103 protein-coding genes and 1 other RNA gene (2 of these 104 only partly in view) are annotated in these 115,343 nt (G+C 66.6%); 34 read left to right on the forward strand and 70 right to left on the reverse strand.

Going from position 1 to position 115,343, the window contains the following annotated elements; genetic code table 11:
* From BWR19_13025 to BWR19_13035, 3 genes are all read right to left on the reverse strand, one after another.
* Positions 1-373, reverse strand: the 5' portion of a protein-coding gene (locus BWR19_13025; protein ID APX93786.1) for a hypothetical protein. It extends 146 nt beyond the left edge of the window; the window shows 373 of its 519 coding nt (coding positions 1-373); it begins with the start codon at positions 371-373; the stop codon falls past the left edge of the window.
* A 298-nt stretch (positions 374-671) separates the two neighbouring features.
* Positions 672-2,168, reverse strand: a complete 1,497-nt coding sequence (locus tag BWR19_13030) for an anthranilate synthase component I (GenBank protein ID APX95019.1) — start codon at positions 2,166-2,168, stop codon at positions 672-674.
* A 260-nt stretch (positions 2,169-2,428) separates the two neighbouring features.
* Entirely contained in the window at positions 2,429-3,094 is a 666-nt protein-coding gene (locus BWR19_13035) for a phosphoglycolate phosphatase (GenBank protein ID APX93787.1), read from the reverse strand.
* A 237-nt stretch (positions 3,095-3,331) separates the two neighbouring features.
* On the opposite strand from BWR19_13035, the gene BWR19_13040 reads away from it, so the two are divergent.
* Entirely contained in the window at positions 3,332-4,630 is a 1,299-nt protein-coding gene (locus BWR19_13040) for an FAD-dependent oxidoreductase (GenBank protein APX93788.1), read from the forward strand.
* Here BWR19_13040 and BWR19_13045 read toward each other — a convergent pair.
* Together BWR19_13045 and BWR19_13050 are read right to left on the reverse strand one after the other, a co-directional pair.
* Positions 4,624-4,908 (reverse strand): hypothetical protein, encoded by a 285-nt coding sequence (locus tag BWR19_13045; GenBank protein APX93789.1) that lies wholly within the window; start codon positions 4,906-4,908, stop codon positions 4,624-4,626. The genes BWR19_13040 and BWR19_13045 overlap by 7 nt on opposite strands.
* A complete protein-coding gene (locus BWR19_13050) occupies positions 4,901-5,596 on the reverse strand; it encodes a ribulose-phosphate 3-epimerase (GenBank protein ID APX93790.1) in 696 nt (231 codons plus the stop codon). Before BWR19_13050 ends, BWR19_13045 begins: the two co-directional genes overlap by 8 nt.
* A gap of 83 nt (positions 5,597-5,679) precedes the next feature.
* Between BWR19_13050 and BWR19_13055 the strand changes: the two genes are divergently transcribed.
* From BWR19_13055 to BWR19_13080, 6 genes are all read left to right on the forward strand, one after another.
* Positions 5,680-6,879, forward strand: coding sequence for an MFS transporter (locus tag BWR19_13055; GenBank protein APX93791.1), 1,200 nt, complete (start codon positions 5,680-5,682; stop codon positions 6,877-6,879).
* A gap of 108 nt (positions 6,880-6,987) precedes the next feature.
* A complete protein-coding gene (locus BWR19_13060; GenBank protein APX93792.1) occupies positions 6,988-8,010 on the forward strand; it encodes a thiosulfate transporter subunit in 1,023 nt (340 codons plus the stop codon).
* On the forward strand, positions 8,007-8,864 hold the full coding sequence (locus BWR19_13065; GenBank protein ID APX93793.1) for a sulfate ABC transporter permease subunit CysT: 858 nt from the start codon (positions 8,007-8,009) through the stop codon (positions 8,862-8,864). The genes BWR19_13060 and BWR19_13065 overlap by 4 nt, the downstream gene beginning before the upstream one ends.
* Entirely contained in the window at positions 8,864-9,685 is an 822-nt protein-coding gene (locus tag BWR19_13070) for a sulfate ABC transporter permease subunit CysW (GenBank protein ID APX93794.1), read from the forward strand. Before BWR19_13065 ends, BWR19_13070 begins: the two co-directional genes overlap by 1 nt.
* A 1-nt stretch (position 9,686) precedes the next feature.
* Positions 9,687-10,778 (forward strand): sulfate ABC transporter ATP-binding protein, encoded by a 1,092-nt coding sequence (locus tag BWR19_13075; GenBank protein ID APX93795.1) that lies wholly within the window; start codon positions 9,687-9,689, stop codon positions 10,776-10,778.
* Between the two features lie 96 nt (positions 10,779-10,874).
* Complete coding sequence (locus tag BWR19_13080) at positions 10,875-11,462, forward strand: hypothetical protein (GenBank protein ID APX93796.1); 588 nt, start codon at positions 10,875-10,877, stop codon at positions 11,460-11,462.
* Between the two features lie 64 nt (positions 11,463-11,526).
* Here BWR19_13080 and BWR19_13085 read toward each other — a convergent pair whose 3' ends face one another.
* From BWR19_13085 to BWR19_13095, 3 genes are all read right to left on the reverse strand, one after another.
* Positions 11,527-12,168 (reverse strand): thiopurine S-methyltransferase, encoded by a 642-nt coding sequence (locus tag BWR19_13085; GenBank protein APX95020.1) that lies wholly within the window; start codon positions 12,166-12,168, stop codon positions 11,527-11,529.
* A gap of 22 nt (positions 12,169-12,190) precedes the next feature.
* A complete protein-coding gene (locus BWR19_13090) occupies positions 12,191-12,814 on the reverse strand; it encodes a peptide-binding protein (GenBank protein ID APX93797.1) in 624 nt (207 codons plus the stop codon).
* Positions 12,815-13,015: 201 nt separating this feature from the next.
* A complete protein-coding gene (locus BWR19_13095; protein APX93798.1) occupies positions 13,016-13,345 on the reverse strand; it encodes a hypothetical protein in 330 nt (109 codons plus the stop codon).
* Positions 13,346-13,574: 229 nt separating this feature from the next.
* On the opposite strand from BWR19_13095, the gene BWR19_13100 reads away from it, so the two are divergent.
* The 5 genes from BWR19_13100 to BWR19_13120 all read left to right on the forward strand — a co-directional run bounded on the left by BWR19_13100 (position 13,575) and on the right by BWR19_13120 (position 19,032).
* Positions 13,575-14,921, forward strand: coding sequence for a tRNA (N6-isopentenyl adenosine(37)-C2)-methylthiotransferase MiaB (locus BWR19_13100; protein APX95021.1), 1,347 nt, complete (start codon positions 13,575-13,577; stop codon positions 14,919-14,921).
* A 113-nt stretch (positions 14,922-15,034) separates the two neighbouring features.
* Positions 15,035-16,117: a PhoH family protein gene (locus tag BWR19_13105; GenBank protein APX93799.1), complete on the forward strand. Its 1,083-nt coding sequence runs from the start codon at positions 15,035-15,037 to the stop codon at positions 16,115-16,117.
* Entirely contained in the window at positions 16,111-16,632 is a 522-nt protein-coding gene (locus BWR19_13110; GenBank protein APX93800.1) for an rRNA maturation RNase YbeY, read from the forward strand. The genes BWR19_13105 and BWR19_13110 overlap by 7 nt, the downstream gene beginning before the upstream one ends.
* Positions 16,625-17,524, forward strand: a complete 900-nt coding sequence (locus BWR19_13115; GenBank protein APX93801.1) for a magnesium/cobalt efflux protein — start codon at positions 16,625-16,627, stop codon at positions 17,522-17,524. Before BWR19_13110 ends, BWR19_13115 begins: the two co-directional genes overlap by 8 nt.
* Positions 17,525-17,538: 14 nt before the next feature.
* Positions 17,539-19,032, forward strand: a complete 1,494-nt coding sequence (locus BWR19_13120) for an apolipoprotein N-acyltransferase (protein APX95022.1) — start codon at positions 17,539-17,541, stop codon at positions 19,030-19,032.
* 132 nt (positions 19,033-19,164) lie between these two features.
* Here the strand turns inward: BWR19_13120 and BWR19_13125 are convergent, their stop codons facing one another.
* The 5 genes from BWR19_13125 to BWR19_13145 all read right to left on the reverse strand — a co-directional run bounded on the left by BWR19_13125 (position 19,165) and on the right by BWR19_13145 (position 24,208).
* A complete protein-coding gene (locus BWR19_13125) occupies positions 19,165-21,003 on the reverse strand; it encodes a class I poly(R)-hydroxyalkanoic acid synthase (protein APX93802.1) in 1,839 nt (612 codons plus the stop codon).
* A gap of 92 nt (positions 21,004-21,095) precedes the next feature.
* Positions 21,096-21,512, reverse strand: coding sequence for a phasin family protein (locus BWR19_13130; GenBank protein APX93803.1), 417 nt, complete (start codon positions 21,510-21,512; stop codon positions 21,096-21,098).
* A 137-nt stretch (positions 21,513-21,649) separates the two neighbouring features.
* Positions 21,650-22,042 carry a hypothetical protein gene (locus BWR19_13135; GenBank protein APX93804.1) on the reverse strand — a complete coding sequence of 131 codons (393 nt, stop codon included), beginning with the start codon at positions 22,040-22,042 and terminating at the stop codon, positions 21,650-21,652.
* Between the two features lie 98 nt (positions 22,043-22,140).
* Entirely contained in the window at positions 22,141-23,226 is a 1,086-nt protein-coding gene (locus BWR19_13140; GenBank protein APX93805.1) for a chorismate synthase, read from the reverse strand.
* A gap of 28 nt (positions 23,227-23,254) precedes the next feature.
* Positions 23,255-24,208, reverse strand: coding sequence for a ribosomal protein L3 N(5)-glutamine methyltransferase (locus BWR19_13145; GenBank protein ID APX93806.1), 954 nt, complete (start codon positions 24,206-24,208; stop codon positions 23,255-23,257).
* 154 nt (positions 24,209-24,362) lie between these two features.
* Between BWR19_13145 and BWR19_13150 the strand changes: the two genes are divergently transcribed.
* On the forward strand, positions 24,363-24,956 hold the full coding sequence (locus BWR19_13150; GenBank protein ID APX93807.1) for a DNA mismatch repair protein MutS: 594 nt from the start codon (positions 24,363-24,365) through the stop codon (positions 24,954-24,956).
* Between the two features lie 29 nt (positions 24,957-24,985).
* Here the strand turns inward: BWR19_13150 and BWR19_13155 are convergent, their stop codons facing one another.
* From BWR19_13155 to BWR19_13165, 3 genes are read right to left on the reverse strand one after another with little or no spacing between them, the layout of a single operon-like run.
* The gene (locus BWR19_13155; GenBank protein ID APX93808.1) at positions 24,986-26,050 is read right to left on the reverse strand and encodes a patatin; all 1,065 of its coding nucleotides are present in this window, start codon (positions 26,048-26,050) and stop codon (positions 24,986-24,988) included.
* A 21-nt stretch (positions 26,051-26,071) separates the two neighbouring features.
* A complete protein-coding gene (locus tag BWR19_13160; GenBank protein APX93809.1) occupies positions 26,072-26,944 on the reverse strand; it encodes an alpha/beta hydrolase in 873 nt (290 codons plus the stop codon).
* A complete protein-coding gene (locus BWR19_13165) occupies positions 26,937-27,764 on the reverse strand; it encodes an alpha/beta hydrolase (GenBank protein ID APX95023.1) in 828 nt (275 codons plus the stop codon). The genes BWR19_13160 and BWR19_13165 overlap by 8 nt, the downstream gene beginning before the upstream one ends.
* Positions 27,765-28,011: 247 nt before the next feature.
* On the opposite strand from BWR19_13165, the gene BWR19_13170 reads away from it, so the two are divergent.
* Complete coding sequence (locus BWR19_13170; protein APX93810.1) at positions 28,012-28,959, forward strand: malate transporter; 948 nt, start codon at positions 28,012-28,014, stop codon at positions 28,957-28,959.
* A 109-nt stretch (positions 28,960-29,068) separates the two neighbouring features.
* Here the strand turns inward: BWR19_13170 and BWR19_13175 are convergent, their stop codons facing one another.
* The 15 genes from BWR19_13175 to BWR19_13245 all read right to left on the reverse strand — a co-directional run bounded on the left by BWR19_13175 (position 29,069) and on the right by BWR19_13245 (position 45,370).
* Positions 29,069-30,646: an aldehyde dehydrogenase (NADP(+)) gene (locus BWR19_13175; protein ID APX93811.1), complete on the reverse strand. Its 1,578-nt coding sequence runs from the start codon at positions 30,644-30,646 to the stop codon at positions 29,069-29,071.
* Between the two features lie 12 nt (positions 30,647-30,658).
* Positions 30,659-31,396 (reverse strand): GntR family transcriptional regulator, encoded by a 738-nt coding sequence (locus tag BWR19_13180; GenBank protein ID APX93812.1) that lies wholly within the window; start codon positions 31,394-31,396, stop codon positions 30,659-30,661.
* A gap of 78 nt (positions 31,397-31,474) precedes the next feature.
* Positions 31,475-32,800, reverse strand: a complete 1,326-nt coding sequence (gudD, locus tag BWR19_13185) for a glucarate dehydratase (GenBank protein ID APX93813.1) — start codon at positions 32,798-32,800, stop codon at positions 31,475-31,477.
* A gap of 13 nt (positions 32,801-32,813) precedes the next feature.
* Complete coding sequence (locus BWR19_13190; protein APX93814.1) at positions 32,814-34,298, reverse strand: C4-dicarboxylate ABC transporter permease; 1,485 nt, start codon at positions 34,296-34,298, stop codon at positions 32,814-32,816.
* Position 34,299: 1 nt separating this feature from the next.
* Positions 34,300-34,818 carry a hypothetical protein gene (locus BWR19_13195; GenBank protein ID APX93815.1) on the reverse strand — a complete coding sequence of 173 codons (519 nt, stop codon included), beginning with the start codon at positions 34,816-34,818 and terminating at the stop codon, positions 34,300-34,302.
* A gap of 19 nt (positions 34,819-34,837) precedes the next feature.
* Positions 34,838-35,788, reverse strand: coding sequence for a hypothetical protein (locus tag BWR19_13200; protein ID APX93816.1), 951 nt, complete (start codon positions 35,786-35,788; stop codon positions 34,838-34,840).
* Positions 35,789-35,822: 34 nt separating this feature from the next.
* The gene (locus BWR19_13205; protein APX93817.1) at positions 35,823-36,740 is read right to left on the reverse strand and encodes a 5-dehydro-4-deoxyglucarate dehydratase; all 918 of its coding nucleotides are present in this window, start codon (positions 36,738-36,740) and stop codon (positions 35,823-35,825) included.
* A gap of 163 nt (positions 36,741-36,903) precedes the next feature.
* Positions 36,904-37,389, reverse strand: coding sequence for a phosphohistidine phosphatase SixA (locus tag BWR19_13210; GenBank protein ID APX93818.1), 486 nt, complete (start codon positions 37,387-37,389; stop codon positions 36,904-36,906).
* Positions 37,379-38,446, reverse strand: coding sequence for a glycerol-3-phosphate dehydrogenase (locus tag BWR19_13215; protein APX93819.1), 1,068 nt, complete (start codon positions 38,444-38,446; stop codon positions 37,379-37,381). Before BWR19_13215 ends, BWR19_13210 begins: the two co-directional genes overlap by 11 nt.
* A gap of 99 nt (positions 38,447-38,545) precedes the next feature.
* Positions 38,546-39,988: an NAD(P) transhydrogenase subunit beta gene (gene pntB, locus BWR19_13220; GenBank protein APX93820.1), complete on the reverse strand. Its 1,443-nt coding sequence runs from the start codon at positions 39,986-39,988 to the stop codon at positions 38,546-38,548.
* Positions 39,989-40,004: 16 nt separating this feature from the next.
* Entirely contained in the window at positions 40,005-41,576 is a 1,572-nt protein-coding gene (locus BWR19_13225; GenBank protein APX93821.1) for an NAD(P) transhydrogenase subunit alpha, read from the reverse strand.
* A gap of 61 nt (positions 41,577-41,637) precedes the next feature.
* The gene (locus BWR19_13230; GenBank protein ID APX95024.1) at positions 41,638-42,171 is read right to left on the reverse strand and encodes a hypothetical protein; all 534 of its coding nucleotides are present in this window, start codon (positions 42,169-42,171) and stop codon (positions 41,638-41,640) included.
* A 233-nt stretch (positions 42,172-42,404) separates the two neighbouring features.
* Entirely contained in the window at positions 42,405-44,309 is a 1,905-nt protein-coding gene (locus BWR19_13235) for a molecular chaperone HtpG (GenBank protein APX93822.1), read from the reverse strand.
* 92 nt (positions 44,310-44,401) lie between these two features.
* The gene (locus BWR19_13240; protein ID APX93823.1) at positions 44,402-44,881 is read right to left on the reverse strand and encodes a thioesterase; all 480 of its coding nucleotides are present in this window, start codon (positions 44,879-44,881) and stop codon (positions 44,402-44,404) included.
* A 3-nt stretch (positions 44,882-44,884) separates the two neighbouring features.
* On the reverse strand, positions 44,885-45,370 hold the full coding sequence (locus BWR19_13245) for a hypothetical protein (protein ID APX93824.1): 486 nt from the start codon (positions 45,368-45,370) through the stop codon (positions 44,885-44,887).
* Positions 45,371-45,560: 190 nt separating this feature from the next.
* Between BWR19_13245 and BWR19_13250 the strand changes: the two genes are divergently transcribed.
* Positions 45,561-47,510, forward strand: coding sequence for a lytic murein transglycosylase (locus BWR19_13250; GenBank protein APX93825.1), 1,950 nt, complete (start codon positions 45,561-45,563; stop codon positions 47,508-47,510).
* A gap of 13 nt (positions 47,511-47,523) precedes the next feature.
* Here BWR19_13250 and BWR19_13255 read toward each other — a convergent pair whose 3' ends face one another.
* Positions 47,524-48,168, reverse strand: coding sequence for a threonine transporter RhtB (locus BWR19_13255; protein ID APX93826.1), 645 nt, complete (start codon positions 48,166-48,168; stop codon positions 47,524-47,526).
* Positions 48,169-48,513: 345 nt separating this feature from the next.
* Here BWR19_13255 and BWR19_13260 point away from each other — a divergent pair, with 345 nt between their 5' ends.
* Positions 48,514-48,720 carry a cold-shock protein gene (locus BWR19_13260; protein ID APX93827.1) on the forward strand — a complete coding sequence of 69 codons (207 nt, stop codon included), beginning with the start codon at positions 48,514-48,516 and terminating at the stop codon, positions 48,718-48,720.
* A gap of 161 nt (positions 48,721-48,881) precedes the next feature.
* On the opposite strand, the gene BWR19_13265 is transcribed toward BWR19_13260, so the two are convergent.
* The 4 genes from BWR19_13265 to BWR19_13280 all read right to left on the reverse strand — a co-directional run bounded on the left by BWR19_13265 (position 48,882) and on the right by BWR19_13280 (position 53,074).
* Complete coding sequence (locus BWR19_13265) at positions 48,882-49,439, reverse strand: hypothetical protein (protein ID APX93828.1); 558 nt, start codon at positions 49,437-49,439, stop codon at positions 48,882-48,884.
* Between the two features lie 137 nt (positions 49,440-49,576).
* Positions 49,577-50,482, reverse strand: a complete 906-nt coding sequence (locus tag BWR19_13270; protein ID APX93829.1) for a lipid kinase YegS — start codon at positions 50,480-50,482, stop codon at positions 49,577-49,579.
* A gap of 63 nt (positions 50,483-50,545) precedes the next feature.
* Positions 50,546-52,459: a hypothetical protein gene (locus tag BWR19_13275; GenBank protein ID APX95025.1), complete on the reverse strand. Its 1,914-nt coding sequence runs from the start codon at positions 52,457-52,459 to the stop codon at positions 50,546-50,548.
* Between the two features lie 18 nt (positions 52,460-52,477).
* Positions 52,478-53,074 carry a LemA family protein gene (locus tag BWR19_13280; GenBank protein APX93830.1) on the reverse strand — a complete coding sequence of 199 codons (597 nt, stop codon included), beginning with the start codon at positions 53,072-53,074 and terminating at the stop codon, positions 52,478-52,480.
* 179 nt (positions 53,075-53,253) lie between these two features.
* On the opposite strand from BWR19_13280, the gene BWR19_13285 reads away from it, so the two are divergent.
* Complete coding sequence (locus BWR19_13285; GenBank protein ID APX93831.1) at positions 53,254-53,544, forward strand: hypothetical protein; 291 nt, start codon at positions 53,254-53,256, stop codon at positions 53,542-53,544.
* Between the two features lie 28 nt (positions 53,545-53,572).
* Here BWR19_13285 and BWR19_13290 read toward each other — a convergent pair whose 3' ends face one another.
* Both BWR19_13290 and BWR19_13295 read right to left on the reverse strand, forming a co-directional pair.
* Positions 53,573-56,215: an aminopeptidase N gene (locus BWR19_13290; GenBank protein ID APX93832.1), complete on the reverse strand. Its 2,643-nt coding sequence runs from the start codon at positions 56,213-56,215 to the stop codon at positions 53,573-53,575.
* 113 nt (positions 56,216-56,328) lie between these two features.
* A complete protein-coding gene (locus tag BWR19_13295; GenBank protein APX93833.1) occupies positions 56,329-56,730 on the reverse strand; it encodes a hypothetical protein in 402 nt (133 codons plus the stop codon).
* Positions 56,731-57,008: 278 nt separating this feature from the next.
* Here BWR19_13295 and BWR19_13300 point away from each other — a divergent pair, with 278 nt between their 5' ends.
* On the forward strand, positions 57,009-57,809 hold the full coding sequence (locus BWR19_13300; GenBank protein ID APX93834.1) for a hypothetical protein: 801 nt from the start codon (positions 57,009-57,011) through the stop codon (positions 57,807-57,809).
* Positions 57,810-57,862: 53 nt separating this feature from the next.
* Here BWR19_13300 and BWR19_13305 read toward each other — a convergent pair whose 3' ends face one another.
* The 4 genes from BWR19_13305 to BWR19_13320 form a co-directional block, all read right to left on the reverse strand.
* A complete protein-coding gene (locus BWR19_13305) occupies positions 57,863-58,396 on the reverse strand; it encodes a hypothetical protein (GenBank protein ID APX93835.1) in 534 nt (177 codons plus the stop codon).
* A gap of 309 nt (positions 58,397-58,705) precedes the next feature.
* Complete coding sequence (locus tag BWR19_13310; GenBank protein APX95026.1) at positions 58,706-60,022, reverse strand: group II intron reverse transcriptase/maturase; 1,317 nt, start codon at positions 60,020-60,022, stop codon at positions 58,706-58,708.
* Positions 60,023-60,640: 618 nt separating this feature from the next.
* A complete protein-coding gene (locus BWR19_13315) occupies positions 60,641-62,446 on the reverse strand; it encodes an acyl-CoA dehydrogenase (protein ID APX93836.1) in 1,806 nt (601 codons plus the stop codon).
* Between the two features lie 148 nt (positions 62,447-62,594).
* Complete coding sequence (locus BWR19_13320; GenBank protein ID APX93837.1) at positions 62,595-63,173, reverse strand: TetR family transcriptional regulator; 579 nt, start codon at positions 63,171-63,173, stop codon at positions 62,595-62,597.
* A gap of 90 nt (positions 63,174-63,263) precedes the next feature.
* Between BWR19_13320 and BWR19_13325 the strand changes: the two genes are divergently transcribed.
* The 4 genes from BWR19_13325 to BWR19_13340 all read left to right on the forward strand — a co-directional run bounded on the left by BWR19_13325 (position 63,264) and on the right by BWR19_13340 (position 68,011).
* Positions 63,264-64,451: an acetyl-CoA acetyltransferase gene (locus tag BWR19_13325; protein APX93838.1), complete on the forward strand. Its 1,188-nt coding sequence runs from the start codon at positions 63,264-63,266 to the stop codon at positions 64,449-64,451.
* A gap of 156 nt (positions 64,452-64,607) precedes the next feature.
* Positions 64,608-65,699 carry an arsenical-resistance protein gene (locus BWR19_13330; GenBank protein ID APX93839.1) on the forward strand — a complete coding sequence of 364 codons (1,092 nt, stop codon included), beginning with the start codon at positions 64,608-64,610 and terminating at the stop codon, positions 65,697-65,699.
* A gap of 95 nt (positions 65,700-65,794) precedes the next feature.
* Positions 65,795-67,027: a hypothetical protein gene (locus BWR19_13335; GenBank protein APX93840.1), complete on the forward strand. Its 1,233-nt coding sequence runs from the start codon at positions 65,795-65,797 to the stop codon at positions 67,025-67,027.
* A gap of 18 nt (positions 67,028-67,045) precedes the next feature.
* Positions 67,046-68,011: a bile acid:sodium symporter gene (locus tag BWR19_13340; GenBank protein APX93841.1), complete on the forward strand. Its 966-nt coding sequence runs from the start codon at positions 67,046-67,048 to the stop codon at positions 68,009-68,011.
* A gap of 2 nt (positions 68,012-68,013) precedes the next feature.
* Here the strand turns inward: BWR19_13340 and BWR19_13345 are convergent, their stop codons facing one another.
* From BWR19_13345 to BWR19_13385, 9 genes are all read right to left on the reverse strand, one after another.
* Positions 68,014-68,358: a transcriptional regulator gene (locus BWR19_13345; GenBank protein APX93842.1), complete on the reverse strand. Its 345-nt coding sequence runs from the start codon at positions 68,356-68,358 to the stop codon at positions 68,014-68,016.
* Positions 68,359-68,410: 52 nt separating this feature from the next.
* A complete protein-coding gene (locus tag BWR19_13350; protein APX93843.1) occupies positions 68,411-69,643 on the reverse strand; it encodes an MFS transporter in 1,233 nt (410 codons plus the stop codon).
* Positions 69,644-69,647: 4 nt separating this feature from the next.
* Positions 69,648-70,691 carry a type I glyceraldehyde-3-phosphate dehydrogenase gene (locus BWR19_13355; GenBank protein ID APX93844.1) on the reverse strand — a complete coding sequence of 348 codons (1,044 nt, stop codon included), beginning with the start codon at positions 70,689-70,691 and terminating at the stop codon, positions 69,648-69,650.
* A 140-nt stretch (positions 70,692-70,831) separates the two neighbouring features.
* Complete coding sequence (locus BWR19_13360) at positions 70,832-71,638, reverse strand: phosphate ABC transporter ATP-binding protein (protein ID APX95027.1); 807 nt, start codon at positions 71,636-71,638, stop codon at positions 70,832-70,834.
* A 69-nt stretch (positions 71,639-71,707) separates the two neighbouring features.
* Positions 71,708-73,384, reverse strand: coding sequence for a phosphate ABC transporter, permease protein PstA (locus BWR19_13365; protein ID APX93845.1), 1,677 nt, complete (start codon positions 73,382-73,384; stop codon positions 71,708-71,710).
* A 161-nt stretch (positions 73,385-73,545) separates the two neighbouring features.
* A complete protein-coding gene (locus BWR19_13370; GenBank protein ID APX95028.1) occupies positions 73,546-75,789 on the reverse strand; it encodes a phosphate ABC transporter permease in 2,244 nt (747 codons plus the stop codon).
* Positions 75,790-75,990: 201 nt separating this feature from the next.
* Positions 75,991-76,944: a phosphate-binding protein gene (locus BWR19_13375; protein APX93846.1), complete on the reverse strand. Its 954-nt coding sequence runs from the start codon at positions 76,942-76,944 to the stop codon at positions 75,991-75,993.
* A 159-nt stretch (positions 76,945-77,103) separates the two neighbouring features.
* Positions 77,104-77,838, reverse strand: a complete 735-nt coding sequence (locus BWR19_13380; protein ID APX93847.1) for a hypothetical protein — start codon at positions 77,836-77,838, stop codon at positions 77,104-77,106.
* Positions 77,831-79,018, reverse strand: coding sequence for a Bcr/CflA family drug resistance efflux transporter (locus BWR19_13385; GenBank protein ID APX93848.1), 1,188 nt, complete (start codon positions 79,016-79,018; stop codon positions 77,831-77,833). Before BWR19_13385 ends, BWR19_13380 begins: the two co-directional genes overlap by 8 nt.
* Positions 79,019-79,165: 147 nt before the next feature.
* Between BWR19_13385 and BWR19_13390 the strand changes: the two genes are divergently transcribed.
* Complete coding sequence (locus BWR19_13390; GenBank protein APX93849.1) at positions 79,166-80,101, forward strand: transaldolase; 936 nt, start codon at positions 79,166-79,168, stop codon at positions 80,099-80,101.
* 20 nt (positions 80,102-80,121) lie between these two features.
* Here BWR19_13390 and BWR19_13395 read toward each other — a convergent pair whose 3' ends face one another.
* The 9 genes from BWR19_13395 to BWR19_13435 all read right to left on the reverse strand — a co-directional run bounded on the left by BWR19_13395 (position 80,122) and on the right by BWR19_13435 (position 93,037).
* Complete coding sequence (locus BWR19_13395; protein APX93850.1) at positions 80,122-80,640, reverse strand: anti-anti-sigma factor; 519 nt, start codon at positions 80,638-80,640, stop codon at positions 80,122-80,124.
* Positions 80,627-81,823: a serine/threonine protein phosphatase gene (locus BWR19_13400; GenBank protein APX93851.1), complete on the reverse strand. Its 1,197-nt coding sequence runs from the start codon at positions 81,821-81,823 to the stop codon at positions 80,627-80,629. Before BWR19_13400 ends, BWR19_13395 begins: the two co-directional genes overlap by 14 nt.
* Positions 81,824-81,832: 9 nt before the next feature.
* Positions 81,833-82,585 carry an ABC transporter gene (locus BWR19_13405; protein ID APX93852.1) on the reverse strand — a complete coding sequence of 251 codons (753 nt, stop codon included), beginning with the start codon at positions 82,583-82,585 and terminating at the stop codon, positions 81,833-81,835.
* 85 nt (positions 82,586-82,670) lie between these two features.
* Positions 82,671-83,792: a beta-ketoacyl-ACP synthase III gene (locus BWR19_13410; protein ID APX93853.1), complete on the reverse strand. Its 1,122-nt coding sequence runs from the start codon at positions 83,790-83,792 to the stop codon at positions 82,671-82,673.
* Between the two features lie 51 nt (positions 83,793-83,843).
* Positions 83,844-87,842, reverse strand: a complete 3,999-nt coding sequence (locus BWR19_13415; GenBank protein ID APX93854.1) for an ATP-dependent RNA helicase HrpA — start codon at positions 87,840-87,842, stop codon at positions 83,844-83,846.
* Positions 87,843-88,101: 259 nt separating this feature from the next.
* Entirely contained in the window at positions 88,102-89,775 is a 1,674-nt protein-coding gene (locus tag BWR19_13420; protein ID APX93855.1) for a long-chain fatty acid--CoA ligase, read from the reverse strand.
* A gap of 147 nt (positions 89,776-89,922) precedes the next feature.
* Positions 89,923-90,720, reverse strand: a complete 798-nt coding sequence (locus BWR19_13425; GenBank protein APX93856.1) for a class II glutamine amidotransferase — start codon at positions 90,718-90,720, stop codon at positions 89,923-89,925.
* Positions 90,713-92,599, reverse strand: a complete 1,887-nt coding sequence (locus BWR19_13430; protein ID APX93857.1) for a hypothetical protein — start codon at positions 92,597-92,599, stop codon at positions 90,713-90,715. Before BWR19_13430 ends, BWR19_13425 begins: the two co-directional genes overlap by 8 nt.
* A 9-nt stretch (positions 92,600-92,608) precedes the next feature.
* Positions 92,609-93,037, reverse strand: coding sequence for a hypothetical protein (locus tag BWR19_13435; GenBank protein APX93858.1), 429 nt, complete (start codon positions 93,035-93,037; stop codon positions 92,609-92,611).
* Positions 93,038-93,111: 74 nt separating this feature from the next.
* Here BWR19_13435 and BWR19_13440 point away from each other — a divergent pair, with 74 nt between their 5' ends.
* A complete protein-coding gene (locus BWR19_13440; protein ID APX93859.1) occupies positions 93,112-95,205 on the forward strand; it encodes a S9 family peptidase in 2,094 nt (697 codons plus the stop codon).
* Positions 95,206-95,254: 49 nt separating this feature from the next.
* Here BWR19_13440 and BWR19_13445 read toward each other — a convergent pair whose 3' ends face one another.
* The 7 genes from BWR19_13445 to ffs form a co-directional block, all read right to left on the reverse strand.
* A complete protein-coding gene (locus BWR19_13445) occupies positions 95,255-95,704 on the reverse strand; it encodes a hypothetical protein (protein APX93860.1) in 450 nt (149 codons plus the stop codon).
* 28 nt (positions 95,705-95,732) lie between these two features.
* Positions 95,733-96,029: a hypothetical protein gene (locus tag BWR19_13450; protein ID APX93861.1), complete on the reverse strand. Its 297-nt coding sequence runs from the start codon at positions 96,027-96,029 to the stop codon at positions 95,733-95,735.
* Positions 96,026-97,162 (reverse strand): ribonuclease D, encoded by a 1,137-nt coding sequence (locus BWR19_13455; protein APX93862.1) that lies wholly within the window; start codon positions 97,160-97,162, stop codon positions 96,026-96,028. The genes BWR19_13450 and BWR19_13455 overlap by 4 nt, the downstream gene beginning before the upstream one ends.
* A gap of 30 nt (positions 97,163-97,192) precedes the next feature.
* A complete protein-coding gene (locus BWR19_13460; GenBank protein APX93863.1) occupies positions 97,193-97,798 on the reverse strand; it encodes a recombination protein RecR in 606 nt (201 codons plus the stop codon).
* Entirely contained in the window at positions 97,798-98,124 is a 327-nt protein-coding gene (locus BWR19_13465; protein APX93864.1) for a YbaB/EbfC family nucleoid-associated protein, read from the reverse strand. Before BWR19_13465 ends, BWR19_13460 begins: the two co-directional genes overlap by 1 nt.
* 25 nt (positions 98,125-98,149) lie before the next feature.
* On the reverse strand, positions 98,150-100,135 hold the full coding sequence (locus BWR19_13470; GenBank protein ID APX93865.1) for a hypothetical protein: 1,986 nt from the start codon (positions 100,133-100,135) through the stop codon (positions 98,150-98,152).
* Between the two features lie 159 nt (positions 100,136-100,294).
* Positions 100,295-100,391, reverse strand: an RNA gene (ffs, locus tag BWR19_13475) — signal recognition particle sRNA small type.
* Positions 100,392-100,645: 254 nt separating this feature from the next.
* On the opposite strand from ffs, the gene BWR19_13480 reads away from it, so the two are divergent.
* Together BWR19_13480 and BWR19_13485 are read left to right on the forward strand one after the other, a co-directional pair.
* Positions 100,646-101,869: a carboxylate--amine ligase gene (locus BWR19_13480; protein APX93866.1), complete on the forward strand. Its 1,224-nt coding sequence runs from the start codon at positions 100,646-100,648 to the stop codon at positions 101,867-101,869.
* Between the two features lie 31 nt (positions 101,870-101,900).
* Complete coding sequence (locus BWR19_13485) at positions 101,901-103,946, forward strand: hypothetical protein (protein APX93867.1); 2,046 nt, start codon at positions 101,901-101,903, stop codon at positions 103,944-103,946.
* Here the strand turns inward: BWR19_13485 and BWR19_13490 are convergent, their stop codons facing one another.
* Positions 103,947-105,038, reverse strand: a complete 1,092-nt coding sequence (locus BWR19_13490; protein APX93868.1) for an ammonia monooxygenase — start codon at positions 105,036-105,038, stop codon at positions 103,947-103,949.
* A 93-nt stretch (positions 105,039-105,131) separates the two neighbouring features.
* Between BWR19_13490 and BWR19_13495 the strand changes: the two genes are divergently transcribed.
* Entirely contained in the window at positions 105,132-105,914 is a 783-nt protein-coding gene (locus BWR19_13495) for a TlyA family rRNA (cytidine-2'-O)-methyltransferase (GenBank protein APX93869.1), read from the forward strand.
* A 23-nt stretch (positions 105,915-105,937) separates the two neighbouring features.
* Here the strand turns inward: BWR19_13495 and BWR19_13500 are convergent, their stop codons facing one another.
* On the reverse strand, positions 105,938-106,879 hold the full coding sequence (locus BWR19_13500) for a LysR family transcriptional regulator (protein APX93870.1): 942 nt from the start codon (positions 106,877-106,879) through the stop codon (positions 105,938-105,940).
* Positions 106,880-106,998: 119 nt separating this feature from the next.
* Between BWR19_13500 and BWR19_13505 the strand changes: the two genes are divergently transcribed.
* The 3 genes from BWR19_13505 to BWR19_13515 all read left to right on the forward strand — a co-directional run bounded on the left by BWR19_13505 (position 106,999) and on the right by BWR19_13515 (position 109,653).
* The gene (locus BWR19_13505) at positions 106,999-107,871 is read left to right on the forward strand and encodes a quercetin 2,3-dioxygenase (GenBank protein APX93871.1); all 873 of its coding nucleotides are present in this window, start codon (positions 106,999-107,001) and stop codon (positions 107,869-107,871) included.
* Positions 107,872-107,945: 74 nt separating this feature from the next.
* Positions 107,946-108,572 (forward strand): hydrolase, encoded by a 627-nt coding sequence (locus BWR19_13510; GenBank protein APX93872.1) that lies wholly within the window; start codon positions 107,946-107,948, stop codon positions 108,570-108,572.
* A gap of 139 nt (positions 108,573-108,711) precedes the next feature.
* Positions 108,712-109,653: a quercetin 2,3-dioxygenase gene (locus BWR19_13515; GenBank protein ID APX93873.1), complete on the forward strand. Its 942-nt coding sequence runs from the start codon at positions 108,712-108,714 to the stop codon at positions 109,651-109,653.
* 32 nt (positions 109,654-109,685) lie between these two features.
* Here the strand turns inward: BWR19_13515 and BWR19_13520 are convergent, their stop codons facing one another.
* Positions 109,686-113,075, reverse strand: a complete 3,390-nt coding sequence (locus tag BWR19_13520) for a mechanosensitive ion channel protein MscS (protein ID APX95029.1) — start codon at positions 113,073-113,075, stop codon at positions 109,686-109,688.
* 161 nt (positions 113,076-113,236) lie between these two features.
* Here BWR19_13520 and BWR19_13525 point away from each other — a divergent pair, with 161 nt between their 5' ends.
* The 4 genes from BWR19_13525 to BWR19_13540 form a co-directional block, all read left to right on the forward strand.
* On the forward strand, positions 113,237-114,268 hold the full coding sequence (locus BWR19_13525; protein ID APX93874.1) for a phospholipase: 1,032 nt from the start codon (positions 113,237-113,239) through the stop codon (positions 114,266-114,268).
* A 242-nt stretch (positions 114,269-114,510) separates the two neighbouring features.
* Entirely contained in the window at positions 114,511-114,843 is a 333-nt protein-coding gene (locus BWR19_13530) for a hypothetical protein (GenBank protein APX93875.1), read from the forward strand.
* Complete coding sequence (locus tag BWR19_13535) at positions 114,843-115,235, forward strand: hypothetical protein (GenBank protein ID APX93876.1); 393 nt, start codon at positions 114,843-114,845, stop codon at positions 115,233-115,235. Before BWR19_13530 ends, BWR19_13535 begins: the two co-directional genes overlap by 1 nt.
* A protein-coding gene (locus BWR19_13540) for a hypothetical protein (GenBank protein ID APX93877.1) crosses the window boundary here: on the forward strand, positions 115,225-115,343 show its beginning. It continues 181 nt past the right edge of the window; 119 of the gene's 300 nt are visible here — the first part of the coding sequence; the start codon lies at positions 115,225-115,227; the stop codon falls past the right edge of the window. Before BWR19_13535 ends, BWR19_13540 begins: the two co-directional genes overlap by 11 nt.

A 115,343-nucleotide genomic window follows, 5' to 3' on the forward strand; every position in this document is an offset into this window, starting at 1 on the left:
GGTTAATGTCGACGATGGTGGCGTCGGTCAGGCTGGTGGTGAAGAAGTGCTCTTGCTTGCCTTCCACCGAGGTGCGGTACCACTTCAGCTCGACCTTGGGCAGCATTTCACCGGAGGCCAGGGCGTTGTACATCAGCGGCACGGCCTTGTTGAGGGCCACGGTGAAGATGAACGGCTTGTGGGCGCGCTGGCCGGAGGGCTGGCCGGACTGCGGATCGGTGGGCACGGTTACGACGTGCTTGAATTCCTGGACCAGCATCTCGTCTTCGTGGCCTTCGACGTAGATGTTACCCACGGAGTCGGGGGTGAAGGCGCCGGCGGTGATGTTGCCCTGGGTCTGGCCTTCGATGCTGATGTAACAAGGTGTAGGCATGAATCTTCTCCTGGTGGTTGAAAACGTCCGGTGGACGCCACTTATAGAGCACCCCTCATGCCAGAAAACTAATAAGTTAATGCATTCAATTAGTTATAGACTTTCGTCGCACCATGACTAAGAAAGATTAGGCAACTTGTTGCCCAGGGCGAGCAAGATCTTGCCCGCTGGGCAAGAAGTTGCCTAATTAAATTTCGGAAACGGTGGCGTACCGATGCGTAGCGCTGTGATACGACAAGGCCGAGGCGTGTGCCTCGGCCTTGTCGTCAGCTCGCTATACCCCCCTAAGAGAGTGCCGCTATTCGAGGTTGTCGAGGCCGCGCTCGGCCATGGCCACGGCGCGGAACAGCGCGCGGCCCTTGTTGAGGGTCTCCTGCCACTCCATCTCGGGGACCGAGTCGGCGACCACACCGGCGCCAGCCTGGACGTGCAGCTCGCCGTCCTTGATCACCGCGGTGCGGATGGCAATTGCGGTGTCGAGGTTGCCGTGCCAGGAGAGGTAGCCTACCGCGCCGGAGTAGATGCCGCGCTTGACCGGCTCGAGCTCGTCGATGATCTCCATGGCGCGGATCTTGGGCGCGCCGGAGAGCGTGCCGGCGGGGAAGGTGGCGCGCAGTGCGTCCATTGCGGTGAGGCCCGGCTTCAGCTTGCCGGTGACGTTGGAGACGATGTGCATCACGTGGGAGTAGCGCTCCACCGCCATCTGGTCGGTGACCACCACCGAGCCAGTCTCGCTGATGCGGCCCACGTCGTTGCGTCCCAGGTCGATCAGCATCAGGTGCTCGGCGATCTCCTTGGGGTCGGCCAGCAGATCGGCCTCCAGCGCCTGGTCTTCTTCTTCGGTCTTGCCGCGCACGCGGGTGCCGGCAATCGGGCGCACCGTGACTTCGCCCTCCTCCAGCCGGGTGAGGATCTCCGGCGAGGAGCCCACCACGTGGTGGTCGTCGAGGTTGAAGAAGAACATGTAGGGCGAGGGGTTGAGGCTGCGCAGCGCGCGGTACAGATCCAGCGGCGGCGCCTGGTAGGGGATCGACATGCGCTGGGAGGGCACGCACTGCATCACGTCGCCGGCCAGCACGTAGCCCTTGATCTTATCCACCGCGGCCTTGAAGCCCTGCTCGGTGAAGCCCGAGGTGAAGTGCCCCTCCTCCACCGCGCTGCGGCCGGTGCCGGGGCTGACGGTGTTGAGGGTGGCACTGCGCAGCTGCACTTCGAGCCGCTCGAGGCGACCGCGGGCACGCTGATAGGCCTCAGCCTCGGCGGGGTCGGCGTGGGTCCACAGCGTGAGGCGCCCGGAGAGGTTGTCGAACACCACCAGCTCATCGCACACCATCAGCAGGATGTCGGGCACGCCGATCGGGTCGGGTTTGTTGGCCGCGGCTTCACTGCGCAGCCGCGGCTCGACGTAGCGAATGGTGTCGTAGCCAAAGTAGCCGACCAGGCCACCGTCGAAGCGCGGCTGGTCGTCGAGGCGCGGGACCTTGAAGCGCGCCTGGAAGTCCTCGATCCAGGCCAGCGGGTCCTCGACCTCGTGGCGTTCCACCTCGGCGCCGTCGATGAGATGGCGCACCGTGAAGCCGCGCACCTCGATGCGCTCGCGGCACGGCAGGCCGATGATCGAATAGCGGCCCCACTTCTCGCCGCCCTGCACGGACTCGAGCAGGAAGGTCCAGGGCGCATCGGCCAGCTTGAGGTAGGTGGAAAGCGGCGTATCCAGGTCGGCGAGCACCTCGCGGGTCACCGGAATACGGTTGTAGCCGGCCTCGGCCAGCTCATTGAAGCGCGCGGAAGTCATCATGCCCGGCGTGTCCTCACAGTGTTCGTCAATGCGGGGCCTGGGGTGGCCCGATTCGGGGGCGATTCGGAAGGTCGGGCCCGCTCAGCGAGCCCGCGCGGCACTCACCATCGCCAGCGCTTGACGTCGCGCATCAGCGCCCCGCCGCCAAGAGGAGCGACCGGTTGCTGCACGTAAGAGAGGCGGGATTCCAGCGTCATGGTGCGTCCATGGTGTGGGATGTCGGCCGCGGTGCGGCGCGATCTTGTTGATTCGAGACCCTAAACGAGTTCCGCAAGCGATTCAACTAGGCCATCGGGGCGGCTCGCGGCCACCGGCTCACCGTGATTGTAGCCGTAGGGCACGGCCAGGGTGCGAAAGCCGGCGCGCCGACCGGCCTCGATGTCGTGGCGCGAATCGCCGACCATCAGGCAGTCGCCTGGGGCCACCGCGAAGTGCCGCGCCAGGTGCAGCAGCGGCGCCGGGTCGGGCTTCTTCTGCGGCAGGGCGTCGCCACCCAGGCACAGCCCGAAGTGCCCGGCCAGGCCGAAGCCCTCGAGGATGGGCGCAATGAAGGCCTGCGGCTTGTTGGTCACCAGCCCCAGCGGCATGCCGGCCGCGTGCAGCCCATCGAGGGCCTCGCGCACCCCGGGGTAGAGCTGGGTGCGGGCATTGGGCGCCAGCCCGTAGTGGTGCAGGAAGCGCTCATGTACCGCGGTCAGCCGCTCTGGCTCCGGGGCCACGCCCAGGGCATCGCCGAGGGCGCGCTCGATCAGCTTATGCGAGCCGTTGCCCACCCAGTCGCGGACCTTCTTTTCGCCGGCCGGCGGCAGCTCGAGGTCGGCCAGGGCGGCGTCCACCGCGGCGGCCAGATCGGGCACCGAGTCGACCAGGGTACCGTCGAGGTCGAAGGCCACCAGTTTCACGCCTTGCAGCAGCGGATGCATGATTTCGTTTCCTTATCAGTGAGTTGCCCGGTGGCCCACGGCCGGCATCCGGTTTATGCATGTAATATTACGAAAAAACATGCCCCGAATCAGCGATCGCCCATAGGAAAACGCGCCGACCCGACCTATGCTAGGCGCAGATATCGCCGTTACCGGGCAGCGTCCTCGCCCCGCGTGCCGTTGATCCGACCCAGGCGATGCATTTGCTGATCCTTTTCATCATTTCTGGAGTCTCTCATGCCTCTACCACGCATCGTGGTGGTCGGCGGCGGCGCAGGCGGACTCGAGCTGGTCACCCGGCTCGGACGCAAACTCGGCAAGCGCAAGCGTGCCGAGGTGGTGCTCGTCGACCGCAACCCCACCCATATCTGGAAACCGCTGCTCCACGAGGTTGCCACCGGCGTGCTCGACTCGGGCCTCGATGAGGTCTCCTACCAGGGCCACTCCAAGGCCCACGGCTACCAGTTCCAGCGCGGCACCCTCAGCGACCTGGATCGCGAGGCCCAGACCCTGAGCCTGGCGCCGATCCTCGACGATGACGGCAGCGTGGTCCTGCCCTCGCGCAGCCTGCACTACGACTACCTGGTGCTGGCGCTGGGCAGCGTCTCCAACGACTTCGGCACCCCCGGCGTCGCCGAGCACTGCCACTTTCTCGACAGCCCCCAGCAGGCCGAGGCGTTCCGCCACGACATGCTCAACACCTTCCTGCGCTACAGCGACCCGGAGCGCCGCCTGCATCCCAAGCTGGCGGTGGGCATCGTCGGTGCCGGCGCCACCGGGGTGGAGCTCGCCGCCGAGCTCTATGACGCCTCGAAGATGCTGCACAGCTACGGCTTTACCAACATGGATAGCGGCCAGCTCGACGTGCACCTGATCGAGGCCGCGCCGAACATCCTGCCGGCGCTGCCGGAGCGCATCACCAAGGCGGTTCAGCGTGAGCTGGAGAAGCTCGGCGTCAATATCCACGTCGAGACCCGCGTCACCCAGGCCGACACAGAGGGCTTCATCACCGCCGACGGCACGCGCATCGAGACCGACCTCAACGTGTGGGCGGCGGGCATCAAGGCGCCGCCGTTTCTCTCCGAGCTGGGCCTGGCCACCGAGCGCAACCACCAGATCAAGGTCAACGCCGAGCTGCAGAGCCTCGACGACCCGCGCATCTTCGCCTTCGGCGACTGCGCCAGCTGCCCTCAGGCCGACGGCAAGCCGGTACCGCCGCGGGCCCAGGCCGCCCACCAACAAGCCTCGCGGCTCTACCGCAACCTGCTGGCGACCCTCGACGACAAGCCGCTCAAGCCGTTCGTGTTCCGCGACCGCGGCTCGCTGATCTCACTGGCCCACTTCGATGCGGTGGGCAGCCTGATGCGCGGCGCCTCGGCGCGCAGCCTGTTCCTCGAGGGGCGCATCGCCAAGCTGTTCTACGCCTCCCTCTACCGCATGCACCAGTTCGCCATCCACGGCGCGGTCAAGACCGGCATGACCATCGTCGTCGACGGCATCAACCGCTTCCTCAAGCCCAAGATGAAGCTTCACTGATTGCCGGCCTGGCGCGCCACCCAGGCGCGCTTGGCCGGTGCCGCCAGGCGCTTGATCTCGCGCTCCAGGCGCAGCGCCTCGGTGTGGCTACCCACTGCCTGCTGGTGCACCAGGGTCAGCGGCCCCTTGCCGCGCAGCGCCCGGGCGCCGCGCTTGCCGCTGCAGTGCTCGGCGAAGCGCCGCGTGACGTCGGTGCTTATGCCGGTATACAGCGCCCCAGCCGCGGTCTCGACCACGTAGAGGTGCCACACCGGCCCCGCCAGTGCCTGCTCAGACACTCGCCAGCTCGTCGCGCAGCGCCTTGAGCACGCCGTCGTAGCGGTGCGGCTCGTCGGCATTGCGGGCCTTGAAGATCGCCGAGCCGGCGACGAAGGTGTCGGCCCCGGCGCGGGCGATCTCGGCAATGTTCTCCACCTTTACCCCACCGTCGATCTCGAGGCGAATATCGCGCCCCGAGGCGTCGATGCGCGCCCGCGCCTCGCGCAGCTTGTCGAGGGTGGCGGGGATGAACGCCTGGCCGCCGAAGCCGGGATTGACGCTCATCAGCAGGATCATGTCGACCTTGTCCATCACGTAGTCAAGGTAGGAGAGCGGCGTGGCCGGGTTGAACACCAGCCCCGCCTTGCAGCCGCCGTCGCGGATCAGCTGCAGCGAGCGGTCGACGTGCTCGGAGGCTTCGGGGTGAAAGGTGATATAGCTGGCCCCGGCGTCGATAAAGTCGCCGATCAGCCGGTCCACCGGCTTGACCATCAGGTGGGCGTCGATGGGCGCGGTGACGCCGTGCTTGCGCAGCGCCTCGCAGACCATCGGACCGATGGTCAGGTTGGGCACGTAGTGGTTGTCCATCACGTCGAAGTGGACGATATCGGCCCCCGAGGCGAGCACGTCGTCGACCTCTTCGCCCAGGCGAGCGAAGTTGGCGGAGAGTATGGAAGGAGCGATCTTGAAGTCGCGGGGGCTGGCCATGTGGCGCTTTCCTCTGATGCGGGGTCGCGAAATTAGATAGTCTGGGCGCACAAGTCTACCAAAAACCGCGACATGGAATCGTCATGCCCACGCTGATTCTGGCCATCGCCGAGCTGTTCGGCACCGCTCTGTGGTTTACCCCCAACGCCGTGCTCGCCGACCTGCAGGCGCTGTGGCGGCTCAGCGACGCCGACCTCGGCTGGCTGACCGGCGCCGTACAGGGCGGCTTTCTGCTCGGCACCCTGCTGATCGGCCTGGCTGGGCTCGCCGACCGCCTCGACGCCAGCAAGCTGTTCGCCGCCTGCTGCCTGCTCGGCGCGCTCTCCAACGCCCTGCTGCCCTGGGCCGGCGGGCTGTGGGGTGCGGTGGGCCTGCGCGTGATCACCGGCATGTGCCTGGCCGGCATCTACCCGGTGGGCATGAAGCTGATGGTCGGCTGGACGCCGGGCAAGAGCGGCCTGGGGCTGGCCTGGCTGGTGGGCATGCTGGTGCTGGGCACCGCCCTGCCCCACGGGCTGCGCGGGCTGGGCGAGTTGAGCGCCGGGATTCCCTGGCAGGGCGGCATTTGGGGCGCTTCGCTGCTGGCGGTGGCTGGCGGCGCCATGGTGTGGCGCCTCGGCGAGGCCCCCGCGGTGCGCCAGGCCAAGCATAGCGCCGGCGGCCCGGGCGCGCGCCTGGCGGGGCTCGAGGCGTTCTCCATCGACGCTTTCCGGCGCGCTGCCAGCGCCTACTTCGGGCATATGTGGGAGCTGTATACGCTGTGGGCGCTGCTGCCGCTGATGCTGCTGGCCGCCGCCCCGGGGCTGGAGACCGCCAGCCTGGCGCTGCTCGCCTTTACCCTGATCGCCGTGGGCGGCCCGGCCTGCTGGCTGGGCGGTGCCCTCAGCCAGCGCATCGGCAGCCGCCGGGTGGCGCAGCTCGGCCTGGCCGGCTCGGCGCTGTGCTGCCTGGCCTACCCGCTGCTCGGCCCGCTGCTCGCGCCGGCAACGGCAGGCGGTTCGCTGCTGCCGGTGGCGCTGTTCCTGGCGCTATGGAGCGCGCTGGCGGTGGTCGACTCGCCGCAGTTCTCGGCGCTGTCGGCAGCGGCCTGCCCGGCGCGCATCGTCGGCAGCGCCCTGACGTTGCAGAACGCCATCGGCTTCGCCGTCTCGATGCTGTCGCTGATCGTGCTGATTCCTCTATGGCAGGCCCTGGGTCCCTGGCTGGCCTGGCTGCTGCTGCCCGGCCCGCTGGTGGGGCTATGGTGCCTGCGCCACGCCCAGGCGCGCAGGGCCATACGCTGACGCTATCGCTGCATATTGCAAAATTGAATAAAAAACAGGATTGTCATTCCTTAATCGTTGGTTTAGCCTTCGCTCCAATCACACACCTTTGTGTTGGAGCCGAATACCATGTCAGCCACTTCCCTGTTTCGTCGCGGCGCCCTCGGCGCCTCTCTGGCCGCCGCCCTCACCGCTGGTGTGGTTACGCCCAGCGTGGCCGCCGAGCGCGAGCTGCTCAACTCCTCCTACGATATCGCCCGCGAGCTGTTCTCGGCGATCAACCCCGAGTTCATCGCCCACTGGCAGGAGCAGCACGGCGAGGAGATCGACGTGCAGCAGTCCCACGGCGGCTCGTCGGCCCAGGCCCGCGCCATCATGCAGGGCCTGCGCGCCGACGTGGTGACCTACAACCAGGTCACCGACGTGCAGGCCCTGGCCGACGACGGGCTGGTCGCCGAGGACTGGCAGGACGCCTTCGACAACAACGCCTCGCCCTACTACTCCACCACCGCCTTCCTGGTGCGCAAGGACAACCCCAAGGGCATCGAGAGCTGGGACGATCTGGTGCGTGAAGACGTGCAGATGGTGTTCCCCAACCCCAAGACCTCGGGCAACGGCCGCTACACCTACCTGGCCGCCTGGGGCTTCGCCGAGGAGCAGTTCGACGGCGACGAGGAGCAGATCCACGACTTCATGCGCACCTTCCTGCGTAACGTGGCGGTGTTCGACACCGGCGGTCGCGGTGCCACCACCAGCTTCATCGAGCGCGGCATCGGCGATGTGCTGATCAGCTTCGAGTCCGAGGTCAACAACATCCGCGGCGAGTACGGCAGCGATGACTACGAGGTGATCGTGCCGCCGGTCAGCATCCTGGCCGAGTTCCCGGTGGCGGTGGTCGGCCCCAACGCCGAACGTAACGGCAACCTCGACCTGGCCGAGGCCTACGTCGACTACCTCTACAGCGAAGATGCCCAGCGCCAGCTGGCTAGCTTCAACTACCGCGTGCACCACGAGGCGGTGGTCGAGGAATTCGCCGACCAGTTCCCGGAGACCGAGCTGCTGCGCGTCGAGGACGTGTTCGGTAGCTGGGACGAGGCGATGGAGAACCACTTCGCCAACGGCGCCCTGCTGGATCAGCTGCAGCGCAGATGATTACGCTCGCCAACATCACCGGCAGCGCCCCCAAGCGGGTGCTGCCGGGTTTCGGTTTATCACTCGGCATCAGCCTGACCTTCGTCTCGCTGATGCTGCTGCTGCCCATGACCAGCCTGTTCGGGCAGCTCTCGGGTATCAGCCTGGCGGAGTACTGGCGGATCATCACTGACGGCCGGGTCGTCGCCAGCTATGTGGTCACCATCGGCGCCGCCGCGGTGGCCGCGCTGGTCAACGCCGCCTTCGGGCTGCTGCTGGCCTGGGTGCTGGTGCGCTACGACTTTCCCGGCAAGCGTCTGCTCGACGCGCTGATGGATCTGCCCTTCGCGCTGCCCACTGCGGTGGCCGGCATCACCCTGGCCACGCTCTACTCGAGCAACGGCTGGATGGGTCGCCTGCTCGACCCGCTGGGCATCCAGGTCGCCTATACCTGGGTGGGCATCGCGCTGGCCATGGCCTTTACCAGCATTCCGTTCGTGGTGCGCACGGTGCAGCCAGTGCTCGAGGACCTGCCCAACGAGGTCGACGAGGCCGCGCTGACGCTAGGCGCCAGTGACGCCACGGCGTTTCGCCGGGTGATACTGCCGCACCTGTGGCCGGCGCTGGTCACCGGTACCGGCCTGGCCTTCGTGCGCTCGCTGGGCGAGTTCGGGGCGATCATCTTCATCGCCGGCAACGCGCCCTACGAGACCGAGATCACCGCGCTGATGATCTTCGTGCGCCTGCAGGAGTACGACTACGTCGGCGCCTCGGCCATCGCCTCGGTGGTGCTGGCCGTATCGCTGGCGCTGCTGCTGGCGATCAATATCTGGCAGGGGCGCTTCATCAAGCGCCTGCATGGAGGACGCGGCTGATGCAACGGATCGGTGACGCGCCGCGGGTACGGCGCATCCTGGTGATCAGCGCCGTGCTGTTGGCGGCGCTGTTCCTGCTGCTGCCGCTGGTGGCGATCTTCGCCCAGGCCTTCGCCCAGGGCGTGGAGGTGTTCTGGCGCAACGTCAGCGACCCCTTCACGCTACGCGCCATCGGCCTGACGCTGTTCATCACCGTGCTGACGATTCCGGTGTGCCTGGTGTTCGGCGTCGCCCTGGCCTGGCTGGTGACCCGCTTCAGCTTCCCCGGCCGGCGCCTGCTGCAGACCCTGATCGATATCCCCTTCGCGGTGTCGCCGGTGGTCGCCGGCCTGGTCTATCTGCTGCTCTACGGCCGTAACGGCTGGATCGGCGGTTGGCTCGACGGCTACGACATTCAGCTGATGTTCGCCTGGCCGGGCATTCTGATGGTGACCATCTTCGTCACCTGCCCGTTCGTTGCCCGCGAGCTGATCCCGCTGATGCAGGCCCAGGGCTCCCGCGACGAGGAGGCGGCGGTGACCCTCGGCGCCTCGGGCTGGACGCTGTTTCGCCGGGTCACGCTGCCCAATATCCGCTGGGCGCTGCTCTACGGGGTGATCCTCACCAACGCCCGGGCGGTGGGTGAGTTCGGCGCCGTGTCGGTGGTCTCCGGGGCCATCCGCGGCCAGACCAACACCCTACCGCTGCACCTCGAGCAGCTCTACCAGGACTACAACACCGTGGGCGCCTTCGCCAGCGCCGCGCTGTTGGCCCTGATCGCTTTGCTGACGCTGGCCGCCAAGGCCGGCCTGGAATGGCGCGCCGCGCGCCAGGAGGCTTGATATGAGCATCCGTCTGACCAATATCGCCAAGACCTTCGGCCGCACCCAGGCCCTGGAACCGATCGACCTCGACATCCACGACGGTGAGCTGGTCGGCCTGCTCGGCCCTTCGGGGTCGGGCAAGACCACCCTGCTGCGCATCATCGCCGGGCTCGAACAGGCCGACGCCAAGCCCGCCGGACGCATCCAGTTCGGCGAGCGCGACGTCACCCAGGTCCACGTGCGCGACCGGCGCATCGGCTTCGTGTTCCAGCACTATGCGCTGTTCCGGCACATGACGGTGTTCGACAACGTCGCCTTCGGCCTCACCGTGATGCCGCGCAAGCAGCGCCCCAGCAGCGGCGAGATCCGCGCACGGGTCCACCGCCTGCTGGAGATGGTGCAGCTCGAGGACTTCGCCAAGCGCTACCCGGCGCAGCTCTCCGGCGGCCAGCAGCAGCGCGTCTCGCTGGCCCGTGCCCTGGCGCTGCGCCCCGACGTGCTGCTGCTCGACGAGCCGTTCGGCGCGCTGGACGCCAAGGTGCGCCAGGACCTGCGCCGCTGGCTGCGCCACCTCCACGACGAGCTCAACTTCACCAGCGTATTCGTCACCCACGACCAGGAGGAGGCGCTGGAGCTCTCCGACCGGGTGGTAGTGATGAGCAACGGCCGCATCGAGCAGATCGACACCCCCGAGGCGCTCTATCGCGCCCCGGCCAACCGCTTCGTGTTCGAGTTCCTCGGCGACGTCAACCGCCTCGAGGGTGACGTGCGCAACGGCGTGCTGACCTGCGGTGACGCCCAGCTGGCGGTGAGCGAGCTCGACGAAGGCCGCCAGGAGCTGCTGCTGCGCCCCCACGAGCTCAAGCTGACCGACGCCCCCAGCGAGGCCGCCCGGCTGCCGGTGACGGTGACCGCGATCTCGCCGGTGGGCGCCGAGGTGCGCGTCGAACTGGAGGCCGACTGGCTGCCGGCGCCGTGGCTGGCCACGGTGCGCCATGCCGACTTCGAGCGACTGGATATCCGCCGCGGCCAGCGACTCTACGCGATCCCGCGCCGCTGGCACCGCTTCGACGATGAGGCCGCCAAGCGCCGTCAGCCGACTGCCGCCTGATACGTCCCGAGCGTTGCAACGGAACGTGCCAGCCGGTCGGCAGCGGCTTATACTCGTCGCATGCTCTTTGCCTGTCGATCACTCAGGAGTCGTCACATGCTGTCTCGCTTTGGGTTTCGTGCCTTGTTCGCCGCCGCCGCGCTGGTACTGGCCGGCTGTACCAGCCCGCACTACCTGCAGGTCAACCCGCAGATCACCGCCGACATTCCCCAGGCCGGTGGCGGCCAGCAGGTCACCGTCAACGTGGTCGACGAGCGCGAGACCGAAGTGCTCGGCACGCGCAGCGGCTCGGCGATGTCGGCGGCCCAGATCACCGTCAACTCCCACGACGTGGTGCCCAAGCTGCAGGAGCAGGCCGAGGCCGCGGTGCGCCGCATGGGCTTCGAGCCGACCACTCAGCCCAGCGACGGGCGGCCCTCGCTGACCCTGGCCCTGACGCGCCTCGACTACGCCCGCGGCGACGGCGTGCCGGTGCTCGGTGAAGCGGTCCTCGAGGCGGTATTCCGCGCCGAGGCGGTCAACCAGCGCAACACCTACACCGGCACCTACACCTCGCGGCGCACCCAGAGCTACGCCGTACGCCCGGACCAGGACACCAACACGCGGATGGTCAACGACCTGCTCAGCGACGGCCTCAACCGTACCTTCCGCGATCCGGAGTTGGGTCGGCTACTAGCCCGCTAAACCAGGCCTCCAGCACGCATTGAGCCCCGCCATATCGCGGGGCTCAATATGTTAGCCGCTCGTCTCAGGCCAGCGGGCCGCGCCGCTTGAGCGCCCAGGCGCTCTCGCGAAAGCCGTTCGCCTCGGGCTCGCCGTCGGCCAGATGGGTCAGCTCGAAGTTGGGCTCGAGCAGCTCGCGCACCTCGTCGTCCGGGACGCTGTAGGGCGGCCCGGCGTGGCTGCCACCGCCCCGCGTGAGGCTGATCAGCAGCCCCCTGGCGCCCGGCGGCAGCAGCTGGGCGAGGTGGAAGGCGTAGCGCTGACGCGTTGCCTGAGGCAGGGCGATCAGCGCGCCGCGGTCGTAGAAGGCGCCCACCTCGGCGGCCTGCTGGATATGGAAGTGAAAGAAGTCACCGCCCCACAGCTCGACGCTGCCCTGGCGACAGATATCGAAGTCGCCGGCATGATAGCGCGACACCTCGCCGTCACCTTCGGCCAGGAACTGCTCGATGGCATCAGTGGCCAGCTCGATGCCCAGCACCGGATGGCCCTGCTCGGCCAGCCAGCGCATGTCGAGGCTCTTGCCGCACAGTGGCACCAGCACCTTGGCGCCCGGCGGCACCTCCAGCGTCGGCCAGAAGCGCGCCAGCGCCGGATGCACCGCATCGCGATGAAAGCCGATGCGCCCCTCACGCCAGCGCGACAGCCACTCGTTCTCATCACTCACCTGCATGCTCATGCGTCTCCGCTTAGAACCAGCGGTCGCGCTTCTTGCGCCGCCGCGGCAGGTGCGGAACGATCAGGCCGACCAGCAGCCCGGCGCCGGCCACGCCACCGCCGTACATGAAGTAGCGCAGCAGCAGGTCCTCCTCCTGGGTATCCAGGCGTGCCTGCAGGCCGCGCACCTGGCGCAGCGCCTCGTCGGCCTCGCCGTCGAGCTCGCGGTTGCGCGCCTCGAGCTCGGCAATGCGCTGCTCACGCTGCTCGAGGGTCTCGGTCATGGTCGCCACGCGGGTCTCCCACTCCTCGTTGATCCCGTCGAGTTCGCTGCTCAGGCTGGCGACCTGGGCCTCCAGCTCGGGCACCCTGACGCCGGCGCTCGGGGCATCCTGCAGCTCGTCGCTGAGAATCCACACCGCATCGCCGTCGGCGTCCTCGACGCGCGTGTAGCTGCCGCTGGTCTCGAGCACCGTGACCGGCTCGCCGGCGGTCAGGGTGCCGACGATGCGATAGCCATCGGTGGGGCCGCTTCTGACGAAGGTGGTCAGGCCGTCGGAGACCCAGGCCTGGTTGTCGTCCGCTTCCTGGGCCTGTGCCCCGAGGGCCATGGCCCCCAGTGCTACGCCCAATATCACTGTCTTGAATGTACGCATATATCTGCCGTGTTCGTGGCTCGAATCGGGCGAGTAGCGCCCATCCACGCTGATGGCGCCGCCCCCGCGTCCTATCGCGGGCGGCGCGATGAGACCGTGTCCCATCCACAACTTCTGTGGATAAGTCTTGGGAAAACCTCTCCCCGAGTCGGTGTCGGCCAGCGAGATGCCTGACACCCCCTCAGATCGTTCATTTTTTGATCAACCGTCATCCCGCGGTGGCCAGCTCATCGGCCGTGGAAATTCCGCTATCTTGCCCTCGGCCTTGACCGCCTTGGGCGTCCCCTCGCGCTCGACTTCATCGATGCGCACAATGGCATTCAGGGGAATATAGCTGCGACTCACGCCGTCGAAGGTGCGCCGCAGCTTGTCGGTGGAGGGGTCCACCACCAGCTTGCTGGCGTCTTCGAAGACGAAAGCTTCGACCTCGATAAAGCCCCACAGATCACTCTGGAAGATCTCGCGGGCGTAGAGCTCCCAGATTTCCCCCTGATTGTGGAATACCACCCGGTAAATTGGCTTGGCCGCCATACTGCCTCTGCATTCATGCCGCTGAACGACGTCGACACCGCCAGGGTGCCGATCCCAAGGGGCGAAGAATAGCACAGCCGTGGCCAATTCGAGCCCCCGCGACTGGCCCCGCTGGCAGGCTATCCGTATAATCGCCGGCATACGTCTGAAACGGCCCTCGGGCCGCCTTAGTGAATCCCCTGAACCGGTAACGGCGATGCCGGGCGCCTGGCGCCACGGCCCTATTCTTATGGCGAAGAAACTCTTCATCAAGACCCACGGCTGCCAGATGAACGAGTACGATTCGGCCCGCATGGCGGATCTGCTCGGCGAGTCCCACCAGCTGGAGCTCACCGATAACGAAGGTGACGCGGATGTGATCCTGCTCAACACCTGCTCGATTCGTGAGAAGGCCCAGGAGAAGGTGTTCCACCAACTGGGCCGCTGGAAAAAGCTCAAGCAAGCCAATCCCGACCTGGTGATCGGCGTCGGCGGCTGCGTGGCCAGCCAGGAGGGCGAGGCGCTGCGCAAGCGCGCGCCCCACGTCGACATGGTGTTCGGCCCCCAGACCCTGCACCGAGTGCCGGCGATGCTCGATGCGCGGCGCAGCAGCGAACAGATCTCGGTGGTCGACGTCACCTTCCCCGAGATCGAGAAATTCGACCACCTGCCCAAGCCCAGTGCCGATGGCGCCACCGCCTTCGTCTCGGTGATGGAGGGCTGCTCCAAGTACTGCACCTTCTGCGTGGTGCCCTATACCCGCGGTGAGGAGGTCTCGCGGCCCTTCGAGGCGGTGATGGACGAGGTGATCCACCTCGCCGAACAGGGCGTGCGCGAGATCAACCTGCTGGGCCAGAACGTCAACGCCTACCGCGGCGAAAACCAGCTCGGCGACGAAATCGACCTGGCCGAGCTGATCGCCTGCGTGGCGGCGGTGGAGGGGATCGACCGTATCCGCTTCACCACCTCGCACCCGGTGGAGTTCTCCGACAGCCTGATCGAGGCCTATGGCGAGATTCCCGAGCTGGTCAGCCACCTGCACCTGCCGGTGCAGGCCGGCTCCGACCGCATCCTGGCGGCCATGAAGCGCGGCCACACGGTGGAGGAGTATGTCGAGAAGATGGAGCGTATCCGTGAGCTGCGCCCCGACATCAGCTTCTCCTCGGACTTCATCATCGGCTTCCCCGGCGAGACCGAGGACGACTTTGAAGCGACCATGAACCTGATCCACCGCATCGGTTTCGATCATTCGTTCAGCTTCGTCTACTCGGCGCGCCCCGGCACCCCGGCGGCGTCCCTCGAGGACGACACACCGGAAGCGGTCAAGAAGCAGCGCCTGGCGATCCTTCAGGAGCGCATCAACCAGCAGGCGATGCAGATCAGTCGGCGCATGGTGGGCTCCACCCAGCGCATCCTGGTCACCGGCTTCTCGCCCAAGGACCCCGGCCAGCTCTCGGGGCGCACCGAGAATAACCGGGTGGTCAACTTCCGCGCCGCCAATCCCACCGAGCTGATCGGCCACTTCGTCGACGTCGAGATTTCCGAGGCGCTGCCCAACTCGCTGCGCGGCGAACTCACGTCACCGGCGCTATATTGAGACCAGCCGCTATACTCTAGGCTGAATGCCAACATGATCTATGACATTGCCCCGGGCCTGCCCGGGGCAGTAAGCTCGACGAACCTTTTTCGCAACGCACGGATCCCTTGCTCTTGAGCCAACACAGTTCTCAGGCTAACCGCATCATCACTCTCACCCTCGAACCCAACGACCCGCGTCGTCTGGCCAACCTGTGCGGTCAGCGCGACGAGCACTTGAAGCTGGTAGAAGAGCGCCTGGGCATCACCCTGCGCAACCGCGGCAACACCTTCCAGTTGGCCGGCCCGAGCCCGCGGGTCAAGGCCGCGGCCAACGTGGTCGAACACCTCTACCGCGAGACCGAGGCCAGCGACCTGTCGCCGGATACCGTGCACCTGTTTTTGCAGGAGTCCGGCCTCGAGGCCCTCGAGGAGGAGGAAGGCGTGGCCGAAGGCGAGGTACTGCTGCGCACGCCGCGGGCGCTGATCAAGCCGCGCGGCCTCAACCAGCAGAGCTACGTGCAGAGCATTCGCGAGCACGACATCAACTTCGGCATCGGCCCGGCGGGCACCGGCAAGACCTACCTGGCGGTGGCCGCGGCGGTGGAGGCGCTCAATCAGCAGGAGGTGCGCCGCATCCTGCTGGTGCGCCCGGCGGTTGAGGCCGGCGAAAAGCTGGGCTTCCTGCCCGGCGACCTGGCCCAGAAGATCGACCCCTACCTGCGCCCGCTCTACGACGCGCTGTACGAGATGATCGGCTTCGAGCAGGTCGGCAAGCTGATCGAGCGCCAGATCATCGAGATCGCCCCGCTGGCGTATATGCGCGGCCGCACGCTCAACAACTCCTTCATCATTCTCGACGAGAGCCAGAACACCACCCGCGAGCAGATGAAGATGTTCCTGACCCGCATCGGCTTCGGCTCCACCGCGGTGATCACCGGCGACGTGACCCAGGTCGACCTGCCGCGGGGCCAGAGTTCGGGACTGATCCAGGTGCTCGACGTGCTCAAGGGCACGCCGGGCATCGGCGTCACCCATTTCGCCGCCAAGGACGTCGTGCGCCACCCGCTGGTGCAGCGCATTATCGAGGCCTACGACCTGTTCGAGGCCGAGCAGGAGGCCGCCGAGCGCCAGCGCAAGCTGGAGCGCGACCAGGAGCGCGCCGCGCTGCGCCGCGAGCAGCTGGAGCGCGACCTGCGCCAGGATCCCCCATCGTGACGTCGACGCCCGTCGTCGACCGACAGGTCGCCCTGGCCGATGCGCAGGCACTCCCCGACCAGGCCAGCCTCGAGCGCTGGGTCGGCGCGGCACTCAGCCGCGCCGACGCGCATGACCGCGACGAGCTCAGCGTGCGCTTCGTCGACGCCGACGAAAGCCAGACCCTCAACCGCGACTACCGCGGCAAGGATGCCCCCACCAACGTGCTGTCGTTCGGCGTCGAACTGCCGCCGGGGATAGACTTGCCGCTGCTCGGCGACCTGGTGATCTGCCATCCGGTGGTGGTCCGGGAAGCCCGGGAGCAAGGCAAGCCGCTGGCCGACCACTATGCCCACATGGTGGTTCATGGCACCCTGCACCTGCTAGGTTTCGACCACATCGACGACGCCGAGGCCGAGGCCATGGAGCAGCTCGAACGCGAGATTCTCGCCGCACTGGGGATCGCCGATCCCTACCGCCCCGCGCCTGAACCCCCTTCCGCCGCCCCAGAGGAAGAGAGACCGACGCATGAGTGAAGACCGATCGAGTAGCCAGAACAACAAATCCTGGCTCGAGAAGTTTTTCAGCGCCTTCTCATCCGACAGCGACGAGCCCAGCTCCCGCGACGAGCTGCTGGCCTTTCTGCGTGAAGCCGGCACCCGGCTGCGCCTCGACCAGGATGCCCTGACCATTATCGAGGGGGCGCTGCAGATCAGCGACCAGCAGGTCCGCGAAGTGCTGATCCCGCGCTCCCAGGTCAACGTGATCGGCCTCGAACAGCCCGCCGAGGAGTACCTGCCGGTGATCCTCGAGACCGGCCATTCGCGCTATCCGGTGGTCGGCGAGAACCTCGACGAGGTGCACGGCATCCTGCTGGTCAAGGACTTGTTGCCGCTGCTCTCCGAGAGCCAGGACAAGCGCCAGCATTTCGCCCTCGACAGCGTGCTGCGCCCGGCCATGTTCGTACCCGAGTCGAAGCGCCTCAACAGCCTGCTCAAGGAGTTTCGCGACACCCACAACCATATGGCGGTGGTGGTCGACGAGTACGGCGGCACCGCCGGTATCGTGACCATCGAGGATATCCTCGAGCAGATCGTCGGTGACATCGAAGACGAACACGATACCGACGAGGAAGACGATATTCGCGAGCTGGGGGAAGGCCGCTATGCGATCCGCGCCCTGACCCCCATCGAGGATTTCAACGAGCGCTTCGAGACGCGCTTCTCCGATGAAGAGTTCGATACCGTCGGCGGGCTGGTGATGCAGCGCTTCGGTCACCTGCCGCGGCGCGGCGAGCACGCCGAACTGGGCGGCTGGCGCTTTACCGTACTCAACGCCGATAATCGCCGTATCCGCCTGCTGCAAGCCGAACATGCCAAGCAAGCCGACGAGCATGACAGCGCCAACAAGGACGATGGTTCGCCCTAGCCCAAGGAATGATCATGACTTCACCAAGCCCTGCCCCCAGCCGTAGCCAGCGAGCACTGGGCTATGCCATCGCGCTGATCGCCGGCCTGCTCACCACCCTCACCGCCTCACCGTTCGAGCTGTGGTGGCTGGGGCCGGTGGCGGTGGCACTGATGTATCTCGGCATCCACACGCTCACCCCCGGCCAGGCAGCGTTCAAGGGCTGGTGGTACGGCGTCGGGCTGTTCGGCAGCGGCGCCTCCTGGGTCTATGTCTCGATTCACGACTACGGCTATACCGGGGTGCCGCTTGCGCTGTTCCTTACCTCGCTGTTCGTTGCCGCAATGGCGCTGTTCTTTGCCGTGTGGCTGTGGCTCTACGCCCGCCTGTGCGGCCCACGCCTGGCGGCGCTTAGCTTCGCCGGCGCCTGGGTGCTGGGCGAGGTGCTGCGCACCTACGCCTTTACCGGCTTCCCCTGGCTGCTGCTGGGCAGCGCCCACGTCGACTCGCCGCTGGCCGCCTGGGCGCCGGTGGGCGGTGTCTACCTGCTGTCACTGATCACTGCGCTTTCCGGCACACTGCTGGTCGAGCTGCTGCAGCGCCGCTGGCTGGCGGCGGCGCCCATCCTGCTAATGTGGTTGGCGCCGCTGCTGCTGCCGGCGCAGTGGACCAGCCCCGCCGGCGAGCCGCGCCGCGTCGCGCTGCTGCAGGGCAACCTGCCCCAGGAGATCAAGTGGACGCCGGAGGGGCAGCGCATGGCCGCCAACACCTTCAGCGACATGACCCGCGAACAACCCGACGATATAGACCTGATCGTCTGGCCCGAGGCGGCGCTGCCGATGTTCGAGGATGAAGCGCAGCCGCTCCTCGAGCGGGTTCAGGCAAACCTGGCCCCGGACACCGCGCTGCTCACCGGCATACTGCAGCGCGACGGCGACGGCCTGTTCTACAACGCGGTGATCGGCGTCGGCGACGTCGAGGGCGAGTACCGCAAGGAACACCTGGTGCCGTTCGGCGAGTACCTGCCGTTCGATGACCTGCTGCGTGGCGCCATCGCCTTCTTCGACCTGCCGATGCCGGCCATGACGCCCGGGCCCGCCCGCCAGGCGCCGATGAAGGCCGCCGGCCTGACCATCGGCAACGCGATCTGCTACGAGATCATCTACGCCAACCTGGTCGCCGAGCGCGCCCGCCATGCCGACGTGCTGCTGACGGTCTCCAACGACACCTGGTTCGGCGCCTCGATTGGCCCGCATCAGCACTTCCAGATGGCGCGGCTGCGGGCGCTGGAGAACGGCCGCTACGTGGCCCGCGCCACCAGCAACGGCGTGACCGCGATCATCGACCCGCAGGGGCGGGTCATCGAGCAGCTGCCGCAGTTCGAGACCGCCAGCCTGACCGGCGAGGTCACCCCGATGCAGGGCCTGACGCCCTTCACCCGCAGCGGCAGCTGGCCGGCCTGGCTGCTGGCCGCACTGCTGATGGCGACGGGACTGCGCATATCGCGCAAGCCGGCCACCCCGCAGTAGCGCCGAGCGCCGTAGGATGGCGTCATCGACAACGGCGATATCAATGAAGAGCCCCGCTGGAATAACTTCCAGCGGGGCTCACTTTTCTCTCACACTACGGGTTTTTCTAGCTAACCCGCTTGGCGCCGAGCGCTAGGTGCTGGGCTCTTCCCCCAGCACCTCGGGGATGGTCATGCGCACATAGCGTCCCGGTGCCGGTTCGAGTAGCGCCAGTTCGCCTTCGCCGGGCACCCTTGCCGGCACCAGCTTCTTGGGGTCGGCATCGGCATAGCCGTTGTCGGTGACCCAGGCCTGCCAGTGCGGCCACCACGACCCCTCGTTGAAGGTCGCCCCCTCCAGCCACTCGTCGGGACTCTCGGGCAGCGCCTCGTTGGTCCAGTAGCCGTACTTGTTCTTGGCTGGCGGATTGACGATACCGGCGATGTGGCCGGAGCCGCCGAGCACGAAGGTGACCGGCCCCTTGGGCAGCTGGGTGCCGCCGTAGGTGCTGTTCCACTTGGCGATGTGGTCGTCTTTGGCGGAGACGAAGTAGCTCGGCGTGGAGATCTTGCGCAGGTCGATCTTGACCCCGTCGAGCTCGATACCACCCGGCTCGACCAGGCGATTCTCCATGTACATATGGCGCAGATACCAGGCGTGGGTGCCGGCCGGCAGGTTGGTGCCGTCGGTGTTCCAGTACAGCAGGTCGAAGGCCGCCGGCTGCTCGCCCTTGAGGTAGTTGCTGATATAGAACGACCAGAACAGATCGTTCTCGCGCAGCAGGTTGAAGGAGAACGCCATGGCCCGGCCGTCGAGGTAGCCGTCGGCCTCGAGCTGATGCTCCAGCCCCTGCAGCACCGGCTCGCTGAGGAACACGCCGATCTCGCCGGGGTCGCTGAAATCCTGCAGGGTGGCCATGTAGGTCACCGATTTGACCTTGCGCCCGCGCCGGGTGCTGGTCAGGTAGGCGACGGTGGAGGCCGCCAGGGTGCCGCCGATACAGTAGCTGACCAGGTTGACCGACTTCTCGCCGCAGGCCTGCTCGATGGCGCCCATGGCATCAATCGGCCCCATCTGCATGTAGTCGGCCCAGGTCAGGTCGCGCTGCTCGGGGCCCGGGTTGCGCCACGAGATCAGGAACACGCTGTGGCCCTGGTCGACCAGCCACTTGACCAGCGAGTTGTCTTCACGCAGGTCGAGAATGTAGTACTTGTTGATCCACGGCGGCACGATCAGCAGCGGCGTCTTGAATACCTTCTCGGTGGTCGGATGGTACTGGATCAGCTGGATCAGTTCGTTCTCGTAGACCACTTCGCCGGGGGTCACGGCGACGTTTTCGCCAATCTGGAACGCCGAGCGATCGGTCATGGTGACGTTGATGCCTTCGGCGGAGTTGGCAAGGTCCTCACGCAGCCGCGCCATGCCGTCGATCAGGTTCTGGCCCTTGGTCTCCAGGGTGCGCCGCATCACTTCGGGGTTGGTGGTAACGAAGTTCGTCGGCGACAGGGCGCTGACGCACTGGCGAGCATAGAAGGCCAGGCTGCGCTGCTTGTCCTCGGGCAGGTTATCCAGACTCTCCACCAGCGCTTCCACGGTCCGCGAGAACAGCAGGTACTGCTGAAGCAGCGCCTGGTAAAACGGCTCCTCCTGCCAGGCGGGATCCTTGAAGCGACGATCGTGTCGGGGTGGCACTGCCAGCGGCTCGGGCGACTGGCCGGCCAGCGTCTGCATGCCGTGCTGCCACAGCTGCCACTGCTCCTGCATCAGGCGCCACTGGGCGGTATACATCGCCTGAGGGTCGCTGGCCAGGGCTTCGAGGCCGGCGGCGAGACTGTCACGCATATCGTTATAAACGGTCTTACCCGCTTCGCTGGGCTCTATCCGACCGACGAGATCTCCCAGCATCTGCTGATACTGCTGACCGATGGCGGTAAGTTGCTCCCGCCACGCTTCCATGTCCGCCTGGGCTGGCTGCTCATATCCTGGCTGCATTACACACTCCGACTTGGCTAACCGATGACCGAAAACACCACCGCCCACCTCGCCCGCGGAGCGGGCAAGGCGGGCGCCGTAGTAGTGACCGCTCAGGAGCTTTTCTTGCTGGCCTGGCTGCTGGCTTTGGCCGGCGAAGAGGTCGCCTTGGTGGCTTCCTCGGCATGGGCCGCGGCTTTCTGTGCGGCTTCGCCGAACAGTTGCTCCATCTCGCTCTTGAACTGCATGGAAAGCTCGGTCATGGCACGGGCGTCTTCGAGCATCTGTCGCGACAGCTCGTTCATGATCTCGGCCTGGCGGGTACCGAACTCGCGCATGTCCTCGGCGTCCTTGATCTCGCCGGCATCACGCAGCCGCTCGGTGCCCAGCTGGCTGTAGCGCTTCATCGACTCCAGCTGGTACTGGGTCATCTTTTCCATGTTGTCGAGCATCATCGAGTTGAGCTTGCGCATCGGCTCGAAGAAGCCACGGGTCTGCTCGTTGAAGGCGGTGAACATCTTGTCTTGCATGGCGATTTCCTCCTGGATAATCGGCATAGGGCGTCAAGTGATTTTGCTGCACTGCACAAAGCGTAGTCTGTCCCCGTACGGGATGCAATATGCCGGTAGCCTGTCACTTGACCAGGATCAACCTCGTCGCGCGCTTGTCACTTGCGCTTGGCCCGTGAGCTCGCCGAGGCCTTGCCGCGCGATGGCGCCGGTTGCTCGTCAGCCTCGGCCGCGGGGGCGTCTTCCTGCGGCTTGCGCCCACTGCTGCCAGCCTGGCGCAGCATATCCAGCATCATCTGCTGGTAGCTGCCGAAACTGGCCAGGCTCTGGGCCATGCTGTCCTTCATGAACGGCTGCTGCATGCCCTCCTTGAAGAACGGCTGCTGCAGAAACGGCTGCAGCAGGCTCATCGGGTCGTAGCCCTCTACGCCATTCTCCATCTGCTGCTGGATGCGGGCCATCAGATCGTTCTGAAAGGCTTCGACATCCGGCAGCCCCATGGCCTGGCGGAATTCCTGAGGGGTGAGATCGAACTCGACGTTGATTTTCATAGATAGCATGACTCGACTGGCGGACTTGCCACCAGTCTAGCAGTCTTGGGGAAAAGTCCTGCACCCCGGCACCAACGATTGTCGGTGCCGGGGTGGCGTCAGCTCAGGCGGGGGGTATCGACGCGCACGTCGAGGTTCTGGGCGCGGTGGCGCAGCAGGTGGTCGATCAGGGTCAGCGCCATCATCGCCTCGGCGATGGGCGTGGCGCGGATGCCCACGCAGGGGTCGTGGCGGCCCTTGGTGATCACCTCCACCGGGTTGCCGTGGACGTCGATGGAGCGCCCCGGCGTGGTGATGCTGGAGGTCGGCTTGAGCGCCAGGTGGGCGATCAGCGGCTGGCCCGAGGAGATACCACCCAGCACGCCGCCGGCATGGTTGGAGAGAAAGCCCTCGGGGGTCATCTCGTCACGGTGCTCGCTGCCGCGCTGGGCCACGCTGGCGAAGCCGGCACCGATCTCCACGCCCTTGACCGCGTTGATGCTCATCAGGCCGTGGGCCAGGTCGGCGTCGAGGCGGTCGAAGACCGGCTCGCCGAGGCCCGGCGGCAGGCCTTCGGCGACCACCGAGATTTTCGCACCCACCGAGTCCTGATCGCGGCGCAGCTGGTCCATGTAGGCCTCGAGCTCCGGCACCTTGTCGGGGTCGGGACAGAAGAAGGCGTTCTCGCCCACCGCCTGCCACTCTTTGAACGCGATCTCGATGGGGCCGAGCTGGCTCATATAGCCGCGCACCTGGATGCCCAGGGTGGCCAGGTACTTCTTGGCGATGGCACCGGCGGCAACGCGCATGGCGGTCTCGCGGGCGCTGGAGCGACCGCCGCCGCGATAGTCGCGCACGCCGTACTTGTGGTGGTAGGTGTAGTCGGCGTGGGCCGGACGGAACTGGTCCTTGATCTTGGAGTAGTCCTTGGAGCGCTGGTCGGTGTTCTCGATCAGCAGGCCGATCGAGGTGCCGGTGGTGACGCCCTCAAACACGCCGGAGAGAATCCGCACCTGGTCGGGCTCGCGGCGCTGGGTGGTATGCCGCGAGGTGCCCGGCCGGCGGCGGTCGAGATCGCCCTGCAGGTCGGCTTCGCTGAGCGGGAGCCCCGGCGGGCAGCCGTCGACGATGGCACCCAGCGCCGGGCCGTGGCTCTCGCCGAAGGTGGTGACGGTGAACAGCTTGCCGAAGGTGTTGCCGGACATGGGCGTTCCTCGCAGGTGGAGTCAGGGTTCAGGCGAAGGCCGAGGCGTAGGCGTCGAGTTCGGCGGCGGTGAGCACGAATACGCCCTGGCCGCCACGCTCGAACTCGAGCCACAGGAACGGCACCTCGGGGAAGGCCGCCTCGAGGTGACGGTCGGAGTTGCCGACCTCGACGATCAGCACGCCGTCGTCGCTGAGGTGCCCCCGGGCGTCGCGCAGGATGCGGCGCACGATATCCAGGCCGTCGTCGCCGGCGCCCAGCGCCAGCGCCGGCTCGTGCTGGAACTCGGCGGGCATGGTGGCCAGGTCGCGGGCATCGACATAGGGCGGGTTGGCGACGATCAGGTCGTAGCGCTGGCCGGCCACGCCTTCGAACACGTCGGAGTACACCGCGCGCACTCGGGCGCCGACGTCGTGACGGCTGATATTGGCCTTGGCCACTTCCAGCGCCGGGAGGCTGATCTCGGCCAGGTCGACCTCACAGGTCGGCAGGGTCAGCGCGGTGGCGATGCCGATGCAGCCCGAACCACTGCACAGGTCGAGCACGCGCGCCGGCGGCTCCTCGGCAAACCAGGCGGCGAAGCCGTCCTCGATCAGCTCGGCGATCGGCGAGCGCGGGATCAGCACCCGTTCGTCGACGTGGAAGGGGTAGCCGGCATAGAAACACTCGCCGAGCAGGTAGGGCAGCGGCCGGCGGGTCTCGATGCGCGCCCGGGTCAAGGCCACGATGCGCGCGCGCTCCATGGGCAGCAGCCGCGCCTCGAGCACCGCCGGGTCGACGTCCCAGGGCAGGTGCAGCGCCCCCAGGGTCAGCGCCACGGCCTCGTCCCACGGTGAGGCGGTGCCGTGGCCGTAAAACAGCCCGTGGGCATGGAACTCGCTGGTCGCCCAGCGCAGGCAGTCGCGCAGGGTGATGAGGCCCTCGGCAAGCTCGGCGTCAGAGAGCGTCAGGGTCGATACGACTGCTGGGGAAGAGTCGGCCACGCGGCATCCTGTCAGTTGGCTGGTGCGGGTCAGGGTGCATGATTGTACCCGCAGCGCGGCACGGTTCACAGTCACTCGCCAGCCGGTATACTGGCGCTGAACCGAGTCGCGGGCCACCCCGGCACGTGACGCCCCACGCCACGAGAGAGTTTGCATGAGTCGACGCCCCGATCCGCCGGATGACGACGAGATCAATCTGTTCCGCCAGGCCCTCAATGAGGCTGGCGTGCGTCGCCTCGACAGTAACCGCGCCGACCCCGGCAAACCCGCCCAGCGGCGCCGTGCGGCGGCACTCGCCGAACGTCGCGCCGCTGCCACCGCCGTGGATACCCAGCAGATCAGCAGCCGCACCAGCGACGGCCGGGTCGAGCCGGTGCGGCCCTCGGAGTTTCTCGACTTCGCGGTGGCCGACCTGCCCTACCGCACCCACGCCCAGCTCAAGCGTGGCGGCATCCCCTGGGAGGCCGGGCTGGACCTGCACGGCTACAGCATCGACGAGGCGCGCGCCGAGCTGGAGAGCTTCCTCGCCGAGGCGCGTAGCCAGCGCATGCGCTGCGTGCTGATCGTCCACGGCAAGTCCCGCGCCAGCGTGCACACCGGCGCCAGCGACTTCCCGATCATCAAGAGCCACGTCAACGCCTGGCTGCGCGAATGGCCGAGCGTGCTGGCGTTCTGCTCGGCCCGCGAGCTGGACGGCGGCACCGGTGCGGTGTACGTGCTGCTGCGCCGGCGCGGCGAAGCCATGTAGGCGCACTTGCCGACCTTTCCTGTGAACGCCTAAGCGTTGTCGCTGTTCGGCGTGAGCTGGTGCGGGGTCTGCGGCGGCTCGACGATGGTCGCCTCGGCATCGTAGCCCTTGGCACGATGCCGACCCTCGTAGCGATCCAGCGCCTGCACGGCGAGGTGCCGCCCGAGCTGGATCAGCGCCTCGGCGCGGTGGAACTCGTAGGCGCCGCACACCGTCTTGGGCACCTCGATCAGCACGTCCGGCGGGTAGCCGGCGATCTTGTAGCGGGCCAGCGCCGCCTGGGTGATATCGAAGGATTCGAGCATCATGTCGAGCTTGCTCCAGGCGCGCCGCGTGGCCATCTGCTCGCTATCGACGTCGTCGACATCGTCATCGCTGCGGCTGGCGAACATGCGCTGCGCCTGGTCGCGCACCCCGGCCATCCAGGCACTGAAGCCACGCCCCTCGGCTTCCCGCGCCTCTTCACGCGCCTGCTCCTCGGCCGCTTCATCGGCGGGCAGCAGCGCTTCCAACGACACCGGATAGGGGCTCTGGGCGGTGACGTTGACCGCCAGCACCATGTCGGCGTGGGCCGAGAGGGTAGGCATGATCGGCAGCGGGTTGAGCAGGCCGCCATCGACCAGCACCTGATCGCCGATATGCACCGGGGTGATGATGCCAGGCACGGCGATCGAGGCGCGGATCGCCTGTAGCAGCGGACCACTCTGGAACCACACCTCGCGCTGGCGAATCAGGTCGGTGGCCACGGTGGTCACCGGTATCGCCAGGTCCTCGATCTGGGTCTCGCCGATCAGGCTCTCGAGCTTGCTCATCACCTTGCTGGCACGCATCGCGCCCATCGGGCTCCAGGTCACGTCGACAAGCTTGAGTACGTCGAAGTAGTCCAGCGCGCAAACCCATTCGCGGTAGCCGTCGAGCTGGCCGGCGGCGTGAATGCCGCCCACCAGCGCCCCCATCGAGCAGCCCGAGATGGAGACGATCCGATAGCCGCGCGCCTCGAGTTCGTCGATCACGCCGATATGCGCATAGCCCCGCGCCCCGCCGCTGCCCAGCACCAGCGCAACGCACTTGCTGACCTCGCCCTTACTGCTCATACGGCCTCCTTTACCATCGGCCTACGCGCCCTGCTCCCGGCACCAGGCGATGATCGCCTCGGCCACCGCCGCCACCGTGCGCGGGTCGAGATGCAGGTGGTGCCCGCCCGACAGCACGTGGCGCTGCAGTTGAGCCACCGCCCCGCGCGCCCGCTCGATGCCCTCGCGGTTGGGCAGCACGCCGGTCTCGCCCTCGACCAGCATCACCGGCGCCTGGATGGCAGCCAGGTTGGCCAGCACCTGCTCGGGCGTGAAGCGCACCAGCGAGGGTCGCATCAGCCGCGGGTCGGTGCGCAGCTGCACCCCGCCATCGGCCAGCGGTGCGGCGTTGCGCGTCACCAGCGGGCGCACGGTGTCGGCGTCCAGCGGCATCACCCCGCCCTTGCCGCGCGCCGCCACGGCGCTCTCGATATCAGCATAGCGCGGCGGCGCGGAAAGACGACGCCGGTGCCCCAGAATGCCCTTGCGCAGCTGCTCCGGCATCTGCTCGGCGGGGGTCGAGAGCGTGCCCAGGCTGTCGATCAGCATCAGCCGTTCGACGCGCTCGGGAAAGGCCGCCGCCAGCAGGCAGCTGACCCCGGCGCCCATCGAGTGGGCCAGCAGCGTGGCCGGCGTGAGTTCGAGTTCCTCCAGGGCATCCAGGGCGTCGTGCAGATAGTCCCAGATCGCGTAGTCGACGCCGTCGGGATGCGGTCGCGACTGGCCGTGGCCGGCGAAGTCGATGGCCACGATGCGCACCCCGAGGGCCTCGACCAGCAGCGGCGCCAGGCGGGTAAAGGTGGCGGCATTGTCCAGCCAGCCGTGCAGGCCCAGCCAGGTCGGCGCGCCGGGCTCGCCCCAGCTCAGGCCGGCCAGGCGGCCATCGGCCAGCGTCAGGGGGGTAGGCTCAGCCATGGGCAGACTCCAGCAGCGAATCGATGGTGGTGAGCAGCACGCGGCGCGCCTCGCGGGGCTGCTCCATGGGAAACATGTGCCCGCCCGGCGCGGTTTCGACGCGCACGCCGTGGCGCCTCAGGCGCCGCCGCCGCGCCGGGGTCAGCAGGTCGGACTGGTCGCCGGCGATCAGCGCCAGCGGTACCTCGAGGCGCCCAGGCAGGCCGTGAAGATGATCCGGCAGGTGGCGGAAAATCTCGACCTCGATGGCCGGGTCGAAGACCAGCTGGGCGGCGCCGTCTTCGAGCAGTCGGGTGCCGCCCTCGACGTAGTCGTTGAGCGCCTCGTCGGTGAAGCGCTTGAACAGGCCGCGACTGCGCAGGTAGTGGGCCATGGCCTCGCGGTTCGACCAGCGCGCGCGGCGCCCAATACTCTTGCCCGCCGGCGTGACCCGGTCGACCATGCCGACGCGCTTGGCGACCTTCATCGCCAGGGCATCGAGCCCCAGCATCAGCGGCGGGTCGAGCACCACCACGCAGCGAAAGCGCTGCGGCGCCTGCTCGGCGGCCATCGCCATCAGTACTCCGCCCATGGAGTGGCCGACGCCGATCACCGGCGCCTCGTGGTGCGAAAGCTGCTCGAGCAGCTCGTCGCGCAGCGCCAACCAGTTATTGCCCACCGGATAGTCGGGATGATGGGCCAGGCGGTCCAGCGGATGCAGGTCGAAGCGTTCGGCCAGCGGCGCAAGGAAGCTGCGGTAGCTGCCACCGGTAAAGCCGTTGGCGTGGGCGAATACCAGGCGGTCGCGGGGGGGAGGAGGCGCGGGGCGTGAGTCGGGCATGTTCAGGTCCTGAGCGAAGGCGACGCGGCCGCCGATAGCCATAGCAGGCTAACGAGCTTACCATTGACGTTAACGCTAATGCTTTTTCAAATGCATTAAAACATCTGTTTTAATTAAACCAACGCCTCGTCGGGAGCTCAGCGTGCCTACCCCCCGTGACACTCGCCTACGCAACAGACTGTTCTTCGCCACCGTGGTTGCCGCGATTATCGTCGGCCTGTGGCTAGCCCGTTAGGCCCCGCCCCAGATGAACCTCTTCGATGTCTTCCTCGCCACCCTCAATGTGACTCTGCCGGTATTCGCCATGGTCCTGGTGGGCCTGGCGCTCAAGCGCATGGGGTGGATCGATCAGGCCTTCATCGCCACCGCCTCGGCGCTGGTGTTCAAGGCCACCATGCCGACACTGCTGTTCCTGAGCATTATTCAAGCCGATCTGGAGACCGCCTTCCAGCCGGACCTGATCGCCTATTTCCTGGGCGTGACCCTGCTCAGCTTCATGCTCGCCTGGGGCTGGGCGATACTGCGCTACCCGCAACTCGACCGCGGCATCTTCGTCCAGGGCGCCTTTCGCAGCAACTGCGGCGTGGTCGGGCTGGCCCTGGCGGCCAGCATGTACGGCGGCTACGGTCTGTCGCTGGGCGGTATCCTGGCCGGCAGTGTGATCGTGCTCTACAACGTGATGTCGGCCATCATTCTCTCGCTATATAGCCCCACGGCCCGCTCCGATATCAGCGCCCTGCTGGCCGATATCGTTCGCAACCCGCTTATCCTCAGCGTGCTCGCCGCCCTGCCGGTGGCGGCCCTGGGCATCGGCCTGCCCGACTGGCTGATCACCTCCGGTGAGTACTTCGGTTCGCTGTCGCTGCCGCTGGCACTGATCTGCATCGGCGGCACCCTCAGCGTGCGCTCGATACGCAGCGGCAGCTGGCTGGTCACCAGCGCCTGCCTGTGGAAGCTGGTGTGGGTGCCGCTGCTCGGCACCCTCGGCGCCATCCTGCTCGGCTACCGCGGTCAGGCCCTTGGCGTGCTGTTCCTGTTCCTCGCCAGCCCCACCGCCGCCGTGGCCTTCATCATGGCCAAGGCCGCCGGCGCCAACGAGCGCCTGACCGCCGACATGATCGTGCTCTCGACCCTCGCCTCGATGCTGACCGTGAGCCTGGGAATCTTCGTGCTGCAGTGGTTCGAGATGATCTAAACGTCGGCACCCCGCACAAAAAAAAGCGGCCCGCAGGCCGCTATCAAGGTCTCACTTGCTTGCCACATACGGGCGGCATCGCCCGGATTCGTACATCACTGCCCTCGCGTCACGCTTCGCGCTTGCCGTCCACCAGCCGCGACACGCCCAGCGGGTTGCCGTCCTTGAGCGCTTCGGGCAGCAGGCCCGCCGGCAGCGCCTGGTAGCACACCGGGCGCAGGAAGCGCTGGATCGCGGCGCTGCCCACCGAGGTGGTGCGGGCATCCGACGTCGCCGGATAAGGGCCGCCGTGGACCATGGCGTGGCATACCTCGACCCCGGTGGGCCAGCCGTTGGCGAGGATCCGCCCGGCCTTGCGTTCGAGGATCGGCAGCAGCGCCTTGGCGGCGGCCAGGTCGCCGTCGTCCATCTGTAGGGTGACGGTCAGCTGCCCCTCCAGGCCCTTGGCTACGCGCTGCATCTCGGCCTGGTCGGCGCACTCGATCACCAGCGAGGTGGCACCGAAGACCTCGGCCTGCAGCGCCTCGTCGGCGAGGAAGTCCGCGGCGCTGGCCACGAACAGCCCGGTCTGGCACTGATGCGGGCCATCACCCGATGCGCCGCGGGCGATTTCACGCACCTTGGCGTTACCGGCAAGCGCGCCGAGGCCGTCGGCATAGGCGCCGTGGATGCCGGGGGTGAGCATGGTCTGGGCGGCGCTTGCCGTGACCGCTTCGCCGGCGGCACGGATAAAGGCGTCCAGCGCCTCGCCCTTGACGCCCAGCACCAGGCCGGGGTTGGTGCAGAACTGGCCGGCGCCCATGTTCAAGGAACCCACGAAGCCGTCAGCGATCTCGACACCGCGCGCCGCGAGCGCTTCCGGCAGCAGGAACACCGGATTGATCGAGCTCATCTCGGCGTAGACCGGGATCGGCTGTGGCCGAGCCTGGGCGGTCTGCATCAAGGCGGTACCGCCGCTGCGCGAGCCGGTAAAGCCCACTGCCTGGATGCGTGGGTCGCTGACCAGCGCCTGGCCGATCTCACGCCCCGAGCCGAACAGCAGCGAGAAGGTGCCCTCGGGCAGGCGGCACTTGGCGACAGCGCGCTGCACGGCGCGGCCCACCAGCTCCGAAGTGCCGGGGTGGGCGGAGTGGCCCTTGACCACCACCGGGCAGCCGGCGGCCAGTGCCGAGGCGGTGTCGCCGCCGGCCACCGAGAACGCCAGCGGGAAGTTGGAGGCGCCGAACACGGCGACGGGGCCCAGGGCGATATGCCGCTGGCGCAGGTCGACGCGGGGCATCGGCGCGCGCTCGGGCAGCGCCGGATCGTGACGTACGTCGAGCCACTCGCCGGCGCGCACCACCGCGGCGAACAGGCGCAGCTGACCGCAGGTGCGGCCGCGCTCGCCCTCGAGGCGTGCCTGGGGCAGGCCGGTCTCGGCCATGCCGCGCTGGGTCAGCTCATCGCCGATGGCCTCGATCTCGCTGGCAATGGTCTCGAGAAAGGTCGCGCGTTCCTCGAGCGTGGTCTCGCGGTAGGCGTCGAAGGCCGCCTCGGCGAGTTCGCAGGCGCGCTCGACCTCGGCCTGGCCGCCGCCGCGATAGACCGGCTCGAGGGCCTCGCCGGTGGCGGGATTGGTGGCGCGGATCTCGGCGCGATCGCCGCTGACGGCCTGCTGGCCGATGAGTAATTTCCCTTCCAGGGACATGGTCATCTCCTGTTATTGATCGCGGTATTTGGCATACATGTTGCGCGCCCGATTGAGGTGCTGGTACATCGTCTCGCGAGCCGCTTCGGCGTCACGCGAGAGAATCGCCTCGAGAATGTAGGCGTGTTCTTCCTGCACCCGCTCCAGGTAGCGCGACGAGGCATCGGGGTTGATCTCGATGCTGAGCAGCTTGGCGCGTGGAATCACGCTCTGGCTCAACTGCTCGAAGAACTGGTTGTAAAACGGATTCTTGGTGGCCTTGGCGATGGCGTGGTGGAACTCATAGTCCTCGACGCGCGCCTGGCTCTTCTCGGCATGCGCCTTGATGAAGGCCTGGTGCGTTGACTCCAGTACAGCGCGATCCGCCTCGTCATGACGCACGGCGGCCAGCTCGGCCGCAGCCGGCTCCAGCGCCAGACGTAGTTCGAGCACGTGCAGGATGTCCTCGACCGTGGTGGCACTGATGCGCTCGGCGGGCTTGGCTTCCACCGTCGTGGCGCGCAGCACCGTGGTGCCTACGCCACGACGGGTTTCCACCAGGCCAAGCGACTTGAGATGCGTGATCGCCTCTCTTATCACCGTGCGGCTGACGCCGAAGGAGTCGCACAGGCTGCTCTCGGTGGGCAGCTTCTCGCCCACCGCCACCTTGCCCTCGGTAATCAGCGACTCAAGCTGGTCAGCCACATGCACGGACAGACTCCCCTGCTGGGCCACCTTGCGTAGATTTAGTCCGGCAATGCTGCTTGCCATAGTCGTTTCCCTGTTCGTGAATCCGGTGACGTCTACAAAAGTATGATGTCATACTATTGTAGCAGCAATCACCGACAGCTACCGAACCAACGCCGGCCGCTTGGGATCGAACGCCCAGCCGTCGATCAAGTACTGCATGGCCATGGCATCGTTGCGCTGAGTCACGTCCAGGCTCTTGAAGAGCCGATGGGCTTCCATCAGTTTCTCCTCGTCCAACTCGACCCCGAGACCCGGCGTGGTCGGAACCTTGAGCTTGCCATCACGAATCGCGAAGGGCTCACGGGTGATGCGCTGGCCGTCCTGCCAGATCCAGTGGGTATCGATGGCGGTGATCTCTCCCGGGCAAGCCGCAGCCACATGGGTCATCATCGCCAGCGAAATATCGAAGTGGTTGTTGCTGTGCGAGCCCCAGGTCATGCCCCACTCGTTGCATAGCTCGCCCACTGCCACGGCGCCCTGCATGGTCCAGAAGTGGCAGTCCGCCAGCGGGATATCCACGGCGTTGAGCTGCACGGCGTACTGCAGCTGCTTGAAGTCGGTAGCGATCATGTTGGTCGCCGTGGGCAGCCCGGTGCGCTTCTTGAATTCGGCCATGGTCTCGCGCCCCGAATAGCTCTCCTCCTGGCCGCAGGGGTCCTCGGCATAGCTCAGCAGATGCTTGATAGGGTCGAGCACCCTAACCGCCTCGTCGAGCTTCCAAGCGCCATTGGGATCCAGGGTCAAGCGGGCCTCGGGGAAGGCCTCGTGGAGTGCGCGGATGCAGTCGGCCTCCTGCTCCCCGCGTAACACCCCCCCCTTGAGCTTGAAGTCCTTGAAACCGTAGCGATCAAAGGCCGCCTTGGCCAGTGTGGCCACCGCGTCCGGGGTCAGCGCCTCGCGGTAGCGCACCTCATCCCAGGCATCCTGCGGGTTTTCCGCCTTGGGATAGGGCAGGTCGGTCTTGGCCGGATCGCCAAGCAGGAACAGATAGCCCAGCGCCTCGACCTCGTCGCGCTGACGGCCATACTGGCCCAGCAAGTCGGCCACCGGCAGCTGGACCGCCTGACCATAGAGATCCAGCAGCGCCGATTCGATTCCGGTAATGACATGCACCGCGACGCGCAGATCGAAGGTCTGGCGGCCGCGCTCTTCGCGCCCGTTCTGAGCCAGCAGCAGACGGACATGATTCAGCGTTTGCTTGATATCATTGACCCGCGAACCTTCCACCAGCGCCCGGCACTGCTCCAGTCCTGCGAGGATCCCAGCACTCGAGGGAATCTCGCCCACCCCCTTGTTGCCGGCATCATCCTCCAGAATCACCACACAACGGATGAACCAGGGCGCATGGCCACCGCTAAGGTTGAGCAGGAAACCGTCGTAACCGGCGACGGGAACCACACGCATGGACTTGATTTTGGGAAACATTAACCACCTCGCATTACGTCAACAGCGTCTTCTGACGAGTGTTTTGCCAATAGGTAAAGACCAGGAAGAATAGTGCCACGCACAGGAAGGTCAGGCTGATGGGGCGTGTCACGAAGACGGACCAGTCACCTCCCGATGTGAGCAGGGCTCGACGCAAGTTGGACTCGGCAATCGGACCCAGGATCAGCCCCAGAATGACCGGCGCGGTGCCGAAGCCATACTTGTTGAGAAAGTAGCCCAACACACCGAAGCCCAGCATCAAATAGACATTGAAGATGTCAGAGTCAACGGCATACACGCCGATTACGCAGAACACCAGGATCATCGCCATCAGCAGCTTGCGTGGAATCTGCAGCACCTTCACGAAGAGCCGAATGCCGAACCACTGGAACATCAGCATGAAGATGTTAGCGACAAAAAAGGCGATGAAGATGCCGTAGATGATGGCGCCCTGCTCGGCGAAAAGCGTGGGTCCGGGACGAATCCCCTGGATCATCAAGCCCCCCATGAGCACGGCCGTTGCCGCCTCGCCGGGCACACCCAGGGTCAACATGGGGATAAGCGACCCACCCACCAGGGAATTGTTGGATGACTCGGATGCCACGATGCCCTCGGCATGGCCGGTGCCGAACTTCTCGGGCGTCTTGGACATCTTCTTGGCTTGATCATAGGAGAGAAAGGAAGCGATGCTGCCGCCAGCTCCGGGAATCGCACCTACGATGGTACCAATGAGAGAACTCGACAGTAGAACTTTCCAGCTACGCAGGACTTCCATCCAGCGCGGTGCAGCCCTATCCAGTGTGGCCTTAGACTCGACTTTTTCCGTTTTGAAGTAGTCGACCACATCGGCAAGTACCTGCGAAACCGCAAAGAGGCCGATCAGCGCCGGCAGCAGGTTGATACCCGTCAACAGCGACGCATTACCATATGTGAAGCGCGTTACACCCGCGATAGGATCGGTGCCCACGGTGGCCAGCAGCAAGCCGATCATGCCGGCCACCAGGCCCTTGATCAGGCTCTTGGCCACGGAGGCGATGATGACCAGCCCGAAGACACTCAGGGCAAAGTACTCCGCTGCCCCAAAGCGCAGGGCAAACTCCGCAATCGGCGGCGCAAGGACGCTAAGTACCACGGCACTAAAAATCCCACCCAGAAAGGAGGCGACGATGGCGATTCCTAGTGCCCTGCCCGCCTGGCCCTTTCGCGCCATGGGGAAAGCATCCAGCGTCGTTGCCACTGAAGACGGCGTGCCGGGAATATTGAGCAGAGTCGCCGACACCGAGCCACCGGCGATGGCACCACAGAGAGTGCCCAGCAACATACCAATGCCCATTACCGGCGGCATGCCGAAGGTCAATGGCAGCAGCAGTGCAATGGCCATCGCCGCTGTCAGGCCGGGCAAGGCCCCCATGATCAGGCCAAGCAGGGTGCCGCCGGCAATGGCCAACAGGACATAGCCCTGAAAGACTAGCCCAAAGGCGTCTATATAATCAGCCATGTCATACCCCCATCATGCCGAGGGTTGGCAGGATGATGCCAAACCCTTTGCTAAAGAGGAAAAAGATCGAAAGCGAGACGGTGATGGAAAAGGCACCTAGCTGGCCAATGCCCTTAGCCGATACGCGGCTTTCATCGCCGGGACTCAAGATCACCAGAGTGCTCACCACACTGAAGACCAGTAGTGCTGTCGACATCACATAACCCAGTCGCTCCAACACTACGGAATAGAGGACAAGTAGAGAGAACACCACGAGCCAACTGACGACCGGCGTGACGGAACTTCGAGAGAAACTCAAACCTTCGTCATCTTCCGGATGCTTGACTGCTGCGTAAATCAGCTTGAGAAGGGAGACACTCAGCAACACCAGGATAAGCGTGCAAATCGCCTTGGGGAAAAAGGCCGGCGGCAAACTGCCGCCGGCTGCGCTTCCACGTATAGAGAACGACTCGACGAGGAAGTATCCCGCAAGGCCCATCAGCACAAGGTGAACCACGATTTCACTGATAGGCCTGTTCATAATAAAAAAACCTTTTAGGTTATTCCTGAACACTTTCAGCAATGGGAATCATGAGCTCTGCCGTGCGGCGCACGAACTCATCCAACTCATCTCCGTAGAGCGGCATCACCTCGGAGCCACCTTCTTCGGCGAACTGCTGGAAAGCCGGATCCGCCACCGCTTGCTTGACGGCTTCGACCCACTTGTCTTCGATCTCCTGGCTAATGCCTTTAGGAGCGGCAATGCCACGCCATTGGTTGAGCTCCAGTTCATAGCCTAGCTCGATCATGGTCGGGGTATCGGGGAACACATTGGCTCGCTCTTCCCCCGTGGACAGCACCGGGGTCAAACGGCCTCCGTCCACCGCCGACATGATCTCGTTGGGATTGAGCACGACCGCATCCACATGGCCGCCCATGGCCGCTGATACAGCAGCGGAACCACCGTCATAGGGGATAAAGTTGAAATCAACGCCCAGCTCGTTACCGATTGCCACCGCAGTCACGTGCGTCGATGAGCCGACGCCCGAGAAGCCAACCGTCAGCCGCTCTCCCCCTTCAATCGATTCCATCAGCGATTCGAAATCGGTCCAGTCATCATTCTGACGAACTGCCAGGATATAGGGCTCAACCAACACGCGAGCAATGTACTCGAAATCACCATAGGTGAAATCGACGTTGCCCAGGCCTTCGAGCGTGAAATTCGCATTGTTCGGCGTGGTAACGGTGTAACCATCGGCTGCGGCATTGACCGCGCGATTGTAGCCGACGGCACCACCCCCACCAGAGACATTGCGAATCACCAACGTGCCGTCCAAAGCCTCCTCGATCTTGGGCTGCAAGGCTCGCACGACGTTATCGGAACCACCCCCGGGACCATATGGCACGATGAATTCGATGCTGCGCTCTGGATAGTTCTCGGCAGCGTGTGAAAACGCGGCCAACCCGGTGGCTGCTGCGGCCATGGATACGACGATCATTGTCTTTTTCATGTCATTACTCCAGTGCTGGGTGCTATACAACTAGTTATAACTGCTTGGCGATACCCACCAGCTTCTCGAGCTGCTGGTGCTCTTCTTGGGTCGGCATTTCCAGCGGGGCTCTTACGTTACCCGCCGGCCGGCCGATGATTGCCGCCCCGGCCTTGATCAGGCTGACGGCATAGCCCGCCTTGCGATCCCGTAGGTCCACAAAGGGGATGAAGAAGTCATTGGTGATCCGCTTGACCGTTGCGCTGTCGCCGCTGCGCAGCGCCCTGTAGAAGGTCACGGCCATGTCAGGCACGAAGTTGAACACCGCGGAAGAGTAGGTGTTTACCCCGATCGAGAGGTAGGCCTCGGCGAAGATCTCGGCGGTGGGTACGCCGCCGACGTAAACCAGCCGATCACCCACCGTCTTGACGATCTTGTTGAGCGCCTGAATGTCGCCCTTGCCGTCCTTGAGGCCTACCAGGTTGGAGCACTGGTCAGCCAGCGCCTGCGCCGACTCGGCATTGAGAATGCCGTTGCCGCGGTTGTAGTAGATCATCGCCAGCGAGGTCGAGTCGCAGATCTGCTTGGCGTATTCGACCAGGCCATCCTGCGGGCATTCGGTCAGATAGGGCGGCATCAGCAGGATACCGTCGGCGCCGGCTTCCTCGGCCACCTTGGCATAGGCCTTGCCAGTCTCGACGCTCAAGCCGGCGCTGGCGATCACCGGCAGCTTGCCGTCGACCACTTCGACCGCCGCCTCGACCACGCGACGGAACTCCTCGAGCGACAGGTTGAAGAACTCACCCGTGCCACCGGCAACGAAGACCGCAGAGATGTCGTGGCCGATGAACCACGCCAGGCGCTCACGATAGCTCGCCTCGTCGAAGCGACCCTGCTCATCGAAATCGGTGATGGGGAACGATAACAGCCCATCGCCTACTGCACGTTTCACTGCTTGGTTGGAAAACCTCACCCGTCTACCCTCTTGCTCTGGAGGCTGAGCGCCCCGGTTCTCATCGACTGCCGATCCTTGTCGGTGTCATACATCATACAACATACAACCTAGAGGCTTTGACACTGACGAACAAGCGGGGAGGTGACAATTTCCGACTAAAGTTTAAGCTTGGAAGGCGCGCTCAGCGCAGCTCGCCAGGGGCCGTCAGGCCCTTGAGGGTGGCACAGCCGGCGGCCCACACCTCGGCCTCGAGGCTGGCCACCGCCGCGGTGGCGAAGCCCAAGCCCCGGGCGCGGGGCCCCTCGGCCAGGCTGGCGGTAAGCTCACCGACCAGCGGCATATGGCTGACCAGCAGCAGCGGCCGGCCGGCGTTGGCCTGCAGCCAGTCGATGACCGCCATTGGCGCGTCGTCGGGCGTGATGCAGTCGAGCGTGTCGAGCTCGCCGCCCAGGGTCTCGGCGACCAGCGCGGCACTCTGCTGGGCGCGGGTGAAGGGGCTGGCGACGATGCGCAGCGCCTGCCGCTCGGCGTCGCTCAGCTCATCGGCCAGCCAGGCGGCCATGCGCTGCACGTCGGCTTCGCCGCGCGGGGTGAGGCGCCGTGCAGCATCCGGCACGCCGTGGCCGGCTTCGCCATGGCGCATGATCCACAGCCGTTCAAGCGCCATCCTTGGTCTCCCGGCGGCGTGCCTGCTTGACGTCCTCGCGGGAGAGGATGAACTCCACGTCGCTGCTCTGCTCGCCCTGCATCAACATCTTGGCCATCTGTCGCGCCGGCACGTCGTTGAACAGCACCTGGTAGAGGCCTTCGGCCAGCGGCATGTAGATACCCTCGGCGTTGGCTTTGTCGCGCACCAGACGCACGGTATTGACGCCCTCGGCGACCTGGCCCAGCGCCTCGACGGCCTCGTCCAGGGTGCGCCCCTCGCCCAGCGCATGGCCGACCCGGTAGTTGCGCGACAGGTTCGACGAGCAGGTGACGATCAGGTCACCGACGCCGGCCAGCCCCAGGAAGGTCATGGGGTTGGCGCCCTGCTCCACGGCGAAACGGCTCATCTCGGCCAGCGCCCGGGTCATCAGCATGCTGCGAGTGTTCTCGCCCATGCCCAGCGCCGCGGCCATGCCGGCGGCGATGGCGTAGATGTTCTTGAGCGCGCCGCCCAGCTCGACCCCGTAACGGTCATTGCTGGCGTAGACGCGAAAGTAGTCGCAGCCGAGCACGCTCTGTACCCGCGCGCGGGTCAGGTCGTCGTCGCTGGCGATCACCGTGGCGGTGAGCTGCTTCTGGGCCACCTCGGAGGCCAGGTTGGGGCCCGAGAGCACGCCGATATGGCTAAAGCCGGTCTCCTCCTCGAGGATCTGGCTCATCAGCTTGAACCCCTCTTCCTGGATGCCCTTGGTGGTGCTCACCAGGATCTGCTCGGCATTCAAGTAGGGGCGCGCCTGGCGCACCACCTCGCGAAACGCCTTGGAGGGGATCGCCACCAGCACCAGCTCTGCGGCGTCCAGCACCTCGGCCATATCGCTGCTGGCGTGCACCGCCGGGTTGATGGCGTAGTCCGGCAGGTAGCGCGAGTTGCGCTGGTCGCGGTTGATCTCCTCGGCCAGCGCCGCGTCGCGCAGCCACTGGCGCACCGCACAGCCGTTGTCGGCGGCGATGCTGGCCAGGGCGGTGCCGAAGCTACCGCCGCCGAGCACCGCCACCCGCGTGGGTTGTTGTGACATGGTCGCCTCTGAACACAATGCGGTTATCGTTACGCCGCATGGTAACCAAAAACGCCCCTCGAGAGGGGCGTTGGTGGACAAAAGATCGCAGCAGGATGGCTATTCGATCAACGGAATCAGGGTGTCGATGCTGTCCCGCGCATCGCCGTAGAACATCCGCGTGTTGTCCTTGAAGAACAGCGGGTTCTCGATCCCCGAGTAGCCGGTACCCTGGCCACGCTTGCACACGATTACCACCCTGGAGCGCCACACCTCGAGCACCGGCATGCCGGCAATCGGGCTATTGGGGTCGTCCTGAGCAGCGGGATTGACGATATCGTTGGAGCCGATGACGATCACCACGTCGGTGCTCGGGAGATCGTCATTGATCTCGTCCATCTCCAGCACGATGTCGTAGGGCACCTTGGCCTCGGCCAGCAGCACGTTCATGTGCCCCGGCAGGCGCCCGGCCACCGGGTGGATGGCGAAGCGCACTTCCTTGCCCGCGGCGCGCAGCTTGCGGGTCAATTCGCTCACCGCGTTCTGCGCCTGGGCCACCGCCATGCCGTAGCCCGGCACGATGACCACGCTGTCGGCATTGTTGAGCGATGCGGCCACGCCACCGGCGTCGATGGCCACCTGCTCGCCCTCGATCTCCGCCGCCGGCCCGCTGGTGCCGCCAAAGCCGCCCAGGATCACGCTGAGGAAGTTGCGGTTCATCGCCTTGCACATGATGTAGGAGAGAATCGCCCCGCTCGAGCCGACCAGCGCACCGGTGACGATCAGCAGATCGTTGGAGAGCGTGAAACCGATCGCCGCCGCCGCCCAGCCGGAGTAGCTGTTGAGCATCGATACCACCACCGGCATGTCGGCACCGCCGATGCCCATGATCAGGTGATAGCCGATGAAGAACGACAGCGCCGCCAGTAGCAGCAGCGTCCAGAAGCCCGCCCCGGCGACGTAGGCTATCGCCAGCAGCAGGCATAGCCCCGCCGCGCCGGCGTTGAGCAGGTGGCCGCCGGGCAGCTGCTTGGGCTTGCCGTCGACCTTGCCGGCCAGCTTGCCGAAGGCGATCACCGAGCCGGTGAAGGTCACCGCGCCGATGAAGATCGCGAACACCACCTCGAGCTGCAGGAAGGTCAGCTCGTCGGGCGCCTTGGTGGCGACCAGCGCGGCGAAGGCCGAGAACTCCTCGGTCGCCCCTTCGGTGGCACGCGCCGCCAACACCCGGCGCCGCTCGAGGTCGGCGCTCCAGGCCACGAACACCGCGGCCAGGCCGACGAAGCTGTGCAGCGCCGCCACCAGCTGCGGCATCTCGGTCATCGCCACCCGCTTGGCGACGCGCCAGCCGATCACCGAGCCGGCGATGATCATCGGAATCATCAACCAGTAGGCGCCGATGCCTGGCCCCAAGGCAGTGAACACCACCGCCAGGCCCATGCCGACGATGCCGTACCACACTGCCCGCTTGGCTTTTTCTTGATTGCTCAGCCCGCCCAGCGACAGGATGAACAGCACACTCGCCGCAATCGCCGCGGCAGATACGAATCCTTGACCCAACATAGTCTGTCTCCGCCGCTCAGGATTTCTGGAACATGGCCAGCATCCGGCGTGTCACCAGGAAGCCGCCCACGATATTGATGGTCGCGATCAGTACCGAGATCGCCGCCAACACCACTACGACCCAGTTGCCCGAGCCGATCTGCAGCACCGCGCCGAGGATGATGATCCCCGAGATCGCGTTGGTCACCGCCATCAGCGGCGTGTGCAGCGAGTGGCTGACGTTCCAGATCACCTGGAAACCCACGAAGCAGGCCAGCACGAAAACGATCAGGTGCTGCATGAACGAGGCCGGGGCGATCTGCCCCAGCAGCAGCATCAGCGCCCCGCCGGCGCCGAGCAGCGTCAGCTGACGCTTGGTCTGGGCCTTGAAGGCCGCCAGCTCGGTGGCGCGCTTCTCCTCAGGGGTGGGGGCCTTCTCCTTGGGCTTGGGTTTGGCCGCGGCAATCGCCTTGACCTTGGGCGGGGGTGGCGGAAAGGTCACCTCGCCCTGGTGGGTCACCGTGGCGCCGCGGATCACGTCATCTTCCATGTCGTGGACGATGCTGCCGTCCTTCTCCGGCGTCAGGTCGGTGAGCATGTGGCGCACGTTGGTGGCGTAGAGCAGCGAAGCCTGGGTGGCCATGCGCGACGGGAAGTCGGTATAGCCGACCACCACCACGCCGTTGTCGCTGACCACCCGCTGGTCGGGCTGGGTCAGGTCGCAGTTGCCGCCTTTCTCGGCGGCCAGGTCGACGATCACCGAGCCCGGCTTCATGGCCGCGACCATGTCCTCCAGCCACAGCTTGGGGGCCGGCTGGCCGGGAATCAGCGCGGTGGTGATGACGATATCCACCTCCGGCGCCTGCTCGCGGAACAGCGCCAGCTGCTTCTCGCGGAACTCGGGGCTCGACGGCTTGGCATAGCCGCCGCTTTCGGCGCCGTCGGCGCTCTCGTCAAAGTCGAGGAACAGGAACTCGGCGCCCATCGATTCGATCTGCTCGGCGACCTCGGGACGCACATCGAAGGCGCGCACCATGGCGCCAAGGCTGGTGGCAGTGCCGATCGCGGCAAGCCCCGCCACCCCGGCACCGATCACCAGCACCTTGGCCGGCGGCACCTTGCCGGCGGCGGTCACCTGGCCGGTGAAGAAACGTCCGAAATGGTTACCGGCCTCGATCACCGCACGATAACCGGCGATATTGGCCATCGAGGAGAGCGCGTCCATCTTCTGGGCCCGCGAGATGCGCGGCACCATGTCCATGGCGATCACGCTGGCACCGGTGGCCCGGCAGCGCTCCAGCAGCGCCTCCTGCTGGGCCGGCCAGAAGAAGCTGATCAGCGTCTGCCCCTCGTGCAGCAGGTCGGCCTCGGCGTCGGAGGGCTCGCGCACCTTGATCACCACCTCGGCGTCACGCCACAGCGCCGCGGCGTCGTCGACCACGCTGACCCCCGCCTCGCGGTAGGCATCGTCGCTGAAACCGGCAGCGCTTCCGGCGCCGCTCTCGATCAGGCATGCATGGCCAAGTTTTTGCAGATGTACCGCGCTTTCCGGGGTCAAGGCAACCCTGGCCTCCCCGGCAAAGGTTTCCTTGGGTGCTCCAATTTTCACGTGCTGTCCCCTCCTGGTCTTCGAAGCTAGGCGTGATGGCGTGTTGTTGTGGATGGTGCCGTCAGAAGTGCCTGACGACCTCCAGCGTCGAGGTGATCTCTGCATACTCGCCGTCGAGCAGGGCGAGATTCAAGCGCTGTACCTCATCGGCCTGCCAACGCTGGCCGTGGCGATCCTCCACCGCGAAGGTGGCGCAGGCATCATCGACCACGCTGACGGCGAAGTCGAGACAGGCAGCATGACGCACCGTGGTGCTCACCGAATGTGCCGTGGCGACACCGGCCACGACCAGACGCGCCACGCCGTGACGGCGCAGCCAGACTTCCAGGTCGGTACCCACGAAGGCGCTGTTGACGTGCTTGGTGACCACCCTTTCCCCCTGTCGGGGCATCACGCAGGCCTTGAAGTCGGCGCCGGGCTGGCCGGAGCGATAGGGGGAGCGCGGCGTACGCGAGAAGTGCCGGACGTGCACGATATGGCCGTTGCCACCGCGCCAGCAGGCCAGCAGGTCGGCCAGTCGCTCCTCCATCTCGGGGTTGTTACGCTCGCCCCAGTAGCGAGTGTCGTCGATGGCCTGCTGGACATCGATGATCATCAGCGCCGCGCCTTCATCACGGGCATCGCAGATACGTAGCTTGGCCTGGCCGACCTGACGATTCATTGCGCTGCCTCTTGCGGGAATTCACTGCAGCATAGGCGTTGAACGGCGACTCTGCCGACCGCCCAGCCAACGGCTCACACGATATCCCGCCGGCCACACGCAGAAAGCCCCGCCGGCGAATGCCGGCGGGGCCATCAAGTGCTTGCTCGATGCGAGTGCCTGGGCCGTCAGGCGGTAAGCAGCGCGTTGAGGCGCTTGACGTAGGCCGCCGGATCGTCGAGGTGGCCACCCTCGGCGATGATCGCCTGGTCGAGCAGGATTCGCGCCAGGTCGCCGAAGGCGTCGCCCTCGGCGCTCTCCAGGCGGCTAACCAGGGCGTGCTCGGGGTTGAGCTCGAGGATCGGCTTGACCTCCGGCAGCGGCTGGCCGGCGGCTTCCATGATGCGGCGCATCTGGAAGCCCATCTCGTTCTCGGGGAGCACCACGCAGGCCGGCGAGTCGGTCAGGCGATGAGTGACCTTGACCTCCTGGACCTCTTCGCCCAGCGCCTCCTTGACGCGCTTGAGCAGGTCTTCCTTGGCCTTGGCGGTCTCCTCCTGGGCCTTCTTCTCCTCCTCACCTTCGATCTCGCCGAGATCCAGCTCGCCCTTGGCCACGTCGACGAAGGACTTGCCGTCGAACTCGGTAAGGTGGCTCATCAGCCACTCGTCGATGCGGTCGGAGAGCAGCAGCACTTCGATGCCCTTCTTGCGGAAGATCTCCAGATGCGGGCTGTTCTTGGCCGCATTGAAGCTGTCGGCAACGATGTAGTAGATCTTCTGCTGGCCTTCCTGCATGCGCTCGACGTAGGCCGCCAGTGACTGATCCTGGGTGGTGCTGTCGGTGTGGGTGGTGGCGAAACGCAGCAGCCCGGCGATCTTGTCGCGGTTGGCGTAGTCCTCGGCGGGGCCCTCCTTGAGCACGCTGCCGAAGGTGTTCCAGAAGGTCTGGTAGGCTTCGTCGTCCTTGGCCAGCTTCTTGAGCATGTCCAGCGAGCGCTTGGTCAGCGCGCTCTTCATCTTCTCGACCTGGGGGTCCTGCTGCAGCAGCTCGCGGGAAACGTTGAGCGACAGGTCCTTGGTGTCCACCACGCCCTTGATGAAGCGCAGGTAGAGCGGCAGGAACTGCTCGGCGTCATCCATGATGAATACGCGCTGCACGTAGAGCTTGACGCCGCGGGCGCCGTCGCGCTCGTAGAGGTCGAAGGGCGCACGGCCGGGCACGAAGAGCAGGCTGGTGTACTCGAGCTTGCCCTCGACCTTGTTGTGGCTCCAGGTCAGCGGATCGCTGAAGTCGTGGGCGACGTGCTTGTAGAAGGCCTTGTAGTCGTCGTCGCTGAGGTCGCTCTTGGGCCGCACCCACAGTGCGGTGGCCTCGTTGACGGTCTCCCAGGTGGTGACGTCGCTGCCCTCGATGGGGTTGCCGTCTTCGTCCTTGGCAGACTCGACCTTGGGCATGCGCACCGGCACGTCGATATGATCGGAGTACTTGCGGATCAGGCTCTTGAGCCGGAAGTCGTCGGCGAACTCCTTGGCGTCGTCCTTGAGGTAGAGCACGATCTCGGTGCCGCGGGCGGGACGTTCGATCTCGGCGATGGTGAACTCGCCCTCGCCCTTGGAGCGCCACTCGACGCCGGCCTCGCTGGGCTCCCCGGCACGGCGTGTCCGCACGACGACCTCGTCGGCGACGATGAACCCGGAGTAGAAGCCGACGCCGAACTGGCCGATCAGCTTGGCGTCCTTCTGCTGCTCGCCGGAGAGCTGCTGGAGGAACTCGGCGGTGCCGCTGCGGGCGATGGTGCCGAGGTTCTTGATCACCTCGTCGCGGTTCATGCCGATGCCGGTGTCGCGCAGGGTCACGCTATTGGCCTCGGCATCGACCTCGATCTCGACCCGCAGCTCGCTGTCATTCTCGTACAGCGCATCGTTGTCCAGTGCCTCGTAGCGCAGCTTGTCGCAGGCGTCGGCGGCATTGGAAATCAGCTCACGCAGGAAGATCTCCCGGTTGGAGTACAGGGAGTGGATCATCAGATGCAGTAGCTGCTTGACCTCGGTCTGAAAACCCAGGGTTTCTTCTTGAGTGGCAGTGGCCATGGAACGAGCCCTCATAGGATCACAGTGAAAAAAGGCAGCCTCTCGGCGCCAGGTCGTAACGTGATCGTGATATGGGGCTCAGCGTGCGCTTTTCAAGCGTTGCGGTTGATCAGCGAGGCGGCGTCCGGGTCGGCCAGGGCGAAGTGCAGTCGCGCCGTGGCCACCGGCTGCGCCTCGCTCTGCTGCCAGGCGGTGACCTGGACGTTGGCCATGCGCTTGCCCTCGCGCAGCAGCCGGCAGCGCGCCTGGGTCGGTGCCAGCCGCGCCGCCTGCAGAAAGTCGATGGAGAAGTCGATGATCTTGGGCAGCCGCGGCTCGCGGGTGGCCAGCATCAGGTCCAGCGAGGCGGCGGTCTCCATGAATGCTGCCACCACCCCGCCGTGCAGCGCCGGCAGCAGGACATTGCCGACGTTGCCCTGCTGCGGCGCCAGGTGGAAGAGCACGCCGTGGTCGTCGACCTCGGCGCTGACGCCGATGCGCCGGGCATAGGGCACCAGCGCCAACCACGCCTTCAGGTCTCCATGCTCGCGGGTGTGAGCCAGCCACTGGCTGGCGATCGATGTCTCGAACATGTGCTACTCCTCGCCGAACAGCGCCGCGGCAAAGCCCGGCGGCGTATTGCGCGGGCCCAGGCGCACGAAGTTGCCGATACCGCGGGCCACGATGCGTTCCGGCTGCTGCCAGACCCGCCCCTCGGTAAACACCACCGACTCGGAGATGCGCACCACCCAGGCCTCACCGTGCAGGTCGTGACCGGCCAGCGCCGGCCGGTAGTGGTCGACGCGCAGATCGAGGGTCGGACACACCTCCGGCTCGGGCAGGCCGCACAGCACCGACGAGCCGCACAGGGTATCCAGCAGCATGCTCAGCACCCCGCCGTGCACCAGCCCGCGCTGGCTGTCGCCGAGCAGGTCGTCGTGCCACGGCAGGCGCATGGTCACCCGGGGCGGCGCAGCCTGCACCACCTCTAGCCCCAGCGCTTGGGTATGGGGAATCACCTGGACGAAGCGCGTCAGCGCCGCCTGCCAGGCCTCGGGTGTACGTTCATCGCCACTACTCATTGCTGCCCCAGCCAGTATTCAAACGTATGACTTAGCATTTAGCGTCAAATCCCGTGCGACGGCAACGTCGACCTTAGCCGCCCCTCTGCCCGGCCACGCTGCTGTCGCCGCTGCGCGACACTACTCAGCGGGCGGCGCATCGGCGAGGATAGACGGGTCGAGTCCCTACGCACCGAGAGGCACCGCCGTCATGCAGCATATTCGTCTCGCCAGGGGTGTCGTCACCCTGTTCACCGCCCTGGCCCTCAGCCTGCCACTTCACGCCGACCAGAGCCGCGACCAGGCCATGCGCGACGCCCTCGAAGCGGCCCGCAACCAGGAGTGGAGTCGCGTCGATGCCGCCGGCATCGACGACCACCTGCTGGCCGGCTATGTCGAGTACCACCGCCTGCGCGCGCGCCTGCCCCAGGCCGAGCCGGGCCAGATCCTCGACTTCATGGAGCGCCACGCCGACTCGCCGCTGGCCGAGTGGATGCGCGGCCAGGCCCAGACCCGCTACGGCCAGGCCGGCCGTTTCGGCAGCCTGCTCGCGGTCAGCGACGGCGTACCCAGCGGCGGCGAACGCCAGTGCTACTACTACACCGCGCTGATGGGCAGCGACCCGGCCGCCGCCGCCGAGGGCGGTCGCGAGCTGTGGATGGTCGGGCACTCCCAACCCTCGGCCTGCAACACCCTGTTCGACCGCCTGCGCGCCAACGGCGAGATCAGCGCCGAGGACGTCTGGTCGCGCAAGATGCTGGCCTGGCAGAGCGGCGAAAGCGGCTTGATGAGCTACCTCGGGCGGCTGCTCGGCAGCGACTGGGACGAGGCCCGCGACGCCGTGGAGCGGCTGCGCGGTGATTTCTCTGCGGTGACCCGCGTACCCACGCAGGTCGGCCCCAACGGACGCGGCAGCAGCGCGATGTTCGCCGCCGCCATGCACGGCTTCACGCGTGCCGATACCGAAGCCGCGCTGGAGGCGTGGCGCAAGATCGCCCCGCACCTCAGCATCGACAGCGACGCCCGCCACGACATCGAGCATGACCTGGCGTTCTACTCCATGGTCCGCGACGTACGCCAGAACCTGGCCTGGGTCGACGAGGCGCTGCCGCGGCTGGTCAGCGGCAGCCTATATGAGCTGCGCGTGCGCAACGCCCTGGCCCGCCGCGACTGGCAGGACGCCCGGCAGTGGCTGGAGAGAATGCCCGAGGACACCCTCAGTGACAGCCGCTGGCAGTACTGGCTGGCACGCAGCAACGAGATGCTCGGCAACAGCGAGGCGGCCCGCGCCGCCTATGAGCGCGCGGCCCAGGGGCGCAGTTTCTTCGCCTTCGCCGCCGCGGATCGCCTCGACCAGCCCTATGAACTCAACATGGAGCGCGCCGCGTTCAACGACGACTATCGCCAGGAGGTCGCCAACTGGCCGGTGGTGCAGCGCACCGAGGCGCTGATGCGCATCGGTGAGCAGGGTCTGGCCAACAGCGAGTGGTATGCCGCCGTGGCCCGCGCCAGCAACCAGGAGGCCCACGCCCTGGCCGACTACGCCCAGCGCCAGGGCTGGTACGCCAAGCTGGTGCAGACCACCATCACCGGCCAGATGTGGGATGCCCTGGAGTGGCGCTTCCCGCAGGCGTTCCATGAGGAGTTCCTGCACTGGGGGCGGATGACCGGCGTCGACCCCTACCTGCTGATGGGCATCGCCCGCCGCGAGAGCGCCTACAACACCGAGGCGCTGTCGCCGGCCGGCGCCCGCGGCCTGATGCAGATCATGCCCGGCACCGCCACCCAGCTCAGCCGCCAGCTGGGTATCAGCGACCCGGGCCCCTACGGCGTGCTCGACCCGGCGCTCAATATCCGCCTCGGTAGCACCTACATCCGCGATATGACCAACCGCTACAGCGGCAATCGTCTGGCCGCCGCCGCGGCCTACAACGCTGGCCCCGGCCGCGTCGACCGCTGGCTGCGCGACGCGCCGGAGGAGTTCGACCTGTTCGTCGAGAGCATCCCGTTCCGCGAGACCCGCGACTACGTGCAGGCGGTGCTCGCCTACCGGGTAATCTTCGAGAGCCTGGCCAACGGCGGCGACAGCCGTGGTGTGGCGATGCTCACCCCGGCCGAGCGCAACGTACGCTATGACGCCTCGCTATTAGCCCGCAACTGAGCAGTGCCCCGCACTAGGCGGGGCGCTGCTCCAGCGCCAGCTTGACGCCAAAGCCGATCAGCACCGTGCCGGTGGCGCCCTCAAGACAGCGCGACACCCAGCGCTTGGCCAGCCACTGGCCGGCGCGCCCCACCGTCAGCACGATGGCGATCTGCCACAGATTGGCGATCAGGAAATGCACCCCGGCCAGCCACAGCGACTTGAGCAGCGCCGGGTCGCTGGGCGCGATGAACTGCGGCAGAAAGGCCATGTAGAAGACCACCGTCTTGGGATTGAGCACGTTGGACAGCAGCCCCTCGCGCAGCGGCACCCAGGCCGCCACCGGCGAGCGTGTAGTGCCCATGGCGGCGACCGGTAGCGCCACACCGCGCCGAGCGCTGAGCAGGCTCTGCACCCCGAGCCAGATCAGGTAGGCGGCGCCCACCAGCTTGAGCAGATGAAAGGCCCAGGCCGACTGCAGCAGAATCAGCGAGATCCCTAGCGCCGACACCGCGGCATGCACGAACAGTCCGCAGCAGATCGCCAGGCTGGTGAGTACCCCGTCGCGCACCCCGCCCCTGGCGGTGTTGCGAATCACCAGCAGAGTATCCACCCCGGGGCTCATGGTGAGCAGGGTAATGGCGATCAGAAAGGGCCAGAACTGGGCATCCAGCAGCATGCAGGGGGTCCTCGAGGCGATGTCGGCGGGCGCCATACTACGCTATCGCGAGCGGCGGCGAGAGCCCAGCGGCAGGCTCGGAGATTCTCTGGACGCTCTGGTTTTTTCCATCTACAGTTGGGTTGGCGGGCATCGCAAGCGGTTCACCAGCGTCATATTGACGCTGCCCCGGGCGCCGATGCACCATCCGCTGCGTTGGTTTGCAGGTTGAATGACGTCAGTTGTTGATCGATTCCTTCGAGACTCCCCGTGCGCTTTCACCTTCGCTCGACCTACGCACTACGGGTTCGCACATGCCTGGCATGGCACCCAGCACCATCATTTAGTTAGTTAAGGAAATCGACAATGGCAACTGGCACTGTCAAGTGGTTCAACGACACCAAGGGCTACGGCTTCATCTCTCCGGACGACGGCGGCGATGACCTGTTCGCGCACTTCTCCGAGATTCAGGCTGAAGGCTTCAAGACCCTGCAGGACGGCCAGAAGGTGACCTTCGAGGTCACTCAGGGCAAAAAAGGCCTTCAGGCCGCCAACATCAAGGTCGCCAACTAATCGTTGTGCCTTGATCCCCGCCAGTTGCCCAGGCCATCCATGCGCGCTAGACATCCACGGATGTGAGCCGCATTAACGCCGCAAGCAAGTGGTAGGAAAAAGGGCCACCCTCTCGGGTGGCCCTTTTTTATGGCACCGCCATGGCGGCGCTGGGCAGGAGATCAGTTCTGGGTATCGGGCGAACTGAATTCGTCATCGAAGGCGCCTTCGGACGGCGAATCACCAACATCCGGCTCGTCGAACTGGCTTTCGTCGAACTCGAAGTCATCAGCCTCGCTACCCGGCTGCTGGCTCTCGACCTCCTCGAACTGCTCCTCGATACGACGCTGGGCCTCCTCGAAGCGACGCTCGGTCTCTTCCATGAAGGCATCAATGTCCGAGTCGCTGGTCTCGCCCGGCAGGGTCGCGTCGTCGTCCAGCGTGCCCGGGCCTTCGCCCAGGGTATCGGCGGTATCGAGATCCTCGACAGACTCGGCCTCGAAGGTATCGTCGTCGGTGGCCAACGGATCGTCATCGCCCAGGGCCGGCTCCTCCTCCGGTGCGGCAGCGTCCGGCTCGTCGACGGCCTCATCGTCCTGGGTGTCGGGCATCGCCACGTCGTCGGCATCGTCGTCGACCGGTGCCGCGCCGTTGGTCTCCTCGACCGGCTCATCTTCCACCACCGGTTCGTCCTCGCCGTTACCGCAGGCGGTCAGTCCCAGGCTCAGCGCCAGCGCCATGGCTGCCGGTATCCAGGGTTTATGCCTCATTTCCACCTCTCCTTTGATATCACGGCGTAACATTTGGACAGTATTTGACCAGAGGCGTGCCCCGGCCACAAGCCTGATTCATCGATCGCATGCTATCCGGCGGCCGATTAGCCGAGGAGTGGCGACGTCGCCGGCAGCAGTAGCGACAGTTCACCGGGCAGCACCTCGGCCTCGAAATGCTTCCACTCGAAGGGCTCGCCGTCCAGCGTCAGCGGTAGCGCGGCATCGCTGTCGAAGCGCAGCCGCGTGGTCTGGAAATACTCGACATAGTCGCCGCAGGCCGGCAGGGCCTCAAGCTCATCGAGAGCCTGCTTGAGGCCGCTCAGCGACTCGAAGTCGCGCACGATCAACACTTCCAGCAGGCCGTCATCGAGCTTGGCCGAGGGCGCCAGCCGCTGGCCGCCGCCGGCCTGGCAGCCGTTGCCGATCGCCAGCAGGAACAGCGGCGCATCGCTTTCGCCCTCCGGCCAGCTCAGCCGCCCCTGGTAGGGCTTGTAGCGCCAGGCCTGCAGCGCCCCCATCAGCGAGTAGGCGCCACCGCCGAGCATTCGTTTCATGGCCTTGGGCGTGCTCGAGGTCACCTCGGCGCCAAAGCCGCAGGAGGCCATGTTGAGATAGTACTGATCAGCCAGGCGCACCACATCGGCCTGGCGCGGTGTGGCCTCCAGAGCCAGCACCAGTGCTTCATCGGCCGCCAGCGGAATGCCAGCGCCGTTGGCGAAGTCGTTGGCGCTGCCCAGCGGCAGCACGCCGAGCGCCGGTCGCGCCTCGCGGTCGAGCCGCATCAAGCCGTTGACCAGTTCATTGACGGTGCCGTCGCCACCGCCGGCGATCAACCGCGCAATGCCGTCATCGCTGGCCTCGGCGCAGAGCCGCAAGGCGTCGCCGGCCTCCCAGGTGACGCGCACCTCGAGGTTGGCACCGGCGTCTCGCAGCGCCTCGACCGCCTCCCTGACCTCCGGTAGCTGGGCCGACTTGCCGTTGAGAATGATACGTGCGGTATTGTCAGTCATGAGCTCCGTCTCATGGGGTTTACACCGCTATCATGCCGCGCCCCGAAGTGCTTGGCCAACCGTTCAGTGGCTGCCGGCATCATCCAGCAGCGGCGGCAGCGGGCAGTCCAGCGCCTCGGCCAGGGCGCGGAACAGCTCGGCTTCACGCGGGCTGACCCTGCCATCGTGCTCGATGCACTCGGCGAGGGCCGCGAGAAGCTGCCGGCGCCCGTCGCCGCTGAGCCGCTGAAGGCGGTCGAGGCTCATGTCGAGTTCGCCGAAGGCGGTCGGCCCGGGCACATAGTCGAGCGCCAGCGGGGCCAGCGTTGCCACCCCGGCGTCAAAGGCACGCCGGGCTTCTTCGCCGTCATCGCTGCCGGCCCGGGCCATGCTCGACAGCAGCACCGCCGCCGGTTCCGCCAGGGCCGAGAGGGCCCGATCACGGCGCCGGCTGTGACGCCCCTCAACGCCCTGCACCAGCACTCGATAGAGCGCCCAGTGCAGGGCGCCCGGCGCCGCTTCGGCGGCGATCAGCCGTTCCAGGCACAGCTTGAAGGTGGCGTACTGGGCAGTGGACAGCTGCTTGAGCAGCGGGATAGCCAGTTCCAGCAGCACCAGGCGCTGGTCGGCGGGCAATGCCGCCAACGGCTCCTCGAGCGCATCCAGCTCGCGCAGCACGCCGGGGTCGGCGACGCCGTCGAGCAGCCCACGCTGGGCCGCCCGGGTCGCGGGCTCGAGGTGAATCAGTACGCCGTAGGCCACCGCCCGCGCCGCGCCGGGGTCGTGGGCGGCCTCCAGCAGGCGCGGGTCGAGGGCATCCAGGCGCCGGCGCGCATCGTCGAGATGGGCCTGATCGAGCTGGCCGATGGTGGCCAGCGCCATGGCCATCAGCTTCTTGGCGTCGCGTCCGCGGGACTCGCCGCCAGACACCGGTGCGGCGGCCGCCTCCTCGCCGCTGTCGCTGCGCTCGGCGCGGCTTGGCAGCTCGCCGTCCCACTGCGGGTCGACGCGACGGATGCGCTCGTCGAGGGGAGGATGGGTCGCCAGCATGCCGCTGGCGGCGCGAATCCCGCGGCTGAAATAGAGGTGGCTGAACTCGGCGGCGTTGCTGGCCTCCAGCTGCGATCCCTGCTGGTGGGCGCCAATCTTCTTCAATGCCCCGCCGATGCCGTTCGGGTCGCGGGTGAACTGCACCGCCGAGGCATCGGCCAGGAACTCGCGCTGGCGACTCACCGCCGCCTTGATGATATTGCCGCACAGGGTGCCGACATAGCCGACGACCATCAGCGCCGCGCCCAGCGCCAGCATCGCCGCCTGGCCGTTGTTGTTGCGGTTGCCGCCGCCAACCATGCGCCGGCCGGCGGTGCCGCGCAGCACCATATGGCCGATCAGGCCGATCAGCAGCAGCCCGTGGAGCAGCGCCACCAGGCGCAGGTTGAGGCGCATGTCGCCGTTGAAGATATGGCTGAACTCGTGGGCCACCACCCCCTGCAGCTCGTCGCGGTCGAGCCGCTCGATGGCACCGCGGGTGATCCCGATCACCGCATCCTGGGGCGAGTGGCCGGCGGCGAAGGCGTTGATCGCCGGCTCTTCGAGCAGATACACCGCCGGCACCGGCGTGCCCGAGGCGATGGCCATCTCCTCGACCACGTTGAGCATGCGCTGCTCGTCGGCGTCGCGAACGTTGCCGTTGAGCAGCCGCCCGCCCATCGCCTCGGCCACGGCACGGCCGCCGGCGCGCAGCTGCAGGTGCTTGAACAGACTGCCCAGCACCACCAGCGCCAGCACGCCGAGCGCCACGCTGCCCAGCAGGTAAGGATCCAGGGCGCGGGCCAGCGGCTCGCCGCCGGCCTGCTGCTGGCCGCCTTCGCTGATCACCAGTACCAGCGCTACCGCCAGCGTTGCCATGGCCACCAGCGACACCACGGCGACGATCAGCAGCACCACCAGGCGCCCGGTGTTACGTCGCGCACGGTCCTGGGCGGCAAAAAAGTCCATCGAACTTGGCGCCGCCATCTAGAACGAGACCTTGGGCGCTTCCTGAATCGCCTCGCTGTCCTCGAACTCGAGCAGCGCGGCATCCTCGCCGTGGCCGAAGGTGCCGGCCAGTAGCACCGTGGGGAAGCGCTGGCGGTAGGTGTTGTACTGCATCACCGCGTCATTGAAGGCCTGGCGGGCGAAGGCGACGCGGTTCTCGGTGCTGGTCAGGGTCTCGCTGAGCTGCTGCATGTTGGCCGAGGCCTTGAGATCGGGATACGCCTCCATCACCACGTTGAGCCGCCCCATCGCCGAACCCAGCGCACCCTCGGCACTGGACAGCTGAGCCATGGCCTTGGGGTCGCCGGGCTTCTCGGCGGCGGCCGCGAGGCCACTCATGGCACCCTGGCGGGCCTGGACCACCGCCTCCAGGGTGTCACGCTCGTGGGACATGTATGCCTTGGCGGTCTCGACCAGGTTGGGGATCAGGTCGTAGCGTCGCTTGAGCTGCACCTCGATCTGTGCGAAGGCGTTCTGGTAGCGATTACGCAGTGCCACCAGGCTGTTGTAGATACTGACGCCATAGAAAATCAGCGCCACGGCGATCACGAGTAGAACAATGCTGGTCATCGACATAGCCGGTCTCTGGTCGGGGGCGCAGTGCGCCGTGTAAATCAACTGCTGTAGGCATCGAGATTACGCCATATCAGCGTAGCCTGCTGGTCGGGACAGCGGCGCCGATCAACGCTGGAGGCTTGACCTCATCACCGTCAGCCCGCAGATTCGTGATCTGGCTCCACGCTCACAGGACACCCATGGAAGGCTTTTTCAACTGGCTTGGCTCGCTGATCGGCGAAACCCTGCGCTGGATCGTCGATCTGCTGGTCATCTTCTTTGCCAACCTGCGCGGCGCCGTCGAGGGCTTCATCGGCGGGCTGAGCAACGCCATGGGCATCAACCCCACCCTGTTCAGCCTGCTGGTGCTGATCGTCGGGGTGTGGATGCTCTACTGCGCGCTGCGCGCCCTGCTCGCCCGGCGCCTGATCGCCACCCTGGTATGGGCCTTCCTTGGCCTGGTGGTACTGAGCTGGCTAGTCGGCCGTTAGGCTTTGTACGAAAACTGCCCGCGCTCGGCTATTCCGCCAGCGCCTTCTCCACCACCTCGAAGACGTTGGGCGACAGCTCCTCGGCACGAATTCGCTCCAGCTCGGTCTTCATCAACGCCTGGCGCTGCTCGTCGAAACGCTGCCAGCGGGTCAGCGGGGTGATGAGGCGCGCGGCGATCTCCGGATTGAGACGATTGAGCTCGATCACCACGTCGGCCAGCAGCCGGTAGCCGGCGCCGTCGATGCGGTGGAAATTGACGCGGTTCTGGCCGGCGAAGGCGCCGATCAATGCGCGCACCCGATTGGGATTCTTGAGCGAGAAGGCCGGGTGATCCATCAGGAACGTCACCCGGTCGAGCACGTCGGACTGCGGCCGCGTCACCTGGATGCTGAACCACTGGTCCATGACCAGCGGGTCGTGGGCCCACTTCTCGCTGAACAGCCTGAGCGCCGGATCGGCCAGATCGCCGCGTGAGCTGTGGGTCAGCAGGGTCAGCGCGCAGCGCACGTCGGTCATGTTGTGGCCGGCGCTGAACTGGCGCTGGGCCAGCTCTATGCCCTCTTCGTCCTCGATGCTCATCAGGTACGACAGCGCCACGTTCTTGAGGCTGCGCGCAGCGATCTGCTCGGGCTCTGGCGCATAGGGCGCGTCGCTGGCGTTGTCATGATAGACGCGCAGGAAGTCGTCGCGCAGCGCCACCGCCAGCGACTGCTTGACGAAGGTGCGCGCGGCGTGGATCGCATCGACGTCGACCATCGGCTGCTGCTCGGCGATGTACGCCTCGGAGGGCAGCGTGAGCATCTCGGCGAGCACCGCCTTGTCGTCCGTATCGGCATGCAGCAGGCCGCGGAAGGCCTCGACCACGCGCACGTCCATGACCTTCTCGACGCCATTGCGGTGGGCGGCGATCAGGTCATCCAGCGCCAGCAGCGCCAGGCGCTGGCCGGCGTCCCAGCGGTTGAAGCCGTCGGAATCGTGGGTCAGCAGGAAGGCCAGATCTTCCCGCGAGTAGGGGAAGCGCAGCCTGACCGGCGCCGAGAAGCCGCGCAGCAGCGACGGCACCGGGGCTTCGGCGATATCGGTGAACACGAAGTGCTGCTCGTCCTCGCGCAGGTGGACCACCGCGTCCTTGCCGATCACCTCGCCATCCAGGGTCATGCGCAGGTCCTCGCCGGACTTGGTACCGACCAGGCCCAGGCGGACCGGGATGTGCAGCGGCCGCTTGTCGGGCTGGCCCGGCGTGGCCGGGGTACGCTGGCGCAGCGTCAGGTGATACTCGGACTTGGCGTAGTCGTACTCGCCGTGGGCGTCGATCTCCGGGGTGCCGGCCTGGGAGTACCAGCGCATGAACTGGCCGAGGTCGAGCCCCGAGGCCTCGGCCATGCAGTCGACGAAATCCTCGATGGTCACCGCCTGGCCGTCGAAGCGTTCGAAGTAGCGATCACTGCCCTCTCGAAAGGCCTCCCAACCGACGAGATTGCGCAGCATGCGCACCACCTCGGCACCCTTCTCATAGATGGTCAGGGTGTAGAAGTTGGAGATCTCGATATAGTGGTCGGGGCGGATCGGGTGGGCGGTGGGGCCGTCGTCCTCGGCGAACTGGGCGGTGCGGAAGAAGGCCACGTCCTCGATGCGCTTGACCGGCGCCGAGTTGGTGTCGGCCGAGAAGCACTGGTCGCGGAAGACCGTGAAGCCCTCCTTGAGCGAGAGCTGGAACCAGTCGCGGCAGGTCACCCGATTGCCCGACCAGTTGTGGAAGTACTCGTGGGCGACGATACCCTCGACGCGCTGGAAGGCGGCGTCAGTGGCGGTCTGCGGGTGGGTCAGCACCGCTGCCGAGTTGAAGATGTTGAGGCCCTTGTTCTCCATCGCGCCCATGTTGAAGTCGTTGACCGCGACGATCATGAACAGGTCGAGGTCATACTCGCGGCCGTAGGTCTCCTCGTCCCAGCGCATGGCGCGCTTCAGCGAGGCCATGGCGTGGTCGGTTTTGTCGAGGTTCTCCTCCTCGACCCAGATCTGCAGCGCCACCTCGCGCCCGCTCACGGTGGTGAAACTGTCCTCGACCTTCTTGAGGTCACCGGCCACCAGCGCGAACAGGTAGCAGGGCTTGGGGTGCGGGTCTTCCCAGGTCACGAAGTGGCGCCCGCCGGGCAGCTCGCCGCGCTCCACCGGATTGCCGTTGGAGAGCAGCACCGGCTCGCGCCGGATATCGCCGATCACGGTGGTGGAAAACGTCGCCATCACATCGGGACGGTCGGGGTAATAGGTGATGCGCCGGAAGCCCTCGGCCTCGCACTGGGTGCAGTACATGCCGTTGGACTGGTAGAGGCCTTCCAGGGCGGTGTTCGCTTCGGGGGCGATCTCCACCTCGGTGTCGAGCAGGAAGCGCTCGGGCACCCGGTGCACGATCAGCTGGCTGTCGCTAACGCGATACTCGTCGGCGTCGAGGGGCTGGCCGTCGATGGCGATGGCCTTGAGCGTCAGCAGCTCACCGTCGAGTACCAGCGGCGATTCGGCGGCATCCTCACGCTCAGGATGACGTTCCACATGCAGCCGCGCCTTGACCCGGGTGGCGCCGGGGGCGAGATCGAAGGTCAGTTCGGTGTGGGTGACCCGGTGAGCGGGCGGCTGGTAGTCATGCAGATACGTCGGCTGGGGTGCTGACATCGAGAAACGCTCCTGATCGGAAATTGCCCCCATTGTACGGCCCAGCGGTTGTCAGACTCAAAGCATCGTCAGACTTCCCGATGACGATGCGCGAGGGACTTCAGCCGCCCCGCCTATGGCGAGAGGTGCCCCGGCGCCGGGCGGGTCACTATCCACAGCGCCAGCAGGCCGAGGCCGGCGACCAGCGTTAGCTTGATGATCGGGCTGGGCACCGTCAGCAGCAGTACCACGACCGAGAAAGCCAGCATCACCACGGCAATGCCCTTGGCACGCCGCGGGATCGCCCGCTCACACTCCCAGGCCACCACCGAAGGGCCGAAGCGCGGATGCTCACGGATCCACTGGGCAAAACGCGGCGAGCCGCGCGAGGCGGCCCACACCGCCAGCAGCATGAAACAGGTGGTCGGCATCAGCGGCACGAACACGCCAATCACGCCCAGCGCAAAACTGCACCAGGCAAGCACCATATACAGCGCATTGCGCAGTCGGCGCAGCCCGCCGGCAGAGACGTCCATGGGTGTCGGCAGTGCCACTCGCTCTCCTCCCGGCCAGTGATCAAGCGCAGTCGTACTGATGTACCCATTGAAGCGTGAACGCAACACTAAGTGAAATGCCTAGCCCTTATCGAGGGCCTAGCCTGATTCAATGAGCCTCGCCTGGGAAAGTGTAGCGCAATTGATCCAGCATCCACCCTTGCCGTACCGCGAACGGTGCATTCGCCACCGGCCGGCTGTCGCGGCGCCACCGTCAGCGTAGTCTGGCGGGAGATTCCCTCAACGCCCCGGAGGCTAGGATGCAACCGTCACTGTTTATCTCCCATGGCTCTCCCTCGCTGGTCATCAGCGACCACCCGGCGCGGGACTTCCTCGTCGCGCTCGGCCAGCGGCTGCCGCGTCCGCGGGGCGCGCTGGTGATCTCGGCCCACTTCGAGACGCCCGGGGTGACCCTCGGCAGCGCCGCGTCACCGGCCACCCTGCACGACTTCTACGGCTTTCCCGACTTGCTCTACCGGATGCGCTACCCGGCCCCGGGCATGCCCGACACCGCACGGCAGTTGGCAGACACCCTGCAGGGCCACGGCATCGCAGCCAGCCTCGACCCCGAGCGCCCCCTCGACCACGGCATCTGGTCGCCGCTGTCGCTGGTCTGGCCCGAGGCCGAGGTGCCACTGCTGCCGGTCAGCGTGCCCATGGCCATGACCGCCCAGCAGCAGCTCGAGGTCGCACGCCGGCTCGGCGAGTTCGCGGATGCCCACGGGCTGTGGCTGATCGGCTCCGGCGCGGCCACCCACAACCTCGACGACCGCCGGCCGGAGGGCTCGCCGCCGGACGCCTGGGCGCTAGCCTTCCACGAATGGGTCTGCGAGGTGGCCGAGCGCGGCGACCTGGCGGCCCTCGCCGACTGGCAGCGCCAGGCGCCCAATGCGCGCCATGCCCACCCCAGCCCCGAGCACTTCCTGCCGCTGCTGATGGTGGTCGGCGCCATGCAGGGCGAGCCACTGCGCGCGCTGCACCAGAGCTTCAGCTTCGGCAACCTCAGCATGCTGACCCTGGCCAGTCAGGCACTGGCAGATCAGTGGTCGACTAGCGCCTGAGTGGTAAAAAAAAGCTCGCCAGCCGGCGAGCTCCATGACGTCATCAACCGCGCTCACTGAATGGGGATTTCACGGCGGGCCACCTTGGCTTGCTCACTGCGTGGCACCCGGACCGTCAACACCCCATTGTCGAAAGAGGCCTTGATCTCCTCGTCCTTGGCATCCGCGGGCAGGTCCAGCACGCGACGAAACCGGCCGTAGGAGCGCTCGATACGATGGAGCTGGTTGTCTTCGGTGCGGCTCTCCTGGCGCTTCTCACCTTCGATGACCAGACGCTGGTCGTCCAGGGACAGAGAGATATCCTTCTCCTCCACCCCCGGCACCTCGACGCTGATCACATACTCGCTGTCACGCTCGGCAATATCGAGCTGCGGCTGCAGCAGGCCGGGCATGCCACCCAGGCGGCTTCCCAGGGACGGCATGCCGAACTGTCGCATGACGCCATCCATCCAACGATCCAGCTCCTGGTGCATACCAAGCAAGGGTGTGATTTCACCCCGCCGGGGCTCCACTGCGGAGGGCGCAGCCGGTGCATCGGCGTTCTCGCTCTTGAACCAGTTCCAGGGAGAGAGTTTCTGCAGATTCATACGCCACCTCCTGTTCGATCATTCCAACATGTGAAGCAAATCAGAACATTCAGTGCCGTCGGGTTACCCCTTGGCATGACAAGATTTGATGGCGAACGAGCAGATTTCAAGACCACCTAACCCACTACGTGACCTGCATGAGGCTGCATGCATCAGGCTCGTCGACCGGATGGTATCGGCACCGCCCGAGCCACCTCGGGCGACACTCTGGGGCATGCCAAACAGGCTCGCTACATAATCGGGTAGGGGCCGGGGTCACCCCCGGCGCCCTCCCACACCACCGGGCATACGGTTCCGTACCACGGCGGTTCACGAAGAACGGCTAAGCCCTCTTACCGTATCAAGTACCGAGATCAGGCCCAGTTGGTTGAACCACTTCCGTGGCAGGGCCTGATTCATGTGCGAGGCCCCGGCGTTCCACCACGGGCCTCGACCGTTCCCCGCCGATTTCCAGGCGCGCTGGTCGTCCAGCCCCAGCGCCAGGAGCTTCCGGCGTCGAGTCTGCGGCCGCTTCCACTGCCGCCAGATCACGCAGCGCAGTCGGCGGCGTATCCAACCATCCAGCGCTTCCAACGGGCGTTTAACATCGACGAGACTGAAGTAGCTGGCCCAGCCTCGCAGGACTGGCACCAGCTCTTCGACGACGCGTCGGATATTGCGCCCCTTGCCACGCTTGAGTACCTCACGGACACGCTGCATCAGGCGCTGCAGGCTGGCCTTGGCCAGCGTCAGCTTCGGCAGTTTGTGTCGGGTCAGCGTGTAGCCCAGGTACCCGCGGTGCCACGGGCGGTCCACCGCACTCTTGGCGTGATTGACCGTGAGCCTGAGTGAGCTCTCGAGAAAATCACTCAGGCTAGCCATAACGCGCTCACCCGCTCGACGACTCCTGACGTATACCTGCAGGTCGTCGGCGTAGCGGCAGAAGCGGTGACCGCGGCGTTCCAGCTCCTTGTCCACGTCATCCAGCAGGATATTGGCCAGCAGCGGACTCAGCGGTCCGCCCTGCGGCGTTCCCTGTTGGCGTGGCGCGGGCAGGCCGTCCTGAAACATCCCGGCTTCCAGATAGCGACGAATCAGGCGCCGTACCCGCTTGTCGCGGATGCGGCGCGCGACCCGGGCCATCAGCAGGTCGTGGTTCACCCGGTCAAAGAAGGCTTTCAGGTCAAGATCGACCACCCAGCGGTGGCCGGCAGTGACATGGGCCTTCATCGCCGAGACGGCCTGCTGGGCACTGCGCCCTGGCCTGTAGCCGTAGCTCGATGCCGAGAATGTCGGATCGAAGATCGGCGTCAGTACCTGAAGCAGCGCCTGCTGGATCAGCCGGTCGGTCACCGTGGGGATGCCGAGCTGCCGTGTCCCGCCCTTGGGCTTGGGAATCTTGACGGCCCGGACCGGGCTGGGATGATACTCACCGGCCAGCAGCCGCTCGCGCAGCGTCGGCCAGTACTGTTTCAGGTGATCGGCCAGCTGATCCACCGTCATGCCGTCGGCACCCGGTGCGCCTTGGTTGGCGACCACCTTCCGGTAAGCCCGCGCCATGTTGGCCTTCGCTACCACGGCCTCCATGAGCGGGGCGGGCTCCGCTTTCGTCCACGATGACGACGCCGGGACCGTCTCGACGCCCACCGGCCGGGACTCAGAGTTCCGCCCCTGCCCCTCTGGGTGGGTGACGGTATCAGCGTCAGTGTCTGTCTTCATGATCGATCCTCGAGACGTCATCGCCTACTCGCGGTTCTTCATGTTCGGCCCTTGGTGCCGGGGTGAATCGGCACTTACTATGACCTCTGCTGACGTCTGGTGACCCATCCCGCCGCCTCTCGACGCCGGTAGCACCGTGGCAGACCACCAGACCTCCCAGGGTAAGACGCGCGACCTTCCTCCCACCTACCCGCCGCATTTACTACCGCACCTTCTGGATAGCTATCGGGTTTCGAGGATCTTAGCCCTCTCGCCCAGATGCGGGAGCCTCATATACGGTTCCTGTTCGTCGGGCCAGGAGTTTGCCTTCAGCTTCCTTCAGATTCCGCCTCGCGACGGACACCCTTGCTGTTCAGCTAACGGTTCCCGCTATCAGGGTCCGTAGGGGACTCTCACCCCCGAGTCATCCCGAGGCACCACCCTCGGAAACAGCGCCCGTCAGGCGCTGCGCGCCATGCCTGGCGCACGAAAAAAAGGCGGCCCAAGCGGGCCGCCTCAAGCGGTTCAGTCAGAGCGCCTGACCGAGAGAGACAATCGCGTAGCCGGTTAGATCTCGAAGCCCAGGCCGAAGTCGTAGGCGGAGATCGCCATCAGCGAGCCGCCGCCGGCCTGCACCATGGCGGCATGGGCGCGGGTGCGCGGCAGCAACCGCTGGTAGTAGAAACGTGCGGTATCGAGCTTGGCCTGGTAGAAAGCATGCTCGTCACCCTCCAGCGCGGCGCTGGCCTGCTTGGCGGCGCGGGCGAACAGGTAGGCGAGGGTCACGTAGCCCGAGTACATCAGGTAGTCGACGCTGGCGGCACCGACTTCCTCGCGGTCCTGCATCGCCTTCATGCCCACGCCCATGGTCAGCTCGCCCCATTCGGCGTTGAGCTTGGCCAGCGGCTTGATGAATTCGGCCAGCGCCGGGTTATCGGCTTCGGCCTGGCAGAACTTGTGAATCTCCTTGGTGAAGGCCTTGAGCGTCTCGCCCTGGCTCATCAGCACCTTGCGGCCCAGCAGGTCGAGGGCCTGGATACCGGTAGTACCCTCGTAGAGGCGGGTGATACGCGCATCGCGCACCAGCTGCTCCATGCCCCACTCCTGGATGAAGCCGTGGCCGCCGAACACCTGCACGCCCTCGTTGGTGGCTTCGAAGCCGACCTCGGTGAGGAACGCCTTGACGATCGGCGTCAGCAGGCCCAGCAGGGTCTCGGCGCGCTCGCGTTCGGCGGCGTCCTGGCCGTGCTCGACCACGTCGACCATCTGCGCGGTGTACAGCACCAGCATCCGGCCGCCTTCGGCGAAGGCCTTCTGGGTCAGCAGCATGCGCCGCACGTCGGGGTGGACGATGATCGGGTCGGCGGCCTTCTCCGGCGCCTTGGCGCCGGACAGCGCGCGCATCTGCAGGCGATCGCGGGCATAGGCGAGCGAGTTCTGGAAGCTCGCCTCGGTAAGGCCCAGCCCTTGGATGCCGACCCCGATACGCGCCACGTTCATCATCGTGAACATGCAGGCCAGGCCCTTGTTGGGCGCGCCGACCAGATAACCCTTGGCGGCGTCGAAGTTCATCACGCAGGTGGCGTTGCCGTGGATGCCCATCTTGTGCTCCAGCGAGCCGCACACCACGCCGTTACGCTCACCGGGTTCACCCGCCTGGTTGGGTAGATACTTCGGTACCACGAACAGCGAGATGCCCTTGGAGCCCTCCGGCGCATCAGGCAGCTTGGCCAGCACAAGGTGAACGATGTTCTCGGCCAGGTCGTGCTCGCCGGCGGAGATGAAGATCTTGGTGCCGGTGATCTCATAGCCGCCGTCATCGGTGGGCACCGCGCGGGTCTTGATCAGCCCCAGGTCGGTGCCGCAGTGCGGCTCGGTGAGGCACATGGTGCCGGTCCACACGCCCTCGACCAGCTTGGTCAGGTAGGTGGCCTTCTGCGCATCGCTGCCGTGGTGGCGCAGCGCATCGGCGGCGCCGTGGGAGAGCCCCGGGTACATGCCCCAGGCCAGGTTGGTGGCGCAGATCATCTCCGACAGCACCATGCCCAGCGAATGCGGCAGGCCCTGGCCGCCGAACTCGGGCTCGGCGGAGAGGCTCGGCCAACCGCCTTCAACGTACTGCTGGTAGGCCTGCTTGAAGCCCTTGGGCGCCTTGACGTCGCCGCCCTCCAGCAGGCAGCCCTCGCGGTCGCCGCTCTGGTTGAGCGGCAGCAGCACCTCGCGGGAGAAGCGCGCGCCCTCCTCGAGGATTGCCGCGACCACGTCCGGCGAGGCGTCGTCGCCTCCCGGCAGCGCAGCGTAGTGGCTGGGGAAGTCGAACATCTCGTCCATCACGAAGCGCAGGTCGCGCAGCGGGGCCTGATAGTCGGGCATCTTGCAATCTCCTCACGTCGGGCGCAGAAAGCACCGGCGGCGCTTTCAAACATGTGTTTGAAATTAGCGCCCGAGGCAGCCGGAGTCAAGCGTTCGTTTGATGATTGACCTACCACCTTGGTGGTAGCCGGGACTCGCCCTGGCGGGGTCAGGAGGCGGGGCTCAGCACCATGTTGGCCAGCTCATCCGCCAGCTGGGCAGTGTTCATCGGCCCCTCGGGGTCGTACCAGCGCGCCGTCCAGTTGAGCGCGCCCAGGGCGAAGCGGGTGACGGTCGCCGGGTCGCCGTGTACCAGCCCCACCTCGCGGGCGTCGACGATGACCTGATGCCATAGCGCCTCGTAGGCGTCACGCAGGTGGGTGAGGTGCTCGCGGTCCTCATCGTTGAGGCGCCGCCACTCATAGAGCGCCACGCCGTGGGCATGGCGATCGTCGTGCAGGGTCTCGAGGTGTACCCGGGCCAGCGCCACCAGCCGTGCGCGGGGCGTCGGCGCAGCCTCGGCCAGGGCCCGGCGGGCGCTGACCAGGGCGTTGCGGGTACTCTCCTCGATCACCGCACAGAGAATCTCCTGCTTGTCGGCGAAGTGGTGGAACAGGCTGCCCGACTTGATGCCCATCTCCTCGGCCAGCATGCGCACCGTGGTGCGATCGAAGCCTTGCTGCATGAACAGCCGCGCGGCGATTTGGGTCAGCTGCTGGCGGCGGGGCGAGTCGGTCGCTACATTCATCGCATTTACACTAGCGCTTGCTTGGTTATGCTGGAGCAAAGCATAGCCCCGCACGACGGGTCAATTGTCACCGCCTTCGAGGAGACCTCCATGGCAGCATCCAACGATATCGTGATTCTTTCCGCCGCCCGCACCCCGATGGGCGGCATGCTGGGCAGCCTGTCGAGCCTCACCGCTCCCGAACTCGCCGCGGTGGCGATCCGTGCCGCGATCGAGCGTGCCGGCATCGAACCCGACGAGATCGACGAGGGCTTTCTCGGCTGCGTGCTGCCCGGCGGGGTCAAGCAGGGCCCGGCGCGCCAGGCGATGCGCCAGGCCGGGATTCCCGACCAGATCGGCGCCACCACTATCAACAAGCTGTGTGGCTCGGGCATGAAGGCCGTGATGCTGGCCCACGACCTGATCCGCGCCGGCAGCGGCGAGCTGATCCTGGCCGGCGGCATGGAGTCGATGTCCAACGCCCCGCATCTGCTGACCAAGGCACGCAGCGGCTATCGCCTCGGCCACGGCGAGCTCAAGGACCATATGTTCCACGACGGCCTCGAGGACGCCGAGACCGGCCAGCTGATGGGCACCTTCGCCCAGCAGGTCGCAGACCAGCGCGGCTACGGCCGCGAGCGCATGGACGACTTCGCCATCGCCTCGCTGGAGCGCGCCATGGCCGCCCATGAGGCCGGCCACCTGGCTGCCGAAATGGCCCCGGTGACGGTCACCTCGCGCAGCGGCGAGACGCTGGTGGCGCACGACGAGCAGCCGTTCCAGGCCAAGCTCGACAAGATCCGCAGCATGCGCCCGGCGTTTGCCAAGGACGGCACCATCACCGCCGCCAACGCCAGCTCGATCTCCGACGGCGCCTCGGCGGTGATCGTCGCCAGCCGCGCCGCGGCCCAGGCCCACGGCCTGACGCCGATTGCCCGGGTGCTCGGCCACAGCACCTTCTCGCGCCACCCCAGCGAGTTCACCATCGCCCCGGTGGGCGCCATCGCCGCGCTGCTCGAGCGCCTCGACTGGACGGTGGAGGACGTCGACCTGTTCGAGGTCAACGAGGCCTTCGCCGTGGTCACTCTGATGGCCATGGACGACCTCGAGATCCCCCACGCCAAGGTCAACATCTTCGGCGGCGCCTGCGCCCAGGGCCACCCGGTGGGCTCTACCGGCTCGCGGATCATCGCCACCCTGATCAACGCCCTGCGCGTCACCGGCGGCAAGCGCGGCGTTGCCAGCCTGTGCATCGGCGGCGGCGAGGCTACCGCCATCGCCGTGGAGCTGGCCGACTAACACCTTCCTGACAACCCGCGGCGCCCTCCTCCGAGGGCGCCCGCTCCGCCCCCCCGCCTTGCCCCTCGCCCATGCGATGGACGCCTTATATACGCTTGAGCATATATGGTATTGCGCATATCATGGCGGCATCGTTTCTCCGCCAGGAGCCAGGCCATGAGCGCACACCAGGACACCCAAGCACCCAGCGTCGCCGAAGGCATGGGCCTGTTTGAGCGCTTCCTGTCGCTGTGGGTGGCGCTTGCCATCGTCGCCGGCATCCTGCTCGGCCAGTTCGCCCCCGCCATTCCCGAGGCGCTGTCGCGCTTCGAGGTTGCCCAGGTCTCAATCCCGGTGGCGATCCTGATCTGGGCGATGATCTTTCCCATGATGCTGCAGATCGACTTTACCTCGGTCCTCGGCGTGCGCCGCCAACCCAAGGGACTGTTGATCACCACCTCGGTGAACTGGCTGATCAAGCCGTTCAGCATGTTCGCCATCGCCTGGTTCTTCCTGATGGTGGTGTTCGCCCCGCTGATCCCCGCGGAGCGCGCCAGTGAGTACCTGGCCGGCGCTATCCTGCTGGGCGCTGCGCCCTGTACCGCCATGGTCTTCGTCTGGAGCTACCTGACCCGAGGCGACGCCGCCTATACCCTGGTGCAGGTGGCGGTCAACGACCTGATCATGCTGTTCGCCTTCGCCCCCATCGTGGTCTTCCTGCTCGGCATATCGAATATTCAGGTGCCCTGGGACACGGTCATTCTGTCGGTGGTGCTGTATATCGTCATCCCGCTGACGGCCGGCTATCTGACCCGCCAGGCGCTGATCAAGCGGCGTGGCAGCGAGTGGTTCGACAGCGTCTTTATGAAACGTATTGGCCCAGTGACGCCGGTGGGATTAATTATCACCCTGGTGCTGCTGTTCGCCTTCCAGGGCGACGTGATCATCGCCAACCCGCTGCATATCGTGCTCATCGCCATCCCGCTGATCATCCAGACCGTGCTGATCTTCTTCATTGCCTACGGCTGGGCCAAGGCGTGGAAGGTGCCCCACAACGTGGCCGCCCCCGGGGCGATGATCGGCGCCAGCAACTTCTTCGAGCTTGCCGTGGCGGCGGCCATCGCGCTGTTCGGGCTGCAGTCGGGGGCGGCGCTGGCCACGGTGGTAGGCGTGCTGGTGGAGGTGCCGCTGATGCTGGCCCTGGTGCGCATCGCCAACAAGACCCGACACCACTTCCCGACGGCCGACACCCGCGCCGCGCAGGCCTGAAGCCTGGCCCTCCGTTCGACACGTTGAACCGCCGCACTTGGCCCGGGCGACAACAGCTTCTAGTCTCGGTAGACGTTCCCTTGCCTGGCCCCGACATGCACCCGCAACGCGCCCGACTGCACAATGAGCTCCACGCCCGGCCCTCGATCTACTTCGAGGATCCGGCGCATCTCCACCACTACGCCTTCCTCGACGAGGACGGCATCGCCGCGGACATTCTCGAGCGGATCGCCGAGGTGGCAGGCAAGACCCCCGACATCGAGGCCGCCCAGGAGATTCTCGATCTCGGCGACCAGACCCTGAAATGGGAGCGCCATACCGAGTTTTTCACCCTCACGCTGCTGGTCCCGCGCCCCGAGCGCGGCGAGCAATGGCCATCGCCCCCGCCGCTGCTCGCCGACATCGTCGCCAAGCACAGCCGGGCGCTGATCAATGCCAGCCTGATCCTGGTCGAGGCCGAAGCCACCTGGGGCGGCGACGCCGAGGCCTACGGCTTCCGCGACCCCGCCGGCTCGAGCCTGGGCGATGGCGGGGCCACCGTGTGGAGCGATTTCCGACTCACCGCGGCGGGCGTGAACCGGCTACTGCTGATCAACCGCGGCCTGAATGCCTTTCGCCTGGGGCGCATGACCCGCCGGCTGCTGGAGATCGAGACCTACCGCATGATGGCGTCGCTGGCCCTGCCGGTAGCCAAGCAGATGAGCCTCGAGCTGCACGATTACGAGCTCGAGCTGGGCGAACTGTCGCAGCGTAATACCGAGGACAAGCAGACCAGCTACCGGCCACTGCTGGCGGCGATCTCCGCGCTCTCGGCACGCCTCGAGCATAGCGGCGCCCGCTCGCGGCAGCGCTTCAGCGCCACCGAGGCCTATGCGCGGATCGTGCTCACGCGCATCGAGGAGCTGCGCGAGGAGCGCTTGGGCGACCGACCACGCCTGGGGACCTTCGTGCTGAGGCGCTTCCGGCCGACGGTGCACTACTGCGCCGCGATCAACCAGCGCCAGCAAGATCTGGCCCAGAGCGTGGCGCGGCTCAACGATCTGCTGCGGACCCGCGCGCAGGTCGAGATCGAGGAGCAGAACTCCGCGATCCTGCACAGCCTCAACGAGCGCACCAGCAGCCAGTTGAAGATCCAGAAGGCGGTCGAAGGGCTGTCGATCATCGTCATCAGCTACTACCTCTTCAGCCTGTTCAAGCTGGGGCTGCAAAGCCTCGATGCCCTGGGGATGGTCATCGAGCCGATCGTCGCCGCTGCGGTGCTGGCCCCGTTGGGGGTGGGGATCATCGGCCTGCTGGCCTGGCGCATACAGCGCGTCAAGAATCACTGACCGCTAAGGCGAGTGTTGATGCGCGAGCGCATGGAGCGCCACCAGGCCTGGATCTACCTTGCCTTCATCCTGGCCGGGCTGGCACTGGGGCTGTGGCAGCCGTCGCTGGCGGCGATGCTCGAGCCACTGCTGTGGCCGCTGCTCGGTACGCTGCTGTATGCCACCTTTACCCAGATTCCGCTGACCCACATACGCCGCGGCGTTAGCGACTGGCGCTTCATGGCCGCGCTGCTGCTGGGTAACTTCGTGGTGATTCCGCTGCTGGTGGGGGCCGGCATGGCGCTGCTGCCGCTGTCGCCGGCGGTGCAGGCGGGCGTCCTGCTGGTACTGCTGGTGCCCTGTACCGACTGGTTCATCAGCTTTACCCACCTCGGCAAGGGCGAGGTGGGTCGCGCCATTGCCGCGGCGCCGTTGCTCTTGCTGGTGCAGATCGTCGCGCTGCCCGCTTATTTATGGCTGTTTCTCGGCCCGGGCTGGTTCCAGCTCGCGCTCAGCACTCAGCTACTCGGCGCCTTCACCGGGCTGATCCTCACGCCGCTGGTACTGGCCTGGCTGACCGAGCGCCTCGCCGAGCGCCAGCCGGTGGCCAGGCGTGCGGTAGATAGGCTCGGCCTGCTGCCGGTGCCGCTACTGGCGCTGGTGGTGCTGGTGATCGCCGCCTCCCAGGTCAACAGCGTGGTCGGTCTCGGCGGGGTGCTGCTGCAGGTGCTGGCGATCTTCATCGCCTACCTGCTGTTCGCCGCCCTGCTCGGCAAGCTGCTCGGCCGCGGGTTCGGCCTGGCCCCGGGGCCGGCACGCACCCTGACCTTCAGCTTCGGCACCCGCAACTCCTTCGTGGTGCTGCCGATTGCCCTGGCCCTGCCCGAGGCGTGGCAGGCCGCCGTGGTGGTGATCGTCTTCCAGTCGCTGGTCGAGCTGTTCGGCATGGTCGCCTATCTGCGCTGGGTGCCGGGGCGGCTGATTCCTTCACCGACCGAAGCGTAGCCTCAGCACAGTGCCGCGCGGCGCTCCGGGCGATTGCCCATCGCCGCCAGCCGCGACAATCCGGCCTGAATACGCTGGCGGTCGCCTTCGGCGGCGGCGGCCAGGGTAGTCAGCGCCCACTCGGGCAAACTGGGCGCCAGCCGGTAGTAGACCCACTGGCCGTCTCGCTGGTCGACCACCAGGCCGCAGCCGCGCAGCTGGGCCAGGTGTCGCGAGACCTTGGGCTGCGACTCCTTGAGCACGTGGGTCATCTCACACACGCACAGCTCGCCCTCCTGCTGGATCAGCAGTATCAGCATCAGGCGAGTGTCGTCGGCCAGGCATTTGAACAGGCGTAGCGGTTGCATGGTGACCTCACTTCATCATCTCGGTTATATCGTCGTAGTCTACCCGAGCGCCCTAATTGACGGCGGCGGTATCGGCCTGGCGCGGCAGCGCCAGGGCCATCAAGGCGCTGGCGGCGACCAGCCCCGCCGCCACCCACAGGCAGGCGCTGAGGCCGTGGGTCATGTACAGCCAGCCGGAGAGCAGCGTGCCGATCAGCCGGCCCATGGCGTTGGCCATGTAGTAGAAGCCGACGTCCATCGACACGCCGTCGGCGCGGGCGTAGTGCACGATCAGATAGCTGTGCCAGCTGGAATTGATCGCAAACAGCACCCCAAAGGCCAGCAGCCCCGCCACCAGCCAGCCCACCGCGGTCAGCGGCAGCAGCGCCAGGGCCACGCCAAGCAGCGCCAGGGCCGCGGCCCAGCCGGCGGTGATCACCCGCGCCTCGCCGCTCATCAGCCGGGTCAGCCTGGGCGCCTGGGTCTGCACCCCGCCGTAGCCGATCACCCACAGCGCCAGCAGCCCGCCCACCGTCCACTGGCTCCAGCCGTGCTGCTCGTAGAGAAACACCGGCAGCGCCACCACGAACCACACGTCTCGGGAGGCGAACAAACACAGCCTTGCCGCAGACAGCACGTTGACCGCCCGCGACTTGGAGAACACCTCGGAGAACTTGGGTTTGACCTTCTGGCGGCCCAGGTCGGCGCGCAGCCGCCACAGCGACAGTCCCAGCACGCCGCTGAGCATCACCGCCATGGCCAGTACCGCACCCTGGAAGCCGATCAGCGTCAGCAACAGCCCGCCGAGAAAGAACCCCAGCCCCTTGAGGGCATTCTTGGAGCCGGTCAGCATCGCCACCCAGCGGTAGAGCGCGCTGCCGGCGCTGGCGCTCTCCTTGGGCACCAACACCTTGACCGCGCTCTTGGCGCTCATCTTGTTGAGGTCCTTGGCGATCCCCGACAGCGCCTGGGCGGTCATCACCCATACCACCGTCAGCATGCCGGCCGGCACCAGCAGCATCGCCAGGGCGACGATCTGCAGGCCGAGGCCGACGTTCATGGTGCGATTGAGCCCCAGCCGCGCGCCTAGCCAGCCGCCCACCAGGTTGGTGACCACGCCGAACGCCTCGTAGAACAGGAACAGCATGGCCACTTCCAGCGGCGAGTAGCCCAGCTGGCTGAAATAGAGCACCACCAGCATGCGCAGCGCACCGTCGGTGAGGGTGAAGGCCCAGTAGTTGCCGGTGATCAGCAGGTACTGGCGCACCTCGAAGGGCAGCTGCCTGACCCGCTCTAGCAGCGACATCGCCTCAGCCACGGGCCACCTGCGCGCCGCCGACCTTCAAGGCCAGCTCGGCGGTGCGGTTGGCATAGCCCCACTCGTTGTCGTACCAGGCGTAGAGCTTGAGCTGGGTGCCGTTGACGACCATGGTCGAGAGCGCGTCGATGATCGCGCTGCGCGGGTCGGTGCGGTAGTCGATGGAGACCAGCGGCCGCTCCTCATAGCCGAGAATGCCGGCCAGCGGGCCGTCGGCGGCGGCCTTCAGGGCGGCATTGACCTCCTCCACCGTGACCTCGCGCTCGAGCTCGAAGACCATATCGGTGAGCGAGGCGTTGGCCAGCGGCACGCGTATCGCGTGGCCGTTGAGCTTGCCCTCGAGTTCGGGGAAGATCGCGGTGATCGCCTTGGCCGAGCCGGTGGTGGTGGGAATCAGGCTCATGCCGCAGGCCCGCGAGCGGCGTAGATCCGGCTTTTGTGGAGAGCTCGGGGCATCGAGAATGGTCTGGGTGTTGGTGATGTCGTGCACCGTGGTCATCGAGCCGTGGCGAATGCCGTAGGTCTCGTGGATCACCTTGACCACCGGCGCCAGGCAGTTGGTGGTGCAGCTGGCCGCGGTGACGATGCGATGTGTCGCCGGGTCGTAGAGGTCGTCGTTGACGCCGACCACCAGGTTGAGCACCCCCTGCTCCTTGACCGGGGCGCTGACCACCACGCGCTCGACGCCCTGCTCGAGGTAGGCGTTGAGCTTGTCCTGCGTCTTCATCTTGCCGGAGCACTCGATGGCCACCCGGCAGCCGGACCAGTCGCTGTCGCCGAGCTCGCGGTTGGCGCTGAAGGCGATGCGCCGGCCGTCGATGACGATGGCATCCTGCTGCGCCACGATGCCCTGCCCCGGCGACCAGTGGCCGTGTACCGAGTCGAATTCGAGCAGATGGGCGAAGGTCGCGGCGTCGCCGCCCGGGTCGTTGATGCGCGCGATCTCCACCGCGCCGGCCTCGACGCTGGCCCACAGGCTGCGCAGGGCCAGGCGACCGATACGCCCGAAGCCGTTGATGCCAATGGTTACGCTCATGCTTTTCTCCCACCAATCGTTACAATATCGCTACTGACATATATGCAAAATACCATATATGTAGCGACCGAGAAAAAGCCGCACTCGGCGGCCTGCCTGCGGGGCTGAACTTGCAGAACAGCCCCGCCTGGCGTTCAGGCTTAGCCGTAGCGGCCCGTAATGTAATCCTCGGTCTGCTTCTTCTCGGGCTCGGTGAAGATGGTGTTGGTCTCACCGAACTCGACCAGGTCGCCGAGGTACATGAAGGCGGTGTAGTCCGAAACCCGCGCCGCCTGCTGCATGTTGTGGGTGACGATGAGGATGGTGTACTGCTCCTTGAGCTCGTGGATCAGCTCCTCGATCTTCAGCGTCGAGATCGGGTCCAGCGCCGAGGCCGGTTCGTCGAGCAGGATCACCTCCGGCTCGATGGCGATGGCCCGGGCGATCACCAGGCGCTGCTGCTGGCCGCCGGAGAGGCCGAAAGCGTTGTCGCCGAGCCGGTCCTTGACCTCGTCCCACAGCGCCGCACCGCGCAGCGAGCGCTCCACCACCTCGTCGAGCACCGACTTGTTGTTGACGCCCTGCAGGCGCAGGCCGTAGGCGACGTTCTCGTAGATCGACTTGGGAAAGGGGTTGGGCTTCTGGAACACCATGCCCACCTTGCGGCGCAGCTCGGCGACATCCACGCCGCGGGCGTAGATGTCCTCGCCGTCGAGCAGGATCTCGCCCTCGACGCGGCAAATATCGACCAGGTCGTTCATGCGATTGAAGCAGCGCAGCAGGGTCGACTTGCCGCAGCCCGAGGGGCCGATAAAGGCGGTCACCTTGTTGGCCGGGATATCCAGGTCGATGCCCTTGAGCGCCTGGTCCTTGCCGTAGAACAGGTTGAGGTCGCGCACCTTGAAAGTGGTCTTGCCCATGCCGCGCATGGCGTCACGATGGCTGGCGGTGGTCATGGCTGACGTCATGGTAGTCATCTCTCGCCTCTTGAGTATCGTGGCGACGGCCCAGGCCGCCGCCATGCAGTCGGGTTGGCGTCAATCGGACGCGGCGCGGTAGCGTTCGCGCAGCCGGTTACGGATGCTGATGGCGGTCATGTTGAGCACGATGATCAGGATCACCAGCACCAGTGCCGTGGCATAGACCAGCGGCCGCGCGGCTTCGACGTTGGGGCTCTGGAAGCCGACGTCGTAGATATGGAAGCCCAGGTGCATGATCTGGCGATCCAGGTGCACGAAGGGGAAGCTGCCATCCACCGGCAGCGTCGGCGCCAGCTTGACCACGCCCACCAGCATCAGCGGCGCCACCTCGCCCGCCGCCCGGGCGATGGCCAGGATCATGCCGGTCATCATCGCCGGGGTGGCCAGCGGTACCACCACCTTCCACAGCGTCTCGGACTTGGTCGCCCCCAGCGCCAGGCTGCCCTGGCGCACCGAGGAGGGAATCCGCGCCAGGCCCTCCTCGGTGGAGACGATCACCACCGGCAGGGTCAGCAGCGCCAGGGTCAGCGAGGCCCAGATCAGCGCCGGCGAGCCGAAGGTGGGCGACGGCAGGCGGTCGGAATAGAACAGCTCATCGAGGGAGCCGCCCAGGGTGTAGACGAAGAAGCCCAGGCCGAACACCCCGTAGACGATGGAGGGCACCCCGGCGAGGTTGTAGACCGAGATCCGGATCAACTTGAGTAGCGGCCCCTGCTTGGCGTACTCGCGCAGGTAGATGGCCGCCAGTACGCCGAAGGGACTGACGAGCAGCGACATCAGCAGCACCATGGTCACGGTGCCGAAGATCGCCGGGAAGATGCCGCCGGCGGTATTCGCCTCGCGGGGCTCACCGCTGACGAAGGCCCAGAACTGCTGCACATAGGCCGCCGCCTTGGCGCCAGGGCTAAGGCTGTTGGGCTGCACCGCGCGCACGATCTCGCCGACATTGATCTCGACCTCCTCGCCACCGGCCACGCTGGCCACCAGCACGTCCCGGCGGCTCGCCTGTCGCAGTACATCGAGCTCCTCGCGCAACACCTGGAACTCCGCCTGCAGCGAGGCGCCTTCGCTCTCGATGCGCTCCAGCGCATCGGCGAGTGCCTCCGGCGCGATATCCGGATCACGCTGCAGGCCGCGCTGCTGCAGGCGCAGCTCCTCCATGCGCTCGCTGATCAGCCCCACGTCGCGGCGCTCGATGCGACGGATCTCGCGAAACAGGTCATTGCCGCGGGCGATGCGTTCCTGCAGCGCGTCCCACAGCCCCTCCCCCTCGGCGACCACCTCGCCATCTTCGAGGAGGCGCAGCGGATAGCCGAAGAAGTCCCCCCACTCGCGACGCTCCAGCACCATGGCGTCGGGGGGCGTCTGCCATTCGCTCATCTGCAGTTCGGGATACCAGGCAAAGTCGCGTCCGGTGACGTCGCGATTGCCCTGCTTGATCAGGTGGCGAGTCACCAGGTCGCCCTCGCCCAGTTCCGGCGGCACGGTGATACCGGCATCCCGCGCCACCTGTACCGGAATGGTCTGGGAGCGCACGTGCTCGCCGACCACCATCTGGCCCAACCCCAGCTCAGGGTCACCGACCTGAAACTCGACGATCTCGGCCGGCCAGAAGTGGCTGAGGCCGCGCACGGCGATCAGGCCAATCAGGCCCACGACCATGATCACGGAGATCGCGACAGCGCCGGCATTCAGCCAGATCCAGGGGGCGCCGCTCTTGTACCATTGTTTCATCATTGACTCCCGGGATTAGGGAAACACTGCATAAATGTCTGCGCGTGCGAATCACTGCGTTGCGCGGTGCTCGAAATCCTCACCTATACCCCATAGGCTCCGGTTTCTGTGCTCCGTGCGCCTTGTGCTTCATTCCGCTCGCCAATTTATTCAGCGTTTCCTTAGAGGCTGCTGTAGCGCTTGCGCAGGCGCTGGCGAATGATCTCGGCCAGGGTGTTGACCACGAAGGTCATGGCCAGCAGGACCAGGGCGGCGAGGAACAGCACCCGGAAGTGGCTCGAGCCCACCGCGGTTTCGGTCAGCTCGACAGCGATATTCGCCGACAGGGTGCGCATGCCCTCGAAGATATTGAAGTTCATGATCGGGCTGTTGCCGGTGGCCATCAGCACGATCATGGTCTCGCCCACCGCACGGCCGAAGCCCATCATCACCGCCGAGAACATCCCGGGGCTGGCGGTGGGCAGCACCACGCCCAGCACCGTCTGCCAGCGGGTGGCACCCAGCGCCAGCGAGCCCTGGGTCAGGTGACGCGGTACGTTGAATACCGCGTCCTCTGCGATCGAGAAGATCGTCGGGATCACCGCAAAGCCCATGGCGATGCCTACCACCAGGGCGTTGCGCTGGTCGTAGACGATGCCGATGTCGGTCAACCACTGGCGCATGTTGCCGTCGAACAGCCAGATCTCCAGGTGCGGGCTCATCGCCACGCAGAACCAGCCCACCAGCAGGATCACCGGCACCAGCAGCGCCGCTTCCCAGCCCTCCGGCGCCAGCCGACGAATACCCTCCGGCAGTCGGCTCCAGGCGTAGGCGAAGGCCAGCATCGCCAGCGGCATCAGCAGCAGCACGCTGAACACCGCGGGCAGGCTGCCCTCGATGAAGGGCGCCAGCCACAGACCGGCGAGGAAGCCGAGGATCACCGTCGGCAGCGCCTCCATGATCTCGATGGTCGGCTTGACCTTGCCGCGCAGCTTGGGGGTCATGAAGTAGGCGGTATACACCGCTCCCATCAGCGCCAGCGGGGTGGCGAACAGCATGGCGTAGAAGGCCGCCTTGAGGGTGCCGACGGTGAGCGGCATCAGGCTCATCTTGGGCTCGAAGGCATCGGTGGAGGCGGTCGACTGCCAGATATAGCGCGGCTCGCTGCGTCCCTCGTACCAGACCTTGCCCCACAGCGACGACAGCGAGATGTCCGGGTGGCGATTCTGCACCTCGGCGCGCTGCAGCTGGCGTTGGTCATCGACGATCAGCGCCATGGTGTTGACCGGTGAAACCGCGACCCGGCTCAGCGGCCCCTCGGTCATGCGGGCCTGAAAGACATCCTGCCCGGCGGTGGTGTGGTGGATACCGAGGTAGCCCTGGTCGTCGCCGACCAGAAATCCGTGGCGGTTGTACTCCGGCTCGATATGGGTAATGGCGCCCTGGTAGCGGGCGAAGTCGCGGATGTGCTCGAGGCTGTGCTGCCCGCCGCTCTGGCGCACCGGAAAATATTGACGCACCTGGCCGTCGCTGGTCCCGGCAATGATCGACACCGTGCCGTTGAGATAGGCCATCTTGGTGACCTGGCCCTGGTCGGTGACCTGCACGGCACCCAGGTAGTCGACGCTGTCGAGGTTGCCGATGTCGTAGTGGTGGACCCGGCCAGCGTCATCGCCCACGTAGAGATGGCGGAAGCGGCCGTCGATGAGGATCTGGCGCGGCTCGCCGTCGAAGGCCGGCAGCGTGACCGTGTCCTGCTCGATACTGACCTCGCCGGTCATCAGGTTCTCGCGCCGCTCGAACGAAGCCAGCAGCAGCTCGCCGTCCTCGGTGGCCGCGGCAATGTAGGTGCCGCGATCGCTGACCTGCACGCCGAGCACCTCGATGGCACGCCCCTGCTCGTCGAGGGTGATCGGCTCATCGCCCAGCGGCAGCGCCAGGTCGGGCTCGATATGGCGCAGGTTATCGGGATAGGAGAGTTCGTACTCCAGTACCCCGAGCGACACCTGGCCGTTATCGAAGCCGTAGGCCACCGCATTGGCATTGGCGACGGCGGTGGCCACCGCCGTGGTGGTCGCCTGCTCCGGGATCGGCAGCGCGAACTGGGTGCGGATGGCACCGTCCTCGGTCTCGAAGAAGGTGACGTTACCAAGCTGGGAGAAGCTGGTACCCAGCTGGTTGTAGCGCTCCAGGCTCAGGTGCACCAGTTCGTCGTCTGCTTCGACACCCGGCACGCTGTAGCTGGCCTGGGGGTCGACCGTGGCGGAACGGAACAGCGGCGCCACTTCGGAGAACAGGTAAACGAAGATCATCGCCAGGGCGGCGACCACGCCGACCCCGGCAATGCCGATGCCGTAGCGTGACAAGTGATCCTTGAAGGCGCGCCGCTTGCGCTGCCGCTCGCGCTGCTCGGGTGAGGGCAGCAGCGAGCGCCGCCCGCCCGGGGCGATCTGGCGGCGTGATGGTGACTGGGAAATGTCATTCATGATGGATTGGCAGTCCCGGCGAGTGCGAAAAGGTAGGGCAAGCGTAAGGGGCATAGATGACAGATCCGTGACAGCGCGGCCCCTCATGCATGCGAAAGGGGCGCCGAAGCGCCCCTTGTATGGCCAGCTGAATCATTCGGATCAGTCGAGGCCCAGCTCACCGCGCACGCGGCTGGCCACCGCCTCGGGCAGCGGGATGTAGCCGTCACGATGGGTGACTTCCTGGCCCTGACGCGACAGGATCATGCGCAGGAACTCGGCCTGCTGCGGATCCAGGTCCTCGTTGGGGTGCTTGTTGACGTAGACCATCAGATAGCGCGCCAGCGGGTAGTTCTCGTTGTCCACGCTATAGGCTTCTTCACCCTCGTCACGTGCTACCGGCACGGCACGCACCTGGGAGGTGATGTAGCCGATGCCGGAGTAGCCGATGCCGTTGACCGACTCGCTGACGCCCTGCACCACCGAGGCGGAGCCCGGCTGCTCGTTGATCGAGGCCTTGAAGTCGCCGCCGCACAGGGCATTCTCGGCGAAGAAGCCGTAGGTGCCGGAAACGGCATTGCGGCTATAGAGGGTGAAATCGCGGTTCTCCCAGTTGCCGTCCAGCCCCAGCTGGCCCCAGCGCGTGATGTCCTCGTCGTAGCCGCAGCGGCGGGTATCGGAGAAGATCGCGTCGATCTGCGGGATGGTCAGGCTCTCGATGGGGTTGTCCTGGTTGACGTAGACCGCCAGGGCGTCGATGGCCACCGGCACCATGGTCGGCGGATAGCCAAAGCGCTCTTCGAACTCCTGGATCTCGGAAGAGCGCATCTCGCGGCTCATCGGACCGAACTGGGCGGTGCCCTCGGTCAGCGCGGTCGGCGCGGTGCCGGAGCCGGCGCCCTGGATCTGGATGTTGACGTTGGGATAGAAGCTAGCGAACTCTTCGGCCCACAGCGTCATCAGGTTGTTCAGGGTATCGGAACCGATACTGATCATGTTGCCGGAGATACCGCTGACGGTTTCGTACTCGGGCAGTTCGGGATCGACATCTGCCATGGCGTGGGTCGAGATTAAGGAGGCGCCGATGACGGCAGCAGCCAGAACCTTGAGTTTCATGTTGATCTCCAGATATGCGCAGCGAAGTTGGCCCGGTGGCCTTATCCAGCCATGCCCTGCATGACCGATGTGCAAGCGCACTATAGAAATCCCGCATGACACTCACGTGACACTCGCGCCGCGTCGGCGCCTTTTTCAATGAAGCTTTTGTGACAGCGGCTAGAGCAGCAGGCCCAGCGCCGCCAGGGTGGAGAGCGCCATCGACGACCAGGTCAGCGCCCGGCGGTCGAAGCGGTGGGCGCAGGTATTGGCCAGGGCGTTGCCGACCAGCAGCCAGGGGAACAGGCTGACGGCGAGCAGCAGATGCCAGGCACGAATCTGCCCGGCCAGCGCCAGGGCCAGCAGCGTCATCAGCGAGCTGCAGATGAAGTAGGCGGCGAGATTGCCGCGCGCGCTGTCCGGCGGCAGGCGGTGCATCAACATGGCGATGGGCGGCCCGCCGATCGCCGAGACGGTGCCGAAGATGCCCGACAGCACCCCGGCCACGAACAGGCTCACGCGATTGACCGGCAGGCTGATCTTGAGCAGGCTGACCGCCACCGCGCTGAGCACGATCAGCGCAATGGCGTTCTCGAGCAGCGCCAGCGGTGCCGCCAGCAGTAGCCAGATACCCAGCAGCGTGCCCGGCACCCGCCCCACCAGCGCGGTGCCGATGAAGGTCACGCGCACCTCGTGGCGATACTTGCCGACCATCATCAGCGACACCGTGAAGCCAAACAGCACCAGGATCACCGGTACCAGCCGCGGCTCCAGCATCAGCAGCAGCGGCGCACCGATCACGGCCAGGCCAAAGCCGGTGGCACGCTGCACGAAGGCCCCCACCAGCAGCGTGAGGCCGCAGCCGACCCACACCAGCGGCGCCACGTCGAGGACGGCGAACAGCCCCTCAGGCATCCGCGCGGCCTCCCACCAGCCAGCGCAGCGCGACATTGCCGAAGATCGACACCCCGAGCATGGTCAGCACCATCGGCCACAGGTTCTCGATCTCGAAGGCGCTGACCATCACCCCGGCGAGACCCGCGGCACCGAACTTGATGCCGCCCATCACCGCGGTCGCCGTGGCGCTGATATGGCCGAAGTGGTCGAGCAGCGACGACATGGCATTGGGGGTGATCAGCCCGACCATGCCGGCATAGATCATGATCAGCGGCACCAGGGTATACAGCGAATCGAGCCCCAACACGGTGACCGCGACCAGCGCGGTGGCCGCGCCCAGCTGAATGCCCAGGCCCAGGTACATGTTCTGCTGCGGGGTGCGCTTGCCGCGCAGCAGGCGGATATTGACCCAGTTGGAGAGCGCGATCACCACCACGTTGACACCGAACACCAGCGGGTACATCGCCGGCGACAGGCCAAAGTACTCGAGATACAGAAACGGCGAGAAGGTCACGAAGGCGAACAGCCCGGCAAACGAGGCCGCCACCGCACAGATATAGCCCATGCCCTGGCGATGACGCAGCACGCTGGCATAGTTGGCCAGCACCTGGCGCGGGCTGGCCGCCGGTAGACTGGGATCGCGGGTCTCGGGTAGCTGAGTGCTGAGCAGCCAGATCAGAAACGCCGCGTAGGCCGCCAGGAACACGAAGATCAGCCACCAGTCGGCGAGATACAGCAGCCCACTGCCCACCACCGGTGCCACCAGCGGCGCCAGCATCATGATCATCGCCATGGTCGACATCACGCTGGCCGCCTGGCGGCCGCTGAAGCAGTCGCGCACGATGGCCGCCGAGTTGACCACGCAGGCGCCGCCGCCCAGCGCCTGAACGAAACGCCAGACCAGCAGTTCAGAGAGCGACCCCACGCTGGTGATCATCAGGCTGGCCAGCATGAATACCACCAGACCGCCGATCAGCACCGGCTTGCGACCCAGGCGGTCGGAGAGCGGCCCAAACACCAACTGGCCAAACGCAAAGCCGAACAGGAACACGCTGATCGACAGTTCGGTACGGTGAATGCTGGCCCCCACCGACGCCGCCAGCCGCGACATCGCCGGCAGATAGGCGTCAATGGCAAATGGGGCCAGCGCGGTATTCGCCGCCACCAGCAGCGCCACGCGACGAGCATCGAGCGTCACAGTGCCTCCTGATGCAGGCAAGCCGCACAGCCCGCCAGGGTAAAAAAGATAGGAGGCTAAGCTTAGCACTTCATTCGGCTAGGCGCAGCGGCGGCACGGTTGGTAGAGTAGCGGCAACGGCTTTCATCACGCACAGGAATCAGGCCCATGGATCAGGATAAACTGTCACAGCTAAAGAGCATGACCACGGTCGTCGCCGATAGCGGCGATATCGAAGCGATTCGCCGCTTCAGCCCTACCGATGCCACCACCAACCCGTCGCTGATTCTGCAGGCTGCCCAGCAGCCCGAGCGCCGCGCCCGGCTGGCCGAACTGGCCCGCCAGAGCGTCGATATCGATGACGCCCTGGACGCCGTGGCGGTGGAAATTGGCAGCGAAATCAGCGCCCTGGTGCCGGGCTACGTCTCCACCGAGGTCAGCGCGCGGCTCTCCTTCGACACCGATGCCACCCTGGATCGCGCCCACTCGCTGATCGAGCGCTATGCGAAATACGGCGTCGGCCGTGAGCGGATCCTGATCAAGGTCGCCTCCACCTGGGAAGGCATCCGCGCCGCCGAGCAGCTGGAGCGCGACGGCATCCATACCAACCTGACCCTGCTGTTCAGCTTTACCCAGGCCCAGGCCTGCGCCGATGCCGGGGTCACGCTGATCTCGCCGTTCGTCGGTCGTATCCTCGACTGGCACAAGGCCCAGCAGCCGGACGCCGACTTCAGCGGTGACAACGACCCCGGGGTACGCTCGGTCAAGGCGATCTATGAGCACTACAAGGGTCACGGCTACAAGACCATCGTGATGGGCGCCAGCTTTCGCAACAGCGGCGAGATCGAAGCCCTGGCGGGCTGCGACCGGCTGACCATCTCGCCCAAGCTGCTCGAGGAGCTGGCCGCCGACCGCGGGCCGCTGAGCCGCCGGCTGGTGCCCCTCGATGCCGAGACCTCGGCCCCCGAGCCCCACGACGAGGCGGAGTTCCGCTGGGCCATGAACGAAGACGCCATGGCCACCGAGAAGCTGGCCGAGGGGATCCGCAAGTTCATGGATGACCAGCGCAAGCTGGAGAAACTGCTGGGTGAGCTACGCTGCTGAGACGCCGCGCCTCGAGCCGCTCACTTGAGCGGCTCGGTGTCGCGCTCTAGCTGCTGGGCTTCGAGTAGCTCCACCAGCGGCTGGAATTCCGAGCGATTGTGCTCGTTCATGCGCATCAGGATACGGTGCGCCTCGAGGATACGCTGCTGGAGATCGGCCTCGTCGGCCTCGATCTGCGGCAACTCGTCGAGCTCACGCGGCTCGCTGAGCGGCGCCTCGACCAAAGTAAAATAGTGGGAGAAGCCCATCACATCGAGCATGCGCTGCACGTCGGGATGGTCGGCGACAATCGTCGGTGGTTGTTCGACCTTGCCCTGCACCGCCATGGCCACCTTGGCGAGAAAGCCCAGCGCGGTAGAATCGACGTTGCTGGTATCGCGCAGGTCGATCATCACCGCCTTGAGCCCAGGTGTCTCTGCCAGCCGCTGGACTTGATCGTCCAGGGTTGCACATAGCGTCAGGCGCACATCACCACATAGCTTGAGCACGAAGACACCGGAATCGAACGCCGCCTTCAGTCGCCCCTCATGCATCATCATCGTCAAATCCGCTCAACGTCATGATCGTCAGGTCATCCGGAAGCTCATCATGACCCGGGGCACGCCCGTCAACGGCATCGTCGTCGTTTTCCGGCACGTCACCCAGCGACAGCTTCCCCCTCAGTGCAGCCACATCATCACTGGTCTGCACCAGACGCTCGAGTTCCTTGAGCCGACTATCGAGCCCGTCACCGGGCAAGCACTCCAATACCCCATCCGAACATAACCAGAGTCGGAAGTTCTGTGCGAGCTCGCAACCTAGCGTGGGGTATTCCACGCCCGGAAACAAGCCCACCGGCATGCCTTCGCCGTCGAGCAGACGCAGCCGACCGCCGCTGACCAGCATCGGCATCGGCAACTGGGCACCGAGAGAATAGTGCAGGTAGCGACGCTGGCGGTCAATCACCCCGACGAACAGGGTCGCATGCTTGCCGATGCCGGCATCCAGCAACTCGCTGTTGAGCGCCCTCAACCAGCGCGCCGGCAGCTGCTCCGGGTTGTCACCATCCCACTCCGCCAACCAGTGATTGCAGAGGTACTTGAGCAGCACCGTGACGAACGCCGAGGAAGCGCCGTGCCCCGAGACATCGGCAAAGTAGAACACGCTGTAGCGCTCGTCGAAGCGATGGAAGTCCAGGAAGTCGCCGGACAGGTAGAGCGATGGCGCCAGCCAGTAGTCGCAGCTGACGCCATTGAGGGTCAGCGGGCGATGCGGCAGCAGCTTGCGCTGAATATGACCACCGGCCTGCTGGTCGAGACGCAGCATTGCCAGGTGCGTCTCGAGGTGTTCATTGAGATCGGCGAGCCGCAGGCGGTCGCGCTCATGCTCCCGCGCCAGACGGTGGTTGTCGATCACCTTGTCGATCATCCTCCGCAGCACGTCGCCATGCCGCAGCGGCTCGACGATGTAGTCGACCAGGCCGACATCCACCGCCTTGATCAATTCGGCGTCCAACCGCTCGTCGCTGACCACCAGCGTCGGCAGACGCACCGAGAGCGCCGCCCACTGGGTGGGTGGCACGGCGCGCACATGCGCTACCGCCAGCAGGGTATGGTCGGGGAGCTCCTCCGGGTCGGCGACGGCAACGACCGCAAAGTGCCCCTTGGCAATCATGTCGGCCAGCGCATCACGCTCCGCCCCTGGACGGTCGATGACGCCAATCAAGCGCTTTTCACTGGCCATACACCACCTTCAGTCGGCGAAGTCGTCATCGGCGAAGTCGTCATCATCGAAGTCGAAATCGAAGTCGTCGCTGGCGAAGGGATCATCACCCAACTCCCCGTCGCTGATCTCGAAGCGGCGCTGCTGCAGGTAGGAGTCGCGGATGAAGCTGTAGCGGTCGCCGCGAATCATCTCCTCGAGGTCCAGCAGGCCAGCACGCATATCAACGACCCGCAGCGCCGTCAGCGCAATTTCGAGTTCTGCATCATCCAGGTAGTAGAGCGGGTAGGTCAGCATATCCGCTGGCAGACCACCGGCATCGCGCAGCGTGCTCGGGCCCAGCAAAGGCAGCATTAAGTAACGCGACTCCTCCCATCCCCACACGGCCAGGGTCTGTCCGAAGTCCTCGTCGCGCCCGGTGATCTCCATGTGCGTCGCAAAATCCCACAGCCCGCCGATACCTACCGTGGTATTGATCAAGAAGCGCGTTGCAGCGATGCCGGCATTGCCCGGCTTGCCCTGCAGCAGGCTGTTGAGCGCGGTGCGCGGCTCGCCGAGGTTGGAGAAGAAGTTGCTGACGCCGGTCTGTACCGGCTGCGGGGTCACGGTGTCGTACCCCCGCGCCACGGGGCGCAGCACGGTGCGGTCGAGGGCATCGTTGAACACGAACACCCGGCGATTGAAGCCCTCCCAGGGGTCATCCGGGTTGCGCTCCTCGATGGTCTGAGCGCCTGCACAGCCGGCCAGTACCAGCGCCAGCATCAGCACCGTTGCCAGGCGCATGCTGGCTGCCAGCTCGTTTCCCCACCCGCGTCCCTTGCCTTGCATCATGTCACCCTGTGGTTACCGCTATATTGTAGATGGTTGATTACAGCCTGCGTACCACCACGCTGCCGGCACTGTAGCCGGCCCCGAACGAACACACCACCCCCAGCTCACCGGCCTGCAGGTCGTCGCGATGCAGATGGAAGGCGATGATCGAGCCGGCCGAGCTGGTATTGGCGTAGCGATCGAGGATCACCGGCGCCTCGGTCTCGCTGGGCTCGCGGCCCAGCACGCGCCGCGCGATCAGGTCATTCATATGCCGGTTGGCCTGGTGCAGCCAAAGCCTGGCCGGGGTGGTGCCGGCCAGCCCCAGGCTCTCGAGGTGCTCGCTGATCAGCGCTGCCACCATCGGGCAGACCTCCTTGAACACTCGCCGCCCCTCCTGGATGAACAGCTTGTCCAGTGCCTGCGGGTCGCTGTCGGTGACCCGGTTGAGGAAGCCGGCATTGTTGCGAATCGCATTGGAGAAGCGCGTGGTCAGCCGCGTGCCGAGGATCTCGAAGCGCCGCTCGCTGCGCGCCACCTCGGCGGACTCGACCACCACCGCGGTGCAGGCATCGCCGAAGATGAAGTGGCTGTCGCGATCGCGGAAGTTGAGGTGCGCCGAGCAGATCTCGGGATTGACCACCAGCGCGCGACGGATGCTGCCGGCACGGATGGCGTTATTGGCCATGTCGATGGCGAAGGTCGCCGAGCTGCAGGCCACGTTCATGTCGAAGGCGTAGCCGCCGCTGCCCAGCGCCGCCTGCAGCTCCACCGCCACTGCCGGGTAAGGCCGCTCGAGATTGGAGCAGGCAACGATCAGCAGGTCGATCTCGGCGGCTTCGACGCCGGCGGCGTCGAGCGCCTGCTGCGCGGCGGAAAGACCCATCTCGCACTGGATGGAGGGCTCGTCGTTGCCGCGCTGAGGCAGCCTGGGACGCATCCGCTCGGGGTCGAGGATGCCCTCGGCGTCGAGCACATAGCGGCTGTGGATCCCCGAGGCCTTGACGATGAATTCGCTGCTCGAGTGCTGCAGCGGCTCGCGCTCGCCGGCGGCAATGGCCTCGGCATGTAGCGCGTTCTCGGCGTCCACCCAGCGATTGAAGGCCGCCACCAGGGCATCGTTGTCGATCGCCTGGCTGGGGGTGAAAAGGCCGCTGCCGGTGATCACGGCTGAGGTCATGACATATCTCCTGGCGACGGCTTAGAGACTACTGCCATCGCCCTGTAATGGTTAATGGTGTCGGCCGGTGATCTCGGCCCAGCGCCGCGCCAGGCGCTTGGTGGATACCGGCATCAGGGTGCCGAGCTGCTGGGCGAACAGCGACACGCGCAGCTCCTCTATCCACCAGCCAAACTCGTCGAGGTCAGGGTCGCTGGCGCCGGCGCGACGAGTCGCTTCACGGCGCTCCTCGAGGCGGCGCTCGAAGTCCTGGACTTCATGCATCAACATCTGGTCGCGGTTGCGCTCGCGGGGTGCCTTCTCGAGGCGAATCTCAGCGGCCTGCATATAGCGCGGATAGTGCTCGAGCCAGGCCCCGGCGTCGCTGACGAAACCGGGGTAGACCAGGCGCTGCATCTGCGCCTTGAGGTCACTGTAGACCAGCGCCAAAGCGAAGCTGAGGTTGCCCTTGAGCGCCTTGGTCACCGCCAGATGGCCCTTGAGTGCCTGCTCCAGGGTCGCCACCAGCGCCTCGGCGTGGGGCACCAGCTCGGCGCGGCTGGCCTCGAGGCGCGCCTCGAAGTCGCTGCGCGAGCGCGGCAGCGGGTCCACCGCCACCACCTGCTCGACGCTGGCGAACACCACGTCGTCGACCAGCTGGCGCTTGCTGCCGACCTTGGCAAACAGCAGCGCACAGCGCTCGAGCCCCTTGAGACGGGCGATATGCCGCGCCTGGTCGGGCAGACGCTGGATCGCCAGCTGAGCGACCCCGCGGCGATGCGCGGCCAGGGCCTTGTCGGGGTGGTCGAACAGCTCCACGGCCAGCGTATCGCCCGTGGCGACCAGCGCCGGATACGCCTCGACGCGAATCCCCGCCTGGGTGGTGACCCGCGACGCCGGTAGTGGTTGCTCGGGCAGCGACTCGACCGCTTCACTGGCGCCGCCGGCGTCGGCCAGTGCGCGGGCGCCCTGGCTGGCCGCCTCGCTGAAGCGTTCGATCAGCGCATCCAGGTCACGCCCCTCCCCCAACACCCGGCCGTCGTGGTCGACCACGCGCAGGTTCATGATCAGGTGCGGCTCGAGCTGATCGTAGCGCCAGTCATCGGGTGACAGGCGCAGCCCGGTCTTGACGCGCAGGAACTCGCCCAGCGCCGCGCCCAGCGGCACGTCGTCGGGCACCAGCGCCTCGAGGGCGGCGTCCACCCAGTCGGGGATCGGCACCACCTGGCGGCGCACCGCCTTGGGCAGCGACTTCATCAGCGCAATGCACTTCTCGCGCCGCAGGCCCGGTACCAGCCACTCGAGGCGTGCCGCCGGCAGCTGCGCCAGCATCGCTGCCGGCACCGTCAGGGTCACGCCGTCGTCGCCAGCGCCGGGCTGGAAGTGGTAGGCCAGCGGGTAGCGCACCCCGCCCAGCAGCAGCTCGTCGGGGTACTGCTCGACGGTGACGTCGCCGGCATCGCGGGCCATCAGCGCCTCGCGGTCGAACTTGAGGATCGCCGGGTCGTCGGCCTCGGCCTGCTTGCGCCACGCCTCGAAGCCCTTGCCGTTGATGATCTCGGCCGGCAGTCGCTGGTCGTAGAAGTCGAACAGCGCCTCCTCGTCGACCAGGATATCGCGCTTGCGGGCACGGTCCTCGAGGTCTTCGACCTCGTCGATCAGCGCGCGGTTGTGGGCGAAGAACTCGCCGCGGGTGCGAAATTCGCCCTCCACCAGCGCGCGGCGGATAAATATCTCGCGGGCCTCGCCGGGAGCGATCGGACCGTAGTGCACCTTGCGCCGGTTGACGATCGGCAGACCGAACAGCGTTACCTGCTCGAAGGCCACCACCTGGGCGCGCTTCATCTCCCAGTGCGGCTCGCTGTAGCTGCGCTTGACCAGATGCCCGGCCAGCGGCTCGATCCACTGCGGCTGGATGCGCGCCACCTCGCGGGCGAACAGCCGCGAGGTCTCGACCAGTTCGCCGGCCATCAGCCACTTGGGCGACTTCTTGGCCAGTCCGGAGCCTGGGTGGATCACGAACTTGCGGTTGCGCGCGCCGAGGTACTCGCGGTTCTCGGTGAGCTGGCCAAGGTTGGAGAGCAGCCCGGTGAGCAGCGACTGATGCAGCTTGACCGCGCTCTCGCGGCGCGCCTCGGCACGCTGTTCCGGGTCGTCATCGGCGCGGCGCGGCGCGGCCGGCGGCACCTGGATCTCCATGTCGCGCAGCAGCTGGCGCAGCTGGCGGAAGGTGTCGTGCCACTCGCGCAGGCGCAGGTAGCTCAGGTAGTTGTCGCGGCACCAGCGCCTGAGCTGGTTGCCGGAGAGTTCGTCGCGGGCCGCCTCGAAGCCGTGCCACAGGTTGAGCCAGGCGACGAAGTCCGACTCCGGGTCCTGCCAGCGGCGGTGGGCCTGGTCGGCGGCCTGGCGCTTGTCCGCCGGCCGCTCGCGGGGGTCCTGCACCGCCAGCGCCGAGACCACGATCAGCACTTCGCGCAGCGCGCCCTGCTCGGCGCCGGCCAGCACCATGCGTGCCAGCCGCGGGTCGATGGGCAGCCGCGCCAAGCGCTTGCCGGTGGCGGTCAGGCGCTGGGCCGCGTCCACCGCCCCCAGTTCGAACAGCAGCCGGAAGCCGTCCTTGATGAAGCGCGCGTCCGGCGCATCGACGAACGGGAAGGCCTCGATGTCACCGAGCCGCAGCGACAGCATCGAGAGAATCACCGAGGCGAGGTTGGTGCGCTGGATCTCGGGCTCGGTGAAGGCCGGCCGCGCCAGGAAGTCCTCCTCGGCGTAGAGCCGGATGCAGACGCCCTCGGCGATGCGCCCGCAGCGCCCCTTGCGCTGGTCGGCGCTGGCCTGGCTGACCGGCTCCACCGGCAGGCGCTGGACCTTGGAGCGGTAGCTGTAGCGGCTGATGCGCACCAGCCCCGGGTCGATCACGTAGCGGATCCCGGGCACTGTCAGCGAGGTCTCGGCGACGTTGGTCGAGAGCACGATGCGGCGTCCGGCGTGGGGCTGGAAGACGCGGTTCTGCTCGGCGTTGGAGAGCCGCGCATAGAGCGGCAGTATCTCGGTGCCCTTGAGGTCGGCGCGGCGCAGGGTGTCGGCGGTCTCGCGGATCTCGCGCTCGCCGGGCAGGAAGATCAGCACGTCGCGGGGGCCGTGCCACCAGCGCTTGTCGCGCTCGATCTGCTCGATCTCCTCCACCGCCTGCAGGATGCCCTCCTGCAGGGTGCGGTCCTCCTCGTCGTCGGCGTCGCGCACCAGCGGCCGGTAGTGCAGCTCCACCGGGTAGGTACGCCCCGAGACCTGGACCACCGGCGCCGGGCGGTCGGGCTCGCCGAAGTGGGCGGCGAAGCGCTCGACGTCGATGGTCGCCGAGGTGATGATGATCTTGAGGTCGGGACGGCGCGCGGTGAGTCGCTTGAGGTAGCCGAGCAGGAAGTCGATGTTGAGGCTGCGCTCGTGGGCCTCGTCGATGATGATCGCTTCATAGCGACTCAGATCGGGATCGTGCTGGGTCTCGGCCAGCAGGATACCGTCGGTCATCAGCTTGATCAGGGTGCGCTCGTTGCTCTGGTCGCTGAAGCGCACCTGGTAGCCGACCTGCTCGCCGAGCGGCACCTCTAGCTCTTCGGCCAGGCGCGTGGCTACCGAGCGCGCCGCCAGCCGGCGCGGCTGGGTGTGGCCAATCAGCCCGCGCCGTCCCAGTCCCAGCTCCAGGCACAGCTTGGGCAACTGGGTGGTCTTGCCCGAGCCGGTCTCGCCGGCCACCACCACCACCTGGTGCTCGCGCAGCGCGGCGAGAATATCGTCGCGGCGCTCGGCCACCGGCAGCTCGGGTGGGTAGCGTAGGGTGACCGGCTGGGCACGCCGCGCGGCGACCTTGCTCGCCGAGGCATCGATCAGCCGCTCGACCTCGCCGAGGCCACGATCCACCGGCTTGCCGTCCCGCGCGCGCCGCTCGAGCCCGGCCAGGCGCTTGCCCAGGCGCACGGCGTCGCCACCCAGGCAGTCACCCAGCCGCGCCTCGAGGTCGCGCAGACGAGTCAGGTCGGGGGATGCAGTGGAGCGGGAAGCGGTGGTGCTCAAGGCAGCCTCACAGGTTGAAATGACACTGCCCGCCCCGGCAGTGCCGGAGCGGGCAGCATAGTGTAACGCTTGGGGCCTGGCCGCGCCTAATTCAGGGCGCCGAACCAATCCAGCAATGCTCGGGACTGATCCGGCGATAGGCCTACGAGGAGGCGCTGTAAACCCATCCCTGGGCGCTACCTTGCGCCATCCATGGCGCAAACCTCCTCTTCGGCCTATCCCCGGCGTCCCTCGCCGTAGGCAGTGACATTCGCGGCGATCAGGCGCTCTGCTCGGTCTCCTGGTCACGCAGCTCGCGACGCAGTACCTTGCCGACGTTGGTCTTGGGCAGCTCATCGCGGAACTCGACGAACTTGGGCACCTTGTAGCCGGTGAGCTCCTTCTTGCACCACTGACGCAGGCTCTCGCCGTCGAGGTCCTGGTTGCGCGACACCACGAACAGCTTGATCGCCTCACCGGCATCCTCGTCGGGCACCCCCACCGCCGCGGCCTCGAGCACGTCCGGATGGCCCGCGACCACGTCCTCGATCTCGTTGGGATAGACGTTGAAGCCGGAGACGATGATCATGTCCTTCTTGCGATCGACGATCTTGACGTAGCCATCCTCCTGCAGCACGGCGATATCGCCGGTGCGAATCCAGCCATCGCTGTCCATCGCCTTGGCGGTCTCCTCGGGCAGATTCCAGTAGCCCTTCATGACCTGCGGCCCCTGCACGCACAGCTCGCCGGCCTCACCGTAGGGCAGCGCCTGACCGTCGGCGTCGATCACCTTGACCGTGGTACCGGCCACCGGCTTGCCGATGGTGCCGAGCTGGATGGCATCGACCGGATTGAAGGTGACGATCGGCGAGGTCTCGGTCATGCCGTAGCCCTCGGCGATGGCACAGCCGGTGACCTCTTCCCAGCGCTGGGCGGCGGCCTTGGTCAGCGCCATGCCCCCCGACACCGTGAGCTTGAGCCGCGAGAAATCGAGCTGCTTGAAGTCGTCGCGGTTGCACAGCGCATTGAACAGGGTATTGAGGCCGATGAAGCCGCTGAACTTGATGCTCTTCAGCTCCTTGACGAAGTTGTCGAGATCGCGAGGATTGGTGATCAGAATCGAGTGGTTGCCGGTCTCGACCAGAAACAGGCAGTTCACGGTGAAGGTGTAGATGTGGTAGACCGGCAGCGGCGCGATCACCGTCTCCTGGCCGTCCTTGAGCGCCGGGCCGATCGCCGCGCGGGCCTGCAGCATGTTGGCGACCAGGTTGCGGTGGGTCAGCATCGAGCCCTTGGCCAGGCCGGTGGTGCCACCGGTGTACTGCAGCGCGGCGACGTCGTCGGGGGTACACTCGACGTCCTTGTGCGAGAGGCTCGCGCCCTTGCTCAGGACGTCGCGGAAGCCCACCGCGGTGGGCAGCGAGTAGGCCGGCACCATCTTCTTGACGTACTTGACCACGGCGTTGATCAGCAGACGCTTGGGGAAGCCGTGCATGTCACCAAGCTCGGTGACCAGCACATGCTTGATCTCGGTACGCTCGAGCACCTTCTCCAGCTTGTCGGCCATGTTGGCGAGGATCAGGATCGCCTTGGCGCCGGAATCCTTGAACTGGTGGGCCATCTCGCGCTCGGTGTAGAGCGGGTTGGTGTTGACCACCACCAGGCCGGCGCGCATGGCACCGAACACCGCCACCGGGAACTGCAGCACGTTGGGCAACTGGATGGCGATGCGATCGCCGGGCTCGAGGCTGGTTTCATGCTGCAGCCAGGCGGCAAAGGCCTGGGACTGCTTGTCCAGTTCGGCATAGGTCAGCGTCTGCCCCATGCAGGTGAAGGCCGGCTTGTCGGCGAACTTGCTGGCCGACACCTTGAAGACGTCCATCACCGACGCGTAGTCGTCGAGGCCTTCCAGGGCCGGGCCATTGAGTACCGGGGCAGTGGCGTGCTCGCTCATGGGCAAATCTCCGCTATTCAGATAGATCGACACCCTGTCGACTCTTGTTGTCCGTCAAACGATCGCTTGAAACTAACGTTGGAACATGACAGGTCGCGGTGTCAAATGCCATGCCACTTTAGGCCAGCATTACCCCAAGCCTATGGTTTATTGGGCGGTTTCGCCATTGTCGAGGAAGCGGGCAACGATCTCGCCATCGCGCCACACCAACAGCTCGCCGGGCAGCATGCGTACCCACTGCTCGTTGTCGGTGAGCGGCTCGGTGGCCAGCACCGAGACCACGTCGTGCTCGGTGGTGTGTTCGACGAAGTCGACGCTGAGCTCGGCATCCGACAGCTGCGCCTTGCCGAACGGCGCGCGCCGGGTGATATGCGCCAGCTTGGTGGAGCAGTAGGCGTAGAGATGGACGCCGTCGGAGAGCAGCAGGTTGAACACGCCGAGGCCGCGCAGCCGCCCGCAGAGCTCGTGCAGACAGGACCAGATCGCCTCGGGCGACGCCGGCAGGTCGTCGAAGCGCCGGCGCAGTTCACCCAGCAGGAAGCAGAAGGCGTGCTCGCTGTCGGTGCTGCCCACCGGGCGATACACCGCCAGCGGCAGCGACTGCCAGCCCTCGAGCTGGCCATTGTGGGCATAGCACCACTGACGCCCCCACATCTCGCGGGTGAAGGGGTGCGTATTGGCCAGCTGCACCTGGCCGACGTTGGCCTGACGGATATGGCTGATCACCACGTGGGACTTGATCGGGTAGTCGCAGATCAAGCGTGCAATCGGCGAATCCACCGAGGGGTGGGGGTCGCGGAAGTCGCGGTAGCCGCCGGCTTCGTAGAAGGCGATTCCCCAGCCGTCACGGTGCGGCCCAGTGCCGCCCCCGCGATGCAGAAAGCCGGTGAAGCTGAAGCAGATATCGGTCGGGACATTGGCACTCATGCCCAACAGTTCACACATGCGGATCCTCTCGATGCGTTGGCCGCCGCCGGGTACGTGACCAGCCGCCCAGCACCAGCAGCGCGATCAGTGCCGCGGCGAGCCCTGCTGCCCAGCGCAGGCTGCTGTCGGCGTCCAGGCCGAGCGCTTCACCGGCCCGCTCGAGGCGTGGCACGGCCTCGCGCCAGAGTGCCTGAGCCTGGCGCGGCAGCTGATTGATGGCACTCACCAGGCGCTCGACCAGATCGGGCTCGGTTGCCGGCTCGGGCTCCTCCGCGGGCAGCGCCTCGAGCGTTTCGGCTTGCAGCGCGGCGCTGTCGGACTGGGCAGCATCGACGCCGATGCGCGCCTGGGGGTTGAGCACCAGCCGCGGCAGGCTCAGCTCGAGGCGCTGATCGTCGAGGGTCACCGTGGCGCTGAGCAGCAGCGGCAAGCGGGTGTCGTCGGGCAGCTCGGGGAGCGCGATCTGCCACTGACGCTCGTTGTGCGCCTCGACCGCCAGCGCCTCGCCCTGCAGCTCGGCGCGAATCTGCGTGTTGTCGACGTTGAGCTGCGGGTGCTCGGCGCGCAGGCTGACACGTGATACCGCGTCATCGACCTCGGCGGCAATCGCCGGCAGCACGTTGACCGCCTGCACCCGCTGGCGCTGGAAGCGCACGCTGTGGGCGTCGATCACCAGCCGCGCATTGCCGGTCAGTGCCGGCGCCGGCAGCACGCCGCGGAAACGCTCATCGTCGGCCGCCAGGCGGGTCGCCGCCTGAACGTTTCCCATCAAGTCCTGGAGCTCGGCGCGCAGGCGCAGGTCGTCGGGCCAGGCCGGTGCGGCCAGCACCTCGCCGTCGAGGTCGAGCCAGGCCTCGATCGGCACCTCGAACCCCTGATAGAGGGTTGCCGGCAATTCCGCGCTGCGCAGCGTCAGGGTCGAGGCCACGCTGACGCGGCTGTCGATCGTGATCGGGCCCTCGACGCGCCACTCGCCCTCGGCGGGTGACGTTACCGTGATCAGGTCGAAGCGCGGCTCGCTCTGCCAGCGCATATCGTCGGGATGGTCGTCGCGGCTGTAGCGCTGGCCATCGGGGCCGATCAGGGTCAGCGGCGGTGAGTCGGGGTCGTGGAAGAGCAGCGCCGAGAACGACTCGACCTGGTCGTCGATATTGAAGCGCCCCTCTTCCAGCGGCACCCGGTCGCCGGGAAAGATACGGTCGAAGATATCCAGAAACGCTCGCAGCAGCTCGTCGGGAGACTCGGCCAGGGCGGCCAGGCCTCCGCTGCGCTGCGCGAGCAGCTCGACCAGCGGCAGGTCGGCCTCGGGAGAGAAGGCGACGGCGTGGATGATCACGCCCTCCTCAGCTAGCTGCGGGGTCAGCTCGTCGCTCAGCCTTCGCTGCGATGCCTCGTCGCGGGCCTGCTTGTCCTGGCCGGCGGCGGGCAGATCGATCATGCCATCGGTCAGCAGGATCAGGTGGCGGGTACCGTTGCCGGCATCGTCCGAGGCCTCGCGCACCGCCGCCTCGATATCGGTGAACTGCTGATAGTCGACCAGCGCCGGTCGCAGCGCCAGCGCCTCCCGGCGCCACTCGGCATCGACCGGGGCGACGGGCAGCGGGTTATCGACCGACTCGCCGAAGGTCCAGATGCCGCCGTGGATGTCGCGGGGCAGTAGCGCCACCAGCAGCTCCAGGGCGCTGGCGGCCAACTGGTCGGGATCGTTATGCCGCATGCTGCCCGACACATCGATGACCACCCTCACATCTGCCGCCTCGCTACGCTCGGCACCGCGCTCGATCAGCAGCAGCGGCGGCTGGCCGCTTTCGGTGGCAAACTCCACCGTCGGCTGTGCCATCAGCGGCATTGCCACGGCCAGCAGCCACCACAACCCCAGCTTCAACACAGCGCGCATGACGCTTCCTTAGCCGATCACCGGCTCCCGACGCTCGCTGGTGGGTGGCCGCTCGGCGCGTTCAGCGGGCGCCTTGCGCGCCTCGACGGGCTCGCCGCCGCGGCCCAGCAGCCACAGCGCCACGCCTGCTACCGCCCCAAGCCCAATGCCCAGCACCAGCAGAATAAGCGCGGTGGTCATGGTGCCGCCGTCGCGCTGCAAAAAGGTAATCCCGGCGACGACCACGGCCGGGGCGAAACCGGTGTAGAATTCGCCCTCCTCCAGCATCGGCAGTCGAAAGCGCGTCGGCATCCACAGCGCGCCTGCCACGGTCCCGACGATCACCAGCCTGGGTAGGCGCGGCAGGAAACGGACCGCCATGTAGCCGGTGGCCAGTACCACCAGCGACAGCACCGCGTAAATCAGCCAGAGTAGGGGCATGGAATCGGATATCAGCATCGAACTCTCCAGACCTGCGTCGGTCGCGACGCAGTGTTGCAACATTCATACTCCATTATGGTACACCGCACCCGATGAAAGCACAGCTGCTGCGTCATAATCTGCTCAACCAGGCAGCCGACTCGCCGGTTGCCGCCTACCGGCGCCCCGACGACCCCCTCTGGCACTGGCTGGAAGCGCGCGACGACCCACGGGTCAGCGCCTTCCTGGAAGCCGCCAACCACGAGTGCGACACCTGGTTCGCTCCGCTCGGCGAACTCACCGAGGCGCTTTATCACGGTCACCTGGCACGCCGCGAGCTGGCCGTCAGCGGCCTACCCACGCCCCTCGACCATTACTGCTATTGGAGCGAGACCGCCGCCGACGCCGACTTCCCGCGCTGGTGGCGCTACCCGCTCGGGCAGCCCGAGTCACGCCGCTGCTTTCTCGACCTGGAGGCCCGCGCCGCCGAGCATGACTTCTTCGAGCTCGGCGACATGGCGCTCTCCCCCGACGAGCAGTGGCTGGCGTGGAGCGAAGACACGCGCGGCGACGAGACCTTCGAACTGTGGCTCAAGCGCCTGCCGGACGGTACCCCGCGACGGGTACTGGAGGAGATCGGCCCGGAGCTGAGCTGGGCCGAAGACAATGCCACCCTGCTCTTCACCCGCTACGATGCCACCCAGCGCCCCGACAGCGTGTGGCGCCTGAGCCTCGATGCCACGGGCCGAGCCGGCGAGGCCAGCCTGATCCTGCGCGAGGACGACCCGGAGTTCTGGCTGGGACTCGGCAAGACCCGCTCGCGGCAGTGGCTGGTACTCGAGTCGGCCTCCAAGGACACCACCGAGTGCTACCTGATTCCCGCTGCCGCGCCGGCCACGCCGCCGCACTGCTTTCGGCGCCGCGAGAGTGGCGTCGAATATGCGCTGGACCATCGCCCCGGGGTCTTTTACGTGCTTCACAACCGCGAAGCGGTGCATTTTCGCCTCGACAGGGTCGAGGAGAGCGCCGGCCTCGACGATCAGGCGACGCCCGCCTGGCAGCCGCTGCTGGCTCACCGCGACGACGTCACCCTCGAAGGGGTGGATGCCTTCAGCTGGGGACTGGTGGTCACCGAACGCGATCATCAACAGGCCCAGGTCCATCTGCGATTGCTCGAGCTGGATACCGCTCACGTCGCCAGCCGCGACGAGCGACTACCGCTGCCCGAGGCGCCATGCAGCCTGATGCTCGGCGATATGCCGCACTTCACGGCGCGCCGCCTGCGGCTACGCGAAGAGTCGTTCACCCTGCCGGTGCGCTGGCTGGAGCACGATCTCGACAGCGGTGAGCGGCGGCTGCTCAAGGAGCAGCCGATTCACGGCTCGCTGCAGCCCGATCGGCTGGCCTGCCGTCGGCTGTGGGCCACCGCCCACGACGGCGAACAGATCCCGGTTTCGATCGTGGCCCGCGTCGACCTGCTCGGTGACACGCCGCTGCCTACCCTGCTCTACGGCTATGGCGCCTATGGCGAGGTCCTCGACCCCTGGTTCTCGGTGGCCCGCCTCGAGCTGCTGGAGCGCGGCGTGGCGTTCGCCGTGGCCCACGTGCGCGGCGGCGGCGACCGCGGCGAGCCGTGGTACCTGGCCGGCAAGATGGAGCACAAGGAGAACAGTTTCCGCGATTTTCTGGCCGCGCGGGACGCCCTGGCCAACACCGGGCTCAGCGACCCGGCGCGCATCGCCGCCTACGGCGCCAGCGCCGGCGGCCTGCTGGTCGGCGCCAGCCTCAACCTGGCACCCGAAGCCTTCTGTGCTGCGGTCCTCGACGTGCCCTTCGTGGATGTGCTGCGCACCATGGAGAATCCCGACCTGCCGCTGACCACCGCCGAATACACCGAGTGGGGCAATCCCGACGAGCCGGCCGCCCGCAAGCGTATCCGCGACTACTCGCCGCTCGACAACCTCGCGCCGCTGCCCTACCCCAGCGTGTTCCTGCAGGGCAGCTGGCACGATTCGCGAGTGCCCTACTGGGAACCCGCCAAGCTCTACGCTCGGCTGCGCGAGCTGGGCAGCGCACGCGGGCCTGTGCTGCTGCGCAGCGACATGGCCGCCGGCCACGGCGGCGCGTCGGGGCGCTTCAAGGCGTGGCGCGACGGTGCTCGCCAGGACGCCTTTATTCTCTGGGCGCTGGGCATGGTCGAGGAGTGATGGTGGCGGGATACATCGAGGCCCGCGGGGGGCGGGAAAACCGCCGTGCCTAGCCGTCGATCGGCAGGATGGCGATGATGTGCTCGTCGTAATCGGCCTCGAGCACGTCACGCTGGGAGACCGCGAAGCTGGCCACGCTGATGCCCTTGCGGTGCATGCGGCGGCCGTCACCGCTGATCAACGGGTGCCAGCGCGCCAGGCTGCGCCCCTCGGCCAGGCGCCGATAGGCGCAGGAGCCCGGCAGCCAGCGGAACTCGTCGATCCGCGCCGGGGTGAGCTGAGTGCAGTCGGGCACCCGTTCGAAGCGATTGGCGTAGTCGCCGCAGCGGCAGCTGTCGATATCGAGCAGCTCGCAGGCCACGTTGAGCACCGCCAGGTCGCCGCTGTCCTCGTCCTGGAACTTGAGCAGGCAGCACTGACCGCAGCCGTCGCACAGCGCCTCCCACTCCTCGTCGGTCAGCTCGTCGAGACGGTAGCGCTCCCAGAACAGTTCACGCATCTTTATATTCCCCCGGCGCCCGCGGCGCTCAATAGCGTGATTGCGTCGGCGTGCGGTAGAGATCGAGCAGGTACGGCTCCTTGGCCGGAGGCATCTGCAGATAGAACCCCTTCTCGGCGATCTGCGCCATGACCTCGCTAGCCTCGGCGCGCGCCAAGCGCTTGCCGGCGGTGAGCAACATGGTGGTCACCGGCAGCGGCGTGCCGAAGTGCTCGAGCAGCTGCTCCGGCACCTCGGTGAGCCCCTGGCGCTTGTCGACGTAGAGATACAGTTCGTCCTTGCGCGAGCTCTTGTAGATCTCGCATATCAGTTTGTCGGCACTCATGCCCCCTCTCCTTCTGACAGCGCCGCGGCCAGGCCTGCCGCGAGCCGCTCACCGCGCCAGCCATTCGGCAGCGGCAGCGGGTGACCCTGCAGGTCCGCCGCGACCACGGCTTCCAGGTCGCGGCGGCGCATCAGCACCTCCGGCGCCACCCCCAGCGCGTCGGCCTCGGCGGTGACGACTCGCTTGAGCGCCTTGAAGCGCTTCTTGAAGGCTCCCGCCAAGGGCGATGGCAGCGCTTCCGGCAGGTCGCTCTCGTCGACTCGCCGCGCCTCGCCGACCAGCGCCAGCAGGGTGCCGCCCTCGCGCTTGACCAGCGTCGGCTTGACCCCTTCGATGGCGGCCAGCGCCTGGCGATGCTGCGGCAGCGCCTCGGCGACGGCATACAGCAGCTTGTCGTTGACCAGCCAGCCGCGTGGCAGGTTGCGGCGCCGCGCCTCCCCTTCGCGCCAGATGGTCAGGCGCCGGTAAGCCTCGATCTGGCGCGGCGTGAGCCGCCACAGCTGGCGCTGACGCAGGTACCACTGGCCGTCGGCGTCGCCGCTGCGACCCGCCTGGGCCAGCAGCTCGGCGCAGTCGGCCTCGAGCCACTCCAGCCGGCCCAGCTCGACCAGCCGCGCGCGCTGCTGCTTCCACACCTCGAGCAGATAGACCACGTCGAGTGCCGCGTAGCGGCACTGGGCCTCGGAGAGCGGCCGCTCGAGCCAGTCGGAGCGGGTCTCGTCCTTGGGCAGCGTCTCGCCGGTCCAGTGTTCCACCAGGCGTTGGTAGCCCATCGCCGGGTCCTCCCCGAGCAGCCCCTGCGCCAGTTGAGTATCGACCAGCGGCGCGACCAGCACATCCGCCCAGTTGCGCAGCACCTCGAGGTCCTCGCTGCTGGCATGCAGCAGCTTGAGCGGCCCGCCGGCCAGCAGGTCGCACAGTGCCGGACTGGCGTCGAGGGCCTGGGGATCGATCAGGTAGACCGCCTCGCCGGCGCTCAGCTGCAACAGCGCGGGGACCGGATGAAAGGTCGACTCACGGAAGAACTCGGTGTCCAGCGCCAGGGTCTTGGCCCCGGCCAGGTCGGCACAGGCGGCGTCCAGCGCCGCGGGGGTATCGACCCAGCGAATATCGAGGGTGGCAGGGGTAGGCATAGTCAGGGGGTGTCCTGGCCGCGGGGCGGCTCAATCACTTTGAAATGGCAGGCGGCCGTTGAAGGCGCGGCTGAGGGTGCCGCCGTCGACGTACTCCAGCTCACCGCCCATCGGCACGCCGTAGGCGAGACGCGAAAGGCGCAGTGGGCGACCGTCGAGCTGGGCAGCAATGTAGTGCGCGGTGGCCTCGCCCTCCACGGTGGGATTGGTGGCCAGAATCACCTCGCTGACCGCCTCGGCGTCGATACGCGCCTCGAGCTGGTCGAGGCCGATATCCTCGGGGCCGATGCCGTCCAGCGGCGACAGGTGGCCGTGGAGCACGAAGTACTGGCCCTGGTAGCCGCCGGCGTCCTCGATGGCCAGCATGTCGGCCGGCGACTCGACCACGCACAGGATGCTGTCGTCACGGCGCGGGCTGCGGCACAGCCCGCAGACCTCCTCTTCGGTCAGGGTACGACAGCGCTGGCAGTAGCCGACCTCGTCGAGGGCCTGGGCGAGCACCGCGGCGAGCCGCTGGCCACCCTCGCGATCACGCTCGAGCAGGTGCAGCGCCATGCGCTGGGCGCTCTTGGGCCCGACCCCGGGCAGCACCCGCAGCGACTCGAGCAGACGATCGACGAGCGGAGAAAAACTCATCAGAACGGCATCTTGAAACCAGGCGGCAGATTGAGGCCAGCGGTGGCTTCTTCCATCCGCTCCCGGGTCGTCTCCTCGACCTTGCGCACGGCGTCATTGACCGCGGCGGCGAGCAGGTCCTCGAGCAGCTCCTTGTCCTCTTCCAGCACGCTGGGGTCGATGTCGACCTTGCTGACGTCATGACGCCCGTTCATGGTCACCTTGACCATGCCGGCGCCGGCCTCGCCGGTGACCTCGGCCTTCTGCGCCTCTTCCTGCATGCGCTGCATCTTTTCCTGCATTTCCTGGGCCTGCTTCATCAGGTTGCCCATTCCGCCTTTCATCATGGCTCATGCTCCTGGATCGAAGTGATCAGCGCGCGGCCTCGCCGCTGCGCTGCTGTGGGGAGACCGAGGCTTCCAGCAATCGGGCACCGAAGGCCTCGCGGAGTTCCTGTACGTGGGGGTCGGCCTCGAGGGACTTGACCGCGGCGGCGTGGCGCTCGGCGTTGAGGCGGTCGGCCATGGCCCGCGGCGTCTCGATGCCGGGCGGCAGCTCGCCGGGCTCGATGCTGACGCGCCGCGGCACGCCCAACTCGAGCAGCGCCTTCTCGAGTCGCTCGACGTGAACCTCGGCGTTCATCGCCGCCTGGCTGGGGTCGAGCCGCAGCTGCAGGCGCTGGCCGTCGTCATGCTCGACCAGGCAGTGGGCGGCGAGATTGCGGGTCAGGCCGCCAAGCCCGAGATCATCGAAGCGTGCTAGCCAGGTGGCGTGATCGAAGCCGTCACCATGTTCGACGCCATGCGGCCGGGGCTCGGCCGGTGCCGCGGGCTGGCTCGCCGGCGACTCGGCGGGCGCCGCGGCGATATCCTGCGGGGCCGCGGCCGGCTCGACTGGCGCTGCAGCGACCGGCTCACTGGCCTCGGGCAACGGCACCGCGTCGGCCTGCTGGGCAGGCGCTGCGGCATGCGGCTCGAGCGCCTCGTTCATCGCCGCTGCAGCAGCAGGCTGGGCCGGGGTGTCGCTGGGCAACTCCCAGGGCGGCGGCTCCACGCTCGGCGGCGCGGCGGCAGCTGCGGTCTCAGCCTCTGGCCGGGGCTCGGCCGCGCCTGGTGACGGCTGCGGCGCCTCCGCCGCGCTGGGCGCCGGAGGCGACGACTCGGCAGCGGCCGGCGGCGCCTGCGGAGGAGCGGGCTGGCCCTGCTGCGACAGCGCGCCGCTGATCGGCAGCGGCGTGCTGGCCGGCTTGGGCACACCCTGAGGCCGGAAGGCCAGCATGCGTAGCAGGGTCATCTCCAGCGCCGTGCGGGCATCCGGGGCGTGATCCATGTCGCCCCGGCCCTGCAGGCCGATCTGGTAGTAGAGCTGCACGTCCTCGGCGGTGAAACGCGCCGCCAGCGCCAGCAGGGTCGCGCGGTCGCCGTGGCCGTTATCCAACGCATCCGGCACCATCTGCGCCACCGCCAGCCGGTGCAGGGTGCCGACCAGGTCGTCGAGCACGCCGGCGAAGTCGGGGCCCTGCTCGGCGAGGGCCGCCACCTCTGCCAATATACGCGCGGCATCGACCTCGGCCAGCGCCTCGACCAGCGCCAGCAGGTGGCGATGATCGAGGGTGCCGAGCATGGCCGCGACGTCGGCCTGGCGAACGGCTCCCTGGCCGAAGGCGATGGCCTGGTCGGTGAGACTCATGGCATCGCGCATCGAGCCGTCGGCGGCGCGCCCCAGCAGCCATAGCGCCGACTCGTCGAAGCCGACGTCCTCGGCGGCCAGCACCTTGCCGAGGTGCTCGACGATGCGCTCCGGCGGCATGTTCTTGAGCGTGAACTGCAGGCAGCGCGACAGCACCGTGACCGGCAGTTTCTGGGGGTCGGTGGTGGCGAGCAGAAACTTGACGTGGGGCGGCGGCTCTTCGAGGGTCTTGAGCAGCGCATTGAAGCTGTGGGTCGAGAGCATGTGCACCTCATCGATGAGGTACACCTTGAAGCGCCCCTGGGTCGGTGCGTACTGCACGTTGTCGAGCAGTTCGCGGGTGTCTTCGACCTTGGTCCGCGAGGCGGCATCGACCTCGATCAGGTCGACGAAGCGGCCCTCGTCGATGGCGCGGCAGCTCTCGCACTGGCCGCAGGGGGTCGAGGTCACCGCGCTATCATCGCGGCCGCCGGCAGTGCAATTGAGGCATTTGGCGAGAATCCGCGCCAGGGTGGTCTTGCCCACGCCGCGGGTGCCGGTGAACAGATAGGCGTGGTGCAGGCGCCCCTGGTCGAGGGCATTTACCAGCGCACGCTGCACGTGGTCCTGGCCGACCAGCTCATGGAAGGTGCGCGGGCGCCACTTGCGGGCCAGTACCTGATAGCTCATTGCGGGCAGAATCCTTGCGGCCGGGTTCACGACGAAATAGGCGCCAGGCCGAGGCCGGCAAGCGCTGTCATGACAGGGCCTTCATTCTAGCGGCTGGGGCTCGCAGGGGAAAGCGACGCTGCCAGGCAGCCGGAACCGACCACCCAGAATGGAGGCGGCCCCCGACAGCCGCATCCCGGCACACGCATCCACCACTACCGTTGCTCCCTTCCGGGCCTGGCGGGGTTCGCAGTTTAGCGTTGCGGGAGGACCGACGAGGGCCACCATAGCGTTCGACATCGAGCATGCCATTCACAGCGAATGAGCACGCCATCGGGCCGAGCGAGGCGCACTATAACAGCGCCCCCACGGCCTCGCAACCGCAGCGACGCCCATGGAACCCTTGTCCCCCATCTGCGTCCCAGCCCCACGTTATCCACGCTGCGGTGATGGCCCGCTGGCTATCAAGTTCGTGTCACAGCGTGTAGCGTATAACGTCATGTTCAACCAATTTCCAACGGAGGCACTACCATGACCAAGGATCCCAACAAGGGCTATATCGCACTTCTGGGCTGGAGCTTGAGCGCGGTAGAAGCTGCCGAAAACTTCGATCGCCGCTACGTGGTGGTGGCCCCGGACTGGGCCGAGGAATATTGCCAAAAACACGATATTCCCTACGTATCGTGGAACTTCGAGCGCTTGAACGACCGTTCCATGGAGATTGCCGAGACGCTGCAGGAGATGGGCGTCGACGTCGCCATCCCGCTGTATGAAGAGACCGTCGAGTGGGCCGGGGCAATCAACTCGGTACTGCTCGACAACCCGCGTCTCTACGGCCAGTCGCTGCTGCTACGCGACAAGGCGCTGATGAAGCGCCGCGCCCAGCTCGGCGGCATCCGCGTTGGCATCTTCGAGGAAGCCCACGACAAGGAAGACGTGGTGCGCTTCCTCAAGCGCGTCAATCAGACCCTGCTCAAGCTCGACGGCGACCCCAACGATCCGATCCACCTCAAGGCTTTCGACAAGGCCGGCTGCCTGGGCCACCGGGTGATCCGCACCCCGGACGAGGTCGATTCGATCCCCGACGAGGAATTCCCGGTGCTGATGGAATCCCACCTCGATGGCTGGGAGTTCGCCGTCGAGGCCTGGATCCACGACGGCAAGATCGTCTTCCTCAACCTCTCCGAATACGTGACGCTGGGCTACTCGGTGTTCGTCCCGGGCTCGCCGGAGCTGGAGCGCTATCGCCCCCAGATCACCGCGCAGATCGAGAAGCTGATCAAGACCTTCGACATCGAGTTCGGCCTGATTCACCCCGAGTACTTCGTCACCAGCGACGGTGAGATGTACTTCGGCGAAGTCGCCTACCGCCCGCCGGGCTTCAAGGTCTTCGAACTGCTCGAGCGGGTCTACGGCTTCAACGCCTACCAGGCCTCGATGCTGGTGTTCGACCCCAAGGCCAGCGCCGAGGAGGTCAAGGCCTTCTTCCCCAAGGAGGTCGAGGACGCCAACGGCTACGCCGGCTGCTTCGGTGTCTACCCGCGTCGCCGCGTGGTCAGCCGCCTGGAGATCCCCGAAGAGGTCGAGGACCATCCCTACTTCGAGTCCCACGAACTGACCCCGCCGATGGAAGAGACCGTCACCAAGCGCACCGCGTTCGGCACCCACTGGGGGCTGATCTACTTCAGGGGCGAGGATCCTCATAAGCTGCGTGACCTGCTCAAACACCAGGAGGATCTGGACTTCTATGTATAATCCCTGGCAGAGACCGGGATAAGGAGTCGGTGTGACCGAGCACCCTGAGACAAACAGTGCACTAGCGTCCACGCCCGACGTGGACAAACTCAACGCCCTGCTGGCCAAGCTGGACGAAGCGACCGAGTTGCTCGATACGGCCCGCGAGTTCGCCAAGCCGGGCAAGCTGGGGCGGGTGCTCGATACGGCGCGCCGGGTGATGATGCAGCCCGGCGGCTGTGCGGCAGTGGAGGCCCGCGCCGAGGCGCTTGAGTCGGCCGGGGTGTTCCTCGGCTCAGACTGGGCCACGCCGCAGTATCTGGTGCCCTCGCTGACCACCTATGCCCTCAAGAGCGCCGACCCCAACAGCGTGGTGATCGAGTCGCTGAGCGAACTGCGCCTGCTGGCAGTGGCCATGGGCGACTACCAGCACGCACTGATCTCCGCCGAACAGGCCCACCACTACCTGACTCAGGTCATGGCGCTGAACCTGTGGCTGCTGTTCGGCGCGCCCAGCGAGGCCGAGCGCGAGACCCAGGGGCGGCTGGCCCAGCTGCCGCGGCGGCTGTTCCAGCACCTCGCCGAGCGCATCGGCTACGAACATATCGTCGACCAGTTGATCGACGAGATCTGGCGGATCCTGCGCCAGCGCCCGCTGCAGGTCGAACCGGTCAAGCAGATGATCACCCAGATCGCCATCTGCCAGGCCAATCCGGCCATCGACCTGGGCTCCAGCGGCCAGGGCGCCGACCGCCTGGTCAGTTCGCTGTTCGGCCCGACCCAGGCGTGCCGCGAAGACCCCGGCCTGGAGGTCTACCGCGAGCGGCTGGAGAGCATGGACCAAGCGGCCCTGCAGTACGAAGCCAGCGGCTTCGCCCGCGCCATGCACGATACCGGCCTGGTGTCGCCCTACCACGGCGTGCTGATGCGCCACCTGCTGGAGCACAGCGACCACCTGCTGGCCGAAGCCATGGGCCTCTCCTCCACCGGGCGCGACTGCCTGATGTGCTATCGCGAGCTGGTCCACGCGCTGATTCGCAGCGGCATCTATCCGGCCACGCCCCAGGCCATCTACGGCCTGGCGCTGATGCTCGAGCGCGGCATCCTCTATCAGCCCCCGGTGGCTCCGGCGATGTGGCGCCAGTTGGGCTTGACCCTCTCGCCGTGGTCGCAGGAGCGGCTCAACATGGCGCACGGCGATGCGGTATCACCGCGCGCGCGGCTGCTCGAGGGCGTGATGTGCATGCTGGGGCTGCCACTAGGCGTCGGCCAGGGCAACAACCCCACCTGCCAGTCGGCCCGTGCGCTATCGATGTGGGCCTACAACGACCCCGACTACCTGCTGCAGATGGTCGCCTGGGCGGCGCGTGACGATGAAATCATCATGCACTTCGAGGGTCAGCCGATCTCGTCCCGCGAGAGCCTATCCGGGGTCGCCACCGAGCTGCCCATGGATCTCGACGCGGTATCGCTGCTGGTGGTCCCCCACCTCGACCGTATCTACGCCGAGATGGGCCGGCGCTGCATCGGCCGCGAGGGCGACCCGCACCGCTGGGTCAACCCGGAGTTCCACGGCTGGTGGTCGGGGCGCGGCTTCCGTATCAACGTCGACGTGGCCACCGGCCAGCTGGAGGGCCTCGAGGACTTCCTGCGCCACTTCTATGCCGCCTATCACCCCTACTACAACGGCAACCAGCCGCTGATTCACCCGCAGCCGGCGGGTATCGCGGTGACCGATAGCGCGGCACGCTTCATCGGCTGGCACGCCATCACCCTGCTGCGGGTCAATCTCGATCCGCAGGACGTGATGCGGGTCTATTTCTACAATCCCAACAACGACAGCGGCCAGGACTGGGGCGACGGCGTCAAGGTCAGCACCGCCGGCCAAGGCGAGCGCTTCGGCGAGGCCTCGCTGCCCTTCGAGCAGCTCGCCTCAAGGCTGTATATCTTCCATTTCGACCCGCTGGAGCGCGGCGAATTGGCCACCATCACCCAGCAGGAGCTCGACCGGGTGATCGGCCATGTGCACCGCAGCTGGGGCGCCGACCGAGTGCCGGCCACCGACCTGCAGGCCAGCCCCGGGCTCGACGGCGGCTGATCACTGCTTGCCCGGCGGCGGCGCTGCCGCCCGCCGGGCAGTATCATCACGGGGCAGCGGGTAGCGCCGCGCCAGATAGCCGGCCCAGAACGGCGCCACGACCATCAGTGCCACCATGCGCAGGATATGGTGGAAGGCCACGAACACCGGGTCGATATCCAGCGCCACGGCGAGTATCGCCATCTCGCCAATGCCCCCCGGCGCCAGCGCCAGCAGCGCCACGTCCCGCGGCACCCCCAACAGGCGGTGGATCAGCTCGGCGAACACCGCAAGTACCAGCAGCGCCAGTAGCGTGGCCAGCGCAGCCTGCCACAGGTACTTGCCGAAGCGGCGCCGCGACAGGCCGCGAAACTTGCAGCCGATCGCGCTGCCCAGCCCCCACAGCATCACGTTCATGCCCCACTCCGGCAGCTGCAGGCTGGCCAGGTCGGTGCCCGAGAGCAGCGCGGCGAACGCCAGCGGCGCCAGCAGCGAGGCACTCGGCAGGCGCAGCCAGTTGCCCAGCGGTATCAGCAGCGGCAACGCCAGTAGCATCCACAGGTGCGCTGCCGGCTCGCTGGCGGCCGCCTGGGTCGGCGCCCCGCCCTCATAGGCCCAGAACAGCGGTGGCAGCAGCAGGATCACCAGGATGATACGCAGCGACTGGGCGACGGCGACCCGCTGCGGGTCGCCGCCGCACTTCTCGCCGAGCAGGATCATGGTCGGCATCGCCCCGGGGGCCGAGGCGAACCAGGCGCTGACCGGATCGAAGCCGCAGCGCCGGTACCAGGCCGCCGCCACCGCGGTGGACGCCGCCACCCCGACCAGCAGCAGCGCCGCCGACAGCGGCCAGTCGAACACCCGCTCGGCCAGCTGCGGGGTGACCTGGCTGCCCAGCACCAGGCCCATCACGCCGAGGAAGGCCTCGCGCAGGCCCTCCGGCACGCGCACGTCGATGCCACGCCCGGAGGCCAGCAAGTTGGCGACCAGCGGCCCCAGCATCCACGGCAGCGGCAGGTTGAGCAGCGCGAACAGCAGCCCACCCACAGCACCAATCAGCAGGGCACGCAGCAGGGCCAACAGTGAGGCATGCGACACCCGACACTCCTTGATTAACCGGCTAACGAATCCCCAGTATTACACGTTCGCCGCCAGGCGTTGACAGGGGGGGCTATAATCGACGCCCAACCGCTCCAGGAAACCGCCATGCCGCGTCTCGATCAGCTACTCGTCAGCCAGGGTCTGGCCCGCACACGCACCCGCGCCCAGCGCCTGATCCGGCACGGCCGGGTCAGCCTCGAGGACGGCGGCCGTGTCTTGAGCAAGCCCGGCGAGAAACTGGCCGACGACGTGCGCCTGCGGGTCGAGGCCGACCCAGAGGAGCGCTATGTGTCACGCGCTGGCCTCAAGCTCGAGGCGCTTCTCGAGCACCTGGGCCTGCGCCTGGAAGGGCGCGTGGTGCTGGATGTGGGCCAGTCCACCGGCGGCTTCAGCGACTGCGCGCTGCAGTTCGGTGCGCAGCATGTGATCGGCGTGGAGGTGGGCCACGGCCAGCTCGACCCGGCGCTGCGCGACGACCCGCGGGTGACCTGCCTGGAGGGGCTCAACGCCCGGGCCATGGCCGGCGATGCGCGCCTGGCCGCAGCCCTCGCCGCCCAGGCGCCGGCCGGCCTCGACTGCGCGGTGATGGACGTGTCGTTCATTTCGCAGACGCTGATCCTGCCTCAGCTGGCCACCCTGCTGGCCCCCGGCGGCGAGCTGCTGAGCTTGGTCAAGCCGCAGTTCGAGGTCGGCCCCGGCGGCGTCAATGCCCGCGGCATCGTCAGCGAGCCGGCGCGCTACGCCGAGGTCGAAGCGCGCATCCGCAGCTGCTGCACGGCCCACGGCCTGTGTATCCGCCACTGGCAGGAGAGCCCGCTGCGCGGCGGCGACGGCAACCGCGAGTTCCTGCTGCATGCGGTGCGCGAGGCTGCACCGCAGGCGCTCTGAATAGCGCCGCACGTCGATGAGCGTCAGGCGTCATCTGCTCGGTTGATCAGCGCTTCCCGGGTGGCGAAGTCCTCCTCGGCGATCTGCGCGTCGAGAAAGTCGAGCAGCGCCCGCACTGCCGGCAACAGCCCCCGGCGGGAGGGAAAGACCGCGTGCAGAATCCCGCCCCGCGGTTCCCACCCCGGCAGAACGTCGACCAGCCGACCCGCCCGGATATCCTGAGCCCCCACCAGCAGCCCCAGCTTGACCACCCCGAGCCCCTCCAGCGCCGCGGCATGCAGGGTCTCGGCGCTGTCGGTGACCAGCCGCGGCCGATGAGGGACCTGCGCGCGGGCGCCGCCGGGCCCTATCAGGTCCCAGCAGTGGCGATGGTCGTACTGCTCGAAATCGAGGCTCGGCAGTCCGCCGAGATCTGCCGGGCTACGCGGCCGTGATCGCTCGGCGAACAGGCCGGGAGCGGCCATCAGCCGCTGGGGGCTCGACGCCAGCACCTTCATGGTCAGGTCGCTGTCCTCCAGGGGCGGAAAACGCACCCGAATCGCCAGATCGAAGCCCTCCTTGACCACGTCCACGCGCCGGCTGGTGGCCTCCACCTGCACCTCCACCTTGGGGCACTGCGCCATGAAGCGCACCAGCAGCGGCGTGATCAGGTAGTGCAGCACGCTGGGCGAGCAGCTCAACCGCACCGTGCCCTGGGGCTCGGCGTGATGGCGCTGGATCAGCTCCTCGGCGGCCTCCGCCTCCACCAGCATGGCCAGGCAGTGGCGATAGTAGGCCTGGCCCAGCTCGGTGACCGAGAAGTGGCGGGTGGAGCGCTGGATCAACCGGGTGGCGAGGCGCTCCTCGAGCTGAGTGATTCGCCGGCTCAGCTTCGACTTGGGAATGCCCAGGGCACGTCCGGCCGGGGCGAAGCCGCCATGATCCACTACCTGCACGAAGTAGTAGAGGTCGTTAAGGTCCTGCATCCTGCTGTCCTATTATTGAAACGCTGAGTGTTATTTTAGCCATCTACCGGGTTTTTTGTTCATGAAATAGGCTTTCTGTTATCGGGGAAACGCTTCCCTCGCTCTAACAGGAGTCCCTTATGAAGAAGATTCAAGCCGTATACGGTGCCCCACACGGCCACTGGGTCGGCGATGGTTTTCCAGTGCGCTCCCTGTTCAGCTACGACCGCCTGGGCGCCGAGCACCTCAGCCCCTTCCTGCTGCTCGACCGTGCCGGCCCGCATCGCTTCGGGCCGACCCGGCACGCGCGCGGCGTTGGTGCTCATCCCCACCGCGGTTTCGAGACCGTGACCCTGGTCTACCAGGGGGAACTGGAGCACCGCGACTCGGCGGGACATGGCGGCCGGATCGGCGAAGGCGACGTGCAGTGGATGACCGCCGGTGCCGGCATCGTCCATGAGGAGTATCACGCCCCGGCCTTCGCCACAGAGGGCGGCACGCTCGAGATGGTGCAGCTGTGGGTCAACCTGCCGGCCCGCGATAAGTCCGCCCCGCCGGCCTACCAGACCCTGCTCGACGGCGAGATCCCGCGTATCGACCTGCCGAATGAGGCCGGACAGGTCAGGGTGGTGGCGGGCCGCTATCTCGATCGAGAGGGCCCGGCGCGCACCTTTACCCCGATCAATGTCTGGGACCTACGCCTGGTGGCCGGCAGCGATGCCCAGATCGAGGTTCCCGAGGGCCATACCACCCTGCTGGTGTTGCTCGAGGGCACGCTGCTGGTCAACGGCGAGCGCATCGTCCGCGACGAGAGCGTGGTGGCCTTCGAGCGCCGCGGCGAGGCCCTCCACCTGGAGGCCAACAACGACGCCAAGCTGCTGCTACTGAGCGGTGAGCCCATCAATGAGCCCGTGGCGGGGCAAGGCCCCTTCGTGATGAATCACCAGGCCGAGCTCCACCAAGCCTTTGCCGACTTCCACGCCGGGAAGTTCGGCAAGCCGAGGGGCGCATGAGCTGACGAACGCGCCCCGTGCTGCCCGGCGATGGTCGCCGGGCAGTCCCCGACGACCTAGAAAGGAGAACGAGCATGTCCTTTACCTACAACCGACTCGACAAGGACGACGTGGCCCTGCTGATGGTGGACCACCAGGCCGGCCTGCTGTCCCTGGTTCGAGACTTCAGCCCCGACGACTTCAAGAACAATGTCCTGGCCCTGGCCGATATCGCCAAGTTCTTCGACATCCCCACCATCCTCACCACCAGCTTCGAGGATGGCCCCAACGGCCCCATGGTGCCGGAGCTGAAGGAGATGTTTCCGCAGGCGCCCTACTTCGCTCGTCCGGGCCAGATCAACGCCTGGGACAACGAAGAATTCGTCGCCGCTATCAAGGCCACCGGCAAGAAGCAGCTGCTGATCGCCGGGGTGGTCACCGAGGTGTGCGTGGCCTTCCCGACGCTCTCGGCCCTGGAAGAGGGCTATGAGGTCTTCGTGGTCACCGACGCTTCAGGCACCTTCAATCAGACCACACGGGAGGCCGCCTGGGATCGCATGTCCCAGGCCGGCGCCCAACTGATGACCTGGTTCGGCGTGGGCTGCGAGCTGCACCGCGACTGGCGCAACGATATCGAGGGCTTTGGCGGCCTGCTGGCCGGCCACCTGCCCGCCTACGCCAACCTGATGCAGAGCTATAACCAGCAGAGCCAGCTGGGCTAGGCAACGACCGGCCAGGGCGGATCCCGCGCCCTGGCCGTGTCATTGGTCTCGCAACTATGCTCGCTCCCTGCCAACAGCTGTAAGGGCCTATGCTAGAAGGCCGAGCCTCTCTCCTTATTGCCCACAGGAATCCCGGACCATGAGCAACCTCGTCAACCAGCGCGAGCTCGCCAGCTCCCTCGACTGCCCGGTCGTCGACGGCAAGCACCAGGTGCAGCATGTCCCCCCGCATAGCGCCGAGGTAGGCGGCATCCCGGTCAACCGCGCCCTGCCCCGCCGCCAGCGTCGCTTGATCGGCGCCTGGTGCTTCCTCGATCATATCGGCCCAGCCGACTTCGCGGCAGACGACACTGGCCTAAAGGTCGGCCCCCATCCGCATATCGGCCTGCAGACCTTCACCTGGATGCTCGAGGGCGAGATCCTCCACCGCGACAGCCTGGGCACCGCCCAGGTGATCCGCCCCGGCCAGGTCAACCTGATGACCGCCGGCCGCGGTATCAGCCATACCGAAGAGTCACGCGCCGGCGAGGCGACCCTGCACGCCGCCCAGCTATGGATCGCCCTGCCCGAGGCGGATCGCGCCATCGAGCCACGCTTCGATCACTACCCGGCCCTGCCGCGCTGGCAGGAACAGGGCGTGGAGCTGACCCTGCTGGTGGGCGAGCTTGCCGGCCATCGGGCCCCGACCCTGACCTTCTCGCCCTTGATGGCCCTGGACCTGGCCAGCCCCGTGGGCGGCCCGTTGCGCCTGGCACTGCGCGAGGAGTTCGAATACGGACTGGTCGCCTTGGAGGGTGGCCTGGAGATCGATGGCGACGCCTTTGCTACCCATGAACTGGCCTATCTGGGCCGCGGCCGCACCGAGGTGACGCTGACGCTGCCCGCCGGCGGCCGGGTCCTGCTGGTGGGCGGCGAGCCGCTGGGCGAGGAGATCCTGATCTGGTGGAACTTCGTCGGCCACAGCAAGGCCGAGATCGTCGAGGCCCAGCGCGACTGGGAGGCCGGGCACCCTCGCTTCGGCAGCATTCCTGAATTCGACGGCCCGCGGCTGACCGCCCCGGCGCTGCCCTGGAAGACCTGACCCGCTTCTCGCCGCCGCCAGCCGAGCCGCGCCTAGCGGCCGTCGCCTTCGATGTCCCCGGGATCGCCCTTGGCACCCGGCGGCGGGAAGTCGGGGTTGGTGACCTGCCCGGCGGTCGCGCTCTGGACCTTCTGCGCCCCGCCGCCGCTGCGATGCAGCCAGACATCGAGCTGATTGAAGGCGATATCGATGCCGTGCTCATCGAACAGCTCGCCGACCCGGCAGTTGATCTCGTCGGTGGCATAGAGTCGATCGCCCAGCGCATTGACGAAGATGCGCAGCTCGAAGTTGAGGGTGCTGTCGCCGTAGTCCATGAAGAACACCTGCGGCTCGGGGTCGCTCATCACCCGCGGGTTCTCGTCGGCGGCCTGGCGCAGCAGGCGGTGCACCAGGCGATGGTCGGAGCCGTAGGCAACCCCGTAGTTGAGCACCACCCGCGTGACGCTGTCGGACAGCGACCAGTTGATCAGCTGGTCGGTGACGAAGGTCTTGTTGGGGATGATGATTTCCTTGCGGTCGAAGTCGGTCACCGTGGTGGCACGGATCCGGATCTTGCTCACCGTGCCGGTGAGGTTGCCGATGGTGATGGTGTCGCCGATACGCACCGGCCGTTCGAAGAGGATGATCAACCCCGAGATGAAGTTGGCGAATATCTCCTGCAGCCCGAAGCCCAGGCCCACGCCCAGCGCCGCCACCAGCCACTGCAGCTGGCTCCAGGCCACCCCCAGGGTGGCCAGTGACATCACCAGGCCGGTGCCGACGATGGTGTAGGAGAGCAGCGAGGTGATGGCGTAGGCACTGCCCTGCTTGAGGGTCAACCGCGACAGCACCATCACCTCCAGCAGCCCCGGCAGGTTGCCGGCCAGCATCAGCGTCAGTGCCACGATCACCAGCGCAGCGACGATGTCGGACACCGACACGGTGCCGGCCACCAGCTCGGGACTGTCAGCATCGGTCGCCTCCCAGATCGCCACCTGATCGAGGTAGCCGAGTACCGACAGCAGATCGGCCCAGACCACATAGAACAGTGCCGCGAAGCCGATCAGCAGGATCAGCTTGGATAGCCTCAGCGACTGCTGATTGACTTGCTGCATGTCGAGCGGCGGCTCCTCGACCACCTCCAGCCCGCCTTCGGCGCCCTCCTGCACCTGGGCACGCCGCCGCATCAGCGCCCGTCGATAGGCCAGCCGGCGGGCCGCCACGGCCAGGCCACGCACCACCGCCGCCTCGACCAGTATCCACAGCCCCAGCAGATAGAGCGTGATCACGAAGCGCCCCACCAGGCTCAGCGCGGTGTACTCGTAGCCGGCAACGATCAAGCCCACCAGCAACAGGGGTACCAGCGACAGGGCAAGCCCCACCAGCAGCCGGAACAGCTTGACGCCAAAGAAGGGGATATGCGCCAGGATCAGGCGCGCCATCAGCACGCTCATGGCCACCAGGCCGCCCACCAGCAGTGCCAGTGCCAGCGGGCGCGAGGCCAGGGTCACCTCGGTGTCGCGTACCAGCGGCGTGATCAGCAGCACCGGTACCAGCGCCACACCCAGCCACTGCAGCAGCCGACGCAAACGCCCCGCGTAGCCGGCCGGCCAGTAGAAGTGACGCATCGCCACGCCGTCAGTGACCAGCAGGCGTCGCGCCCAGGCGATGGTCGCCCAGGCCAGGGCCAGGTGCCACAGGGCATAGCCCAGGGCGACGGCGATGCCCTCTCCGCCGGCCACCAAGCCGGTGCCCAGCCCTGCCAGAACCAGCGACACCGGCAGCGCCAGCAAGGCGTTGAGCGCCACCGCCTGTGGGGTGTGCCCCTGGCTGTCGCTGCGCAGCCGGCCGATCTGCTCGTTGAGCAGTGCCAGGCGTGCGCGCAGGCGGCGCCGCGCCGCCAGCAACCCCGCGGCGATTGCCAGCAGGGGTAGCCCCAGCAGCGCCTCGAGACTCGGCAGCCGCCAGCGCTGGGGCAAGCCTTGGCGCCACTCGCCCTCGTGCCATTCGAGCACCAGGTTGGAGGGCAACTGGCGCAGCCACTGCCAGCCCAGCGGCCGGCTGTTGGCCACCCAGAATAGCTGCTCGTCGATGGTGGCACGCAGCGACTGGGCATTCTCCAGCAGCTGCTGCTGGTTGAGCTGCAGCTCGATGCCGGTACTCAGCAGCTCACCGTAGGTCTGCTCGAGCTGGTCGACCAGCTCACGTCGCGACTGGTAGAGGCGCTGCAGGGAGTCGACCAGGCCCTCGGTCACCTCCACACCGGCCTCTTCCAGGCGCTGGTTGGCCAGCCGCTCGCCCTGGCGCAGCAGGTCACGCTGGCGCCCGAGGTCGAACTGGCGCAGGCGCAGGTCGGCGATCTCATCCTGCAGATCGCGGCGCACCGGGACCTGCGGCAGCGACTGGCGCTGCTCGCGCAGGATCCGCGACAGCAGCAGGCTGCCACGTACCGCATTGATCTGCTCATTGAGGCTGCGCTGCAGCTGGGTGACCTGGTCGAGCTGACTGCGCACCGTGATCGCCTCACGCAGCAGGTCGTTGCGACGGTCGTTGGCACGCAGCAGCTCCAGGCTAAGATCGCGATTGACCTGCTGAGCGCGCTCCAGCACCGGGTGCCCGGCGGCAATCAGCGGGTCGTCTCGCGCCGCATCGGCAATGGCCTGCTCGGCGGCCAGCCGCCGCTGACGATCGATCACGCTCTGCAGCAGCATCAGCAGGCCCTGTTGATGCTCGACCTGGGCCGTCAACAGCTCGTGCCGCTGCTGGGCGAGTTCGCGCAAGCGGGTATTCGAGCCCAGCTCGCGCTGATGAAGGTGCAGCTCGCGCTCGGCCAGCTGGCGCTCGGCGCGCAGCGCCAGCGCACGCGGGTCATCGTCGGGGATATCGCGCCCGGCCAGTTCATCCAGCGCCCTGCGCGCCTGCTCGGTGCGCTGCATGGCATCAGAGATGGCCTGCTGAGCGCGCTCCGGCAGGGTCTGAGCAGCCAGCAGCTGAGTATTGACCTCGGCCAGGCGATCCTGCAGGCGCTGCAGTTCGCCAAGCGCTGCCCGCTGACGCTCCTCGAGTTCGGCCAATGGTCGATCGTCCAGGTCTGCGGCAGAGAGTTCGATCACCGCCTGCTCTTCGTCGACCCGCTCACGCTCGAGGCGCATCAGCTCGGCGGGAGCATCCTGCAGCCGGCGATCGAGCGCGGCCAGGCGCTCCTCGACTTCCGCGAGGCGCTGCAGTGCATCGATGGCATCGGCGAGGCCATCGCGCCGGCGCTGCTGAGCCTGACTGAGACTCTCCCCCTCTTCGGGTTCGAGTTCGGCCAGCTGGGCCTCGAGTTGCGCCACGTCGGGTAGCTCGGCGTGCGCCACCAGCGGCCAGCACAACAGCAAAAGCAGCAGTGCCCCCAGCCATACGGGTGGGGCATAACGAATGGCAACGGTGCAACGACAGATCACGGCATTCTCCGGGCGGAACCGATAGCGGCCCAAGGGCAGATTCTGGGTCCCAGGCCGCGCCAAGGCAATCTCTTTGCAATCCCATGCTTCGGCAGTTGACTTGGCCCCCGGGCATGGTAGAACGGTGGCTCGTACCCCCCTTTTTTGAGCACTCGTTCATGACCCCGCTTCGAACCACTGCCAGCGTCGGCGCCACGCTGATCATCCTTAGCCTGGTGACCACGGCAGGGGCCCACGCCGACACCCGGCGTGCCGAGATCGAAAACCGCATCGACGCCCTGCAACAAGAGCTGCAAAGTCTGCAGACGGAGCTCGAGACAGTGCCGGATGATGGGCCCGATGCCTATCAGCCAGACATCGACCAGACCGCCGTGGACACCCTGCTGCAGGCTCAGGAGCGACGCGAGCTGGAGCGTGAATCGGACCGCAATCCGCTGGCCATTACCGCCCATCGGCGCAACTACCTGCTGCCGGTAAGCTATAACACGCGGCAGAATCCCGAGAACTTCCGTTTCATCAGTGCAGACAACGGCGTCGACGATGTCGAGGTCAAGTTCCAGTTCAGCGCCAAGGTCAACCTGATGGAGGGGCTGTTCGGTGACCGCGCCGATCTCTATTTCGCCTACACCCAGCGCAGCTGGTGGCAGGCCTACAATTCGAATGCCTCGTCCCCGTTTCGCGAAACCAACTACGAGCCCGAGGCCTTCTTGAGCTTCGACAACGACTCGCAGCTGTTCGGCTGGACCAACACCCGTAATCGCCTGGCCTTCAACCACCTCTCCAACGGCCGTTCCACCGACCTGTCGCGCAGTTGGAATCGGCTCTATCTGGAGAGCACCTTCCAGCGCGGTGACTGGGCCGTCACGGTGAAACCCCACTGGCGGATCCCCGAGTCGGACGGTAACGACGACAACCCCGATATCGACCGCTTCATGGGCTACGGCGACATCGAGGTAGCGCATCGCTTCGCTAACGACCATGAGGGCAGCATGCTGGTGCGTGGCAACCCCAGCGCCGGCAACATGGGCTCTCAGATTGACTACTCCTGGCCGCTGTTCGGCAACATTCGCGGCCACGTCCAGTACTACGTCGGTTACGGCGAGAGCATGATCGACTACGACAACTCCAACCATCGCCTCAGCCTCGGCTTCAGCCTCAACCCGCTGTTTGCCGGGCGCCCGGAGTTGTAGCGCAGCCGACCCTACGTCTATAGCAGATAAGTAGCACCGCTCGGAACTGTTCCGTCGACAAGCCTACGAAGAGGCGCTGTAAACCATCCCTGGGCGCTACCAACGCCATCCATGGCGTTGAACCTCTTCTTCGGCTTGTCCCCGGCGTTCCTCGCTCAGTGGCAACTGCCTCCACGGCTGATTGAAGTCGCATGGCTACCTGCTATGCTGAGGGCGTCATTCACCGTCAAAGGAAGACTCCAATGGCAAGCCGCAAACCGAATACCGATGCCAGTACCGAGCAGCTCAAGGCTGACCTCCATCACCTCACCCAGACCATCGAGGAACTGGTCAACGCGACTGCCGACGACTCGCGCAGCAACATCAAGGAACTCCGCGAACGCGCCGAGAAACGCCTGCACGATACCCGTGACCGCCTGGAAGCCCGCGGCGAGCGCCTCTACGGCGAAGCTCGCGATACGGTGCGAGATCAGGTCGATGTGTGTGACAAATACGTCCACGACAATCCCTGGTCTAGCGTAGGCATCGCCGCTGCGGCGGGGATGGTAATCGGCCTGCTGCTCGGGCGGCGCTGATGCAACACGGCCAGGGACCGGCCGAGCGGCTGTTCGGCGCTACCAAACGGCTGATCGCCAGCCTGCTGAGTAACGGCGAGACGCGCCTGCGCCTCGCCGTGGTTGAGCTCGAGGAGGAGCGCGCACGGCTGGTCACCCTGCTGCTGTTGGCGGGCATCAGCCTGCTGATGGTGATGCTGGGACTGACCGTGATGACGCTGTTCGTGGTGGTGCTGTTCTGGGAGACACACCGTCTGCAGGCAATTGCCGCCAGTGCCGTGGTGCTGCTCGGCGGCGGCCTGGGGCTCGCCGCCTGGGTCGTACGGTTGGCCAAGCGGCCCACGCTGCTCAAGAGTACCCTCAAGCATCTCGCCACCGACCGTGCGCTGATGGAGAGTTCTCGTGACGACTAAGCCCCCCTCTGCTCGCCAGCTGCGCCGCCAGCGCAAGGCCGCACTGGAGACGCAGATCGAACAGCAGCGCGTCGACCTGATGGTCGAATCGAGCCGCTGGCTCGGGGC

The sequence above is a fragment of the Halomonas sp. 1513 genome, from assembly GCA_001971685.1.
Lineage (GTDB): Bacteria > Pseudomonadota > Gammaproteobacteria > Pseudomonadales > Halomonadaceae > Franzmannia.

Bases quoted from the DNA above. Each gene is read 5' to 3' on its own strand.
- BWR19_13030 (APX95019.1), bottom strand. From the start codon at position 2,168: ATGACTTCCGCGCGCTTCAATGAGCTGGCCGAGGCCGGCTACAACCGT.
- BWR19_13035 (APX93787.1), bottom strand. From the start codon at position 3,094: ATGCATCCGCTGCTGCAAGGCGTGAAACTGGTGGCCTTCGACCTCGAC.
- BWR19_13040 (APX93788.1), top strand. From the start codon at position 3,332: ATGCCTCTACCACGCATCGTGGTGGTCGGCGGCGGCGCAGGCGGACTC.
- BWR19_13050 (APX93790.1), bottom strand. From the start codon at position 5,596: ATGGCCAGCCCCCGCGACTTCAAGATCGCTCCTTCCATACTCTCCGCC.
- BWR19_13055 (APX93791.1), top strand. From the start codon at position 5,680: ATGCCCACGCTGATTCTGGCCATCGCCGAGCTGTTCGGCACCGCTCTG.
- BWR19_13060 (APX93792.1), top strand. From the start codon at position 6,988: ATGTCAGCCACTTCCCTGTTTCGTCGCGGCGCCCTCGGCGCCTCTCTG.
- BWR19_13065 (APX93793.1), top strand. From the start codon at position 8,007: ATGATTACGCTCGCCAACATCACCGGCAGCGCCCCCAAGCGGGTGCTG.
- BWR19_13070 (APX93794.1), top strand. From the start codon at position 8,864: ATGCAACGGATCGGTGACGCGCCGCGGGTACGGCGCATCCTGGTGATC.
- BWR19_13075 (APX93795.1), top strand. From the start codon at position 9,687: ATGAGCATCCGTCTGACCAATATCGCCAAGACCTTCGGCCGCACCCAG.
- BWR19_13080 (APX93796.1), top strand. From the start codon at position 10,875: ATGCTGTCTCGCTTTGGGTTTCGTGCCTTGTTCGCCGCCGCCGCGCTG.
- BWR19_13090 (APX93797.1), bottom strand. From the start codon at position 12,814: ATGCGTACATTCAAGACAGTGATATTGGGCGTAGCACTGGGGGCCATG.
- BWR19_13095 (APX93798.1), bottom strand. From the start codon at position 13,345: ATGGCGGCCAAGCCAATTTACCGGGTGGTATTCCACAATCAGGGGGAA.
- BWR19_13100 (APX95021.1), top strand. From the start codon at position 13,575: ATGGCGAAGAAACTCTTCATCAAGACCCACGGCTGCCAGATGAACGAG.
- BWR19_13115 (APX93801.1), top strand. From the start codon at position 16,625: ATGAGTGAAGACCGATCGAGTAGCCAGAACAACAAATCCTGGCTCGAG.
- BWR19_13120 (APX95022.1), top strand. From the start codon at position 17,539: ATGACTTCACCAAGCCCTGCCCCCAGCCGTAGCCAGCGAGCACTGGGC.
- BWR19_13125 (APX93802.1), bottom strand. From the start codon at position 21,003: ATGCAGCCAGGATATGAGCAGCCAGCCCAGGCGGACATGGAAGCGTGG.
- BWR19_13130 (APX93803.1), bottom strand. From the start codon at position 21,512: ATGCAAGACAAGATGTTCACCGCCTTCAACGAGCAGACCCGTGGCTTC.
- BWR19_13135 (APX93804.1), bottom strand. From the start codon at position 22,042: ATGAAAATCAACGTCGAGTTCGATCTCACCCCTCAGGAATTCCGCCAG.
- BWR19_13140 (APX93805.1), bottom strand. From the start codon at position 23,226: ATGTCCGGCAACACCTTCGGCAAGCTGTTCACCGTCACCACCTTCGGC.
- BWR19_13150 (APX93807.1), top strand. From the start codon at position 24,363: ATGAGTCGACGCCCCGATCCGCCGGATGACGACGAGATCAATCTGTTC.
- BWR19_13155 (APX93808.1), bottom strand. From the start codon at position 26,050: ATGAGCAGTAAGGGCGAGGTCAGCAAGTGCGTTGCGCTGGTGCTGGGC.
- BWR19_13160 (APX93809.1), bottom strand. From the start codon at position 26,944: ATGGCTGAGCCTACCCCCCTGACGCTGGCCGATGGCCGCCTGGCCGGC.
- BWR19_13165 (APX95023.1), bottom strand. From the start codon at position 27,764: ATGCCCGACTCACGCCCCGCGCCTCCTCCCCCCCGCGACCGCCTGGTA.
- BWR19_13170 (APX93810.1), top strand. From the start codon at position 28,012: ATGAACCTCTTCGATGTCTTCCTCGCCACCCTCAATGTGACTCTGCCG.
- BWR19_13175 (APX93811.1), bottom strand. From the start codon at position 30,646: ATGTCCCTGGAAGGGAAATTACTCATCGGCCAGCAGGCCGTCAGCGGC.
- BWR19_13180 (APX93812.1), bottom strand. From the start codon at position 31,396: ATGGCAAGCAGCATTGCCGGACTAAATCTACGCAAGGTGGCCCAGCAG.
- gudD (APX93813.1), bottom strand. From the start codon at position 32,800: ATGTTTCCCAAAATCAAGTCCATGCGTGTGGTTCCCGTCGCCGGTTAC.
- BWR19_13190 (APX93814.1), bottom strand. From the start codon at position 34,298: ATGGCTGATTATATAGACGCCTTTGGGCTAGTCTTTCAGGGCTATGTC.
- BWR19_13195 (APX93815.1), bottom strand. From the start codon at position 34,818: ATGAACAGGCCTATCAGTGAAATCGTGGTTCACCTTGTGCTGATGGGC.
- BWR19_13200 (APX93816.1), bottom strand. From the start codon at position 35,788: ATGAAAAAGACAATGATCGTCGTATCCATGGCCGCAGCAGCCACCGGG.
- BWR19_13210 (APX93818.1), bottom strand. From the start codon at position 37,389: ATGGCGCTTGAACGGCTGTGGATCATGCGCCATGGCGAAGCCGGCCAC.
- BWR19_13215 (APX93819.1), bottom strand. From the start codon at position 38,446: ATGTCACAACAACCCACGCGGGTGGCGGTGCTCGGCGGCGGTAGCTTC.
- pntB (APX93820.1), bottom strand. From the start codon at position 39,988: ATGTTGGGTCAAGGATTCGTATCTGCCGCGGCGATTGCGGCGAGTGTG.
- BWR19_13230 (APX95024.1), bottom strand. From the start codon at position 42,171: ATGATCATCGATGTCCAGCAGGCCATCGACGACACTCGCTACTGGGGC.
- BWR19_13235 (APX93822.1), bottom strand. From the start codon at position 44,309: ATGGCCACTGCCACTCAAGAAGAAACCCTGGGTTTTCAGACCGAGGTC.
- BWR19_13240 (APX93823.1), bottom strand. From the start codon at position 44,881: ATGTTCGAGACATCGATCGCCAGCCAGTGGCTGGCTCACACCCGCGAG.
- BWR19_13245 (APX93824.1), bottom strand. From the start codon at position 45,370: ATGAGTAGTGGCGATGAACGTACACCCGAGGCCTGGCAGGCGGCGCTG.
- BWR19_13250 (APX93825.1), top strand. From the start codon at position 45,561: ATGCAGCATATTCGTCTCGCCAGGGGTGTCGTCACCCTGTTCACCGCC.
- BWR19_13255 (APX93826.1), bottom strand. From the start codon at position 48,168: ATGCTGCTGGATGCCCAGTTCTGGCCCTTTCTGATCGCCATTACCCTG.
- BWR19_13260 (APX93827.1), top strand. From the start codon at position 48,514: ATGGCAACTGGCACTGTCAAGTGGTTCAACGACACCAAGGGCTACGGC.
- BWR19_13265 (APX93828.1), bottom strand. From the start codon at position 49,439: ATGGCGCTGGCGCTGAGCCTGGGACTGACCGCCTGCGGTAACGGCGAG.
- BWR19_13270 (APX93829.1), bottom strand. From the start codon at position 50,482: ATGACTGACAATACCGCACGTATCATTCTCAACGGCAAGTCGGCCCAG.
- BWR19_13275 (APX95025.1), bottom strand. From the start codon at position 52,459: ATGGACTTTTTTGCCGCCCAGGACCGTGCGCGACGTAACACCGGGCGC.
- BWR19_13280 (APX93830.1), bottom strand. From the start codon at position 53,074: ATGTCGATGACCAGCATTGTTCTACTCGTGATCGCCGTGGCGCTGATT.
- BWR19_13285 (APX93831.1), top strand. From the start codon at position 53,254: ATGGAAGGCTTTTTCAACTGGCTTGGCTCGCTGATCGGCGAAACCCTG.
- BWR19_13290 (APX93832.1), bottom strand. From the start codon at position 56,215: ATGTCAGCACCCCAGCCGACGTATCTGCATGACTACCAGCCGCCCGCT.
- BWR19_13295 (APX93833.1), bottom strand. From the start codon at position 56,730: ATGGACGTCTCTGCCGGCGGGCTGCGCCGACTGCGCAATGCGCTGTAT.
- BWR19_13300 (APX93834.1), top strand. From the start codon at position 57,009: ATGCAACCGTCACTGTTTATCTCCCATGGCTCTCCCTCGCTGGTCATC.
- BWR19_13305 (APX93835.1), bottom strand. From the start codon at position 58,396: ATGAATCTGCAGAAACTCTCTCCCTGGAACTGGTTCAAGAGCGAGAAC.
- BWR19_13315 (APX93836.1), bottom strand. From the start codon at position 62,446: ATGCCCGACTATCAGGCCCCGCTGCGCGACCTGCGCTTCGTGATGGAC.
- BWR19_13320 (APX93837.1), bottom strand. From the start codon at position 63,173: ATGAATGTAGCGACCGACTCGCCCCGCCGCCAGCAGCTGACCCAAATC.
- BWR19_13325 (APX93838.1), top strand. From the start codon at position 63,264: ATGGCAGCATCCAACGATATCGTGATTCTTTCCGCCGCCCGCACCCCG.
- BWR19_13330 (APX93839.1), top strand. From the start codon at position 64,608: ATGAGCGCACACCAGGACACCCAAGCACCCAGCGTCGCCGAAGGCATG.
- BWR19_13335 (APX93840.1), top strand. From the start codon at position 65,795: ATGCACCCGCAACGCGCCCGACTGCACAATGAGCTCCACGCCCGGCCC.
- BWR19_13340 (APX93841.1), top strand. From the start codon at position 67,046: ATGCGCGAGCGCATGGAGCGCCACCAGGCCTGGATCTACCTTGCCTTC.
- BWR19_13345 (APX93842.1), bottom strand. From the start codon at position 68,358: ATGCAACCGCTACGCCTGTTCAAATGCCTGGCCGACGACACTCGCCTG.
- BWR19_13350 (APX93843.1), bottom strand. From the start codon at position 69,643: ATGTCGCTGCTAGAGCGGGTCAGGCAGCTGCCCTTCGAGGTGCGCCAG.
- BWR19_13355 (APX93844.1), bottom strand. From the start codon at position 70,691: ATGAGCGTAACCATTGGCATCAACGGCTTCGGGCGTATCGGTCGCCTG.
- BWR19_13360 (APX95027.1), bottom strand. From the start codon at position 71,638: ATGACGTCAGCCATGACCACCGCCAGCCATCGTGACGCCATGCGCGGC.
- BWR19_13365 (APX93845.1), bottom strand. From the start codon at position 73,384: ATGAAACAATGGTACAAGAGCGGCGCCCCCTGGATCTGGCTGAATGCC.
- BWR19_13375 (APX93846.1), bottom strand. From the start codon at position 76,944: ATGAAACTCAAGGTTCTGGCTGCTGCCGTCATCGGCGCCTCCTTAATC.
- BWR19_13380 (APX93847.1), bottom strand. From the start codon at position 77,838: ATGCCTGAGGGGCTGTTCGCCGTCCTCGACGTGGCGCCGCTGGTGTGG.
- BWR19_13390 (APX93849.1), top strand. From the start codon at position 79,166: ATGGATCAGGATAAACTGTCACAGCTAAAGAGCATGACCACGGTCGTC.
- BWR19_13395 (APX93850.1), bottom strand. From the start codon at position 80,640: ATGATGATGCATGAGGGGCGACTGAAGGCGGCGTTCGATTCCGGTGTC.
- BWR19_13400 (APX93851.1), bottom strand. From the start codon at position 81,823: ATGGCCAGTGAAAAGCGCTTGATTGGCGTCATCGACCGTCCAGGGGCG.
- BWR19_13405 (APX93852.1), bottom strand. From the start codon at position 82,585: ATGCGCCTGGCAACGGTGCTGATGCTGGCGCTGGTACTGGCCGGCTGT.
- BWR19_13410 (APX93853.1), bottom strand. From the start codon at position 83,792: ATGACCTCAGCCGTGATCACCGGCAGCGGCCTTTTCACCCCCAGCCAG.
- BWR19_13420 (APX93855.1), bottom strand. From the start codon at position 89,775: ATGAGCGAGCACGCCACTGCCCCGGTACTCAATGGCCCGGCCCTGGAA.
- BWR19_13425 (APX93856.1), bottom strand. From the start codon at position 90,720: ATGTGTGAACTGTTGGGCATGAGTGCCAATGTCCCGACCGATATCTGC.
- BWR19_13430 (APX93857.1), bottom strand. From the start codon at position 92,599: ATGCGCGCTGTGTTGAAGCTGGGGTTGTGGTGGCTGCTGGCCGTGGCA.
- BWR19_13435 (APX93858.1), bottom strand. From the start codon at position 93,037: ATGCTGATATCCGATTCCATGCCCCTACTCTGGCTGATTTACGCGGTG.
- BWR19_13440 (APX93859.1), top strand. From the start codon at position 93,112: ATGAAAGCACAGCTGCTGCGTCATAATCTGCTCAACCAGGCAGCCGAC.
- BWR19_13445 (APX93860.1), bottom strand. From the start codon at position 95,704: ATGCGTGAACTGTTCTGGGAGCGCTACCGTCTCGACGAGCTGACCGAC.
- BWR19_13450 (APX93861.1), bottom strand. From the start codon at position 96,029: ATGAGTGCCGACAAACTGATATGCGAGATCTACAAGAGCTCGCGCAAG.
- BWR19_13455 (APX93862.1), bottom strand. From the start codon at position 97,162: ATGCCTACCCCTGCCACCCTCGATATTCGCTGGGTCGATACCCCCGCG.
- BWR19_13460 (APX93863.1), bottom strand. From the start codon at position 97,798: ATGAGTTTTTCTCCGCTCGTCGATCGTCTGCTCGAGTCGCTGCGGGTG.
- BWR19_13465 (APX93864.1), bottom strand. From the start codon at position 98,124: ATGATGAAAGGCGGAATGGGCAACCTGATGAAGCAGGCCCAGGAAATG.
- BWR19_13470 (APX93865.1), bottom strand. From the start codon at position 100,135: ATGAGCTATCAGGTACTGGCCCGCAAGTGGCGCCCGCGCACCTTCCAT.
- BWR19_13480 (APX93866.1), top strand. From the start codon at position 100,646: ATGACCAAGGATCCCAACAAGGGCTATATCGCACTTCTGGGCTGGAGC.
- BWR19_13495 (APX93869.1), top strand. From the start codon at position 105,132: ATGCCGCGTCTCGATCAGCTACTCGTCAGCCAGGGTCTGGCCCGCACA.
- BWR19_13500 (APX93870.1), bottom strand. From the start codon at position 106,879: ATGCAGGACCTTAACGACCTCTACTACTTCGTGCAGGTAGTGGATCAT.
- BWR19_13505 (APX93871.1), top strand. From the start codon at position 106,999: ATGAAGAAGATTCAAGCCGTATACGGTGCCCCACACGGCCACTGGGTC.
- BWR19_13510 (APX93872.1), top strand. From the start codon at position 107,946: ATGTCCTTTACCTACAACCGACTCGACAAGGACGACGTGGCCCTGCTG.
- BWR19_13515 (APX93873.1), top strand. From the start codon at position 108,712: ATGAGCAACCTCGTCAACCAGCGCGAGCTCGCCAGCTCCCTCGACTGC.
- BWR19_13525 (APX93874.1), top strand. From the start codon at position 113,237: ATGACCCCGCTTCGAACCACTGCCAGCGTCGGCGCCACGCTGATCATC.
- BWR19_13530 (APX93875.1), top strand. From the start codon at position 114,511: ATGGCAAGCCGCAAACCGAATACCGATGCCAGTACCGAGCAGCTCAAG.
- BWR19_13535 (APX93876.1), top strand. From the start codon at position 114,843: ATGCAACACGGCCAGGGACCGGCCGAGCGGCTGTTCGGCGCTACCAAA.